This is a genomic window from Gemmatimonas groenlandica (assembly GCF_013004105.1).
Classification (GTDB): Bacteria; Gemmatimonadota; Gemmatimonadetes; order Gemmatimonadales; family Gemmatimonadaceae; genus Gemmatimonas; species Gemmatimonas groenlandica.
This window is the reverse complement of the sequence record NZ_CP053085.1, coordinates 2,650,775-2,766,117: the sequence shown is the minus strand read 5'-3', so window position 1 is coordinate 2,766,117 and position 115,343 is coordinate 2,650,775. Positions and strand designations below refer to the sequence as shown.

The 115,343-nt window shown below is 64.8% G+C and carries 86 protein-coding genes and 6 tRNA genes (2 of these 92 running past the window's edge); 45 read left to right on the top strand and 47 right to left on the bottom strand.

Annotated elements, in window-relative coordinates; genetic code table 11:
* A protein-coding gene (locus HKW67_RS11685) for an NYN domain-containing protein (protein WP_206044396.1) crosses the window boundary here: on the top strand, nucleotides 1-995 show its 3' portion. 1,168 nt of this gene lie to the left of the window's left edge; 995 of the gene's 2,163 nt are visible here — the last part of the coding sequence; the start codon falls outside the window, past its left edge; the stop codon is at nucleotides 993-995.
* A gap of 1 nt (nucleotide 996) precedes the next feature.
* Nucleotides 997-1,620, top strand: coding sequence for a DNA-3-methyladenine glycosylase (locus HKW67_RS11680; RefSeq protein ID WP_230981003.1), 624 nt, complete (start codon nucleotides 997-999; stop codon nucleotides 1,618-1,620).
* 340 nt (nucleotides 1,621-1,960) lie between these two features.
* Here HKW67_RS11680 and HKW67_RS11675 read toward each other — a convergent pair whose 3' ends face one another.
* From HKW67_RS11675 to tdh, 9 genes are all read right to left on the bottom strand, one after another.
* Nucleotides 1,961-4,195, bottom strand: a complete 2,235-nt coding sequence (locus tag HKW67_RS11675) for a peptidase associated/transthyretin-like domain-containing protein (RefSeq protein ID WP_171225549.1) — start codon at nucleotides 4,193-4,195, stop codon at nucleotides 1,961-1,963.
* A 123-nt stretch (nucleotides 4,196-4,318) separates the two neighbouring features.
* A complete protein-coding gene (locus HKW67_RS11670) occupies nucleotides 4,319-5,497 on the bottom strand; it encodes a PP2C family protein-serine/threonine phosphatase (RefSeq protein WP_171225548.1) in 1,179 nt (392 codons plus the stop codon).
* Between the two features lie 20 nt (nucleotides 5,498-5,517).
* Nucleotides 5,518-6,438, bottom strand: a complete 921-nt coding sequence (locus HKW67_RS11665) for a patatin-like phospholipase family protein (protein WP_171225547.1) — start codon at nucleotides 6,436-6,438, stop codon at nucleotides 5,518-5,520.
* 10 nt (nucleotides 6,439-6,448) lie between these two features.
* Nucleotides 6,449-7,297 carry a patatin-like phospholipase family protein gene (locus HKW67_RS11660; RefSeq protein WP_171225546.1) on the bottom strand — a complete coding sequence of 283 codons (849 nt, stop codon included), beginning with the start codon at nucleotides 7,295-7,297 and terminating at the stop codon, nucleotides 6,449-6,451.
* On the bottom strand, nucleotides 7,294-7,647 hold the full coding sequence (locus HKW67_RS11655; RefSeq protein WP_171225545.1) for an STAS domain-containing protein: 354 nt from the start codon (nucleotides 7,645-7,647) through the stop codon (nucleotides 7,294-7,296). The genes HKW67_RS11660 and HKW67_RS11655 overlap by 4 nt, the downstream gene beginning before the upstream one ends.
* 2 nt (nucleotides 7,648-7,649) lie before the next feature.
* Nucleotides 7,650-8,135: an ATP-binding protein gene (locus tag HKW67_RS11650; RefSeq protein ID WP_171225544.1), complete on the bottom strand. Its 486-nt coding sequence runs from the start codon at nucleotides 8,133-8,135 to the stop codon at nucleotides 7,650-7,652.
* Complete coding sequence (locus HKW67_RS11645; RefSeq protein ID WP_206044395.1) at nucleotides 8,128-9,141, bottom strand: sensor histidine kinase; 1,014 nt, start codon at nucleotides 9,139-9,141, stop codon at nucleotides 8,128-8,130. Before HKW67_RS11645 ends, HKW67_RS11650 begins: the two co-directional genes overlap by 8 nt.
* 160 nt (nucleotides 9,142-9,301) lie before the next feature.
* Nucleotides 9,302-10,498: a glycine C-acetyltransferase gene (locus HKW67_RS11640; protein ID WP_171225543.1), complete on the bottom strand. Its 1,197-nt coding sequence runs from the start codon at nucleotides 10,496-10,498 to the stop codon at nucleotides 9,302-9,304.
* Nucleotides 10,499-10,510: 12 nt separating this feature from the next.
* Complete coding sequence (gene tdh, locus HKW67_RS11635) at nucleotides 10,511-11,533, bottom strand: L-threonine 3-dehydrogenase (protein WP_171225542.1); 1,023 nt, start codon at nucleotides 11,531-11,533, stop codon at nucleotides 10,511-10,513.
* 733 nt (nucleotides 11,534-12,266) lie between these two features.
* On the opposite strand from tdh, the gene HKW67_RS11630 reads away from it, so the two are divergent.
* On the top strand, nucleotides 12,267-12,587 hold the full coding sequence (locus HKW67_RS11630; RefSeq protein ID WP_206044394.1) for a hypothetical protein: 321 nt from the start codon (nucleotides 12,267-12,269) through the stop codon (nucleotides 12,585-12,587).
* 104 nt (nucleotides 12,588-12,691) lie between these two features.
* Here the strand turns inward: HKW67_RS11630 and HKW67_RS11625 are convergent, their stop codons facing one another.
* Complete coding sequence (locus tag HKW67_RS11625) at nucleotides 12,692-12,868, bottom strand: hypothetical protein (RefSeq protein ID WP_171225541.1); 177 nt, start codon at nucleotides 12,866-12,868, stop codon at nucleotides 12,692-12,694.
* Nucleotides 12,869-13,108: 240 nt separating this feature from the next.
* Nucleotides 13,109-13,819 (bottom strand): SAM-dependent methyltransferase, encoded by a 711-nt coding sequence (locus tag HKW67_RS11620; RefSeq protein ID WP_171225540.1) that lies wholly within the window; start codon nucleotides 13,817-13,819, stop codon nucleotides 13,109-13,111.
* Between the two features lie 261 nt (nucleotides 13,820-14,080).
* Here HKW67_RS11620 and mutM point away from each other — a divergent pair, with 261 nt between their 5' ends.
* Nucleotides 14,081-14,869: a bifunctional DNA-formamidopyrimidine glycosylase/DNA-(apurinic or apyrimidinic site) lyase gene (gene mutM / locus HKW67_RS11615; protein ID WP_171225539.1), complete on the top strand. Its 789-nt coding sequence runs from the start codon at nucleotides 14,081-14,083 to the stop codon at nucleotides 14,867-14,869.
* Here mutM and HKW67_RS11610 read toward each other — a convergent pair.
* From HKW67_RS11610 to HKW67_RS11575, 8 genes are all read right to left on the bottom strand, one after another.
* Entirely contained in the window at nucleotides 14,866-15,963 is a 1,098-nt protein-coding gene (locus tag HKW67_RS11610; protein WP_206044393.1) for a glycosyltransferase family 4 protein, read from the bottom strand. The two genes, mutM and HKW67_RS11610, sit on opposite strands and share 4 nt — an antisense overlap.
* A 25-nt stretch (nucleotides 15,964-15,988) precedes the next feature.
* Nucleotides 15,989-17,065 carry a glycosyltransferase family 4 protein gene (locus HKW67_RS11605; RefSeq protein ID WP_171225537.1) on the bottom strand — a complete coding sequence of 359 codons (1,077 nt, stop codon included), beginning with the start codon at nucleotides 17,063-17,065 and terminating at the stop codon, nucleotides 15,989-15,991.
* Nucleotides 17,066-17,067: 2 nt separating this feature from the next.
* Nucleotides 17,068-18,252 (bottom strand): class I SAM-dependent rRNA methyltransferase, encoded by a 1,185-nt coding sequence (locus HKW67_RS11600; RefSeq protein ID WP_206044392.1) that lies wholly within the window; start codon nucleotides 18,250-18,252, stop codon nucleotides 17,068-17,070.
* A complete protein-coding gene (mltG, locus tag HKW67_RS11595; protein WP_171225536.1) occupies nucleotides 18,249-19,241 on the bottom strand; it encodes an endolytic transglycosylase MltG in 993 nt (330 codons plus the stop codon). Before mltG ends, HKW67_RS11600 begins: the two co-directional genes overlap by 4 nt.
* A gap of 30 nt (nucleotides 19,242-19,271) precedes the next feature.
* On the bottom strand, nucleotides 19,272-19,733 hold the full coding sequence (ruvX, locus tag HKW67_RS11590) for a Holliday junction resolvase RuvX (RefSeq protein ID WP_171225535.1): 462 nt from the start codon (nucleotides 19,731-19,733) through the stop codon (nucleotides 19,272-19,274).
* Between the two features lie 22 nt (nucleotides 19,734-19,755).
* Nucleotides 19,756-21,054, bottom strand: coding sequence for a transcription termination factor Rho (gene rho / locus HKW67_RS11585; RefSeq protein WP_206044391.1), 1,299 nt, complete (start codon nucleotides 21,052-21,054; stop codon nucleotides 19,756-19,758).
* Nucleotides 21,048-21,121, bottom strand: a tRNA-Arg gene (locus tag HKW67_RS11580). The genes rho and HKW67_RS11580 overlap by 7 nt, the downstream gene beginning before the upstream one ends.
* Before the next feature lie 56 nt (nucleotides 21,122-21,177).
* The gene (locus tag HKW67_RS11575) at nucleotides 21,178-22,002 is read right to left on the bottom strand and encodes an AraC family transcriptional regulator (RefSeq protein WP_171225533.1); all 825 of its coding nucleotides are present in this window, start codon (nucleotides 22,000-22,002) and stop codon (nucleotides 21,178-21,180) included.
* Between the two features lie 135 nt (nucleotides 22,003-22,137).
* On the opposite strand from HKW67_RS11575, the gene HKW67_RS11570 reads away from it, so the two are divergent.
* Nucleotides 22,138-22,290, top strand: coding sequence for a hypothetical protein (locus HKW67_RS11570; RefSeq protein ID WP_171225532.1), 153 nt, complete (start codon nucleotides 22,138-22,140; stop codon nucleotides 22,288-22,290).
* A gap of 17 nt (nucleotides 22,291-22,307) precedes the next feature.
* Here the strand turns inward: HKW67_RS11570 and HKW67_RS11565 are convergent, their stop codons facing one another.
* Both HKW67_RS11565 and HKW67_RS11560 read right to left on the bottom strand, forming a co-directional pair.
* A complete protein-coding gene (locus tag HKW67_RS11565; RefSeq protein ID WP_171225531.1) occupies nucleotides 22,308-23,510 on the bottom strand; it encodes a tetratricopeptide repeat protein in 1,203 nt (400 codons plus the stop codon).
* A 99-nt stretch (nucleotides 23,511-23,609) separates the two neighbouring features.
* A complete protein-coding gene (locus tag HKW67_RS11560; RefSeq protein ID WP_171225530.1) occupies nucleotides 23,610-23,852 on the bottom strand; it encodes a hypothetical protein in 243 nt (80 codons plus the stop codon).
* Between the two features lie 1,900 nt (nucleotides 23,853-25,752).
* Here HKW67_RS11560 and HKW67_RS11555 point away from each other — a divergent pair.
* The 9 genes from HKW67_RS11555 to HKW67_RS11515 all read left to right on the top strand — a co-directional run bounded on the left by HKW67_RS11555 (nucleotide 25,753) and on the right by HKW67_RS11515 (nucleotide 39,260).
* On the top strand, nucleotides 25,753-26,223 hold the full coding sequence (locus HKW67_RS11555; protein ID WP_171225529.1) for a hypothetical protein: 471 nt from the start codon (nucleotides 25,753-25,755) through the stop codon (nucleotides 26,221-26,223).
* 233 nt (nucleotides 26,224-26,456) lie between these two features.
* Nucleotides 26,457-26,900: a hypothetical protein gene (locus tag HKW67_RS11550; protein WP_171225528.1), complete on the top strand. Its 444-nt coding sequence runs from the start codon at nucleotides 26,457-26,459 to the stop codon at nucleotides 26,898-26,900.
* A gap of 1,108 nt (nucleotides 26,901-28,008) precedes the next feature.
* Nucleotides 28,009-28,428 (top strand): hypothetical protein, encoded by a 420-nt coding sequence (locus HKW67_RS11545; RefSeq protein WP_171225527.1) that lies wholly within the window; start codon nucleotides 28,009-28,011, stop codon nucleotides 28,426-28,428.
* A gap of 182 nt (nucleotides 28,429-28,610) precedes the next feature.
* Nucleotides 28,611-29,102, top strand: coding sequence for a DsbA family protein (locus HKW67_RS11540; protein WP_171225526.1), 492 nt, complete (start codon nucleotides 28,611-28,613; stop codon nucleotides 29,100-29,102).
* A 277-nt stretch (nucleotides 29,103-29,379) separates the two neighbouring features.
* Nucleotides 29,380-30,570 (top strand): efflux RND transporter periplasmic adaptor subunit, encoded by a 1,191-nt coding sequence (locus tag HKW67_RS11535; protein WP_206044390.1) that lies wholly within the window; start codon nucleotides 29,380-29,382, stop codon nucleotides 30,568-30,570.
* A 12-nt stretch (nucleotides 30,571-30,582) separates the two neighbouring features.
* On the top strand, nucleotides 30,583-33,729 hold the full coding sequence (locus HKW67_RS11530; RefSeq protein ID WP_171225524.1) for an efflux RND transporter permease subunit: 3,147 nt from the start codon (nucleotides 30,583-30,585) through the stop codon (nucleotides 33,727-33,729).
* Complete coding sequence (locus HKW67_RS11525; RefSeq protein ID WP_171225523.1) at nucleotides 33,726-36,800, top strand: efflux RND transporter permease subunit; 3,075 nt, start codon at nucleotides 33,726-33,728, stop codon at nucleotides 36,798-36,800. Before HKW67_RS11530 ends, HKW67_RS11525 begins: the two co-directional genes overlap by 4 nt.
* A 202-nt stretch (nucleotides 36,801-37,002) precedes the next feature.
* Complete coding sequence (locus HKW67_RS11520; protein ID WP_171225522.1) at nucleotides 37,003-37,788, top strand: DUF547 domain-containing protein; 786 nt, start codon at nucleotides 37,003-37,005, stop codon at nucleotides 37,786-37,788.
* Entirely contained in the window at nucleotides 37,785-39,260 is a 1,476-nt protein-coding gene (locus HKW67_RS11515; RefSeq protein ID WP_171225521.1) for a radical SAM family protein, read from the top strand. The genes HKW67_RS11520 and HKW67_RS11515 overlap by 4 nt, the downstream gene beginning before the upstream one ends.
* Here the strand turns inward: HKW67_RS11515 and HKW67_RS11510 are convergent.
* Nucleotides 39,159-39,581 (bottom strand): c-type cytochrome, encoded by a 423-nt coding sequence (locus HKW67_RS11510; protein ID WP_171225520.1) that lies wholly within the window; start codon nucleotides 39,579-39,581, stop codon nucleotides 39,159-39,161. The genes HKW67_RS11515 and HKW67_RS11510 overlap by 102 nt on opposite strands.
* A 78-nt stretch (nucleotides 39,582-39,659) precedes the next feature.
* On the opposite strand from HKW67_RS11510, the gene HKW67_RS11505 reads away from it, so the two are divergent.
* The 4 genes from HKW67_RS11505 to HKW67_RS11490 all read left to right on the top strand — a co-directional run bounded on the left by HKW67_RS11505 (nucleotide 39,660) and on the right by HKW67_RS11490 (nucleotide 43,802).
* Nucleotides 39,660-40,520: an NAD(P)-dependent oxidoreductase gene (locus HKW67_RS11505; RefSeq protein ID WP_171225519.1), complete on the top strand. Its 861-nt coding sequence runs from the start codon at nucleotides 39,660-39,662 to the stop codon at nucleotides 40,518-40,520.
* A gap of 76 nt (nucleotides 40,521-40,596) precedes the next feature.
* On the top strand, nucleotides 40,597-41,826 hold the full coding sequence (locus HKW67_RS11500) for an NHL repeat-containing protein (RefSeq protein ID WP_171225518.1): 1,230 nt from the start codon (nucleotides 40,597-40,599) through the stop codon (nucleotides 41,824-41,826).
* A 54-nt stretch (nucleotides 41,827-41,880) separates the two neighbouring features.
* A complete protein-coding gene (locus HKW67_RS11495) occupies nucleotides 41,881-42,063 on the top strand; it encodes a hypothetical protein (protein WP_171225517.1) in 183 nt (60 codons plus the stop codon).
* A 218-nt stretch (nucleotides 42,064-42,281) separates the two neighbouring features.
* Complete coding sequence (locus tag HKW67_RS11490) at nucleotides 42,282-43,802, top strand: protein kinase domain-containing protein (protein ID WP_171225516.1); 1,521 nt, start codon at nucleotides 42,282-42,284, stop codon at nucleotides 43,800-43,802.
* Nucleotides 43,803-43,860: 58 nt separating this feature from the next.
* On the opposite strand, the gene HKW67_RS11485 is transcribed toward HKW67_RS11490, so the two are convergent.
* From HKW67_RS11485 to HKW67_RS11465, 5 genes are all read right to left on the bottom strand, one after another.
* Nucleotides 43,861-45,138 carry a RagB/SusD family nutrient uptake outer membrane protein gene (locus HKW67_RS11485; RefSeq protein WP_171225515.1) on the bottom strand — a complete coding sequence of 426 codons (1,278 nt, stop codon included), beginning with the start codon at nucleotides 45,136-45,138 and terminating at the stop codon, nucleotides 43,861-43,863.
* 10 nt (nucleotides 45,139-45,148) lie between these two features.
* Entirely contained in the window at nucleotides 45,149-48,001 is a 2,853-nt protein-coding gene (locus tag HKW67_RS11480; protein ID WP_171225514.1) for a TonB-dependent receptor domain-containing protein, read from the bottom strand.
* Nucleotides 48,002-48,151: 150 nt separating this feature from the next.
* Nucleotides 48,152-49,987, bottom strand: coding sequence for an ankyrin repeat domain-containing protein (locus HKW67_RS11475; protein ID WP_171225513.1), 1,836 nt, complete (start codon nucleotides 49,985-49,987; stop codon nucleotides 48,152-48,154).
* Nucleotides 49,988-50,014: 27 nt separating this feature from the next.
* Nucleotides 50,015-51,391, bottom strand: a complete 1,377-nt coding sequence (locus HKW67_RS11470; RefSeq protein ID WP_171225512.1) for a DUF1552 domain-containing protein — start codon at nucleotides 51,389-51,391, stop codon at nucleotides 50,015-50,017.
* Between the two features lie 11 nt (nucleotides 51,392-51,402).
* Nucleotides 51,403-53,949, bottom strand: coding sequence for a DUF1592 domain-containing protein (locus tag HKW67_RS11465; protein WP_171225511.1), 2,547 nt, complete (start codon nucleotides 53,947-53,949; stop codon nucleotides 51,403-51,405).
* Nucleotides 53,950-54,137: 188 nt separating this feature from the next.
* Here HKW67_RS11465 and HKW67_RS11460 point away from each other — a divergent pair, with 188 nt between their 5' ends.
* A complete protein-coding gene (locus tag HKW67_RS11460) occupies nucleotides 54,138-54,551 on the top strand; it encodes a hypothetical protein (RefSeq protein ID WP_171225510.1) in 414 nt (137 codons plus the stop codon).
* On the opposite strand, the gene HKW67_RS11455 is transcribed toward HKW67_RS11460, so the two are convergent.
* The gene (locus HKW67_RS11455; protein WP_171225509.1) at nucleotides 54,538-55,314 is read right to left on the bottom strand and encodes a TspO/MBR family protein; all 777 of its coding nucleotides are present in this window, start codon (nucleotides 55,312-55,314) and stop codon (nucleotides 54,538-54,540) included. The two genes, HKW67_RS11460 and HKW67_RS11455, sit on opposite strands and share 14 nt — an antisense overlap.
* A gap of 118 nt (nucleotides 55,315-55,432) precedes the next feature.
* Between HKW67_RS11455 and HKW67_RS11450 the strand changes: the two genes are divergently transcribed.
* The gene (locus HKW67_RS11450) at nucleotides 55,433-55,876 is read left to right on the top strand and encodes a hypothetical protein (protein WP_171225508.1); all 444 of its coding nucleotides are present in this window, start codon (nucleotides 55,433-55,435) and stop codon (nucleotides 55,874-55,876) included.
* Nucleotides 55,877-55,954: 78 nt separating this feature from the next.
* On the opposite strand, the gene HKW67_RS11445 is transcribed toward HKW67_RS11450, so the two are convergent.
* From HKW67_RS11445 to HKW67_RS11425, 5 genes are all read right to left on the bottom strand, one after another.
* Nucleotides 55,955-56,028, bottom strand: a tRNA-Pro gene (locus tag HKW67_RS11445).
* Nucleotides 56,029-56,064: 36 nt separating this feature from the next.
* Nucleotides 56,065-56,138 (bottom strand) — tRNA-Arg (locus HKW67_RS11440).
* 129 nt (nucleotides 56,139-56,267) lie between these two features.
* A tRNA-Val gene (locus HKW67_RS11435) sits at nucleotides 56,268-56,341 on the bottom strand.
* Nucleotides 56,342-56,360: 19 nt separating this feature from the next.
* Nucleotides 56,361-56,433: transfer RNA gene (locus HKW67_RS11430), tRNA-Gly, on the bottom strand.
* Nucleotides 56,434-56,475: 42 nt separating this feature from the next.
* Nucleotides 56,476-56,548 (bottom strand) — tRNA-Ala (locus HKW67_RS11425).
* A 294-nt stretch (nucleotides 56,549-56,842) separates the two neighbouring features.
* Here HKW67_RS11425 and HKW67_RS11420 point away from each other — a divergent pair.
* The 14 genes from HKW67_RS11420 to HKW67_RS11355 all read left to right on the top strand — a co-directional run bounded on the left by HKW67_RS11420 (nucleotide 56,843) and on the right by HKW67_RS11355 (nucleotide 76,912).
* The gene (locus HKW67_RS11420) at nucleotides 56,843-57,730 is read left to right on the top strand and encodes a sigma-70 family RNA polymerase sigma factor (protein ID WP_206044389.1); all 888 of its coding nucleotides are present in this window, start codon (nucleotides 56,843-56,845) and stop codon (nucleotides 57,728-57,730) included.
* Between the two features lie 135 nt (nucleotides 57,731-57,865).
* Nucleotides 57,866-58,639: an ABC transporter ATP-binding protein gene (locus HKW67_RS11415; RefSeq protein ID WP_171225507.1), complete on the top strand. Its 774-nt coding sequence runs from the start codon at nucleotides 57,866-57,868 to the stop codon at nucleotides 58,637-58,639.
* 37 nt (nucleotides 58,640-58,676) lie between these two features.
* Nucleotides 58,677-59,201: an NUDIX hydrolase gene (locus HKW67_RS11410; protein ID WP_171225506.1), complete on the top strand. Its 525-nt coding sequence runs from the start codon at nucleotides 58,677-58,679 to the stop codon at nucleotides 59,199-59,201.
* On the top strand, nucleotides 59,201-60,016 hold the full coding sequence (locus HKW67_RS11405) for a helix-turn-helix domain-containing protein (protein WP_171225505.1): 816 nt from the start codon (nucleotides 59,201-59,203) through the stop codon (nucleotides 60,014-60,016). Before HKW67_RS11410 ends, HKW67_RS11405 begins: the two co-directional genes overlap by 1 nt.
* A 378-nt stretch (nucleotides 60,017-60,394) precedes the next feature.
* Complete coding sequence (gene atpA / locus HKW67_RS11400; protein ID WP_171225504.1) at nucleotides 60,395-61,960, top strand: F0F1 ATP synthase subunit alpha; 1,566 nt, start codon at nucleotides 60,395-60,397, stop codon at nucleotides 61,958-61,960.
* A gap of 1 nt (nucleotide 61,961) precedes the next feature.
* The gene (atpG, locus tag HKW67_RS11395) at nucleotides 61,962-62,831 is read left to right on the top strand and encodes an ATP synthase F1 subunit gamma (RefSeq protein WP_171225503.1); all 870 of its coding nucleotides are present in this window, start codon (nucleotides 61,962-61,964) and stop codon (nucleotides 62,829-62,831) included.
* A gap of 25 nt (nucleotides 62,832-62,856) precedes the next feature.
* Nucleotides 62,857-64,287: a F0F1 ATP synthase subunit beta gene (atpD, locus tag HKW67_RS11390; RefSeq protein ID WP_171225502.1), complete on the top strand. Its 1,431-nt coding sequence runs from the start codon at nucleotides 62,857-62,859 to the stop codon at nucleotides 64,285-64,287.
* A gap of 4 nt (nucleotides 64,288-64,291) precedes the next feature.
* On the top strand, nucleotides 64,292-64,561 hold the full coding sequence (atpC, locus tag HKW67_RS11385; RefSeq protein WP_171225501.1) for an ATP synthase F1 subunit epsilon: 270 nt from the start codon (nucleotides 64,292-64,294) through the stop codon (nucleotides 64,559-64,561).
* A 233-nt stretch (nucleotides 64,562-64,794) separates the two neighbouring features.
* Nucleotides 64,795-65,838, top strand: coding sequence for a LytR/AlgR family response regulator transcription factor (locus tag HKW67_RS11380; RefSeq protein WP_171225500.1), 1,044 nt, complete (start codon nucleotides 64,795-64,797; stop codon nucleotides 65,836-65,838).
* A gap of 620 nt (nucleotides 65,839-66,458) precedes the next feature.
* Nucleotides 66,459-69,575, top strand: a complete 3,117-nt coding sequence (locus tag HKW67_RS11375) for a TonB-dependent receptor (protein ID WP_206044388.1) — start codon at nucleotides 66,459-66,461, stop codon at nucleotides 69,573-69,575.
* A gap of 68 nt (nucleotides 69,576-69,643) precedes the next feature.
* Nucleotides 69,644-73,972: a hypothetical protein gene (locus HKW67_RS11370; RefSeq protein WP_171225498.1), complete on the top strand. Its 4,329-nt coding sequence runs from the start codon at nucleotides 69,644-69,646 to the stop codon at nucleotides 73,970-73,972.
* 10 nt (nucleotides 73,973-73,982) lie between these two features.
* Entirely contained in the window at nucleotides 73,983-75,089 is a 1,107-nt protein-coding gene (locus HKW67_RS11365; protein ID WP_171225497.1) for a PorV/PorQ family protein, read from the top strand.
* Nucleotides 75,086-75,793, top strand: coding sequence for an outer membrane beta-barrel protein (locus HKW67_RS11360; protein ID WP_171225496.1), 708 nt, complete (start codon nucleotides 75,086-75,088; stop codon nucleotides 75,791-75,793). Before HKW67_RS11365 ends, HKW67_RS11360 begins: the two co-directional genes overlap by 4 nt.
* A gap of 12 nt (nucleotides 75,794-75,805) precedes the next feature.
* On the top strand, nucleotides 75,806-76,912 hold the full coding sequence (locus HKW67_RS11355) for a hypothetical protein (protein WP_171225495.1): 1,107 nt from the start codon (nucleotides 75,806-75,808) through the stop codon (nucleotides 76,910-76,912).
* Nucleotides 76,913-77,216: 304 nt separating this feature from the next.
* Here HKW67_RS11355 and HKW67_RS11350 read toward each other — a convergent pair whose 3' ends face one another.
* Both HKW67_RS11350 and HKW67_RS11345 read right to left on the bottom strand, forming a co-directional pair.
* Nucleotides 77,217-78,434 (bottom strand): hypothetical protein, encoded by a 1,218-nt coding sequence (locus HKW67_RS11350; RefSeq protein WP_171225494.1) that lies wholly within the window; start codon nucleotides 78,432-78,434, stop codon nucleotides 77,217-77,219.
* A complete protein-coding gene (locus tag HKW67_RS11345; protein WP_206044387.1) occupies nucleotides 78,431-80,692 on the bottom strand; it encodes a GWxTD domain-containing protein in 2,262 nt (753 codons plus the stop codon). The genes HKW67_RS11350 and HKW67_RS11345 overlap by 4 nt, the downstream gene beginning before the upstream one ends.
* A gap of 219 nt (nucleotides 80,693-80,911) precedes the next feature.
* Between HKW67_RS11345 and HKW67_RS11340 the strand changes: the two genes are divergently transcribed.
* The 6 genes from HKW67_RS11340 (at nucleotide 80,912) to HKW67_RS11315 (ending at nucleotide 89,332) form a co-directional block, all read left to right on the top strand.
* The gene (locus HKW67_RS11340; protein WP_171225492.1) at nucleotides 80,912-81,580 is read left to right on the top strand and encodes an autotransporter outer membrane beta-barrel domain-containing protein; all 669 of its coding nucleotides are present in this window, start codon (nucleotides 80,912-80,914) and stop codon (nucleotides 81,578-81,580) included.
* Between the two features lie 530 nt (nucleotides 81,581-82,110).
* Nucleotides 82,111-85,431 carry a SusC/RagA family TonB-linked outer membrane protein gene (locus HKW67_RS11335; RefSeq protein WP_171225491.1) on the top strand — a complete coding sequence of 1,107 codons (3,321 nt, stop codon included), beginning with the start codon at nucleotides 82,111-82,113 and terminating at the stop codon, nucleotides 85,429-85,431.
* A 69-nt stretch (nucleotides 85,432-85,500) separates the two neighbouring features.
* Complete coding sequence (locus HKW67_RS11330; RefSeq protein ID WP_171225490.1) at nucleotides 85,501-87,141, top strand: hypothetical protein; 1,641 nt, start codon at nucleotides 85,501-85,503, stop codon at nucleotides 87,139-87,141.
* A complete protein-coding gene (locus HKW67_RS11325; RefSeq protein WP_171225489.1) occupies nucleotides 87,141-87,641 on the top strand; it encodes a hypothetical protein in 501 nt (166 codons plus the stop codon). The genes HKW67_RS11330 and HKW67_RS11325 overlap by 1 nt, the downstream gene beginning before the upstream one ends.
* Nucleotides 87,642-87,710: 69 nt before the next feature.
* Entirely contained in the window at nucleotides 87,711-88,550 is an 840-nt protein-coding gene (locus HKW67_RS11320) for a DUF4397 domain-containing protein (RefSeq protein WP_171225488.1), read from the top strand.
* Between the two features lie 89 nt (nucleotides 88,551-88,639).
* On the top strand, nucleotides 88,640-89,332 hold the full coding sequence (locus tag HKW67_RS11315) for a carboxypeptidase-like regulatory domain-containing protein (protein ID WP_171225487.1): 693 nt from the start codon (nucleotides 88,640-88,642) through the stop codon (nucleotides 89,330-89,332).
* A gap of 228 nt (nucleotides 89,333-89,560) precedes the next feature.
* Here HKW67_RS11315 and HKW67_RS11310 read toward each other — a convergent pair whose 3' ends face one another.
* The gene (locus HKW67_RS11310; protein WP_171225486.1) at nucleotides 89,561-90,829 is read right to left on the bottom strand and encodes a 3-deoxy-D-manno-octulosonic acid transferase; all 1,269 of its coding nucleotides are present in this window, start codon (nucleotides 90,827-90,829) and stop codon (nucleotides 89,561-89,563) included.
* Nucleotides 90,830-90,861: 32 nt separating this feature from the next.
* On the bottom strand, nucleotides 90,862-91,623 hold the full coding sequence (locus HKW67_RS11305; RefSeq protein WP_171225485.1) for a DsbA family protein: 762 nt from the start codon (nucleotides 91,621-91,623) through the stop codon (nucleotides 90,862-90,864).
* Between the two features lie 225 nt (nucleotides 91,624-91,848).
* Between HKW67_RS11305 and HKW67_RS22310 the strand changes: the two genes are divergently transcribed.
* The 3 genes from HKW67_RS22310 to HKW67_RS11290 are packed head-to-tail and all read left to right on the top strand — an operon-like array spanning nucleotide 91,849 to nucleotide 94,108.
* Nucleotides 91,849-92,688 (top strand): TPM domain-containing protein, encoded by an 840-nt coding sequence (locus HKW67_RS22310; RefSeq protein ID WP_206044386.1) that lies wholly within the window; start codon nucleotides 91,849-91,851, stop codon nucleotides 92,686-92,688.
* Nucleotides 92,689-92,696: 8 nt separating this feature from the next.
* Nucleotides 92,697-93,452, top strand: coding sequence for a nucleotidyltransferase domain-containing protein (locus tag HKW67_RS11295; protein ID WP_171225484.1), 756 nt, complete (start codon nucleotides 92,697-92,699; stop codon nucleotides 93,450-93,452).
* 8 nt (nucleotides 93,453-93,460) lie between these two features.
* On the top strand, nucleotides 93,461-94,108 hold the full coding sequence (locus tag HKW67_RS11290; RefSeq protein WP_171225483.1) for a LemA family protein: 648 nt from the start codon (nucleotides 93,461-93,463) through the stop codon (nucleotides 94,106-94,108).
* A 16-nt stretch (nucleotides 94,109-94,124) separates the two neighbouring features.
* On the opposite strand, the gene HKW67_RS11285 is transcribed toward HKW67_RS11290, so the two are convergent.
* From HKW67_RS11285 to dnaE, 8 genes are all read right to left on the bottom strand, one after another.
* Nucleotides 94,125-95,057 (bottom strand): PilW family protein, encoded by a 933-nt coding sequence (locus tag HKW67_RS11285; protein ID WP_171225482.1) that lies wholly within the window; start codon nucleotides 95,055-95,057, stop codon nucleotides 94,125-94,127.
* On the bottom strand, nucleotides 95,057-95,461 hold the full coding sequence (locus HKW67_RS11280) for a type IV pilus modification PilV family protein (RefSeq protein ID WP_171225481.1): 405 nt from the start codon (nucleotides 95,459-95,461) through the stop codon (nucleotides 95,057-95,059). Before HKW67_RS11280 ends, HKW67_RS11285 begins: the two co-directional genes overlap by 1 nt.
* Complete coding sequence (locus tag HKW67_RS11275) at nucleotides 95,458-96,036, bottom strand: pilus assembly FimT family protein (RefSeq protein ID WP_171225480.1); 579 nt, start codon at nucleotides 96,034-96,036, stop codon at nucleotides 95,458-95,460. Before HKW67_RS11275 ends, HKW67_RS11280 begins: the two co-directional genes overlap by 4 nt.
* Complete coding sequence (locus HKW67_RS11270) at nucleotides 96,036-97,913, bottom strand: pilus assembly PilX N-terminal domain-containing protein (RefSeq protein ID WP_171225479.1); 1,878 nt, start codon at nucleotides 97,911-97,913, stop codon at nucleotides 96,036-96,038. The genes HKW67_RS11275 and HKW67_RS11270 overlap by 1 nt, the downstream gene beginning before the upstream one ends.
* Nucleotides 97,914-98,075: 162 nt before the next feature.
* On the bottom strand, nucleotides 98,076-99,629 hold the full coding sequence (metG, locus tag HKW67_RS11265; RefSeq protein WP_171225478.1) for a methionine--tRNA ligase: 1,554 nt from the start codon (nucleotides 99,627-99,629) through the stop codon (nucleotides 98,076-98,078).
* A gap of 7 nt (nucleotides 99,630-99,636) precedes the next feature.
* The gene (locus HKW67_RS11260; RefSeq protein WP_206044385.1) at nucleotides 99,637-100,944 is read right to left on the bottom strand and encodes a PSP1 domain-containing protein; all 1,308 of its coding nucleotides are present in this window, start codon (nucleotides 100,942-100,944) and stop codon (nucleotides 99,637-99,639) included.
* 10 nt (nucleotides 100,945-100,954) lie between these two features.
* Entirely contained in the window at nucleotides 100,955-101,923 is a 969-nt protein-coding gene (locus HKW67_RS11255) for an acetyl-CoA carboxylase carboxyltransferase subunit alpha (protein ID WP_171225477.1), read from the bottom strand.
* Between the two features lie 30 nt (nucleotides 101,924-101,953).
* A complete protein-coding gene (gene dnaE, locus HKW67_RS11250) occupies nucleotides 101,954-105,457 on the bottom strand; it encodes a DNA polymerase III subunit alpha (protein WP_171225476.1) in 3,504 nt (1,167 codons plus the stop codon).
* Nucleotides 105,458-105,517: 60 nt separating this feature from the next.
* Between dnaE and HKW67_RS11245 the strand changes: the two genes are divergently transcribed.
* The gene (locus HKW67_RS11245) at nucleotides 105,518-106,594 is read left to right on the top strand and encodes an aminopeptidase (RefSeq protein WP_171225475.1); all 1,077 of its coding nucleotides are present in this window, start codon (nucleotides 105,518-105,520) and stop codon (nucleotides 106,592-106,594) included.
* A 12-nt stretch (nucleotides 106,595-106,606) separates the two neighbouring features.
* Here HKW67_RS11245 and HKW67_RS11240 read toward each other — a convergent pair whose 3' ends face one another.
* Both HKW67_RS11240 and HKW67_RS11235 read right to left on the bottom strand, forming a co-directional pair.
* Complete coding sequence (locus HKW67_RS11240; RefSeq protein WP_171225474.1) at nucleotides 106,607-109,468, bottom strand: M16 family metallopeptidase; 2,862 nt, start codon at nucleotides 109,466-109,468, stop codon at nucleotides 106,607-106,609.
* A gap of 32 nt (nucleotides 109,469-109,500) precedes the next feature.
* Complete coding sequence (locus HKW67_RS11235; protein ID WP_171225473.1) at nucleotides 109,501-111,600, bottom strand: ATP-dependent helicase; 2,100 nt, start codon at nucleotides 111,598-111,600, stop codon at nucleotides 109,501-109,503.
* A gap of 612 nt (nucleotides 111,601-112,212) precedes the next feature.
* Here HKW67_RS11235 and HKW67_RS11230 point away from each other — a divergent pair.
* Nucleotides 112,213-115,343, top strand: partial view of a beta strand repeat-containing protein gene (locus tag HKW67_RS11230; protein ID WP_171225472.1) — the 5' portion only. It continues 337 nt past the right edge of the window; 3,131 of the gene's 3,468 nt are visible here — the first part of the coding sequence; it begins with the start codon at nucleotides 112,213-112,215; its stop codon lies beyond the right edge, outside the window.

Genomic DNA, 115,343 nt, shown 5'->3' with positions numbered 1-115,343 from the left:
CGGATGCCGCGGCGCAGGCCGATGGCGAGGTGGCTCCGGCCGCCGACGCCGATGTGCCGGCCGTGCCCGTGGTGGCGGCTCCGGTGTTCGTCGCCCCGGTGGCGGCCACGCCGGCCGCAGCGACGCCGACCTTTGGTTCGGCCGTTGCTGGTCACATCGGTAGCAGCGGTGAACGGCTCACCCGCAGCGAGGCGTTCGACCTCGTGCGTCGTGCGGTCGAAGCGCTGGTGCAGGGTGATGATTCGACGAGCGCCAGCGCGGCGCGCACGAAGGCGTTCGAGCTCCTCGGCCGCGATAGCGAGTCGTTGAGCTCGCGCATGTTCGAGCGCATCCTGCAGGACGCGCACGACGCGAACATGATCGACCTCCGTCGTCGTGGAAACGACTTCGAAGTCGCGCGTGCCGCCGATGCGGCGTCGATCGTGGAGCAGCTCAAGACGGTCGACGATGCGCAGAAGGCCGAGGCCAAGGCGGCCGCGGCGCTGCTGCCTCAGGCACCGCGTGGTATGGGTGCCCGTGGTGTCGCTCCGCGCGGTGGATCGCGTGGACGTGCCCCGGCCGGTCCGCCGGCCGACCTGCTCATGTTCGGCGTCGTCGGTGCCCGTCCGGTCGGAGCGGTTGCTCCGGCGACGAACGGCACGACGGCGGCGGCTCCGGTGGCTCCGGTGGCGGTTTCACCCGTCGCCGCGCCGACAGCTCCGGTCGTGGTCGAAGCGCCGTCGGTTCCGGCCGCTCCGACAGCTCCGGCCCGCGGTCGTGGTGCCAAGCCGGCGGCCAAGAAGGAGACGCCCGTGAAGGCGGCTCCGGCCAAGTCCGCCCCGGCCAAGTCGCCGGCGCCGGCCAAGAAGGCGGTCGCCAAGGCACCGGCGAAGGCCGCGCCCAAGGCCGCCAAGGCCCCTGCGAAGGCTGCCAAGCCGGCGGCGAAGGCTCCGGCCCCGGCCGCCAAGAAGGCGGCGGCCAAGGCCCCGGCCAAGAAGGCCGCGAAGAAGCGGTAAGATGATGTTCGGAGCCCCACTGCCGGCCGGGTTTTACGACCGGGATCCGGCAGTGGTGGCCCGCGAACTCCTCGGCGCCGTGCTACGGCACGAGGATGAACTGGGAGCAGTCAGTGGCCGGATCGTGGAGACCGAGGCGTACCTCGGACCTCACGATCCGGCTTCGCATTCAGTCGTGGGCCGGACGGCGCGGACCTGGCACCTGTTCGGTCCGCCGGGGGTCGCGTACGTGTACTTCGTGTACGGCATGCACTGGTGCGTGAATGCCGTCACGCGCGAAGAGGGCTTCGGCAGCGCCGTGCTCATCCGGGCGCTGGAGCCTCAAGAGGGGATCGAGACGATGCGGGCGCGACGGCCCAAGGCCCGTCGCGATGCGCAGCTGTGCGACGGCCCGGGCAAACTCTGCGCCGCCCTCGGCATCGATCGCCGCTTTGACGGGGCCGTGCTGACCGGCGGGTCGGCGCTGACGATTCACGCCGGAGTGCCGGTGCCGGACGATCAGGTCGTCGTGGGCCCGCGGGTGGGGATCACAAAGGCGGTGGAATGGCCGTTACGATTCCGCGTTGTACACGAGGGCACCCAGGACTCCAACCTTCGACTCAAAACTCCAAACTCACGTGAGTAGTGAGTCATGAGTTCAAGTTCGGAGTTCCGAGTCAACCCAGGACTCCAAACTTCGACTCAAAACTCCCAACTCACGTGAGTGGTGAGTCATGAGTTCAAGTTCGGAGTCTCGAGTCAACCCAGGACTCCAAACTTCGACTCAAAACTCCCAACTCACGTGAGTGGTGTGTCATGACTTCGACTCAAAACTCCAAACTCACGTGAGTGGTGAGTCATGAGTTCAAGTTCGGAGTCTCGAGTAAACCCATGACTCCAAACTTCGACTCAAAACTCCCAACTCACGTGAGTGGTGAGTCATGGGTTCAAGTTCGGAGTTCCGAGTCGCGCCCCGTCGGTCGCGCTCATCGCCCCCCTGTCCATAGCGCCACGATCCCGCACGAGCCCTGACCGTTCGCGTTGGGTCCTGTGAGCGGCACGAGCTCCGCGGGGGCGTTGGCGGTACTTGCGTAGATCTCGATCGCGGCGATCGTCGTGGCCGACGCGATCTGATCGATCGCGACGCCACGGCCCGGCTCGGGTTGCATGACTTGTCCGTCGAGCAGCACCAACATCGGACAGCCCGCGCGCCCGACGGCGTAGCGCACCCCGGCGGGATTTCGCGAGATCGCGACGTAGCGTCGGCCTACGAGCATGTCGCTCAGTCTCCCCACGTTTCGTGCGTCCAGCACCTCGGGCGTGAGAAACTCCGCCACGAACGCCCCGCGTTGGGCGCGCAACACGCGATCGTAGAATCCACGAGTCTCGAGTGGCGAGGGTCCGCGCGCGTTCACCGATACGGTGGCCAAGCGCTCGGCGATTGGGAGCAACACGATCGTCTGCGGCGGCGCCGTCGCGCTGTCGGGCTTGGCCAACTTCCCGTCGAACGCCACGAAGCCGATGCGTCGCACGGAGACGGCGAGGGAATCCGGCGCGTTTGGGACGATCAAGTCGCCGTCGGCGTTCGTCACGCGAATGGCGCCGCCATTGAGGGTGATCGTGGCGAACGGAATTGGATGATTGTCGGCATCGCGCACCGCGATCCGGAGGGCGCCCCGCGGTGTGGTCGCTTCGGCCGACGTCGTGAATCGCAGGTCGACGCGCAGGCGACCGTCGAGCGCCGGCACGCGTACGCCGAGCGGGCGGGTGCGGCGGTCGCCCACGTGCGCGCGGATCGTGACCGGACGATCGCGCGGGATTCCGCACAACTCGAAGAATCCGTCGGATGCAGTGAACGCCGACTGCTGTCGCGTTTTCCACGTCCACCCGAACGCGCCGGTTTGGCGAAACTCCTGCTTCCACTCCGCGCGCACCACGGCATCGGCCACGCGGCGTTGATCGCCGCGCAACACGGTGCCGTATACCAGCGCCGTGGGTTCACCCCCCGATACGTCGGTGCAGGTGGACGCGGTGGCAATCGTGTCGCTCTCCATCGTCATGCCCGAGGCGGCAACGGCCGCCGCCAGTGATGTCGCTTCGGCATCCACGGCGCGACTGCTGCCGACAAAGAGCAGATCGTCGCCCTGACGCATCTGAACCACTTCACCGCCCGAAGCCTGCACACCGGTGAGTCGAAGTCGGCGCGATTGTTGGCCGATGCGCGTGCCGGATAGATCGGCTCCGCGCTCGATCGCGACGCGCGGCATCCGGATTTCCCAGCGGCTGATGAACACCAGGCCGTCGTCGAGATGCGTGAACTCGATGGTGCCGCCGAGATCTGCGCGGCGGAGGGCCCGCGGGAGCGTGTCGTACACGAAGTGAATCTGCCGCAGCGCACCAGTGGAGCGGTCCAGCCAGAGTGTGCCACGGACGTCCACGAAATTGTCGACGTGCTGCGAAGGCTCGAAAGCGAGTCCGACCCACGCCGCGTTCGCGCCGGTACCAGCCACCGCGCGATAGCAATGGCGCGCCAGAAACGAGTCGGAGAGTAGCACCTCCGCATCGGGGGCGCGATACACGACGCCATCGCGCTCCCCCGTGACGTACCCCACGCGGGCCAGCGAATCGGCCGAGAGGCTGCGAAATGGCTGCGCCGTCTCACCGGCGCGCTGACTCTCTTCCAACAGCGTGAGTCGTTCACCATTGATCGATCGAAGCTCACGAAAGAGCCGAACCTGCGCCCTGGCGCGCCCTTCTGTTGGCGACAACTGCGAGGCGAGCAGCGTCTTCCGGGATTCCTCGAGGAGCGTCACGATATCCGCCCCGGCCTCCGGTCCGATCTCACACGGTCGCGATGCCGTGGTGCGCATGCTCGCCAACGGGATGGGCTCATTCGGGAGCACGAGCGCGATGGGCACCGGCGGCGTGACAAGTTGCACCGGCCCAAAGTCGAACGGGCGCTGCCCGATGCGCAGCGCCTGCACGCGAATCTGCGTGCGCCCCACCACCACCGAGAATTGCCCACGGGCACCGGTCACGGCATTGGCCAGCACCGAGTCGCTGTCGAGCGCGCGTACGACGATGATGGCGCCGGCCACCGGCGTGCCGTCCTCCGCACGGTTCGCGGCACCGGTGAGCGTTTGCGCGCCGAGCACCGTGGGACACGCGGCGAATCCCGCCACGAGCGAGCGAAGAAACACGGTGAGTGATGGCCATCGCATCGGGTTTACCTCAGGGCTCGGAGCGGACTCACGACTCCATACTTCGACTCACCACTCGAGACTCACGTGAGTCTCGAGTCATGGGTTCAAGTTTCGGGTTCTGAGTGACCTCCTTGCTACGCTCTACCCCCTCCGTACCGCCAACAACGTCACGTCGTCAGCCGCCGGTTCGCCCGCGGCATGCCCGTGCACGGCATCAAGCACGCGATCCAGCAGCGCGTCGACGCTGTCGGCCGGCGCCGAGAGCAGCGCATCCGTGGCGTCGTCGCCGAACAACAACCCGTTCGGCGCGCGGGATTCCGTGATCCCATCGGTGAGCACCAGCAGCGTCTCCCCCGGTTCCAACACGATCGTACCGGCGGTGAACGGAATCTCCGGCAGCATGCCGACCGCCGGTCCCGTTGGTGGCAACATGGTGCGCACCGTGCCGTTCGCCCGTACGACGCGCGGTGGCTCGTGGCCGCCGTTCACGTACGCGATCGTACCCGTGGCCGGATCGAGCGCGCCCACGAATAGCGTCGCGAACATGTTGGCGCGACCGTGGGTATTGGCGATGTAATCGTTCGTGACCGTCACCGCGTGCAGCACGCGCGACTCCAGCATCTCGACGGTGTGCGATCCGATCTGCGACGCGCTCACGGCGCGAATCAGCGAACGGAACAGCGCCATGAATAGCGCCGCGCCGACGCCCTTGTCGCAGACATCACCGAGCACGAGCGCCACCGCGCCATCGGGCAACCGGAACGCGTCGTAGAAGTCACCACCCACTTCCCGCGCCGGTTCAAAGCGGGCTGCGAACTGATAGCCCGGCACCGTGGGTAAACTCTCCGGCAGGAAATCGCGCTGAATGCGCGCTCCCACCTCGAGCTCCTTCTGCATACGACGCGAACGGGCCTGCTCGCGATCGCGCAGCCGCTTCTTCTCGAGCGACGCCCCCACGCGGGCGCGCAGGAGGACAGGGTCGAACGGTTTCGGCAGATAGTCTTCGGCACCCAGCTCGATGCACTTCACCACGGTCTCGAGTTCGGTGTTGGCCGAGATCATGATGACCGGAATGTGTCGCGTGGCGTCGCTGGCCTTGAGTGCCGTGAGTGCACCGATGCCGTCGAGCACCGGCATCATCACGTCGAGCATGATCAGATCCCACGACGGATCCCGCGTCAGATCGAGCGCCTCCTGTCCGTCGTTGGCGGTCGTCACCACATGCCCCATGCGCTGCAGGCGCCGCGACAGCAGATCGCGGTTCACCTCGACGTCGTCGACGACCATGATGCGGGCCGGGGCCGACCGGTCTTCGGTCATCGGCTGGCTACTCGGATTCGTCACAGGCCGGGCGTCGGTAGCGGGCCGGCCATCGAGGCCTGCAGCAAGCGGCGCAGGTACGGCATCTGTTCTTCAGCGGCGCGTTCGCCCTGTTCGATGAGATACGGAATGTGCTTCCATTCGGTGAGGCCGATGTGGCGATCGAACATGGGCATGATCGGTAGCACTTCGGCGTGATGCGCCACACTATAGAAGGCGAACGTGGCGCGGAGCAGGTGATTGGTCACGATGGTGGACGTCCGCCCGAGCGCATTCACCAGCGAGCGCACCTCGGCGTTCATCTGACTTTCGAAGCCCATCGCCAGGATGATGTCGCAGCCTTCGCGGATCGCGACGTCGATCGGCAGCGGATTGGAGGCACCGCCATCCACCAGCATCCGGCCGTTCACTTCCCAGGCGCGCAGCAGCATCGGAATCGCAACGCTCGCCCGCGTGGCGTCGGTGATGCGCCCCGAATCGAGCACGACCTTTTCGCCGGTGCGGAAATCGGTCGCTGACTGCAGCAACGGGATCTTCGTATCGGCGAACGTACGCTCGCCGAACAGCGATTCGAGCACTTTCCAGACCTGCCGGTCGTCGACCATGCCGACCTGCTCGTGGTAGCCCATGAACATCGGGGCGATCGCGCGCAGCAGGGAGCGGTAGTGCAGTTTGGTAAACAGGTCCTTCCAGAGCACCAGCGTCTGCCGCTCGATGTCCGCGGCGCTGTCGCCCAGTGCGAAGAGCGCGCTGTAGATCGCGCCGCCGCTGCACCCCACCACCACGTCCACCGGAATCTTTTCGCGCTCGAGCACTTTGAGCAGTCCGACGGCGGCGGTGCACTTGATACCGCCGGACCCGATCACGAGGCCAATGCGCGCACGGCGTTCGCCGAAGTCGCCCAGCGAACGTTCGCCGGTGGAACCGAGTCGGATGGACATCAGCGTCCTCTCAAGTAGGGACGGCGGCGAGGAGCCGACGCAGATACGGCAGCTGTTCGCGCATGGCGGCATCGCCTTCGTCGACCAGCAGCGGGATCTTGCCGGTGTCGAACAGGCGGATGCGTTGCGAGAACTGCGGGATCACGGCGATCACTTCGCTATGGTGGGCAAGTCCGTGAAAGGCGAACGACGCCTTGAGCAGGTTGTTCGTCATGATGCTGCTGAGCTGAAACGCAAAGCGCCCGCCCGATGTGACCCGCTCCTGATACGGACTCTCGAAGCCCATGGCGATGATCACGTGCGCGCCTTCACGAATCGCCACACCCACCGGCAGCGGGTCGGAGAGAAAGCCGTCGATACATAGGCGGCCGTTCACTTCCCACGGGGCGAAGGCAAACGGAATGGCGATGCTCGCGCGCACGGCGTCGGCGATACGCCCCTCGCTGATCGTGACCTGCTCGCCGGTGCGGAAATCGGTGGCCGTGATAAAGAGCGGAATCTTGCAGTCGGCAAAGGTGAGATCGCCGAACGCCGTGGTCAGACGCTCCCAGACCAGATGGTCCTTCTTGAGGCCGAACCGTTCCGTGAACCCCAGCAGCTTTGGAAAGAGCATGCGCATGAGCGCGGCGCGGTCGGGCTGTGCCGTGACATCGCGCGTCCACAGCGCGGTGCTCATGGCAGCTGCGTCCTCGGCGTTCTTGCCCAGCGCGATCGCCGCGGCGTATATCGACCCGCCGCTGCAACCGACCACGAGGTCGATGTCGATGGATTCACGGGCGAGGCATCGCTGCAGGCCAATGGCGGCGGCGCACTTCACGCCGCCTGAGCCGATCACCAGCGCAATGCCGGTTCCTGTCACTTGGTGCCGCTCATGTTGGCGAAGCTCGCGACCGCGCTGTCCACGTCGGCGAAGCACTTCAAAATGCTGGTGAATCCACTCAGCTCCAGCACCTGTCGCACGTTGGGGCGGATATCGGAGATCCGCAGATCCCCGCCGCGCTGGCGCGCTTCCTTGAGCGTGGAGAGCAACACCCGTAACCCGGCGCTGCTCGTGTACTCCACGCCGCCGAAGTGGGCGACCAGTCGCGTGCGTCCGGCCGCGACCTCGTCAAGCAGGGCGGTCACCAGCGTGTCGGCCGTGAGTGCGTCAATGCTGCCGGTCACGGCCACGATCGTGACATGGTCCTGCTGTGTGATCGATATCTGCATGGTCAGACGGGTCCTGAAGAGGAAGCGCCGGCGGCGCCGCGCTTGATAAGCGTCAATCGGTTCAGCATGCCCTGCTCGGTGGACGCCGAGTCGTAGTGCACCTCGTCCACCATCTGCTTCACGAGAAACCAGCCCAGACCGCCGATCGGGCGGTCGATCCAATCGGACGTGAGGTCGGGAGCCGGGGCGTCGGCGGGGTCAAACGGGTGCCCACGGTCTTCTACCACAATGATGGCATCATCTTGGCTCCGCCGCACGGAAACGCGCGTCGGCCCCGGCGCCATGCCGACCGTCTCGTGGTCCACGGCGTGCTCCACGAGGTTGGCGCACACTTCATCCACCGCCAGCACGATGGCGTCGGTCGCGCCGGCGCACCCCAGTTCCTCCATCGTGACCCGCAGGAACTGACGGATGTCGCCGAGTCGGTCGAGTGTCAGCGGCGACAGCGCGAGGATGCGCTCCGCGTCGTGGTTCGAGGGGTCAGCCATGAAGACTCTTGCCGGTCGCGAGAGGGATCTGGAACATGCGTGTCTGGAAGGAAATCGGTTCCGAGTCGTCCACTTCATCACCTGCCGCCGACTCAATGGAGTCGGGCGCGGGCCCCTTGGCGGGGAGCATGACGGTGAACGTCGAGCCGCTACCCGCCTTCGATTCCACTTCGATGTCGCCGCCCATCATGAGTGTGAACCGCCGGCAGAGTGCGAGCCCGAGTCCGGTGCCACCGTGGTCGCGCTGCGTGGTGGCGTCGGCCTGCGCGAAGGCCTGAAACAGACGGCCAAACTGTTCGCGGGAAAGACCGACGCCGGTGTCTTCGACGCTGAGTGCGAGGAAGTCTTCGCCGTGTCGTTCGGTGCGCACGGCGCGCAGCGTGACCGTACCGTTGGTCGTGAACTTGCCGGCGTTGGAGAGCAGATTCAGCAACACCTGACGCACCTTGCCGGGGTCGGCCGTCATCGTGCCGACATCGTCGTCGCTGTGCACGACGAACTGATTGCCCTGCTTCTTCACCACCGGCGCTACGGTGGCCTCGACATCACGCAGGAGCGTCGCGACGTCGACCGTTTCGAGATTGAGGTCCATGCGCCCGGCCTCGATCTTCGAGAAGTCGAGCACATCGTTGATCAGTCCTAATAGATGCTTGCCGGCGCCGGTGATCTTTTTGACATCGGCGGCGATCTCGCCCGGCGTCATGTCGGCCGCGTCTTCCTGCAGCATTTCGCTGTAGCCGATGATGGCGTTGAGCGGTGTGCGCAGCTCGTGGCTCATGTTCGCCAGGAACATGCTCTTGGCACGACTGGCCGACTCCGCCTTCTGCTGCGCCTCGGTGGCGGCATCGCGCGCCGCGCCGAGGGCCTTGATCGTGTCGTCGAGTTCTTGTCGCTGAGTCGCGCCATCACGTTGCAAACGCGCCTCGCGCGCACGGAAGTACGCGACGAGCGCCGCCACAGACAGCGACAGGATGATACTGGCCAGCAGGAGGGAGGCTGGGGACACGGCGCTTCCGATTCAGGTGATACGATCACAAAAGGCACTTCTCTGCGTTCTCTGCGACCTCTGCTGCTCTGCGTTATCAGTTCCTCGATGGTGCCCAAGGGTGCCCGATCACGCAGAGTCGCAGAGAGCGCAGAGGTCGCAGAGGGAACAGCAGAGGGAACTACGAAATGAGGCCGACCAACTTTCCGACTTCCTTGAAGGCTGAAATAACCGCGTCGAGGTCCTCACGCGTGTGCGCCGCGCTGACCTGACAACGCACGCGCGCCTGACCCTGCGGGACCACCGGGAAGCCGAAGCCGGTCACGAATACACCGCGGTCGAGCAGCATTTCGCTGACCGTGATGGCCAAGGCGGTCTCGCCCACGATGATCGGGACGATCGGCGTTTCGCCGGGGAGTGGATGGAAGCCCGCCTCCTGAATCGCCGCGCGGAAGTACGCCGCGTTGTCGTGCAGCTTGGTGACCAACTCCGGATGCGCTTCCGTGAATTCCACCGCGGCCAGCGAACTGGCCGCCACCGTGGGCGGGAGCGCATTCGAGAACAGCTGCGGGCGCGAGCGCTGCGTCATCATGTCGCAGAGCGCCGCGGGTCCGGCGATGAATCCGCCGGCCGCGCCACCGAGCGCCTTGCCGAGCGTGGACGTGATGATGTCGACCTCGCCCATCACGCCGAAATGCTCGGCCGTCCCGCGCCCGGTCTTGCCCAGCACGCCGGTGGCGTGCGAATCGTCCATGACGACGATGGCGTCATGCTCGCGGGCGATCTGCAGGATCTCGGGGAGCTTGGCGATCGAGCCTTCCATCGAGAATACGCCGTCGGTCCAGATGATCTTCCGCTTGGCGTCCTTCGCGCCGCGCAGCTTCTCCCGGAGGTCGTCCATGTCGCTGTGCTTGTAGACCGCCGTCGTGCACTTCGTGATCGACTTGGCCAAGCGCACCGAGTCGATGATCGAGGCATGGTTGAGCGCGTCGGACACCACGAAGTCGCCCTCGCGGGTGATCGTGGGCGTGAGCGCCTCGTTGGCGTTCCAGGCCGACACGAACGAGAGCGACGCTTCGGTGCCCACGAACCGGGCGAGCGCGGTCTCGAGGTCGCGATGCAGCGCGAAGGTGCCGCAGATGAAGCGGACCGAGGCGGTGCCGGCGCCGTATTGCTCGAGCGCGTGAATGCCCGCCTGGACGACCTCCGGCTCGTTGGCGAGACCGAGGTAGTTGTTGGACGACAGCACGATCACCTCGCCGCGTCCTTCCATCCGCACGCGGGCGCCCTGCGGCGACTCGAGGTAGTTGAGGCGCTTGTAGGTGCCGGCGGCCTTGAGGGCGTCGAGCTCGGCCTGCAGTTCAGTCTTGAGTGACATGGAAAGTCTGGTCTACAGCTGGAAGATGATCTTGCCGGCGTCGCCGGATTTGATCAGGTGCATCGCGTCATCGACCGCTTCGAGCGGGAGGCGGTGCGTGATCACCGGGGTCGGATCGAAGTTGCCGGAGGCGACGAACCGTGACATCTGGTGCCACGTGTCATACATGCGGCGGCCGACCACGCCATAGATCGTGAGGCCCTTGAAGATGATCTCGGTGGCGAAATCGATGTCGATCGACTTGGAGGGAATGCCGAGCATGTTGACGCGGCCGGCGGGGCGGCAGAGCGCGAACGCCTGATGCACGGCGGAGGGAACGCCCGACATCTCGAGCACGACGTCGGCGCCGTTGCCGTCGGACGCCTTCATGACGGCGGCCTTCGCGTCGTCGGGATGTACGGCGTCGTGGGCGCCCATGGTACGGGCCAGCTCGAGACGTTTGGGGTTCACGTCGGTGGCGATGATGCGCGCGGCGCCAGCGGCTTTGCAGATGCCCACGGCAAAGGCCCCGATCGGGCCGCAGCCGGTGATGAGCACGACGGCGCCGGGGATGTTGGCCGTGAGCGCCGTGTGGAAGGCGTTGCCCATCGGGTCGTGAATACCGCCGATGTCGTAGCTGATCGAATCGTCGAGGTGCCAGACGTTGGTGGCCGGCATCGCGATGTACTCGGCGAAGCACCCGTCGCGGTCGACCCCGATGATCTTGGTGGAGGGGTCGGCGTGCGCATTGCCGGTGCGGCTGAACAGCGAGCGCTCGTCGACGATATGCCCCTCGGCCGTAACGCGGTCGCCGACCTTCACGCTCTCGACGAAGCTGCCGACCGCGACCACGTCGCCGGCGAACTCGTGGCCGCAGATGAACGGCGGCTTGCAGCGACCGGCGGCCCAGGCGTCCCACTCGTAGATGTGCACGTCGGTCCCGCAGACGCCGGCACTGCGCACGCGAATGAGCACCTCGTCGTCGCGAATCGTCGGCTCGGGTACGTCGGTCAGCGTGAGTCCACGACCAGCCGTTTGCTTCACCAGCGCTTTCATGTCACTCCCAGGAGAGATCGTCGTGCGGTCAGAAGGCGAAAAGTCGCACGCGCGCGGAGCGCGTGGAAGGCCGGATTTCGACGTCCGATTTTGAATTCGGGTGATGTAATCGCGCGCGTTCTTTATACGCGCTATTGCGCTCTTGAATTATCCACGCGTATATTCGCGTGAATTCAACGACTTGCGTGCTCTGTCCACATCCGGGTGTCCGTGGTTCCCGCAACACGGCAACAGGGTGCGCAATCCTCATCGGCAACGCGTGGCCATAAAACGGCACGAGTTCCTCGAGCAGTCCACGGTCGCTTTGGCGACCACCTCTGGCGTGGCGAACCGAGTTTCGGTTCAGACCACGGTTTCGTCGTCGCTGCTCGCGCCTGTGCGCGGAGCGACGGCTTGCTCCGCTGTCGCCATCGCGATGCGTGAGCCGCGCGGTCTTCGTGTCGTCTCTTCCCACGACACCATCGGCATTCGATGCGGTATTCGTTGCCTCGCGCGCATCTCCCCCGTCCTTCGTGAACGAACTGTGCGGCCGCGTTACGCTCTTGGCGTTTCTGCGCTGCGCGATGCTCCTGCCTGGTCCCGTCGCTGGTCGACGCGGACATCCACCTGCACGACTCCTCTGGAGACCGTGTAGCGCATAAGACCGCGGTGCATGCGCCGCGCCTTGTGTGAGCTCACCTTTCCACCGGGGGAAAGGGAGTGCGAACCAAACCTCCTCGAGAGGATTTTCGAAATGGCTCCTGCCAAGAAGGCCGCCAAGAAGGCGGCAAAGAAGGGTGGCCGTAAGGTCGCGAAGAAGGCGACCCGCAAGGTCGCGAAGAAGGGCGCAAAGAAGGCCGCGAAGAAGTCGGTGAAGAAGGCGGCCAAGAAGGCGACCCGTAAGACCGCCAAGAAGGCGACCCGTAAGGTTGCCAAGAAGGCTGCAAAGAAGGGTGCCAAGAAGGCCACGAAGAAGGCCGCGAAGAAGGGCGCCAAGAAGGCTGCGAAGAAGGGTGCCCGCAAGGCCACCAAGCGCGCCAAGAAGGTTGTCGCTCCGGCTCCGGTCGCCGCGTAACATCGCGTTCGTGCCGTTTGCAGGTGTATAAACGCGAAGGCGCCGGCATGTCTGCCGGCGCCTTTCACGTTTCCATGATGTCCTTCACTGTCCGCCGATCTTTTTCAGGAGGCGGCGACGAACTCCGTCACGCGCTCGATCTCCAGCACCTCGTCGTCGGGCACAGGGCCCCACACGAAGGCGGCAAAACGCGACGGACGATCGCCGGGTCCACCGTCGGCGATCACGATCCCCATGGGTTCGCGCTGTTGCAGCACGAGAACTGACTCTTTGAGACGCATTGTGGGTGATCCTCCACCCCGAGTGTGAGCACTGCAGGGTCGCACAGAAGCGACCGATCGGGCTCTCTATAAGCACGCCCAATGCCACTCCGTTCGCATTTGTAAATGGTTGCCATTAAATGACTTAAAAACAAACTCCGACGTGAGCCACGTCGGCGGTGTCCTACTGACACGTCACAAATTCGACTTCCGTGTGTGCAAACGACACAGGGACGTGTCGGTTCCCGGAGCTGCGACCGCTTAGGCGACGGCGAAATCCTTCCGCGCCATGAACGTCTCGCGCAGCCCCACGGTCTTCTCGACGGAGATCGTCCAGCCGCGGTAGCGCGAGCGCAGCTCCTCGAGCGGGAAGCCGTCATGCATGCTCTCGGTGCCGGCCGCGATCGTTTCCACGAGATGCACACCGCCGTCGACCGTCGCACTCTGCAGCACTTCGATCACGCGCGCGCGATCCTGCGTGGTGAGCCCGGCAAAGGCGGTGGGTGAGCAGACCACGCCGTGCAATTCTACGTCGGGTGCCCAGCCACCAAGATCGGCGCAGTAGCCACGAACGCGCTCGGTCAGCCCTGCGGCTTCCGCCGCCCGCACAACGCGCTCTACGGCGTCCTCGGCGGGCTCCACGGCGGTGACGGCGCACCCTCGTGCTGCGAGATACAGCGCCGGGCCTTCACGCTCCGCACCCGCCACCAACACGTGGCGATCGCTCGAGTCGGCGAGGGCGCGCACCAACATGGCGTTGGGGTCGATGCCCCAGTGCTCGGGCTTCTGGTACTGCTCGAGCATCTTGAGCCGACGCCGCTTCCAAGTGGCGTACGTCGGCAGTCGCAGGCGCTTGGTGATCAGCCGGTCGACTTCCTGCCACACAACCATTTCCGTGAGCGCGATCTGATCCTGCTTGCGCAGCACTTCAACGGCTTCGTCGCCGATCTTGAGCAGCGCGCCGCGCGACACCGAGTCCTTGTAGTCCTCGATCTCGCGTTCGACGAACAGCTCGTACTCGTACTTGAGCGATCGGGGAGATTGGATAACGGTGCCCCAGAGGTGTGGATGGAATGTGGATAAAGTAGGTGTCGCCTGCCGGAACGCAAGAGGAAATTGCCGGCGTATTTGTGATCCACGAACTTCCAAGTGTCTTTCGGCATTACAGTTGGGATGGTGCCGCGACAGTGCTGCCTAGCCGTCCCCGTCCCGTCTCCTCCGCCACCTCGCCGTATGCCCGAGTTGCCCGAAGTCGAATTCGCAGCCGCGCGACTCCGCACGGCGGTCGCCGGTCGCGTGATCGCCCGCCTCGACGCCCTGCACCCCTCCCAGCAGCGCCACCTGCCGGAGGAGGCCAGACGGGCCGCCGAAGGACTCACGATCGACCGCGTGGAACGCCGGGCCAAGATCCAGCTGGTGCATCTGCAGGGCGGGGCCCTTCTCGAGGTCCACTTCCGGATGACGGGCGACTGGGAGTTCACCCGCGTGGGCGAGGCGCCCCCGCGCTATGAGCGGGTCCGCTTGGAAACAGCCGATGGCGTGCGGGTGTCGCTGGTGGACAGTCGAGCCTTCAGCGTGGTGCGCCTGCACGCCGCCGGCGCCTTCGTGCTGCCGGCGATCGGCCCGGAACCCCTCACCGACGACTTCACGGCCGACGGCTTTCGCGCCGCACTCGCGCGACGCAGTGGCCCAATCAAGCCGGCGTTACTCGACCAGAAACTGGTGGCCGGCGTGGGCAACATCTACGCATCCGAAGCGCTGTGGGAAGCGCGCATTCATCCGGCTACCGTCGCCAACACGTTGTCGCGCGAACGCGTGACGCGTCTGCGCGATGCCGTGCGCCTCGTGCTCGAGACCGCGCCTACGGAGCGCTACTACGGGCGCGACGATGTGAACGAGAACGAGATCTGGCGCGTGTACGGCCGAGAGGGCGAACCCTGTCGTCGCTGCGGCGCGACGCTCAAGCGATTGCCGCAAGCGGGACGCAGCACCTTCTACTGCCCGCGCTGTCAGCGACGCTAGACCGGCCGCGAAACGCCTTCGGCTGCGGCGCGATCGAAGCAGGACAGCGTTTCGGCCGCCGTCTTCGCCCATGAGAACCGCGCGGCCTGCGCGTGTCCAGCGGCAATGAGTGCATCACGCAGCCCCGGCTCCTGCAGCAGGCGCATCATCTGCGCGGCCAACGCGGCGGCATCATTCCACGCAAAGCGCAGTGCGGCATTGCCCACCACTTCCGGCAGTGAACTGGCATCGGCGCAGATCACCGCGCCGCCCGCGCGCATGGCTTCGAGCACCGGCAATCCGAAGCCCTCGTAGCGCGACGGAAACACGAGGGCCGACGCGCGCCGATACAGCGCCACCAACCGCTCGTCGGTCACGTATCCCACATGCGTGAGCCACGGTGCCGCGCCGTACAACGCGCGCGTAGCCGGCGACATCCCGGGACCGCACTGCACCAACGGGACCGTCATTCCGTGCGCATGGAGCAGCGTCATCGCCTCGTACAGCGTGAGCAGATTCTTGCGCCCTTCCTGACCGCCGACCGTCAGGAAGAACGGGCCGGTCACCGCCGCCGCCGGCTCTGGCAGCGGGGCCTGGGACTCGTCGAGCGGGAGGTCGTCGGCGGCCAGCAGCGTCACCGTGATGCGCAACGGATCGACCTGCAACCGCTCCACAATCTCGCGCTTGCTGAACTCGGAAATGGTAAGAATGGCGCTGGCCTTCGACATGGTGCGCTCATAGCGACGGCGATACTTGAGTCGCTTGAGCACACGCCACCATTGGTCATCCAGCTGCAGCATCGGCGCCAGATCCAGCGTGCTCACCACCATCGGCCTTCGCGCAGCCGTCGTAATGAGATTCCACGGATACCACACGAGATCGGCATCGCTGTCGGGCAACGCATCGATAGGCGCGACCGTGGTACGCGCCGCGAGCTGTTCGTGCCACGAGGCCAGCAGCGCGGTGAGCGACGCCGCATCGTCGGGGCGTGCCATGTACATCGTAAAGCGCATCGACGGCTGTTGCTGCACGAACTGCCGGAGCAGGTTGCGCACGTAGCGTCCGATGCCGCGGCGCTCACCCAGCAGTTTGGTGGCTTCGATGGCCAGATGCATGCCGCCGCTCGTCACGCTACGCTCATCACGCCACGCTGCCGAAACACGCCAGCGTCTGGTCAGCGGCACGCGACCACGAAAACCGAGACGCGTGTGCGATACCGGCGGCGATTCGTTCGGCCCGCAACAGCTGATCGTTCGCCAATCGCGTCATCTGCGCGGCCAACGCCGCGGCATCATCCCATGCGAACAGCAGTCCGGCGTCGCCCGCCACCTCCGGCAACGCGCTGCTGTTGGCACAGATCACCGGGCACCCGGCGCGCATGGCCTCGAGCACCGGCAAGCCGAAGCCCTCGTAGCGCGACGGCAGCACCAGGGCCACGGCGCGACGATACAGCGTGACGAGCTCGGCGTCGCTGACAAACCCCACATGATGCAGCCACGGCGCGCTACCGGCGACGGCCCGTGTGTTCGACGACATACCGGGACCACACTGGACGAGCGGAATGCGCACCCCGTTCGCGTGCAGCGCGTCCATGGCCGCGTACAGCGTGCGCAGATTCTTGCGCCCTTCCTGACCGCCGACGGTCACGAAGAACGGACCGGTCACCCCCGCGTCATCGAGCGGGCGCGGCGCATCGGCGCCCTCGACATCGAGATCGTCGGAGGCGAGCGGTGTCACCGTAATGCGCGACGCGTCAGCGCCGAGGTGGCGCACGATCTCACCTTTGCTGAACTCCGACACCGTGAGCACGGCGGCGGCGCGCTGCATGGTGTGCTGGTAGCGGCGCGTGAAGCGCACGCGTTTGAGCAGCTTCCACCAGCGATGGTCGAGCTGCAGCATGGGCGCCACGTCGTGCATCGTGACGACCATCGGCCGGTGCGGTGCGGCCACGGTAATGAAATTCCATGGATACCACACCACGTCGGCATCGGTGCGCGGCAACTCCCGCACGTGTGCGACGGTGGTGCGATCGGGCAGGGCCGCATGTAGCGTGGCCAGGTGCGCCCTGAGCAGTGTCATGTCGTCGTCCCGCCGCACGTACATCGTGAATCGAAGCGACGGGTCCCGATCGACGAACTGCGGTAACAGGTTGCGCATGTAGCGACCGATGCCACGACGCTCATGTAGCAGCTTGACGGCTTCGATCGCGACGTGCACGCTCAGCTCATCGCTTCGAGCAGGGCACCCTTGAGGTAGCCGGTCTCCGGCACGGTGATCAGTTCCGGGTGATCCAGCGGCTGGCCGGTGATCGCGCGGAGCGCGAAGGCGCGCCCGCTGTCGGCCGACGCGTCCTGCAGCATTTCGAAGAAATGCCCGCGCGACAGGTGAAAGCTGCAGCTGGCGGTGAACAGCAATCCACCCGGCGCCAGCAGGCGCATGGCCTGAAGGTTGATGTCCTTGTAGCCGCGCAGCGCGCCGTCGATGGCGCTCTTGGTTTTCGCGAACGCCGGTGGATCGACTACGATGGTATCGAACCGGCGTCCCTCCTTGTACCACGCGCGCAGAATATCGAAGGCGTCGCCTTCCACCGGCTCGATGTTGGTCAGCCCATTGCGTTCGGCATGCTCATGCACGCGCGCCAGCGCCGGCGCCGATACATCAAGCGCGAATACCTGGTCGGCCTTCTTGGCCAAGTGCAGCGCGAAGCTGCCGTGATAGGCGAAGCAATCCAGCGCCTGACCGCGGGCCAGTGATCCGATCAGCACACGGTTCTCGCGCTGATCGAGAAATGCGCCCGTCTTTTGGCCGTCCCACGGGGCCGCGAGATAGCGCACGCCGTGCTCCACCACTTCCACGGTACGCGGTACCTCGCCGTACAGCAGCTTCACTTCACGCGGCAGCCCTTCGCGACCGCGCGCGGCGGGATCATTGCGCGCCAGAATACCGGTACAGCCCGTAAGCTCCACCAGCGACGACACGATGGCATCGGTCCAGGCGTCTACGCCGGCCGAAAGCAGTTGTATCACCAGCACGTCGCCGTACTTGTCCACGACCAGCGACGGCAAGCCGTCGCCTTCACCGTGCACGAGTCGATACGCATTCGCTTCACCAGCCAACGGCGCACGACGCGCGATCGCGGCGCGCAGCTTCTCATGCCACCAGGCGGCATCGGGCGTGCGCGACAGATCGGTCTCGACGCGACGCAACGAAATCTCCGACAGTGGACTCCACAACGCGTAGCCAAGTGGCGCACCGTCGGGGCCTTCCAAAGGCACGATACCGGCGGTCTGCGAAGGCCGGCGTTCCACGTCCGAGCGGAACACCCACGGATGTCCCCCACGCAAACGCTGCACCGCGCGACGGGATACGACCGCCGCCCCTTCCATGCGTGGACCACGACTCACGGCTTCACCTTGCTTTTCGCCCGCTTGATCTCGGCGATCGCCTGCTGATGCTCGGCGAACGTGGTACGGAATTCGTGACCGCCATCGGCGCGGGCCACGAAGAACAGATACGGCACATCGGCCGGCGCGAGCGCGGCGGCAATCGATGCTTCACCGGGTGACGCAATCGGGCCGGGCGGCAGGCCAACGTACTTGTAGGTGTTGTACTTCGACTCGACTTCGAGATCCTTGAAGAACACGCGGTCCACGTGCTGCGGCAGCGCATACTGCACCGTGGGATCGGCCTGCAGCAGCATGCCTTTCTTCACGCGGTTCCAGTACACGGCCGAAATCAGGGCGCGCTCTTCGGGCTTGCGGGCCTCTTTCTCGACGATCGAGGCCATCGTGATGGCATCGTGCCGAGAGATGGCCATCGCCTTCACGCGCTGGTCCCATTCGGGCTTCCACACTGACTCGAACCGCTCGAGCATCGCATTCACCGCCTCGCGCGCCGTGGTGCCATCGGCGAACGCGTACGTGGCGGGAAAGAGATATCCCTCGAGCGATGCGGCCGGCACGTTGAGTTTCCGTCGCCATGTGGTGTCGGTCACGGCGACGCGCACGGAGTCTTCGGGTACCGACAGCGCCTTGGCCAACACCGGCGCAATGTCGCGCAGATCGAAGCCCTCGGGGATGACCACCGTGCGCATGATGCCGCGCCCGGTCACGAGCGCGTCGAGCACATAGGCGTAACCGGCACCCGACGGGAACTGATAGGTGCCGGGCTTGATCGTGCGTTCACGACCGGCGGCCGCGGTGTACCAACGGAACAGACGGGGCGAGCCGATGACATCGTGCGCGGCCAGCGAGTCCGCGGCGGCACGCATCGACGCGCCCTTGGGAATCACCACCCGCTCGCTGGATGTCGCCGCATCACCACGGCCTTCGATCTCGCCATATGCGTACCAGGCAGCCGCGACGAGCGCCGCGAGCAACAGAATACGGGTCAAGCCGCCGCGTGAGCGCGAGCGCCGTGCCACTTACGCCTCGACCAGCTCGCCTAGCGTGACACCCTGCGCCGACGCGCGCAGTACGCCTTCCAGCAGAATGCAGGCGGCCAGTGCGTCCACCTCTTCCTTACGACCTCGCGTGCTGCCTCCCTGTTCCTTGATGCTGCGCAGCGCGGCCGACGTGGTGAAGCGCTCGTCGACCAGGCGCACCGGCAGCGGCTGACGCGAAATCAGCTTGGCAGCGACGTCGCGCACTTCGCGGCAGCGGTCGGTTTCCGCACCGGCGGGATCGATCGGCAGACCGAACACGTAGCCCGCCACACCGAGTTCGTCGGCGCGGCGCATCAGTTCGGCGATCGGCGGGCGTTTGCCCGCGCGACGCGTAATGGCGCCGGCGGACGAGGCGAGCATGCCCAGTTCATCACTGACGGCCAGCCCGATACGCTTGTCCCCCCAGTCGACGGCGAGGAGGCGACCGGTCGTCGCATTCATGGCGTGTTGGGCATAGAGATTCTCAGGCTTCCGCCATCTGTTCGAAGAATTCCTGGTTGTTCTGCGCGCGTTCCATTCGCTTGATCAGGAACAGCAGTGACTCGTCGGACGGCATGTCGCCCAGGAACGCGCGCAACAGGAAGATGCGCTGCTGTTCGAAGGGCGTGAGCAAGAGCTCTTCACGACGGGTGCCCGACTTGTTGATGTCGATCGCCGGGAAGATGCGCTTGTCGGCCAGCTTGCGATCGAGCACGAGCTCCATGTTGCCGGTGCCCTTGAACTCCTCGAAGATCAGCTCGTCCATACGCGAGTTGGTCTCGATGAGCGCGGTGGCGACGATCGTGAGCGAGCCGCCTTCCTTGAGATTGCGGGCCGCACCGAAAAACGCCTTGGGCTTCTGCATGGCCGAGGCCTCCATGCCACCCGACATGATCTTGCCGCCCTGCGGCGCCACCGCGTTGTGGGCGCGGGCCAGTCGCGTAATGGAATCGAGCAGAATCACGACGTCCTTGCCCGACTCCACCATGCGCTTGGCCTTCTCGATGACCATGTCGGCTACCTGTACATGGCGGTCGGCCGTTTCGTCGAACGTGGAGCAGATGACCTCGGCCTTGGGACAGCTGGCCTGCATGTCGGTCACTTCTTCCGGGCGTTCGTCGATCAGCAGCACGATGAGCGTGATCTCGGGATGATTCTCGATGATCGCGTTCGCGAGCTGCTGCATGAGGATCGTCTTGCCACCCTTGGGCGGGGCAACGATAAGGGCGCGCTGGCCCTTCCCGAGCGGGGCGATAATGTCGCAGATCCGGGTTGCGACTTCGCCGTTGCTCCGCTCGAGGCGGATGCGTTCGTCGGGATACTTCGCGGTCAGGTTGTCGAAGGCGCTACGCAATTTCGACTGCTCAGGGTCACCACCGTTGATGCGCTCCACCTTGAGGAGCGCGAGATAGCGTTCCCACTCCTTCGGCGGGCGGACTTCCCCCATCACCGTGTCACCGGTGCGGAGGTCGAAGCGCTTCACCTGCGAAGGGGAGACGTAGATATCGTCCGGGCCGTGCAAATAGTTGAAGTCCTGCGACCGGAGAAAGCCGTAGCCCTCCGGGAGCACTTCAAGGACGCCTTCCCCATACAGCGTCGTTTCGGCATCGAGCAGAGCCTGCTCGATCCGGAAGATCAACTCCTGCTTGCGAAGGCCGCTGGTACTCGTGACATGCAATGACGCGGCCAGCGCCAGGAGTTCAGGAACAGACTTCCGCTTCAGCTCGGCTACGTGCACTAGGCATGGGAAACGAGAGTGACCGCAGGCCGAACGGACGCGCATGGCAGGACTCGAACCTGCGACCTTCTGCTCCGGAGGCAGACGCTCTATCCAACTGAGCTACACGCGCAACGCCGGATCGAGGCATTCCCGAAGGAACACCGTTCGTCGGCTAGACGGGACAAGTTAATCGGCTGGTGACGACTGGGGCAAGGAAGCATCGACGTAAGGGCTGCGGTCGATTTCTTCCCGGAACGCCCGAAGCGCCTGCACGAACGCGCCGCGGGCCCGCAGGTGCGTGATGTTCGTGCCGGTGTAGCGCCGCAGCGTCATGCGCAGGTTCGCCGCCTCGTGGAAATCGAGCTGCGCGGCCACCGAGTCGAGCGTATGTCCAGGCTCGTCGAGCAGCCCGGCCGCCACCAGAATCCGGCACCACGTGAGAAACGGCCGTAGCGGCGGGAGTCGTGCTGCGGTGAGCCGGTTCTGCAGGGTGCGGCGTGAGAGGCCGAACACGGCGGCCACGCCGTCGCGGTCGAGATGCTCATCGGAGTGCTCCAACACATACGACAGCAGCGGATGCAGTCGATGCGGCACCACGTCGGCTAACGCGTCCACGATCCGGTGGCTGATGACCCGCTGCGTGGCCGACGCGACAATCCGGGCGAAGACGTGGCGCAGTTCGTCGAGATCCTGGCGGACCAGATCCTGCACGCCGGCGCGGGCGATTTCGAGCAGGTCCTGCGACTCGATCGCGCGCACATCGCACCAGGCGACAACGGGGTGCTGCGGAAACCCCTCACGCAGGCGCCGCAGCGCGAGCAGCGCCGGGGCATTGGAGCCGCCGCCCGCTTCCACGACGGTGAGCGCCACACGGCCGCTGCTCACGGCAATCAACAGCTCGACCTCATCGGCACACGGCACAACCACCGCTCCCTGGGGAACGATGTTGCGGAGACGATCGATCGTCGGGGACGACGATGGGATCCATCCGATGCCGAGCTCAGGCGTCACGTGTGGGTCGACGTGGGAAGAGTGAATCGTGCGGCGAAAAAGTCGTTGCCCACGGTGTTCGGTGATTGCCCACCGTGATGAGGTCGCTCGGGAATCAATCTCGTATCACAGGACATCCCCTTCCCGGAGTATGTCGTGATCGATTCCCGCCGTCTGCTGCTCGTTGCGCTGCTCACCATCGCCCCGCTCGTGGCTGCCTGCCACACGCCGACCGGCAATGACGGCGACGATCCGAACACGCCTCCGCCGGCGGATACGACGCGCAAGGATGTGCGGCCGTGGGGCTGAGGTTGAGACGTCACCGGCTACCGCAAGGCGGTGAGTCGTTCGATGCCGACGCGAAGTGCCCGCTGACGGACCCTGGGAGCGACGTCTGCGGCGGGGATTTCAGGCGGCGCGCTGCGGCTCCAGCTGGCCTCCATCTCGTCGGCGCGGAACACGAACTCGTGATATCCGTGGCGCGCGGCGAGATCGCGTCCGGCCTGGAGAGCCGCTCGAGCGCCGGAGGGATCGTTGATTTCGTACAGCGCGCCGGCGCACTGGATCAGGACCTGCGCGGCGTCGTGCGGCTGATTGGCGTCGCGGATCGTGCGTTCGATCGCCTCGCGGGTCGCCGCCACCTCATGTGGTCGTCTGAGGCGCGCGGCAGCGCGAATGACGCCGCCGAGGACCAGTAAGCGAAGACGTGGGACAGCGATGCGCTCCAGCGTATACGTGAAGCCGCGCAGAGCCGGTTCAGGAAAGCCGGCGTGCAGGGCCACGACTGACAGCTCGAACAGCGCGATGTAGCGCAACTCCGAGTCTTCGGCACTCGCGTCGTGCAACTGCCATCCGTACAACAGCGCATCGCCCAACTGCTGGCGATTGATGGCCAACGTAATGAGACCCTGACAGGCCATCGTGTACGCCCCGCCACCGGGCACGGCTAAATCCAGCGCCTTGCGATAACTCGCTTCGGCCGCCGGTATATTGCCGCGCATGTCACTCAAAAGCGCGCGGCCGATGTGGCCGCGCGCGGCCAGTGGCGCATCACGTTCACGCGTGGCGCGCACCACAACCCGGTCGTAGCAGTCCTGTGCGGCGGCGAAGTCGTTCATCTGTCGCGCGATGCGCCCCAGATGCAACGTGGCCAGCGTGGCCGTGACCGCATCGGCGTGCGCCGTGAGTCGGCACACCGCTGCCACCGTGGTAAACGCCAACTCGTAGCAGCCGGCAATCTCCATGGCTTCGGCTGCCACGCGAAAACGCTCGGCGATGCGCGGAATCGGCACCGTAGGTTCCGGTAGCGCGTCGTGCACCATGCTCGGACGTTGGTCGCCGAACTCGGCCAACAGCGCCGTGGACTGGGCCAGCGCCTGCTCGGTTGGCGCGGAACCGCCGGCCAGCATATCGGCCGACTGCGCCACCGATAGCCACGACATGAGCTGTGCGCCGAGGTCGACACCACGATCCGTGGCACCGCCCGCGTCGGCCGCAAACGCTTGCAGGGGAGAGAGAGGCTTACGCATAGGGCTCCGGAATACGTGACAATGTAAGGGTCAATACTGCCAATGCATTAATCCGCATGAATTCACGCATTTCGTGGCGTCGTCCCCCGCTCGGGTCGACTAGCTGGCGCGCGTCCATTCGGACTCGAGCTCGGTGAGGGTGTTGATCATGTGTCGCAGCGCGCGCACCCGTCGCAGGCGTGCGGCACGGCGCTCCACGTCATTCGGCGCCTGCTCGATGTCCGCGATGGCAGCATCGAGATCGGCCGTGATGGCGCGGAGGTCGCGGACAATACGCAGCGTCGGATCACCCTTTTCGGAGAGTGAATCCAGAACGGCACGGAGGGCACGCGGCATGACCATGCCCCAACATGTCACCGTGCTCACCAAAACAACCGAACACAGTGGGCAACTACCGAACACCGTGGGCAACGACTTTCCGAAATCGGTGATTTTCTTTCGACATGGGGACGAAATGGTGCGATTCTGACTTCGTGGCGTCTCGTTGGAGCGGCGTTCAAGAGGTCAGAGTTGTTGAAGCGAGCGCTCTGGGGTCTGTTCAAGGGGTCAGAGTCGTTGAAAGCGGAATACAGATGCAAGCGGTTGAAACGCCGCGCACGACACTTCAGTGTTGACTTCGCACGATGTGAATCACACCATCCCCGCGTGCTTGCGATTGCGAGCATAGCAGGCAGTCTCTAATAAACGGAGTCTTGTATGAAGCGTCGATTCATTTCAGCCGTATTGGCAACAGCCTTGTTGCCGGCAGCAATTGCTGCGCAAGTTCTTCCGTGTGACGGTCCTTGCGAGGACGACGGGACGACGTGCACCGGATCGTCCTCGAGTTCGACGACATACTTCGTGAAGACGATCGACCCGGGTCCCCCTGTCATACAAGCGACTTGCGCGAGGACGCGATTCAGTGTCGCGACCGTGTGCGTACGAGACGGTACCACGACGACTAGTACATCAGTTTACACGGTCGAAAATTGCGTCTGACAGATCGGAGATTGTCGGTAACTGCCGCCATCATCGCGTTAGCGATGATGGCGGCATGTAGCATGCCCGACACAACTCGCACCGGAACCTTGACCCCTGCCGAAAAGCTGGTCACTGACTCAGCTCCTCAACTCGCTTCGGATGGTAGCGATGACAGTCCGCTTCAAGGCCTCTCGATCGGCCGAAATCGCACAGTTGATATAGACGCGAATTCGTTTGTGCTGCGCGTGCGCGACAGCATCGGCGGGGTCGTGGCGCAATCAGGTGGCGTGGGACGCGGACCAGGCGAGTTTCTGTCTGTTTCGGCTCTCTTTCCAATCGGTGGGGACTCTGTAGCCGTTTGGGATCCGCAGATCAGGAGGCTAACCGTCTTCGACGGAAGCCTGCAGGTGGTAACCGCGACCGTTCTCTCAGCGTGGCCAAGCGTTGGCATGTTGCGAATCATCGGTCGGCTTCACAACGGAATGTTCGTCGGGGTCAGCTCAACGAACAGGAACGAAACTGACCACGGTGTTGCCGTGTCTCGCGAGGTGTTGACCATTCTGAGCGGGCCGATGGATCGGCAGCCTGAGCCCATTCTGCGTGTCGACGGATCAAAGCGCGCGTTGGTTGCGATAACTCAGCAGTCGAGTCAGCTGGTCGCAATCCCAGGATCTCCGTTTCCTAGGGCATTCGCGGTGTGCGGCGACTCGGTCGTCGTCATCGACTCACTTCTCAGCTTCAGTACGAAGTCATCGCGTTCATCCCGCCCATTCTCGTCTCCGGTCGATACTCTCAGTCCTGGTGCACGTCGATTGCTCATTGAGTCCGCTGCTGACGAGCTGGGGAAGGCCTCGGACCGCGAGGCACTGGTCAACAGCCTAAATAGGCTTACTCCAGAACCCCTCATCCGCTCACGTAAGCCTTTTGTAGTCACGACAGACGATGTCTGGTTCGCGGGCTTAGTCGATGGCTCGTCTGTGTTGGATCGACATATGGGTACAGGATTCCCAGAGGAGCGCACTCGAGCGGATGGTCGATTCGTGACCCTTTCGTTGGACGCTCAACGCTTGTTTGCTGTCCGCGTGGACTCAGCCGGTGCGCGATTAACTACGCTTCGGCGGAATGGAGGTAGAAGTTTCAGGCGATCAACCTCGCCATCCGAGTGTGGACCTACGTATTGGTACTAGGGACGACCCAATAGTCGTCAACCCTACGGTCGGCGCCGTTCAAGGGGTCAGAGTCGTTGAACGGGCGTTCAACGACTCTGACCCCTTGACCGGAAGTGGAGCGCGATGAAAGCACCGTGGTCGGCGTGTTCGAAGCGTCAAACATGATGTACCGCTGGCATCTGGCATCAAAGCAGATCGATTCGGTGGCGCTGGAAATCTCTACGCGACGTGGCGCGCGCCCCGAGGTGATGCTGGAGCTGCCGCGCGATCCGTCGAAGGCGCCGGCATTCGCCGTCATCTGGTCGTTCCCGATGCTCGTGGGCATGCTCTCCGGCGAGCGTTCGGCGGTGATCACGTGCGATCCCACCTTCGCAAAGGGCACTTTCACGGGGCCGGCGCACGTATTAGTTGTGGGCTGGCGTTCGCGGCGCAACTGCCGCGAAGTACAGCTCCTGGTCTCGGCGGAGATTCCGGCGCGCTATGCGATGCGCGGAGATACGCTCACGGCGCTGGTGCAGCACGCGGAAGGTGAGACCGCGGGTACGTGGATCGTGCGGTGGGTGATTGGGACCGCGCGGTGCTGAGTGCAGCGCGAGGGACGAAAACACGCGGCGTTGCGCGAAAATGCGGTTGTAAGCGAACACGGTGGGCCATTGGAGAACATGGTGGGCAACGAGAATTCAGTCTCTGCGAATTTGCTCTTGCGCACCAACGATTCCGCTTCAAGTATGAAGTCGCAATCGCCGCATCACGTATTGAGTACTTTGGTCTTGAACGGCGAATCGAGTGGAGCGATTTGGAGTCGGCGGAGGAATGCTTGCTGCTTGACACCGGCGCATACGGTGACGACGAAGTCAAGATGCATTGGCTGGAGCTCCGTGTTCGGATGGGTGCGCTGGCGGAACTGTTCGCCGAGCTGCGGTTGGCGGTCACCGTCGCTGACGCCTGTGCAACTATAGGCGTTGCCGATCGCAGTGAGCTGTCACGCGACCTCGCGCGGAGACGACTGCCACCCGTTCGGCTGTTGAAGAATTGGTTTCAGGTCGTCGAAATGGCGAGGCGCGCCGAGCGTGGCACCTCCTTGTGCAACTTGGCGCTCAGTCGCGGCGAGTATCCTGCCGCGTACTATCGGTTAGTAAGCTCGACGACCGGGCACTCATGGACCGAGGTCGAATCTCGAGGACTGGCGTGGCTGGAGCGCCTCGCCCTGCAGGCGTGGGAGCCATACATGCGCCTACAGAATGCGGTGGAGCTTCGCTGACTCACGGATTTCTGTTGTAGCGCTCAAAAGAACATGGAGTATCATCGTGCTGCCCACGCGTAGGCGTGGTGTGTGCAATTCTTCATTCATGGTAGGGAGTCACATGCGACGAATTCGGATAGTCTCGGCGGGAACAATTGTCATGAGCGTGCTCGCAGCGGGAACAGCGCAAGGTGAGGAGGATCCTGGTGACCTCGCGCGCTGTTACGCAGGGGCGGGAACCGCGTATATGTATTGCACCAGTCACGGATATCCGATTGAGGCCTGTTCGGAGTCGCACACGTGGACCGTCGCGCAATGTGCGATCCAGTACCCGTACTGACATAAAATGAAGGCGAAGCGCATTCGATGGGTGACAAACCCGCTGTCAGTCGTACCCCGCGGATCTCCACGAACTGGGACGATTCGAACAGCGGCGAGAGCTCTGCGCCTCTTCGCTTGCTCGCTACTCGCGTTCGTAACGATCGGCTGCAGTCACGAAAATGGCGCGACGGCTTCTGAGTATAGGCTGCAGTCGATTCGAACGCTAACAGTGCCCGACAGCATCGCCGGTGGTGAACTGATCGATGCTGACTTGCTCGGAGCAATTGGGGTCGTCTTCGCTAGTGGGCGGGGACGCGGGCTGTCGCTCCTGCGCTGGGACGGCACGTTCGCCGAACTCGCGCACTACGGACAGGGCCCGTGCGAGCTCGCGCTCGCTGGTGGACTTGCTGTAGATCCTAAAGGGAAGATTCTCGTCAGTGACTCCAAGAATCGGCGTGTGCAACTATATAACGAGGAACGATGCGAGTCCGAAGTATCGCTTCCGTCGCTATTCGTTTCTCGAATGTGGCGGACGACCGCAGGCGTTCGAGTGCACGCGCAGCGAACCAGTCGGTCGAGCATCCTACTTTTGCTGGGTGATTCTCCCGCCGCCGCGCCGGTGGTGGAGCTGCAATTCTCAAGCGACCCGGAACGTAGTCTCTGCACGTATTGCTGGATGGCCGTCGCGCCAGACGGAACCATCTACTCGCGTGTGCAGGCGGACACCATATATAGAATCGCTCGCTATAGCGCTGGCGGGCGACCGGCTGGATTTATCGAACGAGAGGGAGTTCCCGTAGTCAGGATGTCCGACGCCGACAAAGACTCTGTCGAGATATTTCGGCGCAGTCTGGCGACGAGGGCGCCTAATGAGGCCGCGCGTCGGTCTATCGAGATGGCTCTCGAATCGTACCCCATCACTCCGTACAAGTTCTTGTTTGCCGGGATGCCGCTAGTCGATGCGCAAAATCACCTGTTCATCGCGCGCTCGTCGAATATGGGCATGCCCGTGCCGGTCGATATTTTTGATGCGCCGTCCGGAACGTTTTTAGGGGAAGTCCGCCTGCCTGCGGGTTCGAAACTCGTGCGGTCGACTGAACAGGGTATCCTCGTATTCCGCGACGAAGACGAAGACGGACCTTCTTTCAGTGTTTACCGCCTTGAACGGGCGTCACCAGAACTCCCCAGTTCTACACTGCCGCCGTCAGCGGAGTCCCAAAGGTGAGTACGCGTTGGAAAGGGATCGTGGACGCGGTTTTGGTACTCGCGGCACTACTGGCAGCCGTGAGTCTCGCCTATCAAACGTTCGTACGCCCTCAGCCTCAACGTGTCGATTCTGAGCAACAAGAACCTGCTCGGCGCTTGACGGCTGAGGCACGACCTTTCTCGCTTGCGAGTCGCATAGACGTGGTGACTGCGCCGGACACGCTCCTCATTTTTGCTGACTATCAATGTCCCGCGTGTAAACGCTTCGAACGTTTGCTCAGCGATTACGCGCGAAGTTCGAGTTCCGAACTGACGATCGGCTATTTGCAGTTCCCGCTGCCGAGTCATCCGCAGGCGGTGCGCGCGGCGAATGTTGCAGAATGTGCAAACAGACTCGGGAGGTTTTCGCTCGCCCATCACTTACTGTTCGAGGTGCAGGACACCCTGAGTCGTTTTAATGTCGCCGAAATAGCGAAGAGGGTGCAATCCGTGGATTCGGCAGCCTTCGTTCGCTGCGCAGAGCAATCGGACACCTCCGCCGCCGTTGTCGAGAGTATAAAGCTCGCTCGGCGTCTCGGCGTTCGAGCCACGCCGACACTTATCGTAAACGGCTGGCTGACAGGAGTCCCCTCGGACGCTCGGGAGCTTGCCGAGTGGTTGCAGCGTACTCGTCGCGGCAACCCTCCATATTAGGCGAGTTGGGGTCTCCGTTTGTTAGCGGATTGTTTGCCGATGCTCGAATGCTCCGTTCGCGCGTTCAGTGCGCTTGCATGGCCCCACCCGCGTACTTTTGCCGTCGCGAGATCCGTCGCTGCGCTCCATACTTGTCGAGACTTACCTGACGGCAACCTTTGGCCGGCGGGATGACACCAATTGCGTGCCATCGCCCGTCGCCGCTGTCCCGCGTGCACGGGCCTCGCCACTCTCGACTCCAATGCTCCCTCTCAGCCTCGCTCGGTCCGTTACCCGTGTGACCTTCGGCCTGCAGACTGTGGCGCCACTGCTGCTCGCGCTCGTCGCCTGCAACAAGGGCGACGCCGCCGCCACCACCGATTCCACGAGCGCCACCTCCACCGCCGCGCAGGAAGCGGCGGAGGAAGCCGGTCGCCCGGCTCTGGCGTTACCGGTGATGGCCGAAGAGGCGCGCGACGGCGACCTGGTGCTTCGGGTAACCACCACGGGACAGATCCGCTCCGATGCGGCGGTGAAGCTGCGCGCCGAGGTGGCGGGCACGGTGGCGCAACTCGTGGTACGGCCCGGGCAAGCGGTATCCAAGGGACAGGTGCTGGCCCGTCTCGATGGGTATCCGTTCGATCTCTCGGTGCGCGACGCGCAGGCCAGCACCGATGAAGCGGAGCAGCGCTTTCTGGAAAGCTTCGTGCCGGAGTCGGTGGTGACCGGCCGCGGCCCCACGCCCGAGCAGCGCAAGGCACTCATGAACAAGGCGGGCTTGGTGGGCGCGCGGTTGCGCCTCGAGCGCGCCAAGTACGAACAGGATCGCGCCACGATCCGAAGCCCCGTGGACGGCACGGTCGACGCCATCGAGATCTCGGCCGGCGAGAAGGTCAGTGCCGGGCAGGCACTGCTCACCGTCGTGGACACGCGCAATCTGCGCATCGAGGCGCAGGTGCTCGAACACGACCTGCCGTTGGTGCGTGTTGGCGGTGAAGCCAGCATCAGCAGTGCCGGCGCGCCGGGTCGATTGCTGCGAGGTCGCGTGGATGCGCTGTTGCCGCTGGTGGATTCGGTCACGCGCGCCGGACGCGCCATCGTGCGCGTGCAGGGCGATGGCACACTGCGCCCCGGCATGTACGCCGACGTGCAACTCGAGGCCACACGATTGCCGGGACGCCGCATGGTGCCGTCGCGTGCTGTCATTGAGCGCGACGGACGACCGCTGGTGTTCGTGGTCAAAGATGGCCGCGCCCAGTGGACGTACATCGTACCCGGTCGCACCAATGGCGTCGATACCGAAGTACTCCCCGATTCCACCACCGGACAGATCCCGGTGAATCCCGGCGATCAGATCATCACCGAAGGACATCTCACGCTCACGCATGATGCGCCGGTGCGCGTGACGGCGCCGCGCGAAGCGTCGCCCACTCCCGGTGCGTCGGGTGAGCGTGCGCCGAGCGATCGTGCGCCGAAACTCAAGCGATAGGGAGGGCGGCGCGTGAGTCTCGCCGCCTATGCGGTGCGTCGCCCCGTCGCGACGCTCTCCGCCATTCTGGCCGTCGTGCTGCTGGGTTCCGTCTCGTTGAGCCGGTTGCCGGTGTCGCTGCTGCCCGATGTGTCGCTGCCGGTGCTCACCATTCGCACGGTATACACTGGTGCCGCGGCACCCGAAGTGTCGCGCTTCGTGGCGGAGCCGATTGAAGAAGCGATCGGCGCCACGCCAGGGCTGACCGAGTTGCGCAGTGTGAGTCGCAACAATGAAGTGACGACCACCGCACGGTTCGAGTGGGGCACCGACATGCGCGCCACCGTGCTGTCGGTGCGCGAACGGCTCGACGCGGCGCGCAGCCAGCTGCCCGAGCGCGCCGATCGCCCCACACTGCTCACCAGTGACCCGGGCGAGCGGCCCATCGCCGTGCTGGCCATTCGTCAATCGCAGACGCAGGCGGCGAAGGACTCGCGGGCGCAGGGTGGTGGCGACTTGCGCAGCTTGGCGCGTACGGCCACCGAAGTGCACGCGCGACGGCTCGAGCAAATCGAAGGCGTCTCGAGTGTCGCGGTAGTAGGCGCGCCCGACGATGAGATCCGCGTCGAGCTCGACCCCGGGAAGCTGCGCGCGCTCGATCTCACGCCGGAAGACGTGGCGGCCGCGATCCGGGCCGAGAATGCGACGGGTGCCGGCGGCACCATTCGGAAAGGACAGTTCCGCTTCTCGGTGCGGGCGCTCACGGAGTTCCGTAACCCGTCGGAGATTCTCGATACGCCGATCGGACGCGTGGGTGCCGGCATCACGCTGCGCGATGTGGGCACGGTGTCGCTGGGGTTGGCCGATCCGCAAACGCTCACGCGCCTCGATGGCACGTCGGCCATCGGTATGGTGGTGTACAAAGACGCCGGCTCGAATACGGTGGCCGTCACCCGTCGCATGACCGACGCCATTGCCCAACTCGAGAAGGAGTTCCCGGGCGTCTCGATGACGGTGGTGGCGGCGCAGGCCGACTTCGTGGTCGATGCGCTGTCGAATTTGGGGCAGGAGATCGTGGCCGGCGGACTGTTGTCGCTACTCGTGATCTTCGTGTTTCTGCGCGACTGGCGATTGTCACTCGCCATCGGTGTCACGGTGCCGTTGTCGGTGCTGATGGCGCTGGTGGCGCTGCAGGCGCTCGATGTCTCCATCAACGTGCTGAGTTTAGGTGGCCTAGCATTGGGCACCGGCTTGTTGGTGGACACGGCGATCGTGGTAGCTGAGTCGGTGGGGCGCCGACGTGAAGAAGGGATGTCGCTGTTGGAGGCGGCCGTTACCGGAACCGATGAAGTCGCGGCGCCGCTGTTCGCCGGCACGCTCACGACAGTGCTGGTGTTCGGACCTATCATCTTCGTGCGTGGACTCGCCGCGGCGCTGTTCCGCGACTTGAGCTTGAGTGTGGTGACCACGGTGGCAGCGTCGCTGGTGTTGGCGCTCACCCTTATGCCGGTGATGATCGTGGGGCGCCGCAAGCTCGCGAACGCTGCGCCTGCGCCAATCGCGCCGCCGAAGACACCGTCGGCTGCCGCGCGCACCCTCGACGCATGGGGACGCACGCTCACCGACTGGTATGAGCGAGGGATGCGGTGGTCGCTGTCGCATCCGCGATCGGTGTTCGGCATGGCCGGCGCATTGTTGGCGGTCACCGTGGTGCTCATTTACACGCTGCCGAAGGAAATCCTGCCGCGCGTAGACGAAGGCGTGCTGGTGGCGGCGGTCCAACTCCCGGAAGGCACTAGCATTCAAGCCACGGCGGCGCAGGTCGCGCGCGTAGAAAGCGCCGCACGATCGCTCGGTGCCAAAGGCATCTACGCGCGCGTGGGCAAGGCCACCGACGAGGAGATCCTGGCCGGTGCCGATCCCGGATCGAGTGCGACGGCGCAGCTCATCGTGCCGGTGCCCGCGCGTGCCGATGCGGCTGCGTTTGCCCAGCAGCTGCGCGCCAAATTGCCGGACCTGGCGAAGGGTGCGTTGGCCATCGATCTCGCCGGCCAATCGGAGTTCGGTTCGCTGATCGGCCGCGAAGGACGACTGGTGCGCGTGGAGCTGTCGGCCCCCACGCTGGTGGAATCGCAACGATGGGCCGACACCGTGCGCACGGCCATGCAAACGGTGCCATCGCTCACGGATGTGCGCGATGCCTTCGCCGCGACGCAGCCGATTGTGGAAGTGTCGCTGGAGCGCGCCCGCATGGCGGAACGTGACATCGTACCGCAGCAGGTCGCCAGTGCGTTGGCGGGCGCGTTGGGTGGAGTGAGTGCGAGTGAGCTGCGCGAGACTGATCGTCGCACGCCGATCATGGTGCGCTATGCCGGCCTGCGCAACGAAGAGCTGGAGACCGCACTCAGAACGCCGTTGCGCGGGGTGCCGCTGGCGCAGCTGGTGCAGGTGCGCGAAACGCGGGCGCCACTGGAAGTGGTGCGCGTGGGGCAGCGACCGGTTACGATCATCGAGGGGTTGGTGGAGAGCGGTGGCACCGCAAAAGCCACCACCGACGTGCAGGCGCGCATGGCGGCGCTCACGCTACCGGCCGGGGTGTCGTGGCAGGTGGGCGGCGCTGACGCCGAGCGCGAGCGTACGAGCAGTGAACTCACGCTGGTGGCGGTGTTGGCGGCCCTGCTCATGTTCCTGGTGTTAGCGGGCGAATTTGCGAGCTTCACGATTCCACTGGTGGTCATGCTTACCGTGCCGTTGGCCGGTGCCGGTGCGGTGATTTTCTTGTGGCTTACCGGGCAGTCGCTCAACGCCGTGAGCTTGATCGGCATCGTGGTAATGATCGGCATGGCCGACAACGAGGCGGTGGTCAAGCTCGATGCCATCCGCAAGTTCCGCGAAGACGGGCACAGCATCGACGACGCGATCATTCGCGGCGGTGAGCAGCGACTGCGCGCGATTGCGATGACCTCAATTACCACCGTGACCGGTGTGTTGCCGCTGGTGTTCGGCTGGGGCAGCGGCGGCGCGCTGTACCAGCCGCTGGCGGCCGGCATTATCGGTGGCAGCATCAGCGCGCTGCTGGTCACGTTCTTCCTGTTGCCCACGGCCTACGCGGTGCTGGAGCGGCGCACCGAACGCCGCACCGCGAGCCGTGCAATTCGCGGTGCGGCGCGCGTCGCGTGATTCGCTTCGCGACCCACCGGCCGGCGGTGGTGTGGGCGATCTGCGTCGCGCTGTTGTTGGCCGGCGCGATTGCGTTTACGCGATTGCCGCTGGCCACGCGTACCACCGTGGAGCTACCGCGGCTCAGCGTCTTCGCCAGTTGGCCCGGTGCGTCGCCGGAAGTGATCGAGACGTATCTCACGAGCCCGGTGGAAGCGGCCATCCAGGGCGTGCGCGGGGTTCGGCGCGTATCCAGCAATTCCAACGACGACTACGCGATGCTTACCGTCGAGTTGGAAGCGCGCGCCGATGTGCAAATGGCGCGCTTGGCCATTCTCGAGCGACTCGAGCTGTTGCGCGCCGACTTGCCGCCGGGGGCGAGCCCGCCCACGGTGGCCAACTACGTGCCGGAGGGGCTGGAAGAAGCGCCGTTGATGTCCCTCTCGGTGTTCGGACCGTACACGTCGGGCACGTTGCAGAAGCTGCTCGAAGAGCGCGTGAGTCCGCGATTGGGCAGCATTCCCGGAGTCGCTGGCGTGCAAGTGCGCGGTGGTACCGACATGGGCGTGTCGGTGTCGTACGATCCGGTGCAGCTGCGACGAATCGGCATCTCGCCGCAGCGATTGTCAGAGGCGATTGCCGGCGCGCGCATGGTGCAGGCGTTGGGGGCGCTCGATCGCGGCAGCGACCCGACGCACGCCACCTCACAGAACGTCGTGTTGCGCGACCAACCGAAAGCGCTGGAAGATCTGCAGGCGTTACCGGTGCGTGGACCCGGCGCGCGCGTATTCAAGCTGGGCGAGCTGGCCACGGTGCGCGCCGAAGAAGACGCGCGCGGCCGCTTCTTTCGCATCGATGGTGCGCCAGCCGTCGCAGTGGAGATCTCGCGGCATCCCGGGGCCGATGCCATCAAGACGGCGGCGGCGCTGCGGGCCGCGATCAAAGACCTCGAGCCCAACATGCCGCCGGCGGTACGGCTGCGCATCAACAACGACGAAAGCGAAGACCTGAAGGAAGAGCTCGACGATCTCGCCCTGCGTAGCACCATTGCGTTCGGGTGCGTGCTGTTGGTGCTCGCCTTCACGCTGCGCCGTTGGCGCGCGGTGGCCGTGGTGATGGGCACCACCGCCGTCGCGATCGCCGCCACGGCGCTCTCGCTCTATCTGTTCAACATCCCCGCCAACCTGCTCACCCTGGCCGGGCTCGGCATGGGCGTCGGCATCTTGGTGCAGAACGGGCTTGTGGTGGTCGAGCGCTTGGGCACCGAGCCCGATACGCCCGATGGCCGGGCGCGCGCGACGCAGCGCATCATGCCGGCGATCATCGGCAGCACGCTCACCACCGCCGTCGTGCTCTTTCCGTTCTTGTATCTGCAAGGTGACACGCGAGCCGCGTTCGTGCCGTTTGCGGCGGCATTCGTGTTTGCACTGGGGTGGAGTGTATTCACGGCGCTGCTCGTCGTGCCGGCACTGGGGAAGGGTGTCGCCGCACAGAACGCCGCGTGGCCGCGCCTGCGGCGTCTGTACGCGCGTGTGCTCATACGCTTGCTGCGGTGGCGCGCGGTTACCATGGTGGCGTCGGTGGCGGTCTTGGCGGTGCTCACGTGGGGCTTCGTGGAGAAAGTGCCGCGCTCGTCGTTCGGTGGCTTCGGCGAGCGACGCACATCGTTGAGCGTGGGGCTGTCGTTTCCTCGCGGCTCCGATCCCGGTACGCTCGATCGCGGCATGGCGGAGTTTGAACGTCTCGTGGTTGGGCGTCCCGAAATCGAGCAGGTGCGGGCAGCGGCTCGCAGCGGCACGTCAGCGCAGATGTCGGTGCTGTTCACGCGCGCCGGTGGTCTCACGGCGGTGCCACTCGAGCTGCAGGAGCTGCTCACGCAACGCGCGGTGTTGATCGGTGGCGCGAGTGTGAGTGTCGTCGGCGACGGCCCCGGCTTCTCGAGCGGCGGTGGCGGCTCGAGCTTCGCAACATTCCGCATTCAGGTGCGCGGCTATTCGTACGACGGCGTCGGACGCGTGGCCGACGATCTCAAGTCGCGTCTCGAGCGCATCACGCGCGTGCGCGAAGTGCGCATCACCAGCGGCGGCTACTTCGGCGGCGAGCGTGGCTATCAGGTCACCCTCGAACCCGATCGCGCCGCGCTCACGCGCTATGGATTGAATGCGTCACTGCTCACCGGCGCGATCGCCCGTGAAGTGCGCGGACCGGTGGGGCGGCAGCTGCTCGAAATCGGAGGTGACGAACTACCGGTCACGGTGAAAGCGGCCGGTGCGCGCGATCGCAGTCTCGAAGAACTGCAGGAGGCGATCGTGCCTACGCTCACCGGAGCACCGGTACGCATTGGTGATGTGGCGATCGTCGACGCACGCGAAGCGCTCAGCACGATCGTGCGCGAAGACCAGCAGTACATCCGACAGGTGTCGTACGATTTCCGCGGTCCCGCCAAGCTGGCGCGCCGTACGCACACCGCGTTCATAAAATCGCTGGCGGCCCCCGCCGGCTACAGCATCATCGATCTCACCGACGGCTCGCCGTTCGATCGCGATGAAAGCGAGAAGGGCCTCTATCTCGTATTCGCGATCGGCGTGGTGCTGGTGGTGCTCTCGGTGGCCCTCGTGTTCGACTCGATGTGGGGTGCCGCGCAGGTGTTCTTGTCACTCCCCCTGGCCATCGGCGGTGTGGTGGCGGCGTTCTGGTTTCTGAAAACCGCCTTCACCCGCGAAGCCGCCGTGGGAGTGATCCTGGTGATCGGGCTGGCCGTGAATCAGGCCATCTTACTGGCCGACGCTGCCCTCGAGAAACGTCGGGCGTTGCGCGAGGCGGGCCTCGATGCGCGCCTGCATGCGGGCCAAGTGCTGCACGCCGCGATCGACCGGGCAGGCATGATTCTTATCGTCACCCTCGCCGCGATGGCCTCGCTCATTCCGCTCTCGGTCGGCACCGACGCCACCCGCCTGTTCGGCGCCATCGCCCTCGCCACCGCCGGGGGAACCGTCGCGGGTACGCTAGGCGTAATGTTTGTAATGCCGGCGCTGCTGGTTGGGCGGCGGGTGCGGCGCACACGGGCCGTCGTGCCGGCCGCGAGTCTGTAGGTTCACGCGAAGCTCGCGAAGGGACGCGAAGAGTCGCGAAGAACAGCACAAGAAAAATGCCGTTGCTGTTCTTCGCGTTCCTCCGCGGCCCTCCGCGTCCTTCGCGTGAACATACGATATTTGGAATAGCAGCCCAGGCCAGCCCTCGCCATCCGTAGTTGCCACAAATCCAGCTGCGCCCGCCCGGCGTATCCCTGATATCATGCTGACCGCCGCCCTGTTCGCCGCCGCCCTCTCGCTTGCGACCCCGCAGCCCGCTCCGTCGCATTCCCCGTTCGACGCCCTGTTGAAGGCGCACGTGCGCGGCGGCCTCGTCGATTATGACGCCTTCGGTCGCGCACCCGAGTTCAAGGCCTACCTCGCCTCGCTCGCGAAGACCGATCCGGCCTCGCTCAACAAGGCCGACGCGCTGGCCCTGTGGATCAACGCCTACAACGCGTACACCATCCAGCTCATCAACGCGCACAACGAGCGCGAATCGATCCGCAACATCAACAAGAGCTTCGGCGTCGTAAAAGCCTACGGGCCGTGGAAGGAGAAGCTCGCGGTGGTCGGCGGCAGGGCATACAGCCTCGACGAGATCGAGCAGGACATCATCCGCAAGCGATTTGCCGAACCGCGGATTCACTTCGCGCTCGTCTGCGCCGCCATGGGCTGCCCCCCGCTCAGAAGTGAAGCGTATGCGGGCGCGACCCTCGACGCGCAGCTCGATGATCAGGCGCGTCAGTTTCTGCTGCAGTCGCCCACCAAGAATCGGGTCGATGTGTCAGCCCGCGTGGCGTATCTCAGTCCGATCTTCGTGGAATTCCGCGACTACATCAAGGACTTCGGCGGGTCGCAGGCGACCGTTGGCCGGTACATTGCGCGCTACTTCCCCGCGGGGGCGGAGCGCGATCTGCTGAACAGCGGTCGCTTCACCGTGCGTGTCACTGAGTACAACTGGTCGTTGAACATCATGCGGGCATACACGTCGCCACGCGGCTCATGAGTACCCAGTCGGGTTGGTCGGAGTACGTGCAAATCATGCGCGCGCCCGTTCGCGAGGAAGCGAAGGAGATGCTGGCCGCCAACTGGACCTCACTGGCACCATCGATGCGCGTGCCGCAGCAGATGTTCGGCAAACAGGGCAACGGGTGCGGTGCTACCATCGGTGCGATGCCACGCTGCGACTTCGCCTGCCGCGGCTGCTATCTGAACGCCGGGGCCAACACGATACCGGCGGCGAGCCTGGACGAAATCAAGGCGCAAATGCGCGCGTTGCGCCCCGTGCTCGGCCATGCCGGCAACCTGCAGCTCACTGACGGTGAAGTCACGCTGCGTCCGGTCGACGAGATCGTCGAGCTGCTCAGGTACGCGCAGTCGCTCGGTCTCATCCCCATGCTGATGACGCACGGAGACAGCTTCCGTCGGCGCCCGGGGTTGCTCGAGGAATTGATGGTGCGGGGCGGGCTCATCGAGGTGTCGATTCACGTCGACACCTCGCAGCGCGGCCGTGTCGGCGACCAGTGGCGGCGCGCCACCTCGGAATGGCAGCTCAACCCGTTACGCGAAGAGTTCGCCGACATGATTCGGACCGCGCAACGCACCACTGGGCTGCCCCTGCGCGCCGCGACCACGATGACCGTGACACGCGAGAATCTGAATGGCGTGGGCGATGTCATGCGCTGGCTCACGAAGCACAGCGATGCATTCCGATTGATCAGTTTTCAACCGATCGCACAGGTCGGTCGGACCGAAGATGGTTTCGGTGGCGGTGTCGACGCCGAGTCGGTGTGGGAAGAAGTCGCCCGTGGCTTGCACGTTGACGGTGGCGCGCGGCGGATGAGTGAGATGGGCGTCTGGTTCGGTCACGAGGCATGCAATCGCATGGTCAACGGGGCAGTGTTGCACGATCCTGACGGGCGTCATCGGTTTCGCTCGATCCGCGACGCATCAAATGCGACGGATGTTGCGGTCGTTGACGGATTTCTGGCGCGCTTTGGTGGTATCTCGTTCCGCCTTGACGGGCGGAACCAAGCGCTCGCCCGCGCGGTGGGTCTCGTGCGACACGCCCCCGGCTTCATGCTGCGAGCCGTACCACGGTTCGCGCACCGATGGCTGCAGCACATCGGCGGCGGGAATGCGTTGCGCGGGGCGGTCGGCCTGGCCTCCGGCCGGCGTCGACTCACCCCGCTCACCATCGTCAGTCATCACTTCATGAGTCGGGAGCAGATCGCGACCCCCGAGGGGCAGGAACGTCTCGCGCACTGTGTCTTCCGCGTACCGGTGCGCGGACAGATGCTCTCGATGTGCGAAGTCAATGCACTTGGTATTCGCGAGTCCTACTACGACACGCTGCGGACCGAGCGGGCGAACGACCTACTTGTGGGAGAGCGTCCAGACATAGGCGGCAACGGCCTGGATCTGCGGGTCGGTGAGCGCCATGCGGCCACCGCGCGCACCCATCGCGTTGGGGTGTGACGGATCCTTGATCTTGTCCTTCGGCACGCCGCTGACGATGATGCCGACGATTTCGTCGAAGCTACCCGCGGTCATCTGCAGGAACGTCGGCCCGGAGAGCGCCGGCGCGTTGGTAGCACCAACGCCGCCCTTACCGTGGCAGCGGGCGCACGAGCCGTTGTTGAAGATCGAGTCACCCATGGCCACGGCGGCGGGCGTGACGGCCGCCGGCTTCGCGACCTTCGCGTCGGCCTTCGGACTGAGGTTGGCGTTGCCGCCGCCGGATGACTTGCAAGCGACCGCGAGCGTGGACAGCACAAGGAGAGCGACGAAACGACGCATGAGCGGGACGGGCTGAAGTGGAGGGCGGGGAGGAAGGCTAAAGTGCGGCACACGTTCGCAATCGGCTATCTTTCACCAATGACCACTATCGCGTTTCTCGGCACGGGGCTGCTCGGTAGCGGCTTCGTGGAAGCCGCCTGCCAGCGCGGCGATACGGTGACGGTATGGAACCGCACCAGCGACAAAGCCCGCGCGCTCGCGTCGTTCGGCGCGATCGTTGCCGACACACCGGCCGATGCTGTACGCGGGGCGAGTCGTGTGCATCTCGTGCTCAAGGATGACGCGGTGGTCGAAGACGTCATCGGTCAACTGCGCGCCGGGCTCTCGTCTGACGCGATCATCGTGGATCACACGACTACTCAGCCGGCGCTCACGGCCGAACGTGCCACGCGACTCAACGCCGAAGGCGTGCGCTATCTGCACTGCCCCGTGTTCATCGGACCAGCTGCCGCGCGACAGAGTCAGGGCATCATCCTCGCCGCCGGCCCCACCGCACTGTACGACGCGGTGAAGGACGCCCTCGGCCGCATGGCCGCGCGCGTGGAGTACTTCGGCGAGCGCAATGACCTCGCCGCGGCCTACAAGTTGATGGGCAATGCGTTCATCATCGGCATGGGCGCCCTGCTCAGCGACGTGTATAGCATCGCGAAGGGCAGTGACATCGCCCCCACCGACGCGCTCAAGCTCCTCGAGTTCTTCAACCCCGGCAATATTCTGCAGGGACGCGGTCGTACCATGGCTGCCGGCAAGTTCGACGCGAGCTTCGAACTCACGATGGCCCGCAAGGATATTCGACTCATGATGGAAGCCGCCGGTGACCTGCCGTTGGCCGTGCTGCCATCGCTCGCGGCCCGCATGGATGCCGTAATCGCCGAAGGATTCGGTGCCAGCGATTTCGCCGTCATCGCCAAGGACGCGATTCAGGGCACCGTCGCGTAAGTCGCTACACGCAGGCAACCGCAGGCGGGGGGTGAGGTGACGAATTATCGTTCGTGACCTCCACCCCCCTCTCCATATGCGCACTCCCTGCGTTCTCGCGCTGTTGGCGTCGACCGCCCTCCCCGTCGTCGCGCAGCAGCCAACTCGTACGCTGTCCAAACCGCTCGCCGAATACGCCGAGCCGTTCTCGCAGATCGCTGCGGTGCGCGAGCTGAAGGACGGACGGCTGCTCGTCGTCGACAGCCGCGACAAGCTCGTGCAGCTGGTCAATCTCACGGCCAACAGTGCGACGAAAGTCGGCCGCGAGGGCTCGGGTCCCGGCGAGTACGGCCTGCCCACCCAGCTCTTTGCGCTGCCTGGCGATAGCAGCGTGATCTTCGATCCGCTGAACCAGCGCTATCTCATGGTGCACCCCGACGGAAAGCCCGGCGTGTCGTTCCGCGTGGGCGACGAGCCGTCGTCGGCGCCGCGCCCGCAACAGGGCCAGCGCCCGGAGGGCGGCGGACAGGTCATGCGGATCGGCGGACTGGGGTTCGGCATGCCACGAGCCTCCGACGCCCGCGGGCGACTTTACTTCGAGGGGGGCGGGATCTCGATGGGTCCCAATGGCCCGGTGACGGCTGACACCGCGCCGATCGTGCGCTACGATCGCGCCAGCAAAGCCGTGGACACCTTGGCCTGGGTTCACCTGCCCAAGAACAACGCCTCCGTGAAGTCGAGCGGAAGCGGCGGCAACCAGCGCATGGAAGTGCGGATCGGCGGACGCACCCCGTACCCGGCACGCGACGCCTGGACGGTGCTGCCCAACGGGACGCTCGTGATCGCCCGGGTCGGCGACTATCACCTCGATCTCGTCTCACCCACGCGCGCCGTGACCCGCAGCGCTGCCGTGGCATTCTCGGCGGTGAAAGTGGGAAGCGCCGAAAAGCAGGAATACCGCGATCAGTCGAAGAATGCCGGTGGGATGTCCATCTCACGGTCGGAAGGTGGCCCCGGAGGTTCGCAGACGCGCGCCAGCACAGCGCCACCACCGTTCGAGGAGCCAGCCGAATGGCCGTCAACCAAGCCGCCCTTCAACGCGAACGGGATCTTCGCCACGCCGGCCGGGGAGATCTGGATTGCCCGTAACCGAACGGCGTCGGATCCCATTCCGACGTACGACGTTTTCTCGGCGGCTGGAAAACTGACCGGCAAGGTGGTGTTGCCCAAGCAGACCCGCGTGATCGGGTTCGGCGCCGGCGGTACCGTCTACACGATTCGCGTGGACGACGACGACCTCCAGTATCTCCAGCGCTACCGGGGCTGAGCGCTCTCTGCTAACCTTCACGCGTCGTCGTTCTGAACCCTCGCGAGACTACCCATGCCGTTCTTTTCACATCCCGCCAACGCTGATTGGCTCCTGCCGATCATCAAGCTGCCGTTGATGCTCATCTCGGCGATCTTCGGTCTGATCCGCGTGATCGGCCCGATTGGCCAGGTCGCGCTGGTCGCGATCATCATCGCGCTGTATGCGAAGAACATCATGGGTCCGGCTCGCCCGTAAGCGGTAGGTCGACGAACTCGCGGTGCTGCGTGATCGCTGAACCGATCACACAGAGGCAAAGAGCAAAAGAGAAAAGGAGAACACCGGAGCCGGTCGCTCTGTGTTCTCCTTTTCTCTTTGTCTCTGTGTGATCGGTTCCGGGAAATCACGCCGGTTCGAGATCGATACGAACGTTTTCGCCTGTTCGGGGTGTCCAATCCAGTGTCCCCCATCACGCCATGACCGCCCTTCAAGACCAGATCCAGCGCCAACTCGGCGACGACTTCGCAATCGAGCGAGAACTCGGTGGCGGGGGGATGTCGCGCGTGTACGTGGCGTACGATCGGCGGCTCGATCGGCGCGTGGTCATCAAACTGCTGCGCCCCGAGCTATCGGCCGGCGTGAGTGTGGATCGGTTCCGTCGTGAGATTCTCACCGCCGCGGCGCTGCAGCACCCGCTGATTGTGCCGGTGCTCGACACGGGCGAGATCGACGGGCTGCCGTACTTCCTGATGCCATTCGTGGAAGGCGAGTCGCTGCGCACGCGGTTGCAGCGCGGATCGCTTGGCGTGGTCGACACGGTGCGCATTCTGCGCGACGTCTCGCGCGCACTCACCGTCGCCCATGCGCGTGGCGTGGTGCATCGCGACATCAAGCCGGATAACGTGTTGCTGGCAAACGGCGCAGCGGTGGTGGCGGACTTCGGTGTGTCGAAGGCCTTTGCCGAAGCGCGACACGGTGATCGCGACGATGACGCCGACGACGTCGCTACCGACCCATTTACGACAGCGGGTGTTTCACTCGGAACGCCGGCGTATATGGCGCCCGAGCAGGTGGCCGCCGACCCCGACGCGTCGTACCCCGTGGATATCTACGCCGTGGGTGTGATGGCGTATGAGATGCTGGTCGGTGCGCCGCCGTTTGGCGGCCGGTCGCCACAGCAGGTGATGGCGGCCCACATCGCCGAGGAGCCAGTGCCGGTGCAGCGGCATCGCCCGGACATACCGGCGGCGCTGGCCTCGCTGATCATGCAGTGTCTGGCCAAGGACCCGCTTCATCGACCCGCCAGTGCGGCGACATTGGCGCAAGTACTCGACGATCCGCAGGTCATCAGCGGCTCGTTCACGCCGATTCCTGACGATGGTTCGGGAAGTCAAGCGATTCGTGCGCTCACTGGGGCGACGGCCGCGGTACCGATAGGCATGCCGTCGAAGCGATGGCGCGCGATGTTCGCCGGTGTGGCTGGGGTGCTGGTCGCGGCACTGGCGTGGATCGCCGGCTCGCGTGACGGCGCCGCCGCGACGAACGACGCGAACGCCGCACGCCCGGCGATGACCGCGCTCGACACGACGCCCAGCGTCGCGGTGCTCCCTTTCGTGTACCTCAGCGCCGATTCCTCGCAGGCCTTCGCCGCGCAGGCGATCGCCGATGCGATCACCGATGCGTTATCGCGGGAGAAAGGGCTGCGCGTGATCTCGCGCTCGGCGGCCGACGCGTTGCAGAAGCGCATCGCCGCTGGCGATACGACCCGTCTCCCGGTGCGCACGCTCGTTGAAGGTGTGGTGGAGACCGAGGGCGACAAGTTTCGGCTCACGGTGCGGCTGGTAAATGCCGCTGATGGGTTCACCCTGTATGCCGATCGACTGGAAGGCATGAAGGGAAATCTCTTCGCGATGGAAGACGAAGTGGCCGGTGCCATGCGAGAGTTATTGCGATCGCATTTCAGCCTGCAAACGCCGGATGGGGGCGGCGCGCAATGAATTGCTCATGCGCGTCACCCCCATCGTCCAGCTCCCCGCCCACACGACACGCCAACGACTACGGCGTCGTGTAATTCGGATTAGAGCGCTTCTCCGACAACGGTGTCGCGAAGCACAGATCGCGGCCCGTCATATCGTCGGCGGTTCCCGGCCGGTTGTTCGTCGCCCAGCGACGGAGATCGCCGAGGCGGCGACCTTCGAGCCAGAGTTCGATGCCGCGTTCGCGCTTGAGGGCGCTCCACGCTTCCGTGGAATTCGCGGCGGTGAGCAACGGCAGGCTGAGTGTCGTGCGACGCAGATTCATCGACGTCAGCGCTCCGGTGACATCACCGGCGACCAGTTTGGCTTCGGCCTCGATCAGGCGCATCTCCCAGCCGGTGGAGAGGTTGATATTCGCCGTCGTCGCGGCGTGCTTCGTCTGGAAGTACCAGCGCACGCGTTGCGACACGCCGTTGAAGGTCACGGCACCGTCGCCCTGTAACACGGTGAGGCTGCTGTCGTACGGTACGCGTGGATCGCGAGTCGTGCGACGGTAGTTCTCGTAGAACGTGTTGAACACCGTGTGCGCGCGATACGGCGTGTTGGCGCCTGCCCAGAAGATGCGGTTGTACTGCGCCTCTTCCGTCTGATAGTACGGCATGCGGTACACGAACGTATTCGCGATCAGGGCGGCATCCGTCGCGGCGCCGGTGAGGTTGTTGCGCGACAATCGCACCGCTGCCCGGGCCGCCGTCGCCGCATTCGTCAGGTTTGCGTTCGCGGCTGCCGTAGCCACCGCGATCGCGCGCGTGAAGTAGCCCTCGGCCCGCTCGAAGTACACGCTAGCGGCTTGCGGCGCTCCGCCGTTGATCACGCACTCGCAGAAGTTCTCGCCGAGGTGCCGGTTGGCATACCCCGCCCAGATCAACGCTTGTGCTTGCGTCGCACTCTTGCCTGCCGCGTCGGCGCCGAGCACCGAATCGATGCGCGCCACGGCGCTTTCCGCAGTCCAGCGCGCTCGCTGCGAGAAGTTCCAGTGGGTGTTGTCGTCATCGTCGACCAGCTTGCCCGCCTGCTGACGAACGGTGATGCCGAACGCGCCGGTCGAACCCGCAGGGAACAGCTCCTTCGACACGGCTGAACCGGTATAGGCCACCCAGTTCATCGCTTCCGCCAGGTCGCGGCCTGAACCGTTGACCAGGCTGCTGAGCACCGCGGGGCTGTTCAGGAACTCCGACTGAATGGGGCCCGGGTTTGTGACTTCGAGTGCGCAGCCGGTACCGATAAGCAGCACCGCAGGAGCGAGCCATCGCAGTGCCCGGACCGCGCGGGGCGAGGGAATACGTGTTTGCGTCATGGTCATCTCCTCAGAACGACAGGCGCAAGGAAGTCAGGTACATCGCCGGGGCAGGGATCTGCTCCGAGATGTACCGCGGATTGGCGTTGAAGCCGTCGTTGCCGGACATCTCGGGATCGAAGAGGGGCATACCGTAGTTGCGGCGGAAGAAGTTCTGCGCCGAGAAGACGAGGGAGCTGCTGGCCACCTTCGGGATCAGCTTGCCCAGCGGTACCACGACGGTCACGTCGCGGATCTTGAAGAAGTCGGCCGGAAAGATGAACATCGTGCTGCGCACGTTGGTCGCCTTGCAGGTGAGGTTTTCACGCACCGTGATTGGCTTGCCCGCGGCGATGTTCTTGTAGGCATCGAAGCACGTCGGCCACTCCACCGAGCGCGAGAGCGCCTGGTACGACGCATCTTCGTTGATGTACGCGCCGCCCTGGTACTCGGTACGCATCGAAATCGTGATGCGCTTGTACGTGCGCAGCGACAGCGTGCCGCCGATGATGTGCGTAGGTTGACTCGGGCCGAAGTTGTAATTCGACATCGTGTCCGGCGCTTCGCCGACCGCGTTCGGATTGCGGATCAGCATACCCTGGACGACGGGCGCGGCGGATCCGGTCTGCACCCAACCGTTGTTGCCGATGCCGAAGGCCGGTACACCACCGAGCGACTGCACGAGGCTCTTGTTCGTGCTGAGGTTGATGCCCGCGTTCAGTCCCCAGTTCTCGCGATCGAGAATCGTCCCGTTCATGGCGATTTCGAAGCCCTGCTTGTTCAGCTCACCGACGTTGCGCAACACCGAATTCAGGAAGCCTTGCGACGGCGGCGCGTTCACGCGGAACAGGGCGTCGCTGGTCGTGGCGTTGAAGTAGGTGAAGTCGGTGGTCAGGCGGCCACCCCACAAACTGTGATCGAAACCGAGCTCGGTTTCGGCCGTGCGCTCAGGGCCGAGATTCGCGTTGCCGAGGTTGAGCGGGCGAAGCGCGGGATCGACGCCCCAGCCCACCGGCGTCCACGTTTGCACGGCATCAAAGGCGCCGGGGGCACGTCCCGCCTGTCCGTAGGCCGCACGCAGCTTGAGCGTGCCGAGCTTCTCCTTCCAGAATCCTTCGTCGGACACCACCCACGAACCGGAGATCTTCGGATACGTCTGGAATCCGAAGTCCTTACCGAACGCGCTGTTGCCGTCGATGCGCGTCGCGATGGTCACGAAGTACCGGTCCTTGAATCCGAGCAGCGACTGCGCGAAGACACCGCCGGTGATCACGCGCTGACGATTCTCGTCGGACAACTTCTGCGAACCGCTGGCTGCCGTGACCTCGCCGGGCGCGGCGAAGCGCTCGGAGTACGCCACCACATCGCCGACGGCCGAATTCACATACTGCGAGCCGAATGACACGGTCGCCTTGAAATCGTCGTTGAACTGCTTCTCGAGGTTGTTCACCCAATCCATGCTGAGCGTGGTGTTCGCCCACCGCTGGTTCTGAGCCACACCAAGCGGCGCATTCGGAAAGCCGTATGGACGGATGTTGCGATTCTCGACGGCCGCGCGATCGAAGCCCACGGTGAAGCGCGACGAGACCGCCTGGATCGGCGTGAAGGTGTTCGTGAAGCCGAGGATGAGGCGATCGATGTTGCTGGCCAGCTGCTGCGTCAGCACGCGACGGATGGTATCCGGATTCTCCGACGCGAAGTAATTGCGGTTGCGGCGGAACGCGTTGAGCGTGAGGCCCTGGGCGTTGTTACCGGCCGGTGTGTTGTTGATCAGGTTGTTCGTGTACGACACATTGAAGCTGGTGGCCAGCTTCTTGGCCGGCGCGAAGTCGATGTTGGAGCGCACCGAATACTTCCGCTCCAGGTCGTTCGGCATCACGCCCTCCGTGTTGTCGGCGCCTACCGACAACAAGTACTTGAGACTCGGGCCCGTGCCACCCGACACCTGCATCTGCGTGCCGTAGCGGCCGCCGTTGCGCAGGAACGGATCCATGAACAGCAGCGGGGCCGAGTCGGTGCCGAACTTCTGCAGCTTGTTGAAGCCGGAGTTGAACTGGACGTTCCACTTGGCCGCGCCGGACTGGCCACGCTTGGTGAAGATCTGGATCACGCCCGCCGATGCGTCAGTGCCGAACAGCGTCGCGGCGGCGGCACCCTTCACGATTTCGATGCGCTCGATATCGTCGGGATTGATGTCGTTGAGCGGGCTCGAGTTCGAGTTGGCGCCACGCTGCGTCGCGCCGGTGAAGACGCCGTTGCGCGGATACTCTTCGCTGCGCGTACGGACGCCGTCAATGTAGATGAGGGGCTGATTCGTGAGCGAGACGCTGGTGGCACCGCGCAGACGGATCGCCTGGCCGCCACCGGCGTTACCGACGCCGCCGGCCACCGTCACACCGGCCACACGGCCGGAGAGCAGATTGGATACGTTCGTCGGGACTTCCGGAATGTCGGCCAGCTTGACCTGTCCGATCGAGTTGCCCACTTCGCGCTTGCGCGCTGAGCCTGCCGTGCCCGTGACGACGATCTCGTTCAGAGACGTGGGGGCGGCGGTCATCGCGACGTCGAGCGTGACGATGCCGTTGGCGGTCACCGACACCACCTTGTCGATCTGTTGATAGCCCAGCGCGCGCACGCGAACGGTGCGCTGGCCAGGGGCCACGCCGGTGATCAGGTACGAACCGTCGGCGCCCGTCGTGGCGCCGATGCGCTCACCGAGAATGCCGACTTGTGCCGGAATAGGAGCGCCGTTGCCGACGTTCGTCACCTTGCCTCGGATGCGGCCAGTGCCATCCTGAGCAGCGGCGGGGTGGGACGCCACGAGCAGTGCGAGCGCACCGATCCATGGCCTGATGTTGCCTACGTGTCGCAGCCATCGCCGCATGCGGGCCTCCGGGAAGGGAGAAATGTCGTGCCAACGGCGGGGGCTAGCGGGAACATGCAGGGCCGAGGCGTGGCTAACATCCCACAAACGGACGCATTGCGCAAATGTTTACGCGTTAAAAAATCTCCAGTGCTTGTGGGCCTCGGCGGCTCAGCACGAAATGCACTTGTGGTTGTTCTTCGAGCCCAGCTTCTCCAACAGCGCCACCGTGTCGAGGAAGGGCGACACGCGCTGCACCGGCCCGTTGGCCATGTCGGCGGTGGTCTGCCCCGTGCGCGCTACCGCCTTCACGTCGGCGCCCTTCGACACCAGATACTCGATCATCGCATTGTCGCCCCGCGCCGCCGCGTGGTGTAACGGCGTGTAGCCGCTGTAGTCGCGCGCGTTCACGTCGAAGCCGAGCACCTCCACCAGATACTTCATCGCCGGCAGCCAGCCATCGGGCACGTGTCGATGGTCGTTGGCGGCGAAGCCCTGACCGTAGCCCACGCCAGACGCCGCGTGGATCGCCAGCACGCCAACGCCGCCTTCCGCGATCGGCGCCAACCCCGACGGATCCGCCGTCGCCACGGCGACGGCACCGCGCCGAGCCCGCGGCTTCGGTTTGATCGTGGCAATGGTGGGATCGGCACCAGCCGCCAGAAGTAGCTTCATGGCCGCGACGTCGGTAGCGTAGGCCGCGCGGAAGAACGGTGTCGCGCCGGAAAAGTCGACGCCGAGATTGTCGCGATTGTAGGTGGTGTACCACAGCGACTTCACCAAGCGTGCGTTCGGATCGGCCTTCGCCTTCAACAGGGAGTCGACCACTTCGAGATACGTGGCGTGCTGCTGTAGTTGGAACGCCGGCTGCGGCGTGCGCGTGCTCGGCGCCCACTCCTTGTTCAGCACCGCGAAGAGCGGGGCCGCCCCGGCGTCGCTGGCCAGATTGGGATTGCCTCCGCGGCCGAGCAGTCGCAGCACGATGTCGTAGTGCCCATTGATCGCCGCCATCAGCATCGGGCTTGTTTGGTCACCAGCACTGACCTGATTGATCGACGCGCCGCCATCGAGCAGCGCGTCGATGGCAGCAATCTGACCTTCACGGACGGCCAGCAGCAGAGCGGTGTGCCCGCCCTGAGGCCCCAGAAGCTCGTTGTAGGCCGGATTGTCGTCATCCAGCCCACGCCCACCCTGCGCCGCCAATCGTGCCTCTTCGGCCGCAGCCGCAGCCGCCGCTCCGTCGAGCGCGGCCGCTGAGGCCGACTGCACCTCCACATCACGCGATGCCTTCACCGCGGCCTGCACCTGCTGCGGGTTGGGCAACCAGTTCGGATTCTTCGTTTGCCCCTGTTCTTCGCGCAGCTTCGCCAGCACCGCATCACGCTTCGACTTCGCCTGCCGATCCTGGGCGGCGCTCGCCATGATGTCCAACGTCTTTGCCGTGATCGACGCATCGGCGCCGGCCTTGAGCAGGGCGCGCACCGCGTCCGCACGACCGCGCGCCGCCGCGACCATGAGCGGCGTCTGGCCCCACATAGGTTCCTTCACATTGGCGTCGACTCCCGCTGCAACCAATACCGAGATCGCGCTCGGCACGCCTGCCATCGCGGCGAGATGCAACGCCGTCGTGCCGTCGGCGGTCGTTGCGCGCGCATCGGCGCCGGCAGCCAGCAGCGCACGGATCACGCCCGTGTTGCCGCGCTGACTCGCCACGTGCAACGGCAGAAAGCCGCCCACTCGCGTCGTCGTGGTCGTGCGCGCTTTGGCTCGCAACAGCACCGCGGCCAGCGACGAGTCGCCGCGCTCGGCGGCCCAATGCAGTGCCGTCATCCCGTCGCCCTGCGCCGCGTTCACGTCGGCACCCGTGGCCACCAGCGCCCGCACCGCCGACGCATCACCGCGCATCGCGGCATCAGCCACCGGCGCCGCCGGTGTGACCGACAGGCTCGGTACCGCCGAGGTCATCGCACCGATTGCGACCCACTTCCACCACAGTCCACCAGTCATCTGCTCTCTCCTCGCGTCAGATCCGCATCAGAAGGTGAACTCGCCCGTGCTGTCGCCGAACGTATTGAGATCGTCCATACCCAGCTTGTGCATCAGGCTCAGCATCGCATTCGCCATGGGGGTGCCGTCCGGCGCCTTGAGGTGCTGATTGCCCGACGCCAGACCATGTCCGCCACCCAGCAAAATGAGCGGGCAGCGACGGTGGTTGTGCGTGTTGCTGTCCGACATCGGCGAGCCATACACGATGGTGGTCTTGTCGAGGAGCGGCGAATCGCCGTCCATCGTCGTCTTGAGCTTGTCGAGCAGATACGGCAGCAAGCTCACATGGTACCGGTTGATCTCGGCGAACTCGCGAACGCGTGCCGGATTGTTGCCGTGGTGCGACGACGGATGAAAGCCGGTCGCGACCCCGCTGTCGGGATACACACGCGCCGACGCGTCGCGGCCCATCTTGAAGGAGAACACGCGCGTCATGTCGCTCTGCAACGCCAGCACCTGCAGGTCGAACATGATCTTCACATGGTCGCCGAATGAATCCGGTACGCCCGCCGGAGCGCCGGCCAGTTCGCGCGCTTCGCCCGAACTGTTGCGCGCCTCCACTTGCTGAATGCGCCGCTCGATCTCACGGATGTTGTCGAGATACTGCTCCATGCGACGACGATCGGTCGCGCCGAGTTGCTTGTTGAGCTGCGCCACACGCCCTGTGATCCAATCGAGCACGCTGCCGGTACTGCGCGTGCGATCGGCGCGTTCGGCGGCCGTACCACCGGTGCCGAACAGCTGCTCGAACGCCACGCGCGGGTCGCGAATCATCGGCAGCGGTTCGGTGGGCGAACTCCAGCTGATCGAGTCGGTGTACATGCACGAGTAACCGTACGCGCAGCCGCCGGCACGATCCAACGGTTCGATGCACAGCTGCATCGATGGAATCGGCGTGGCCTGTCCGAAGCGTTGCGCGTACATCTGGTCGAGCGACGTGCCCGCAAAGATGTCCGAGCCTTCGGTTTGCGTGGGATGGGCCTGCGTGAGAAACACCGCGCTCGATCGGAAGTGATCACCGCCGATCTCCTCCGACTTGTACGCTTCCGCCATGCGCACGTCGGTGTTGCTCACGATCGTGAGATACTTGCGCCACGGCTCCAGCGGCGACAACGACGTCGCGCTCAGGTCGAAGGCGCGTCCGGTGGTCGGCGGCGCCCAGAGGTGCTCGGTGAGTCCGAACGGGCTGCAGCCGGCCGCGCCGTGCACCATTTCGAGGCACAGCAGTCGCGCCGGATTGGCCGGTGCACTCGACGCGAACGCCGTGGTCGGAATCATCGCGTCCAGATACGGGAGCGCGACCATCGTGCCGAGTCCTTTCAAGAACGTGCGACGCGGCAATGCCTTGCGGGAGATGAAGGCCATAGTCGAACTCTCTACCGGAACAGGTTGAAGGACGCACCCGGCTGTTGGCCGGGCGACGCGTCGGTGGCTTTCGGGGCGGGCGCGTCGGCGCGCTGCATACGGAAGGCGGGGCTACGTACCACGCCAAGGATGTACGCCGACATCCGGTGATCCTGCTTCGCCGCGTCGCGCACGATCGCGCGCACGGTCGGCATGTCGTACGCCTCGATGCGACGTCCGATCGCATACGCCATGAGGTTGCGCGTAAAGGTGCGCAGCAGCGCGTCTTCCCGGCGCAACAGCGCGGCCTGCAGTTCCGCCACGTTGCGTGCGGTGCTGCCATCCCACAAATCACCGCGCGAATCGATTGGCATGCCGTTGTCACGGACCCGCAGGCGGCCCGTCACATCGTACTGCTCCATCGCGAGGCCGATCGGATCCATCATCTTGTGGCAGCTGCTGCACGCCGGGCTCTTGCGATGTTGCTCCATGCGCTCGCGCACGGTGAGCAGGCGGCCGTCGGTGGCACCGGGCGTCGCTTCGAGGTCGGGTACGCCGGGCGGCGGCGGTGGTGGCGGCGAGTTGAGCAGCACTTCCATCACCCACTTGCCGCGTTCCACCGCGGACGTGCGCCCGGCGTGCGAGGTCAGCGTGAGAATGCTCGCGTGCGATAACAGTCCGCGTCGGCCGGCGTCGGGATACTTTACGCGACGGAACGACGGACCGATCACATTCGGCATGTCGTAGTGCTGGGCCAACCGCTCATTCACGAACGTGTAGTCGGCACGATAGAGGTCGAGCAAGGGCCGGTCGCGACGCACGAGATCGTCGAAGAACAGCTCTGTCTCCTTGCGCATCGCGTCGCGCAGCTGCTCGTCGAAGTCGGGATACTGCCGCACGTCGGGCTGCACGATGTCGAGATCGGGCAGCCGTAGCCACTGCGCCGCAAAGCGCGTGGACAGCGACGACGCGCGCGGATCGGCCAGCAGGCGGCGTACTTCCCGTTCGAGGCCGACCGGCGTGGAGAGCGCGCCGCGCGTGGCCGCCGATACCAACGCCCGATCGGGTGGTGCCGACCAGAGGAAGAACGACAAGCGAGACGCGAGGTCGATGTCGCGCAACGCATAGTTCGCACCGGCCGCGACATCGCGCGGCGCCTGCTCGAAGCGGAAGACGAAGTCGGGGCTCGCCAGAATGCCTTCCAGCGCCGTACGCACGCCCGCTTCGAAGCCGCCATTCTTGCGACCACCATCGTACAACGACATCAGTCCAGCCCGATCGTCGTCGGTGAGCGGACGACGATATGCCATCGCCCCCAACCGATTCACGATGGACTGCGCGCACGGCCGCTCGGCGCTCACGTTGGCCGGACGGCAGCTGAAGATATTCTTGCGGAGCGGCGTGTCGGACACGCCCGTCACCGCGTACGGGCCGTTCACCGTGAGCTCGCGCAAATGCGGCAACAGCGAGAAGCCGTACGCCACCGCATTCGACGTGCTGTTCAGCGACCACTTGAGTGGGCTGATCAAGTCCTGCGCCACTCCCTGAAAACCCGGCGGCACGAACGCCGCCGCAATGCGATGCGGACCCGCCGTGATGCGCACGCGATCGCTACCCATCGCCACACCGTTCGGATCCGACGCATGCATGAAGCGATCAATCGACAGCAGCGCGACGCGCTCGCCGTCCACCGAAATCTCCATCTGCTCGCCGCGGGCGAGACCGCCGGCAAAGGCGCCGGTGGTCTCGTGGAAGAAGTTCACATCGAAGCGGTACTCACCGTCAGCCGGAAACGTGTGGAGCACCGCCATGCCACCGCGCGTGCCGAACGGCGTGCCGTCCACGTGCTCTGTCTGCGACGCCATCTTCGGCATCGTGTACGTGTGCGACGCCGCGCTCGCCGACGCATTGCCGACCGCCAGCCGGCTCAGGTCACTGGCCGCACGCAGATACGCACTGAGCAGCGTCGGTGAAAGCGCCTGCACGTCGGCGATGTTGTCGAAGTTGTCGCTCTTGGTGTCGGGCGGCAGATACGACGCGGCGTCCACGTCGAGATGCAGCAAGTCGGCGACCGCCGCGCGGTACTCGGCGCGATTGAGTCGCTGAAAGGTGCGGCGTCCGGGATTCGGATGCGCATACGCGCTCGCATCGAGTTGACGTTCGAGCGAGACGACCAGCGCGCTCAGGGTGTCGGCACTTGGGCGCGCCGAGCCCACGGGCGGCATCATGCCGGTGCGCAGTTTGGCGACCACCTTCTCGGCCACGTCCGCCTGTACATCGGGCGCGCCCACATCGAAATCGGCCAGCGACAGATTGCCGCGACGCATCGTGGGGTTGTGGCACTTCTGGCAGTACTGCTTCACCACCGCATTCAGTTCGGCGGGGGCCATGCGTAACGCCCTGGAACGCGCGGCCTCACGCGACGCCGCGGTCGCAGGCCGCGGCAGCACCGGATGGCCCACGGCACGCGCGGCCGGTGGTGCGGGTACGTGCGCAGGCGACGGGGGTCGCGGGTCGCTGTGGCCGGGAAGGGCAACGGCGAATGAGAGCGTAACCGCCAATGCGGAGATCGCTTTCATGCCTGACCTCAATGCGGGAAGGGAACGGCAGGGACTGCGGAGGGGAGGGACCAGCCTGTAAAAGATGCGGTCCGAGATGGCATTGCAGCAAGAATTTGACCGCGCCGATTGACGGACCGTCCCCGGAGCGGGAGCTTGAGCGCAACTCGTCGTACCGCCCTCTGTACCGCCCGGCTTCCAGGAGATTCATGCCGCTGCGCGCTGTTCGACCTCTGCTCGCGACTGTCGGGCTGGCTTTCGCCCTGCTGGCGGCCGGCGCCGTTCCACTGTCCGCACAGGACGCACCGAAGCGACCGACGGGCGTTCCCGCAGCGGAACAGATGCCGGCGGACAGCATCGAGGCTATGATGGCGTTTGCACGAGCCTACCTCGCCCAGACGGCACTCCGTGAGCGCGCCGATGCCGCCTACGCCGAACCGAAGAACAAGAAGCCGGAGGAATTGGCCGGACTGCGCGAGAAGTACCGGTTGGAGCGCGACGCGCTGCTCAAATCGCACGGATTCACCGACGTCACGTATGCGCGCGCGACACAACGTGTGAGTGGCGACGACACCGCGCGCCTCGCCTTCGAAGCCGCGCTAGCCAAGGTTACCGCGAAGTAAGGCTGTCGCCGCGCCGCCGCCCCGCCGCCCAGGCGATCATCCCCACGACCACACCGGCTGGCACCAGCCAACGCGTGGTGTCGGCGATTGCCGCGACCTCCGGATACCGCGCGCCGATGCCGCGTAATGCCCAGGCGACGACCAGTGGAAAGAGCCAGTTGCCGCGCCCCCACGCCATGACGGTACCGAGCAGCGTCGCCACGAACATCATCGCGACCGCCCACGTCGATTCCGCGATACCGAAGCCGCCCCACTGCACGGCCTGCGCGAACTGAAAACTGTTCGCGATCAACGCCACCGAGATCCACGCGAGGTAGATATCCTGCGGCCAGACCAGGAATATCTGCTCGGCGAGTGACGGTGCGCTTCCCGTGCGCACCCGTTCTCCGATCACGACCAGCGTGACGAGAAAAATCACCATGACCGGCAGCGCGAGCGCGAACTGGCCGAATGAGAAGAGCGAAATCCACGCCACGTTGAGCGCGCCGGTCACCGCCCACCAGATGCCGAGTCGCCGCACGGCACGCTCCGCGCTGGCCGTCGGGAGCGCCTGATAGACCACCGAGGCGATAAGCCCGAGATAGATCACGCTCCAGATCCCGAACACGTAGTCGGCGGGCAGGAAGAGCGAGCGGTACCGGTTGGCGATCACGCCGATCGAATCGCCGCTCATCGCACCCGTGGCGGCGAGCCCGTTGAGGGCAATCACCGTCACGAGCGCGAGCACGTTGCCGGCCTTCTGGCGTGACAGCGTTAGCGGCATCGAGGCGTGGAGTCGTGAGGAAGGATCAGCGCAGCGGGTGTACGCAGGATAACATTCCCCACCTGGGAGACAGCGATACGACGCGTCGGGTGCGTCTCATTCTTCGGAGGGCGATCGGATGTACGGGATCTTGCTTGGTGCGCATAACCTGCTGGCGTGGGCCGTTCTCATCGTCGGCGTGCTCGTGCTGTCGCGGGCGGGAAGCCGAAGTGCCACGTGGTCGGAGGCCGATACCGGTCTGGTGCGGAAGCTGACGCTGCTGGTGCACCTGCAGTTGCTGGCGGGCCTAGGGCTGTGGTTCGTCAGTCCGGCGGTGGCCGCGGCGCGCGCGTCGATGAGCACGACGATGAAAGATCCCGCCCTGCGCCGACTCGTGGTCGAGCATCCTACCCTGATGGTGCTCGCCGTCATCGCGGCGACGGTGTCGAGCGTGCGGGTCAAGAAGGCCGCGGACTCGGCCACCAAGGCGAAGCGGGCGCTGGTCGGCACGCTGCTCACGCTGGCGCTGGTGGCTGCGGTGATCCCGTGGCAGCGACTGATCACCAAGTGGACGCAGGGGTGAGCGGGCAGGGCGGCTGACACAAAGAACCCCGCAGCGACCGAAGTCGTTGCGGGGTCTCTATTTATACAGTTTATACAGTCGGGGCGACAGGATTTGAACCTGCGACCTCCTGCTCCCGAAGCAGGCGCTCTACCGGGCTAAGCTACGCCCCGTGCGATCTCATGGTGCTACCTGCATCCAAACCACTACGCGCCTAGAAGGACTCGAACCTCCAACCTTCTGATCCGTAGTCAGATGCTCTATCCAATTGAGCTATAGGCGCAGAACTCCGATGCACCACGATCAACGCACAGCCTCTCTTCGCAGAGAGTCCCGGAACCTAGTGAATCGTGCACGCTCTCGCTACTGACGAGCATTCACCAGGTTTGTCCAACACCAGCAGACCAGCATATGGGTCGTACAAGACTCGAACTTGTGACCTCCACGATGTCAACGTGGCGCTCTAACCAACTGAGCTAACGACCCAAGACACCGTTGTACTACAAGCGGGAAACGGGACTCGAACCCGCGACCCCAACCTTGGCAAGGTTGTGCTCTACCAACTGAGCTATTCCCGCAGACGGATCAGAACGCGTGCAGCAAACCTTCACCAACCGGAGTGGAGACGAGCGGGATCGAACCGCTGACCTCTTGAATGCCATTCAAGCGCTCTCCCAACTGAGCTACGCCCCCGGTACTGGCTCCCTGTACATCCGCCGTGCCGTACCCCGTCCCAGCAGCACCGTGCCGGCGAGGGCATCAGGAACGCGCAGTCTAGTGAGGTGTATGTCCGGCGTCAAGCAGAGTTCCGCAGAATTAGACTGGCGAAAGACTCCCGTCGGCGTATCTTGCATGGCTACCCCCGTAATTGCCCAGTCGCTGCAGGTTGGGATCTCGTGGGGCACCGGCGCCGTTTGTTGGCTAGCCGTTTCCATTTCGTTTCCTCCTTCAGGGGTGATGTCTCATCCCAAGGTCTCATAGAACGCCATGACTGAAGTCAAGCGGAAGCGCCGTCGTGCGGCACCCGCGGGCATCGCGCCCAGTGAACCCGAGCGCGATATCCTCGACCAGTATCTCTACGAAGTCAGCACGTATCCGCTCCTGAAAGCGGCCGAAGAGATCGAACTCGCGAAGAAGATCCGGACCGGCGACCAGGACGCGCTGCAGGAGCTCGTGAAGCGCAACCTCCGCTTCGTCATCTCCGTCGCCAAGAAATATCAGAATCGTGGCTTGCCGCTCATCGACTTGATCGGTGAAGGCAACGTTGGTCTGCTCACGGCTGCGCGGAAGTTCGATCCTGATCAGGGCGTGAAGTTCATCTCGTACGCCGTGTGGTGGATTCGTCAGGCCATTCTGTCGTCGCTTGCGCGACAGGGCCGTACGGTGCGGGTGCCGCTCAATCGCACCGCCGATCTGTCGCGCATCATCAAGGCATCGGAAATCCTCCGGCAGAAGCTCCGCCGTGAGCCGTCGCCGGAAGAACTCGCGCAGGTCACCGGCCTGTCGGTCGACGTGGTGCAGTCGCTCGCCGCCCTTAATACGGGCGATGTGCGTCTCGATGCCCCGATGGATCCCGATGGCGATCGTTCGCTCATCGAGCGGTTCGTCGCCGATGAAATGCCGGACACCGAAGAAGAAGCGATGAACCGCTTCCTCACCGACGAAATCGAGCAGGCGCTTTCCACCTTGCCGCCGCGCGATGCCAAGGTGCTCCGACTCTACTTCGGCCTCGAAGGCGGCCGTGAGCACACGCTCGAAGAGATCGGCAGCATGCTCGGGGTCACCCGTGAGCGTGTCCGTCAGCTGCGCGACCGGGCCCTCAAGCGTCTCCGCGAAGGCGATGTGGGTCGCGCCCTGTCCAGCTTCGCCGCCTAGCACGCGTCACGAAGCAAAGCGACAGCAGCGGGGTATGCACAACGAGGGGCGTCCGACGGTCGGGCGCCCCTTCTGCGTTCCGTCCGCGAATTCACGCCTACCTTCGCCGAACTTTGGCGGTACATTTGTGATCTCATGATCGAGTTCAAGAACGTCCACAAGGCTTTCGGGCCCAAGCAGGTGCTCCGTGGCTTCTCCCTTCAGGTCAACGAAGGCGAGACTATGGTGATCATCGGCTATTCCGGAACCGGCAAGTCGGTGGCGATCAAGCACATTGTCGGCCTTCTCGAGCCCGACGAAGGCGAAGTCTGGGTCGATGGACTCCGTGTCGATCAACTCTCGCGGAAGGACCTCTACGCGTTGCGTGGACGGATCGGCTACGTGTTTCAGTTCGCCGCGCTCTTCGATTCCATGACGATCGGCGAAAATGTCGCCATGGGGCTGCGCAAGCAGGGCGAACTCAGTGAGTCGGAGATCACCGCGCGTGTCGACGAAGCGCTTTCGCTCGTCGACCTGCCCGACGTGAAGAGCCGTATGCCGGCTGAGCTTTCCGGCGGCATGCGTAAGCGCGTCGGTATCGCCCGCGCCATCGCGCTCCGCCCCAAGTACATCCTGTACGACGAACCCACCACCGGTCTCGATCCGGTCACGTCGGCCACCATCGATGCGCTGATGGTGCGCATGCGCGAACAGTTGGGGGTGACGGGCATCGTCATCACGCACGATATGCGCAGCGCCTACACCGTAGGCACGCGCATCGCCATGCTGTACGAAGGCCAGCTGCGCGCCGTCGGTACCGTCGATGAAATCCAGCACAGTACCGATCCGCTCGTGCGGCAGTTCATCGAGGGACGCGCCACGCTCGAAGGCACGTCGGCGCTCATCGGCGTCGCGGCCACGGCGAGCTGAGTCGTGTCCGCGCGCGGCATCCGTCGGTAGCATCACCGTGACGACGTCGCGGGATCCGCAGAAACGCTCCGGGCGTGCCAAGCTCGAGACGTCGGCTGGAGGAGTCGTGTATCGCGTGCAGGACGGCGAACCGATGTTCCTGCTGATTCGTGACAGCTATCAGAACTGGGGATTCCCGAAAGGACATCTCGAGATCGATGAGCCGCCCGATGCGGCGGCGTTGCGTGAAGTGCGCGAAGAAACGGGGTTGGATGACGTCGCGCTCGACGGCGCGATCGACACGATCGACTGGTTCTTCCGGTTTCGCGGTCGGCTCGTGCACAAGGTCTGTCATTTCTACCTCATGCGCAGCGACGCGTCTGGCACCACTCCGCAGCGCGCCGAAGGCATCACGGCCTGTCGGTGGGCCACCTTCGACGAGGCCACGAAGCTGGTGTCCTACGCCAACGCGCGTGACGTCTTGATGCGCGCCCATGCCATGGTGCGTGGTGACGATCCGGCCGGTGATCCGGCGCAGGCCCCCACGCCGCGCGCCGGCGTGCACACCGAGCCGCCGCGCTGATGCCCGCGCGCACTGGCGCCGAGAACTCGGCACCGTCGATGTGCGTGGTGGCGCTCCTCAAACGCGAGCGGGCGCGCGCGCTGGTGCGTGCCGCCTTCCCGCGACGCCGCGCGCATGTCCACGCCGCGAAGAGCGCGGTGGACGTGGAGGAGTACCTCATCAAGGAACTCGTCGATGTCGTGATCATCGACGCCGGCGCCGGCGACGACGCGCAGCGCCTGATCGCTCGCGCCGAAGAGTTTCCCAGTCTCCCGTTCGTGCTGATCACGACGCTACTGCCGGCCGATGCCCCGTTGGTGGCACGGGCAGCCGACGCCGGCGTGACCGACGTGCTCGTCGAAGGGGTAGACGACAGCGTGGCCCGCGAACTCGTGCTCCGTCGCGCCTTCTCCAGCCGCTTCGAGCGCGCGCTCTCCCAGCCGCCGGCCATGCTGCATCTCGAAACCCCGCTGCAGATTGCTGTCTGGCAAAGCGTCGTCCGTCGCGCCGGCCGTCCTGTACGTACCGATCAGCTGGCCAAGGAACTGAGCGTGTCGCGCGAGCACCTCTCGCGCAGCTTTGCCGTGGGACAGGCGCCCACGCTCAAGCGCGTCATCGACCTCGTGCGGGTGTTGGCCGCCGCCGAGCTGTCCAAGAACGCCGGTTTCGACGTGCGCGACGTGGCGCAGGTCCTGGGCTTCGCGAGCTCATCCCACCTGTCCAGCACCACCCAACGCCTCGTCGGCGCCCGCGCCTCCAGTCTGTCCCGCCTCCGGGCCGTCGACCTCCTGGAGCGCTTCGGCCAGGCCGCGTTCGGAGACCCGGCGGCCAGCTAGTTCGGTCGAAGCCGCGGAGCTCAACGAACCGCAACAGCAACCGCAACAAACGGCATAACCGCGAATTTTCGCTGACACCGCGCGGATCGTCCCGACCGTGCCGACTGCCCCGTGGGCCATTGCAAGTCGTTGCGTTTCTTGTTGTTGAACAAGAAAACAGAAAAGCCTGGCGTCGACGGGCCGATCGTCGTCGCTGACGATACCATCCGCGTGTTGTTCGCGAAAATTCGCGGTAGAGCTGTTGCTTTTGTTGTTTTCGAATGCCGAAGGCGCCCCCCAAACCAGCGGCGCAAAGCCCGGGTTGCACCGACTCACCCCTTGTGATAATTTTCACAAGCTGTCTCCGAATCGTTACCACGCATATAAAGCCCCTGCCTCATGGCTACTCAGACCGCCCTGCGCCCCGGCGAAATCAAAGACATCCTCCTCCGCGAAATTGAAGCGGCGGATCTCGCCGATCTCAATGTCGAGGAAGTCGGTTCCATCCTCGAAGTGAAGGACGGCATTGCCCGCGTCTATGGCCTGGGCAAGGTCATGGCCGGCGAGATGCTCGAGTTCACCGCCTCCGAAACGAAGGCCGTCATCACCGGCATGGCGTTGAACCTCGAAGAGGACAACATCGGTGCGATCATCCTCGGCGATTACCTCCAGCTCAAGGAGGGTGATGAAGTCCGTCGCACCGCCCGCGTACTGGAAGTGCCCGTGGGACCGGAACTGATCGGTCGCGTCGTTGATCCCCTCGGCCGTCCCATCGACGGTCTCGGCGAGATCCGCAGCACCGCGTTCCGTAAAGTCGAGTCCCCGGCCCCCGGCATCATCGTGCGGCAGCCGGTCAAGGAGCCCATGCAGACGGGCATCAAGGCCATCGACTCCATGATCCCGATCGGCCGCGGTCAGCGCGAGCTCATCATCGGCGACCGGTCCACGGGCAAGACCGCCGTGGCCATCGACACGATCATCAATCAGAAGGGTCAGGGCGTCGTCTGCGTCTACGTCGCCATCGGTCAGAAGGCCTCCACGATCGCCACGGTCGTCGAGCGTCTCCGTCAGGCCGGCGCGCTCGAGTACACCATCATCGTCGCCGCCTCCGCGTCCGATCCGGCGCCGATGCTCTACATCGCGCCCTATTCGGGCTGCGCGATGGCCGAGTACTTCATGTACAACGAAGGCAAGCCCACGTTGTGCGTGTATGACGACTTGTCGAAGCAGGCCGCGGCGTATCGTCAGCTGTCGCTCATCCTGCGCCGTCCGCCGGGTCGTGAAGCCTATCCGGGTGACGTGTTCTATCTGCACAGCCGTTTGCTCGAGCGCGCGGCGAAGCTGCGCGAAGACGAAGGCGTGGTCGATGGCAAGACGATCCTCAAGCCAGGTGGTTCACTCACCGCGCTGCCGATCATCGAAACGCAGGCCGGCGACGTCTCGGCGTACATCCCGACCAACGTCATCTCGATCACCGACGGACAGATCTTCCTGGAAACGGACCTCTTTAACGCCGGCATTCGCCCGGCCGTGAACGTCGGTATCTCGGTGTCGCGCGTTGGCGGCTCGGCGCAGACGAAGGCCATGAAGAGCGTGGCCGGCCGTCTCCGCCTCGACCTCGCGCAGTTCCGCGAACTCGAAGCCTTCGCCGCCTTCGCGTCGGACCTCGATCCCGCCACCAAGCGTCAGCTCGAGCGCGGTGCGCGTACGGTGGAAATCCTCAAGCAGGGGCAGTACCAGCCCATGCCGTTCGAGGAGCAGGTGATGGTGATCTACGCCGTGACCAACGGTCTGCTCGATACCATCGACACCGGCAAGGTGCGCGCGTGGGAGAAGGGCTTCCTCGAGTTCATGCGCGCGCAGTTCCCGCAGGTCGCTGAGACGGTCCGCACCAGCAAGGCGCTTTCGAAGGAAATGGAAGCGGAGCTGAAGCGCGGCATCGAGCAGTACTCCAAGAGCTTGTAACATGGCCAAAGGCCGCGAACTCAAGGGGCGCATCAAGTCCGTCGAGAACACGCGCAAGATCACGCGCACGATGGAAATGGTCGCCACCTCCAAGATGAAGCGCGCGGCGGATCGCGTGTCGTCAGCGCGTCCGTACGCGCTGGCGCTCGGCGAGGTGCTGTCGCACGTGTACACGCCGGAATTGGCGGAGCGCTTCCCGCTGCTTCGCCGACCGGCGCAGATCAAGAAAGTGGCGCTGGTCGTGCTCACGGCGAATCGCGGCCTGTGCGGCGCGTTCAACACCAACCTGTTGCGTGAGGCCCGCGCGCGTCTCGCGGAGCTGGAAGGGAAGGGCATCAGCGTCGAGCTGCACGTGGTGGGTCGCAAGGGTATCGGCTTCTTCAAGTATCTGGGACGCGATCTCGCGTCGCAGCGCGCCGACATCAGCGACAAGCCGACGTCGGCCGATGCCTCGTCGCTCATCGACACGCTCATGACGCGCTTCGCGTCGGGCGATCTCGATGCGGTGCACGTGACGTATGCCAAGTACAAGTCCGCGCTGTCCACGCCGCCGGCCACCGAACAGGTGTTGCCGGTCGTGGCACCGACCACGGCGGGTGCCGGGTTGTCGCGCGATTTCATTCTCGCTCCGTCGGCCGACGAAATCCTCGAAGCGCTGTTGCCGCTCTATGTGCGCAACACCGTGTACCGGGCGCTCGTCGAAACCGCCGCGGGTGAGCAGGGCGCGCGTCGGACGGCGATGAAGAACGCCACCGACAACGCGACCGAGATGCTGCAACTGCTCAAGCGCACGTACAACTCCGCGCGGCAGGCGCAGATCACGCAGGAAATCGCCGAAATCGTCGGCGGCGCATCGGCACTGCAGGGCTGATTTCCCTATCTCCATATAGAGTCTCATGGCTACCACTGCCGCGCCGACCACTGTCGGCAAGATCATTCAGGTTATCGGCCCCGTCATCGACGTGGCCTTCGAAAACGATCATCTGCCCGAGTTGTACAACGCGGTGCGGGTGGAAGGCACGGCGCCTGATGGACAGGTGATCTCCGTGACCGCCGAAGTGCAGCAGCACATCGGTCGTAATCAGGTTCGCGCGGTCGCGATGTCGAGCACCGACGGCGTCACGCGTGGCATGGACGTGGTCGACACCGGTGGCTCGATCACCGTGCCCGTCGGCGCGCCCGCGCTCGGCCGCATTCTGAACGTGCTCGGTGAGCCGGTGGACGAAGGCGCACCGATCCCGAAGGACGCGCTGCGCTGGCCCATTCACCGTAAGCGTCCCGACTTCGTCGATCTGCTCCCGAAGACGGAAGTCTTCGAAACGGGCATCAAGGTCGTCGATCTCGTCGCCCCGTTCGTGAAGGGTGGAAAGATCGGACTCTTCGGCGGCGCCGGCGTCGGCAAGACGGTCATCATTCAGGAGCTCATCAACAACGTCGCGAAGGGACACGGTGGAAAGTCCGTGTTCTGTGGCGTCGGTGAGCGCACGCGCGAAGGCAACGACCTGTATCTCGAATTCCAGGAAGCTGGCATTCTCGACAAGGTCGCGCTGATCTACGGACAGATGAACGAGCCGCCCGGAGCCCGTCTCCGCGTTGCGCTCGCCGGTCTTACCGTCGCCGAGTATTTCCGCGACGTCGAGAACGCCGACGTGCTCGTGTTCGTCGACAACATCTTCCGCTTCACGCAGGCCGGTTCGGAAGTGTCCGCGCTGCTGGGCCGTATGCCGAGCGCCGTGGGTTACCAGCCGACGCTCGCCACGGAAATGGGCGAACTGCAGGAGCGCATCACCTCCACGCGTAACGGCTCGATCACGTCGGTGCAGGCCATCTACGTGCCGGCCGACGACTTGACGGACCCCGCGCCCGCCACGGCGTTCGCGCACTTGGACGCGACGGTCGTGCTCAATCGTAAGATCACCGAGCTCGGCATTTATCCCGCCGTGGACCCGCTCGACTCCACGTCGCGCATCCTCGACGCGCAGTACATCGGTGAGCGCCACTACAACGCGGCGACCACCACGCAGCGCATCCTGCAGCGCTACAAGGAGCTCCAGGACATCATCGCGATTCTTGGCATGGACGAACTGTCCGAAGACGACAAGAAGATCGTGGGTCGTGCGCGCCGTCTGCAGCGTTTCATGTCACAGCCGTTCGCCGTGGCCGAGCAGTTCACAGGCATCCCCGGCAAGTACGTGAAGCTCGAGGAGACGATCTCTTCGTTCGAGCGCATCTGCGCCGGCGAGTTCGACAATTTGCCGGAGCAGGCGTTCTTCATGGCCGGCGGCGTGGACGACGTGGTCGCCAACGCAAAGAAGTTCCAGAGCTGATAGCATGAGCGATTCACTGAAGGTGTCGGTGATTTCCCCCGAGCGCGTGCTCTTCGAGGGCAGCGCGCGGGGCGTCATCGCGCCGACGTTCGACGGCGAGATGGGAATCCTGCCGATGCACGCGCCGCTGATGACGCTGCTTGGCAAGGGCACGCTGCGGCTCGACACCGCTGACGGCGAGAAGCGCTTCGGCATCGAGGGCGGCTTTCTCCAGATCATCGACGATCAGGTTCGCGTCGTGACGGAGCACGCGACGGCGATCACTGCGGCGTAAGCCGTCGACGCAGAAGGACCTCACACGCGGGACATGGGTTAGACCATGTTCCGCGTGTTTTGCTTGTGGCGACCCCTCAAGCGGCAATTTCTGATGTTTCCGCCATTTAGACGCAACGTCCGGACGCCGTGGTCCGTATGCTCTGTGGCGCCCCCGGTGTGCACTGTCGTCTGGCAGCTCGCGACGCCGCGGTCGTGATCGCAGCATGTCTGCTCGCGTTTTCACCAACACTCATGGCTCTCCGTGTCGTAGTTCTCGGCCAGGTTCCGGCGACTTTGCCCGAACAGCTGGCCCACCTACCGGCCTCGCTCGATGTGTCGGTACTCGGGTATCACGCCGACTCCACGTCGGCGCGTGCCGCGCTCTCTCCCGTTCCCGATATCGCGCTGGTGAGTGCGGAGCTGGCCGACATGTCCGGCTTTGCGTTCGTGCAGTCACTGTCGCCATCCGAGCGTCCGACGGCGATCGTCTTCGCCTCGTCGCGTGAGGAAGACGCCGTGCACGCGTTCGAGTTGCAGGCGACCGACTTCGTGCCGGTGCCGGTCGTGGCGGATCGTCTCAGTGACGCGATTACCCGCGCGCGTCAGCAGGTGCTGCAGGTGGCCTTACTGCGTACCGCCGACGAGTTGCAGCGACTGATCGGCGAGGCGAACGCGTCGGGCAATCTCGAGCTCGGAGCATTGTTCACGCGCGCCAGCAGTAACGGCCATGCCAATGGCAACGGCAATGGCAACGGTCACGCACCGGCGGCAACGATCGAGCAGGAGGAGAGCGCCGATGCGCGCCGGCGCAAACGTGCCAGCGGTCAATCCACCGGCACGTTGATCCCGTCCACACCGTGGCGGGCGGCGCGGAACACCGAGCATTCGTTGGCCCGCTTCACGCGCGACGAGGCCGAAGAACCGGTGCTCGATCTCACGCAGGACGACGGCGGGCGCGCGTCGTCGGGCCACGGCGATGCCCGCCCGCTCCGTGTGCTGGTACGTGAGGGGCGACGCACGCGATTTGTCCCGCTGTCCGATGTCGATTGGTTCGAGGCCGACGGCAACTACATCCTCGTTCACGCGGCCGGTGAGAAGTACCGCACGCGCGGCACCATCACGGCCATCGAGTCGGCGCTCGATCCGCGGCAGTTCGTGCGCATCCACCGACGCATCGTCGTCAACATGGATCGCGTCCGCGAAATGTCGCCGTTGCCCGGCGGCGATGGTCTCCTCATGCTTGGCAACGGCTCGACGCTGCGCCTGTCACGGACCTACCGGTCACGGGTGCGTTAACCGGCGCTGTTCGTCCCAAAATATTTCCAATGCACGAGGCCGCCTGATTTCAGGCGGCCTCGTTGCGTTGTCGGGAATAGTTCCGCACGATGGGGCCGTCTTCTTCGCTACGAGACCGGCCGGTGCGGACCGTGGGATTTGCGCTTAGGGTTCGCCAGCGCACGTCTCGCCCCAGTTCTGTCCCAGCGAAACGGGGCAAATTGCCGTGGTGACGTGGCGCATCCCAGCGCTGTTCTTCAGCACAACGGCGGGTGTCCGAACAGTGGTGCCGACCTCGGGGACGGATGGCGTCGTCCAAAGGCGTGGTGGCGGCTTCGCGGCGGTCACTGTTCCACTCGATGGTGATTGACAGTCCCGTGCAGACCGCTAGCTTGCCGCCACGGTTACGTCACAGTCATCCCCTCAGTGATGAGCAGAAGTCTGTGCTGTGCCACCACTGTTGTACCCTGCCCACGTGTTTTCCCGCCGACGCGCCCCTGCGCCGGCGTTTTCCAGTGTCATGTCGGTACCCCCAGCCGTCCCCAAGGTTGCCCGGGTCACTTCATGACGTTGCAGACGTTCTCGGCGCGGTCCCACCGGTCGAAACGTTGTCTCGCAGTACTAGCCTCCCGGAGGAGCAGATGAGGGCTTTCGGACGTCGTATGTGGTTTATCGCGACGGTCCTAGGCGCGGTGGCACTTGCCGCGCCGATCACCGCCGCCCAGGCACAGACCGGTAAGTTGACCGGTGTTGTGACCGACGCGGAAACAGGCAAGCCCGTCGAGGGCGTTGCGGTGGTCATTCAAGGGACGACGCTGGGTTCAAGTACGAACGCCAGCGGCCGCTATTTCATCATTCAGGTTCCTCCCGGATCCTACTCGGTTCAGGCCCGTCGCCTCGGCTTCCAGAGCGTGACCGCCACGAACGTCAGCATCGCGATCGACATTTCACGCGAGCAGAACTTCAAGCTGCGGGCATCGAATCAGACGCTGGCGGCTGTGACGGTGCAGGCCGACGTCGCCCCGCTCGTCGAGCGCGGCCAGGTCGGTTCCCGCACGACGATCTCAGCGGATCAGATAACGTCACTCCCGGTGACCAGTATCGCCGGTGTGCTGGCGCTGCAGCAGGGCTTCACGGAAGTCCCGCAGAACACCTCGGTCGTGTCGCTCGCGGAAGAACAGCGCAGCACCACGCCGGCGCTGCGCGTGCGTGGTAGCCGCGGTGGCGCGACGCTGTCGATGATCGACGGTATCCCCATCAACAACCCGCTCTTCGGTAACGACGCGCTCAGTATGAGTGCGTTGGCCGTGCAGCAGGTCGACTTCCAGCGCGGCGGCATGGAACCCCAGTACGGCAACGCGCTGGCCGGCATCATCAACCAGGCGGTGCGCGAAGGCGGCTCCGAAGTGTCCGGCGCGATCGACTTTCAGAACTCGACGCTCCCCGGCAGCATCTTCGGCACCGACTACGATAAGCTGCGCGCACAGAACCTGCTTCGCGGATATCTCTCGGGTCCGGTCCCGGGCACGAAGAGCAAGCTGCGCTACTCGGTATCGGGCCAGGTGGAAAGCCAGGCCCAGAGTGTATTGGAGTTCGACAAGGACGTGTACACGGCCAACGCGCCGCTCGTTCTGGGCGATATCCTTGGTGTTTCCACCAAGGACCTCATACCGGGCTATCAGGCGTTCGGTGGGCGCCAGAACTCCTCGGTCGTCGGCAAGCTCACGTTCCTGCCGTTCGACAATACGACCATCAAATTCACCGCCGTCGGCTCCGAGCGACAGTCGCGTGGCTACGATCGCCGTTACTTCTTCGCCTACCGTGGCGACCCGCTGTCTCTCGTGAACAACCGCACCGACTCGCTTTTCGCCCTCACGGGCGGCGACAATCGCGCGTCGCGCGACCTGATCCAGCCGTCGGTGCGCGACCAGGGCAAGCTGCTCATTGGCTCGCTCGAACAGCGCTTCGGCCGCTCCAACCTCACGGTGCGAGTTGCGCAGACGGATTTCGAGCGCACCACCTGCGCCATCTTCCTCGGCACGTGTATCCCGGGTCCGTTCGCCTACGGCAACTTCGACCAGTCGTTCCTGTCGATCTGCGGTACGTTCACCGGTTGCGACCGCGTGCCGTACTCGGGCATCGCGTCGGGCATCTACGGCGGTGAGAAGTACACCACGCGTACGATCAAGGCTGACCTGCAGTCTCAGGTCACCGATCACAACAACATCCAGATCGGCGCCCAGTTCGTGAATCATGACTTCGCGTACAGCGATGTTCAGCAGGACGCCAGCACGACGTCGGGTCTCAAGAACAACGTGTACCAGGTGTATCGCGGCAAGCCGATCGAAGCGGCGGCATACATCCAGAGCGTGATCGAGTACGATTTCATCACGATCAAGCTTGGTGGTCGCTTCGATTACAACCGCGCCCGCGGTCAGGCGCTGGCCAATCCGTTCGATCCGTCGAACGGCACCACGGCGCGTGAGGTGTGTAACGGCGCCTCGGTTGCTGGCAAGCAGATGTTGAACTCCGCCGGTCAGCCCTACGGTCTCGCCGGTTGTGCGGCCTCACCGATCGATCCCAAGACGCAGCGCGCCCGCCTGCTCGACACGGCCACGGCGATTGCCCAGCTCGACGACTTCCGCGAGTCGCCCGCCCGCACGGCGTTCAGCCCGCGCGTTGGCGTATCGTTTCCGCTCACCGAGAAGTCGCAGGTGTTCTTCAATGGTGGCCGCTACACCATGGTCCCGTTGTATGGCAACACGTACCGCAACACCGGTATCGGCACGACGGCTGGTGCGGGCGACAACTATTGCGCCGCCAATCAGGTGAAGCCGGGCACGTCTGAATGCACGCCGAACCTGCAGCCCGACAATCCGTCGTTCGTCGGTAACCCGAGCCTTCGCCTCGAGCAGGCCAAGCAGTTCGAAGTCGGCTACTCCGGCGAAATCGGCAAGGGTTACTCCGTGCAGGTGGCGGTGTTCAGCCGCTCGGAAACCGGCCTCACCGGTATCCGCAGCAGCCGCGCCAATCAGGACATCGGCAGTACGTATGCCGGCGCGTTCCCGACGTACAACATCATCGTGAACGGCGACTTCCTCTCATCGCGCGGCGTCGACATCCGCTTCACGCGGCGGCTGGCCGATCGCTGGGGCTACGACATCAACTACGGCCTCTCGCGCTCCACGACCAACGCGCGTCCGCCCGATCGTGCCAACGAAGTGTCGCGTACCGACGAAGCGCTGCGTGCGCAGAATGTCGAAACGCTCACGGACATCGATCAGCCGCAGAATTTCAATGCCTCGCTGCAGTATCGCGTGGGCAATGATGCGCCGAACCTGCCGTTCAACGCCGGCAAGCTGCTCAAGAACTTCAGCGGCTCCGTCACCTACAGCCTGCGCTCGGGCATCCCGTACACGCCGCTCCGAGGCAGTGCAGCCGGCACGATCGGCACGAACAATCAGGGCGAAGTGAACTCGGCGCGTCAGCCGTCCACGCAGGACGTGGCGCTGTTGCTCGACAAGGCGTTCCGCATCGGCAACCTGCGTTACTCGGGCTTCGTGCGCGTGAACAACTTGTTCGATCGCAAGAACTGCGTGCAGGTCTTCAACAACACGGGCACCTGCGACGCCGGTCTGCGTGACTTCGCGAACCGTCGTATCGGCAACGCCGGCGACAACACCTCGACCGCATTCGACCAGCCCGAGTTCATCGGGGCGCGTCGCAGCATCTCCACCGGCCTGTCGGTCAACTTCTGAGCATGGACGGCGTAAACCTCATGGGTTTCACTACCAATAATTCCCACCGACAGCCCCAGGGCCTCGGGGTGCGCGGAGTCTCGCGCGCCCTGGGTACCCTTGCGGTGCTGGCCGGTTTGTCGACCATCGTGTCCGGCGTGGCGGAGGCGCAACGCGTCTCGCAGCCCAAGGTCAACTATCTCGAAGAGATGTTGCCCGACGGTACGATCCGTCAGATCCCTATTCCTGCCACGAGGGGTTTCGACCTCTTCGCGGCCGAAGATGTCGCGTTCGGTACGCTGCGCATGAATGGCACGTGGCGCGTGGCGGTCGCCAATCAAGGTGGACCCGTTTCGCAGAATCAGGGCGAAGTCGTGCAAACCGGGCGCGCCGTGAGTCCGACGCTTGGCGGCTTCAGTGTGTTCTTCCAGATGGGATTCGTGGTGGCAGCACCGCCCACGGAGTTCCGGAAGCTCCGCACCGTCGCCCCGCAGATCAACAACATGACCGGGTCGTTGGGCTACACGACAATCACCTGGGAAACGCTCGTTTCCTCAAGCAGAAAGTGGGGTGCCGCCGACGCACAGTTCGGCAAGAGCTTTGCCGGCGTCACGGCGCAGGACGGATCGTCCTGCCGCTCCGACGCCAACGTGTACTCCACGACGGGTTTCTCGCTCCTGGCGCAGAAGGACTGCCCTGATACGTGGGGCTCTGAAGGCTTCAAGGGCAAGTTGGTCGTGCAGGACTCGGTGTGGCTCAACACGTTCAACGCGAACAAGAGCACGTTCCGGTGGGACGACTGGCGCATCGGTCGCGAGCGCCTCGATGCCACGCAGTTCCTCGGCACGCAGAGCGTGTACGGCTTCATCTCCGATTACTCGCGCGAGCAGAAGCTCCGCTACGGCGGCATCGTGCCGGGTGGTTCAGGCACGCCGCTTGATGGTGGCTACCCGCTCGGTCTCGAGCTGCGCGTAGACAGCTATCAGTTCGCCTCGCCGGCCACGCGCAACACGCAGTACTACCAGGTGCAGATGGTCAACAAGTCGGCCGCCGTGTACGGTACGGGTGTCGACTATGACTCGCTGTACTTCGGCACGACGCCGGGCTTCCTGTTCGCGGTCGGTGGTCAGTATGCGTCGATGTACTTCGACTACAACACCAACACGGTGCTGGCCACGAAGGGCAACACGAGCGGTAACTGCAGCACGTCGTACCCCAAGCGCTACCTCAACTCCACGCTGGGCGGCTGTCAGAGCACCGACGCCTTCACGGCTGGCGTCTGGACGATGACGTGGCTCAAGTCGCCGTTGGGCGATGTGCGCAACAAGCGTTTCACGCGCAATCCGGCTGACCCGTACTACAACCCGAGCAGCCCGTTCGCCGACGACACGATCACGTTCAACCACTCGCACGCCGGCTCGGTCGGTCGCGCGAGTCAGGCCATGACGCGCTCCACGCGCGCTGGTTTCGGCTACGTGGCATCAAAGGAAGACGACTTTCTCGACGGGCGTAACCCGTCGGACTTCACGATCAACAACTTCACCGGCATGGTCACGCCGGAAGAGTGGAGTGGCTCACTGCCGTCCACGCCGGCGGGTGTGAAGTTTCCGAAGTTCGTGCCGGGCGGGACGATCAACCCGATCAACGGCCAGCCGTACGGCAAGTGGGACTACAACAACGACGGCGTGCAGGACACGATTTCGGTGCCGGGCTGCGGTTCGCTCGGTTGCCACGTCGTGTACTCCGACACCATCGTCGGCGGCTATCGCAACGAGTATGGCAACATCCTCGGCACGATTACGGCCGGTCCGTTCAAGCTGAAGTCGGGCGACACCACGCAGTTCCTGTGGGCGTTCTCCTGGAACGCCGACTCCACCACGACGCGGAAGGCGATCGAAGGCCTGACCGAAGCGTACCTCACCAACTACGCCGGCCCGCAGCCCATCGCGTATCCGGAAGTGAAGGCGGGTCTCTCGTACACGATCAACTCGGCTGAGCTGCTCGACTCGCTCACGGCGGGCGCGGCGACCTCCATCGGTTCGCAGATCGTCATCCGCTATCCGAATATCAATCCGGCTGACCCGTACATGCTCGGCTTGGTGAACAAGCTGCGCGCCGACTCGGCCGCCGGCGACGTCGCGACCCGACGCATCCTGCGACTGAACCCCACGCTGCTCGACTCGCTCAGGGCCCGCGCGAATGACAACCTCGCGTCGGTCTACCTGTTCAAGTCGTGTGATGGTGGAACGACCTTTACGAACACCACGGGTAACGCGGCGACCTGTACGTCGGCGCCTACGCGCACCATCGATGCCGGCCTTCAGGCCTTCAACTGGCGTCCGGTCGCGACCGTGAACTACGTGAAGGGCGTGCCGCAGACGGCGAACTATGCCGAAAATCTGCAGGCCGGCCGTACGTACAACTATGTCTTCGTGACCCGTACTCGCGGCTTCTCCGACGACTACTTCCGGGTCATCGACTCGCTCCCGGGTCGTGGCCTGTACATCACGAATGCGCAGGATGCCTTCGGCTTCCCGCGTGACACGATCAACTCGGCGTTCGCCACGTCGGGTCCGGCCTCGCTCACGGTGTACGCACCGATCACGAACGCCGCCGGCCGCCAGTTCGCTCGCGTCGATACGTCCACGGTCGTGGGTAACTCCACGCAGCCGGTGCTCGTGCAGGCCGTTTCGAACAGCGTGACCGGTACGTCGCGCCTGGTGTTCGGCAATCAGTTCATCATCCGAAAGGTGCAGGACACGGTCACGCGGGCGGTCTCTTCGACCATCAGTGCCCGTTGGGTTCTGCCGAGTGCGACCACGTCGCCCACCGCTCCTGCCACCACGAATTTCGTGGCGAAGGAACAGTCGTTCACGACGAGTGGTGACATCCCGGTTCGTTTGGGCACCGCGCTGCTCGGCGGCACCGCCCGCGGATTCACCGGCGCATCGCGCGTCTTCCTCGACACGATCTCCTCGCCCGCCGGCTACCCCGGCTACGTCTGGGTGACGGGTGACAACAAGCCGATCTTCGCGATCAACGATCCGTACGGCACCAACGGTGGCAACCAGGTCCGTGACCAGGTTGGCTCGCCGCTGTACCCGGGCTTCACGGCCCAGCCGGACGACTCGTCGAACACGGCCAACGGCTTCCGTACCGAGCGCCTGTCCGGCAACGCCTCGCGTGATCGCAACTTCGTAATCCGCAAGGACGGCGATTCGCTCTCCGGCAACGCCCGTCAGTTCGTACCGCAGGTGCAGGGTAACTTCACGACGGCGACCACGGGCGCCTTGGTCGGCAACAAGCGGATCAAGGGCGGACGCTACGAGCTCACGTGGCTCACCGATCCGTGGGGCGCGAAGGCGTTCTCGCTCGACCCGGTCGCCAATCTGCAGTCGGCGGTCACGGCGGCGCTGGTCGATGTCGCCTCGAAGGCCACGACGACCACCGAGACGTCGGCCGCGGTTGCTGCGCTCGTCGGTGCGACGACGGCTCGGCCGCTGGTTCGCGTCCGCGTGCCGTTCACGATGAAGTTCACCGACCCCGTCGGTGGTCGTGAAGAGCAGGTCAAGTTCGCCATGCTCGCCCGCCAAACGTTTGCGCAGGGTGGCGTCGGCAACACGCGTCTCCTTGGATCGGGCAACGACACGGTGCGCGTGTCAGTCCCCGATTCGCTCTGGATGCCGGGTGACACGCTGATCGTGCTGCAGAAAGTCGAGAAGGACAGCACGGTGTTGCAGGGCACTACGCGCGTTGTGGTGGTGCAGGCTGATGGCACGAACGGCTTCCGCACCATTCCAGTGCTGGCTGACTCGATCGGTTTGAACAAGTTCCTGGTGGCGTGTACCGGTGGTGTGAACGGCACGGGCGTTCGTCCGGCCGCCTCTGTCGACCAGAACAGCTGCAACCCGCTCGCGATCAATACGCGTGGTGCCACCACGGCGGGTGGTTATCTGCCCGTCGAACCGACGTGGAAGCAGATGTTCGAGCTCACCCGCACGTTCGATCCGCGCTCCAGCATCCAGCTCGTTGCCACGCCGTTCAGCATCAAGGCCGAAATCACCAAGGCCGATCTGGCCAAGGTCTCGGTGGTGCCGAACCCGTACCTGGTGCGCTCCGACAACGATGGTGTGGACGGTGCGCGACTCGCGGTTCCGCGCATCTACTTCACTAACGTGCCTGAACAGGGCGTGCTGCGGGTGTACTCCGTGTCCGGCCAGTTCCTCCAGGAGCTGACGTGGACGAAGAGCGACCTGACCTACGCGGGCAATAACTCGACCTCCGGTGACCTGCCGTTCAACCTTCGCACGCGCGAAGGCACTGACATGACGTCAGGTCTCTACATCTATGTGCTCACTGCGACCGGCACGGCTGGAAAGGACCAGGTGCAGCGCGGCAAGTTCGTGATCATCCGCTAAGGGAGCAGCGATGCAAATCACCCGGCTCATCGGCGCCTTCGGCGCCGCCACCCTGCTTCTGGGCACGACCGTTCGCGCCCAGGGGCCCGGTGGACTACTTCCTACGCCAGCGGATACCCCGAATCGTCAGGGTACGCGTGGCGCCAACTTCCTCCACATCGGCGTCGGCGCACGTAGCGGCGCGATGGCCAATGCCACAGCCGCGTCGGTCAGCGGTCCGTTGGCGTGGTTTTCCAATCCGTCGGGCGCCGGTACCTCCGAGTCATTCTCGGCGGTCGCCGGACGTCAGAGCCTGTACGGCGATCTCGGGCTCGGCCAGACATATGCCGCGCTCTCGATCCCTGCACTGGGCGGCAACATCGGCGTGCACTTCAATACGCTGAGTTCGGGCGACATCAAGCGCACCACGGAGCTCAATCCGTTTGGCGATCGACTGGGAGGCAACTTCTTCCAGTGGACGTCGACCGTGGTCGGCATCGGCTACGCCAAGCGCCTCACCGACCGTCTCCAGGTCGGTGGACAGATCAAGTACATCAGCGAGGGCATCCCTGATGCCGGTACGAAGTGGGTGGCTGGCGACATCGGCACCCAGTTCAACACCGGTCTCTACGGCCTCACGCTCGGTGGCTCGATCTCGAACGTCGGTCCCACGGCCCGCGCATCGGGCGCGTTGATCACGCGCGTCATCAGCACGGCCGACCGCGGTACCTTCAGCGACAACCGTCGCGTGTCGCTGTACACGTCGCAGGTCGAACTCCCCGTCGAGTTCCGTCTGTCGCTCGCGTCCGACCTGCTCGGCTCGGCGAATTCGCTGCTCGGCAAGGGCAGCGGCAACAACACGTTGAACGCCGAAGTCGCCGTCAACGAATCGACGGACTTCACGACGCAGTACGCCATCGGTCTCGAGTACGGCTATCGCAACATCCTGTTCGTGCGCGGCGGCAAGCGCGTGTACAACGATGATCGCGATCGTGGCACCGACACGCCGGTCGGTCTGGCCGGTGGTTTCGGCCTCCGTCTCCCGGCGAAGGGACGCAACGTTCGATTCGACTACTCGTACGAGTCGGCCGGCGCGCTCCAGAACATTCAGATCTTCTCGTTCGAGGTGGGTCGATGAACCGCGCTGCAGGTATTCTCGCTGCACTCGCGCTGACCGCAGCGAGCGTCGGCGCGCAGATCGCGCCGAAGCAGTTTACGGTCACCACGCGGGTCGGCACGCTGCAGGCAGAGCGCGCCGCCAGTCTCGATCCGGCAGCACTGATCGGCCTCGACGCGGAGTACGCGCTGTCCAAGTATCTGGGCATCGGTACGACCGTCGACGTGTCGCGCGGCAACACCACCAAGAAGGATTTCCTCACGCGTCTGCGTTTCGGTCAGGCCGCGGTGGCTGGTGGTGATTCGATTCGCTACCAATACGTCGGCCAGCCGGTGAACACCGTCAACCTCGGGCTCGCCGCTACGCTGCGTTATCCGGGCAAGAAGGTGTCGCCGTTCGTGATGGGCGGCGTCGGCACGTATGTCATGATTCTCGATGCCCAGGTCAACGGCAAGGAGACGCGCAATAACGACGTGTCCTACACCGGTGGCGGCGGCATCTGGATCAAGCTCAGCGAGCGCTCCGGCCTGCAGTTCGACGTGCGCGCCGTGCAGTATCAGGGCTACGACCGGAATTTCCTGAATCCGGCGCGCGACCGCACCGAACTCATTCAACCGTTCCCGGAAGACTTCCCGACGCCTCCTGCGGCGAAGAAGACTGCGTTGAACACCATGTTCACGCTGGGCTTCCGGTACATCCCCGGCGGCATTGGCGGGGGTAACTAACCGATGCGCATCATGCGTCCTTTCCTCCTGGTAGCCGGCGTTCTCGCGGTCGCTGCGGCCACGGCATGCGGCGACGAACGGTCGATCACGACCGAACCCGTTGGTGCTCTTGGCTTCGGTACGAATTTCCTCCGTACCTCCACGAACCTGCCGCGTGGCACAGTCACCTATCCCGTGGCCATCGTGGCATCCGCCACGCCGGCCACTGACTCGGTGATCATCACGCTCGCCGGTCTCGATACCCTGACCACGGGCAGCTACACGGTGTGGTTCGCCAACGACTCGGCCACCAAGTTCGCGCCGGCAACGGCGCTCAACATCGTGGCCACCCGTCGTGACTCGTCGCTCAACGCGGCGGGCGATCCGGTGTTCACGAACACGACCTTCACGACCACGGGGGCGAGCTTCAGGGCGGGCGGCTCGAACATCGCGCTTCGTGTGGCTGTGTCCCGCGTGTCGGCTCCGGCACTCGTAGCGACGGATTCGCTGAACACGGTGCTGATCAGCATCGAACCGGGTGCGGCTGGTGCCGCGCCGGGTGAAGTGCGTCCGTTGTGGGCCCGCCGCAGCCAGGCCAATGCGAGTCGTGTGTCCAGCCTGCGCTTCGGTACGTTCGGCCGCGGCATTCCTGCGCAGCCGGGCAACCCGGGTGCGAATCAGGAGTTCGTGGTCGCCACGAACGGCGCGATGACCATCGTTCCGCGTGGTCGCGTGGAAGTGCGTGGCAACATCATGATTCTGAACGATTCGAACTACTTCCGTCCGCCCGTTGGTTACTACTACAACGCGTACGGCGTGAAGCTCGACACCACCGGCCGATTCAACGACACCACGTATCTCGGACGTCGCACCGCGCCGTATCCCGATCGTGCGATCTCGCTGTACGAAGCCGACAAGACCAACCCGGCGCCGAGCGTCGTGTTCGACAGCCCGCGCGTGATCTTCGCGATGGCGTCGCGCCTCTCGGCCGACACGATCCCCGACGCGACCGGTTCGCCGGCGTGGAAGAACTACGGATTCGTGCGCGTGAATTTGCAGCCGAAGGCTGGCATCGAAGGTCGCATGGGTTCTGCGACGATCCTCGAAGCCACGCTGCCGCCGTCGATTCGCGGTCGCTGATCAAGTAATCGTTCAGACAAAGCGCGCCCGGCGATCATCGCCGGGCGCGCTTTGCGTTTTCGAGCTTCGATCTTGATTCGGTTCATCCGCGTTGATTCGTGCAAATTCGCGGTCAAGGCTGTTCCGCGATTGGCCAAACAAACTGCCTCACCGCGGATCAACGCGAACACGGCACGGATCGTCCGTCGTGTGGTGACACGTCGGTGAGAAGCCTCAATAGCAATGATGCTCTATGGTTTCTATCCGCGATGATTCGTGCAAATTCGCGGTGAATGCTGTTCTTGAGCGGACTGACGAAATGGCCTTACCGCGGCGTGTCCGGATACGTGACCCGATTCAGCGTTCCGCGGCCGCGATCGCCAACCCAGACGCCGTTCTTCGCATCAACCTTCACCAACGTGGCGAAGGGCAGGTCGCGCGAGACGCCAAGTACCGTGGGTGTCGGGTCGAGGCCGATGCGTACCAAGCCGTCGGTGCCGCCGGCCACCAGCAGTGTGCCGTTGAAGAACGCGAGGTCGTAGGCGAATCGGGGCTCGCTCTGTAGCCGCACCGGCGTGATGATACCGCCGCCAGCGCCCACACGGCGCCACGCGGTCACGCCGGCCTCGCCAAGGGCCACCGCAATCCACTCGCGGGACGTCGCGATCGCGCGGACGCCACCACCGGTGTTGATACGCTCGGCGATGCGCAGGCCCCTTCCGGCGTCGGGGTTCACTTCCAGTCGAAGGAGGCCCGAGTCCGTGCCCACCCACCAAGACGCGGAGCTTTCGTCGTATGCGGCGCTGATCGCCGGCGTACCGACATCGATCGAATCGCGTACCGCCGCGTCGCCGCGCGGTCGCTCGATGGTGATCACGGCACCGCGCGCCGCCAGCCACCCGTCGCCGCCAACGGCGATGGCCGTGATCGCACCGTCCAGGAGGCGCGAGGCGGTACCCGCCCGACTGTTCGTACCGTACAGCGCCACGTCGCTGCTGAGCAGCAGTCGTTCGTTGCCCGGCAACAGCGCCACGTCGCGCAGACCGCGCAATCCAACGCCGCGCCGACGCAGCGCACGCGGCTTCGCTTCGGCGGCGAACAGCGAGACACCGCTGTCGGAAACGATCGCGATCAGCGAATCGCGCAGCGACATGCCATTCGGCATGGCCGGCAGCACGGCGAACTCGAGTCCCACGCGATCCCGAATACCGACCCGTGGACGCTCTGCCCGGCGCTGCGCATCGATCTCGCGCGCCAGAAATAAGCCCGTGATCGCGCCGCTCAAACTCAGAAACGGCATCGCACAGCCCCATGGATCGCACGATGGCGGCACCGCCTTGTCGACCACACTGGCGTAGCCCGCCGCCATGGCCACGCCGACCAGGCCACCGACCACGGTGTATCGCAGTCGACGCACGGGAGAGCCCCCGGCGTCGTCGGCCGCGCGCTGCGCGACCGCGGGGGACGCCGCTGCTGCCAGTAGCGAGAAGGCGACCGATAGCGAGAGCGTACGCGACACGCCGCGTCCGTTCGAATGCATCATTTCCCGGATTCTCCAATGGAGCCGATGGTGAATTCACGCGACACCTGCGTGCGACGGTCGCTGCCGATCTCGCGCATGAGCACGTCGAGCCGATAGCGACCACTCGGTGCCGTACCCATGCCGATGGACGTCAACAGCGGCACTCGATCGCGTCCATCGAGGCGTTCCGTTCTGCTGAAGCGCATGCCGAGTTGCTTGTCGCCCTCGGGAGTAAGACCGACGACATCGGCGATGTTTCCCAGCCATCGCTCGATGGTCGGACCCGATCGACTGATCTCCAGGAGCGTCACGGCCAGCGTGATCTCCACCTGTACGTCTCCGCGCGCGTCGGGGCGGAGACCATACGCCTCGACATAGAGCGAGAAGGTATCTCGCGGTGCGATGCGTGTCCCGAACAATGGGCGCACGCCAGCGTCGGCCAGTGACCGCAGCGTGCGGCCCATGCCGTCGGGAGCGCGCGTGCCGAGCAGGATGTCGCTCAGCATCAACGTCGTGTCGCGCATTGGCGGCAGCGAGACGGCAACACTGGCCCGCGCCGCGGCCGACTGCACGCCCGGGTCCACCACTTCGATACGCACGCGGTGATCGCCGACCGGAAGCGTATCGAGCCGGAGATACTCCACCGGACGCGACGTCGGAAGCGTCACCGTGACCTGCTGGGAGTCGACTAATCGCAGGCGATCCGGTGATCCGCGGAACGACCGGATCGACAGCTGGCCACGGTCGATCTCCACGCCATCGTAGAATCGCGCCGGGCGCGCGGCTGCCGCGGTGAGCACCTGGTACTCGTTAGCGCTGCGCCCACGGAAGCGCGCCACTTGCACACTCATCGAATCGACGCGCGTTCTGGCCGCCACGTCGTCGAGTCGGAACGGCTCATCGTTGCGACGCTGATCGGCGACGTCGCGGAAGTCGCCGGCGAAACCGGCCGAGTTCATGGCCGGTGGCCCTGAAAACACGAACTCGAGTTCGAGTGCCGGATAGGAAAAGACCGTGACGATGCGACCGGTCACGTCTCTCGCCGAAATGTCATTCGCTGGCGGCAACAACACTTCGACGGGTGGCTCGCCGTAGCGGATCACGATCGTACCGCGATCGGTGCGCCAACCACGCACGCCTTGCTCCGCATCGTCGTAGCGCAGCATGCTGATGGCGACGCGTGCGTAGTACTCGACCTGCGCTTCGTTTTCCGGCGTGCTGATCAGCGGATCGGCCGTCTCCCAGAACGAGCGGATGGTGGCGTCACGGGCGGTGTCCGTGAGGCCGGCCACCCGCACACTGTCGCCCCGCGTGAGCAATCGGGAAATATCGAGCAGGTCGCGACGTTCGCGCGGCGAGAGCCGGGCGAGCCCCACGGCAAAGGCGCGCTGCGCGTCGGCGGGCGCGGCGAGACGGGCGGCGGCGAGACCATCAGCAAATGCGATCGATGCCACCGACGCGACGTCAGCCTCGCCGGGAATCGGGTTCGGATGCCGCACATCATAACCGCGCGTGAGAAACGGTGCGGCAACCGCGCGCATCTCGGGGTAACGCTGCTCGTCGTACAGTAGGCCGAGCAACCCGACCGCGCTCGCGACATGCTCGGGATCGACCGAGAGCGCCAACCGGTAGAGCCGATCCGCTTCGGCGCGATCGGCGGCACCGGCGTTTTCGATGGGGCGAATCTGATGCTCGAGAAACTCGCGCACATAGTGCAGGCGGTTCCGGGCGGCATACGGATCGAAGAAGATGTTCGCGATATAGACGTGACGCTTTCGCGTGGTCCGGTAGCGTCGCTCAAACAAACGACCGAACTCACTCGCCGATTCGGCGATCATGGCCGTGTCAGCGGCCGCGACGGCAACGGTGACCGCCTTGCCGAGCAATCGTTCGGCATCGGCGCGTAGCAGAGGCGTGCGGAGCCGCAGACGGGCGAGCTCGAGCAAAAAGCGCGCTTCGCGTGGGGCGAGATCAGAACCACGGTTGAGCAGCCGCCAGGCGAGGACCTGCCGCGGCGTGTTGTTGAAGCCCAGCGAGGTCGTGCGGGTGAGCAGCCGCCCGCGCTGATACAGCGCCTCGAGATTCCGGGGCGCACGGTCGGTGGCTTGCTCGAGCACTTCCAGCGCCTCGGCGGTGTCGCCCTTGGCGACGAGGGAGAGACCGCGCTGAATCAACGAGTCGATTTCCGCCGAGGGCGCCGTCGGGCGTGTCTGCGCGCTTAGCGTGGCCAGCGGGTGCAGTGTGAGCGCGACCACCGCAACGCACAGGCAACGTGGCAAGCGCGTGGACCAAAGCCGAGCCTGCGAGGTAGAAGGCGCGAGACGCATCACGGAGTAGACTGCCAGATCGGATTCACCGGAAAGAATCTGTGGGCCGTCACACGCGTAGTGAACTGCACGACACACGTTCGTCCCGGCTTGCTGTGGCGAACCACGGTGGGAAGGCGTTGATTTCCGCCGATTCCTTTTCTGACTTTCCTGTACCCCGGAGCCTGATCGATGATGACCTTGCGTACGACCGTTGCCTTCACGCTCGGCGCCTTCGTGGCCGCCTTCACCGTGACTGAACGCGCTGACGCGCAGGCGTCCAACTATCCCTCCATGCAGCTGCCGACCGCATCGACGCGGGATTACACCGCGGCCGTGTCGAGCGGAGCCGGCACGACGGCGCTGTTCCAGTGGCGCGAAGGGTGGCAGCCGCGTCGGCATTGGCAACTCGATGCCGGTCTGACCGATCGGAAGGGCAGTGACAACCTGGCGTTGTTCGTCGGCGGCGGGATCGGCCAGGAGATCGCGCGGGCTCGCGGCGACCAGCCGCTCGATCTGCTCTTCACGGCAGGTGCCGGAGCCGCCTTCGGGGGTGGGTACACGCTGGTCCGCATTCCGGTCGGCGTCAGCATCGGACACACGTTCGATCTCGAGCAGGGCATGGCCATCACGCCGTACGTGCATCCGCGGGCGTCGGTCGACATCGCCAGCAGCGGCGGTCGCAACGGCGGCAGTCAGTCGGAAGTCAGTCTGAACTTCGATCTGGGCGTGAACTTCCAGGTGAACTCGCAATTTGCCGTGCGCGCCGCGGCCGCGTTTACCGGTTCAGAACTCGCCGGTTCTCAGGACACCTTCGCCATCGGCTTCAACTGGATGCCGGCCCCGTTGGCGCGCCGCTGATCCAGTAGCGGGAAAATATCGATGATCAATTGACGTCATGGGCAGCGCTGGCTAAGGCCTGACGACTTCCATGACCGAAACCAGCGAGCGCCCGATCGATTTTTCTCGATCGGGCGCTCGTTTTGTCACAGATCTTTCGTCCTGTCCCGTGAACCGTGATATGGCATTGCCGACATGTGACGCGAACGGTACTATTGCGGTTCTAATTGCGGGGACAAGCGGAACGGGCGGGGGATAGTCCTGTTTCCGGGCGTTTCGTCCCCGTCCTACCGCTCGACCCTCGTCCCTCGACATCTGCCTTGGTGCTCGATCCAGATGCGCGCTTTACAGCGCTGCAGCGGGTCGTATCCTGGGTTTTCGATTGATGTTCCCCGGCGCGCACGCGACCCGCTCGCGCGACCGGTGCAGCACCCTGGCTGTTCGTCCTCTGCGGAGGAGTCTGGCCGGGTTTGTAGGCCAGCGGGATCTCCACTCCCGTTGGTGAGATTCCTCTCCCCCGTTTCCGGCTTCAGATGCGCCGAGGGCTGAGCATGTCGAGATTTATGCGGTGGCTGTCGCAGGTCCCCATCGCCGTTGCCCTGTTGCTGATGCCCGTTGTGGCGCAGGCACAGGGTCCGGCCGTTATCACTGGAACCGTGAAGAGCGAGTTCGGTGATCCCCTAGAAAACGCCAACGTCTATATCGTTGAACTCGCCATCTCGGTGGGTACCAACGCGGCGGGTCGTTTCACCATGTCGATCCCGGCGGATCGCGTGCGCGGGCAGGCGTTGCAGTTGCGCGCCCGTGCGATCGGCTACAAGGCCGACGCCAAGCCGATCACGCTGCGGGCCGGCAATCAGACGTTCGACTTCTCCCTGGCCAAGGACATCAACCGCCTCCAGGAAGTCGTCACCACCGGCGTGACCGCGGGTACGGAGCAAAAGAAGCTCGCGTTCTCGGTGGCGCAGGTCAGCGACAAGGACATGCCCGTTCCGGGCTCCAACCCGCTGTCGCAGCTGCAGGGTAAGGTGGCCGGTGCCAACATCGTGTCGGCCTCCGGCCGACCGGGCACGGCGCCCGCGATCATTCTCCGTGGCCCCCAGTCGATCAACGCGACGGGCCGTGGTCAGGATCCGCTGTACATCATCGACGGTGTCGTCTCGCAGGGTGGCCTGCAGGACATCAACCCGCAGGACATCGAGAACATCGAAGTCGTGAAGGGTGCGGCTGCCTCGTCGCTGTACGGCTCACGCGCCGGTAACGGCGTCATTCAGATCACCACGCGCTCGGGCAAGAACCAGAGCGAAGGCGTGAAGTTCCGCGCCAACGTGGAATACGGCGTGTCGGACATCGAGAACGAGTATCAGTACCCGACGACGCACTTCATGCTGATGGACGAGAACGCCTCTCGCTTCTGCGTGACGGTGGCCGGAGCGGCTGATTGCTCGCGCACGGTCGACATCTATCAGGAAGCGTACCGCATCAATAATGACGGCGGTGACTTCGCACTGCCGCCGTTGCGCTTCTCGAACGACGGTGGCATCGCGCAGAATCCCGGTGCGATCAACTCGCGCGCGCTGTTCCAGGTCAATCAGTTTCCGAAGTCGTACAACCCGATCGCGCAGTTCGTCACGAACGGCCAGGTCATTAACTCGACGCTTGACGCGACGGGTAGGGTCGGCCGCACGAACTTCTTCGCCTCGGTGAATCAGCTGCGCCAGGAAGGCTCCGTGAAGCTGCTGCCGGGTTACACGCGTAACTCGATGCGCCTCAATGTCGACCAACAGTTGGGCGGGAACGTCAACTTCTCGGTGCGCTCCAGCTACTCCAGCGCCAACGACTACAACAACGGCGCCGGCTGGTTTGGCCTCACGCGTCAGCCGGCCAACGCCCAGCTGTTCGCGACCGATGCGAAGGGCCGTTTGTACATCCGTACGGTGGCGCAGAATCAGGGCGCGCAGAATCTGAACCCGGCGTACAACGCGCAGAACTTCGTGCCGCTGAATCGCATCGACCGCTTCGTGGGTAACGCCACGGCGCGGTGGACGCCGCTTTCGTGGCTCGACGGCGAGTTCAACTTCGGCTATGACTCTCGCAGCAACTTCCAGGAACAGCAGCGTGACCGCGGCTACCGGACGTCGGCGCTGAGTGCGACCAATCTCGGCGACATCGACCGGAGTGCCGGTCGCGCGTACTCGCTGAACGCTTCGGGTAACGTGTCGGCGCGTAAGAACTGGTTCGACGAGAGCCTCACCTCGCGCCTCACCCTCCGCTACCTGTACGAGACGCAGAACTCGCGCTCGCAGGGTACCGGCGGTACGAACCTGGCGGTGCCGGGCCTCGCCGATCCCGATGCGGCGATCACGAACTTCTACACCACGGGGTCGTCTGAAATCGTGCGTCAGCTCGGTTTCTTCACGAACCTCGACCTCGACTACAAGGGCCGCTACATCATCGGCGCCCTCGTCCGCCGCGACGCCGCGTCGCTGTTCGGTGCGGCCAACCGCTGGCAGACTTATGGTCGTGCCTCGGCCGCCTGGCGTTTGTCTGACGAGCCCTGGTTCAATTTTGACCAGATTTCCGACCTCAAGTTCCGCTACTCGATCGGTCAGGCAGGTAACCGCCCGAACTTCACGGCGCAGTACGAGACGTTCACGATCGGCGCGGGTGGTGCGCTCAACCCGAACCAGCTCGGCAACAAGAATCTCAAGCCGGAAGTGTCCACCGAGCAGGAATACGGCATGGACCTTGAGCTGTTCAGCAAGTACGGCGTCACGGTCACGAAGTCGCACAACGTGATCGACGACCAGCTGCTGCAGCCTCCCCCGCCCGCTGCGGCCGGCTTCGCCAGCCAGTGGACGAACGCGGGTCAGCTCACGAACAATACGTTCGAAGTCTCGCTCAACGTCCCGATCGTGGCCACGCGCAACGTCGACTACTCGGCCCGCTTCAACTACGACCGTACGACGTCGGTGATCACGCAGCTCGACATTCCCGAGTACTTCGTATCGGCCGCCGGTCAGCAGGGTTCCGAGACGATGTTCAAGATCGTCAAGGGCGGTTCGCTCGGTCAGATCTACGGCCGCAAGTTCGTGAAGGACTGCGGTCAGCTCCCCGCGAACTTCCAGAGCCGCTGCGGCTCGGGACTTGATTTCCAGCGCAACTCGGACGGCTTCATCGTGTACGTCGGACAGGGCAACACGCTGGCTGACGGCATCACGAAGAACCTGTGGATGACCCGCCTCCCGGCTGCCCAGGCGCCGTGGGCTGGTGGCACCACCGCTGACCCGTTGAACTGGGGCTTCCCGATCCTCGAGCGTGACGCCACCGGCGCCGTGCCGGTGCTCCCCGTTGGTCAGGCGCTCCCGAGCTTCCGCTGGTCGGTTGCCCAGAACTTCCGGTACAAGCGCATCACGGCCTACGGCCTGCTCGACGCCACGGTGGGCAAGGATGTGTGGAACGTCGGTCGTCAGTGGTCGTACGGCGACTTCATGCATGCCGACGCCGACCAGCAGGGACGCTCGGTCGCGGATGCGAAGCCGATCGGCTACTACTTCCGCGCCGTTTCCACGGGTGGCATCGGTGGTCTGTACGACGTGCTGGCGCCGAACAACAACACCGTGGAAGACGCGGGCTTCGTGAAGCTCCGTGAACTCTCGGTCGGCTACCGCATCGGCTCGATCGGCGGCATCGGCAACTGGAACCTCGCCCTCATCGGTCGCAACCTGATCACGTGGACCAAGTACAAGGGCTTCGATCCTGAAGTGGGCCTGGGCGGTGGTGCGCTCGGATCCGGCGTGTTGAACGCCGCCGACGGCTTCACCTTCCCGAACCTGCGCCAGTTCACGTTCTCGCTCAGCACCAGCTTCTGACCCCGGAGTTCACGCGGCGCGAGGGTTTGACTGCCCTCGCGCCTGTGGACAGCCTCTTGAGGAGATTCGATGCGTAAGCACGTTTCACAGTACATCGCGGGCAGTGGGGTACTGCTGGGGCTCATGGCCTGCAGCGGCGACTCACTGAACGTCCCCAATCTGAACAACCCAGACGTTGCACGCGCCTACGCCACACCTGCGGGCGTGGAAGGTGTCGTGGCCGGCCTCGGTGTGCAGCTGTTCAACACCCAGCGTGCCACTGAATCGGTGAACACCCAAGCGAGAATCCTCGCCGGCGAGAACATCGCGTCGGTGGCCAACTTCGGTATGGCCGCCCGCTCGCAGATTCCGCGCTCGGTCATCTCCAACGAGCTGGGTAACGACAACCAGACCGGCAACCTCGCGAACTTCAATCAGTTCGAGCGTGTCGCACGTACGGCGTCGAACGCCGTAGCCGCCGTCAATCGCTTGGCCACCACCAGCCAGACGATAGGCAGCCCGGCGCAGGATGCTCGCGCCAAGGCCTTCGGCTTCTACATCCTCGGTCAGGCGCTCGGTAATTTGGCGCTGGCCTATGACTCGGCTGCGATCGTCACGCCGGCGACGCCCAGCGACCAAGTGCCTGATCTCTCCGGTGCTGGGCAAGTGGCGACGGCCGCCCTGCAGATGCTCGACTCGGCGATCGCCATTGCCAACTCGGCGGCGGCCACGAATGGCGCGAACGGCTTCCCGCTGCCGACTACCTGGATTAGCGGCGTCGCGGTCACGCGCGACGACTTCGTGCGGCTCTCGCGCTCGTACAAGGCCCGCATCCGAGCCGGTGTTGCCCGCACGCCGACCGCTCGCGCAGCGGTCGATTGGACGGCCGTGATCGCCGATGCCACCAACGGCATCACTGCCGATTTCGCGGTGACGTTGGGCGGCACGACGGGTTGGTCCGCGGCGTATGACTTCAACCAGATGTACGTGACCGGTGGCTGGCATGCCGTGCCGTACTTCTACTACGGCATGGCGGACGTGTCTGGCTCGTACGATGCGTGGCTCGCCACGCCCGTCGGCGCGCGGCGCGCGTTCACGGTGGTCTCGCCCGATAAGCGGTGGCCGGTTGGCGCCACGCGCGCGGCGCAGCAGGCCGTCGGACCGACGGTAGCCCTCCCGGCCGGTGTGTACTTCCGTAACCGCCCCACGGGCGAAGACGTGCCGCTCACCGGCCCGGGTGACTCGCAGTATGACCACCGCCGCTACGGCGCGCAGTGGCTCAACTCCGTGTCGGGCCCGTACACCGAAATGTCCAAGACCGAAATGGACATGCTGGCGGCCGAAGGCTACATCCGCACCAACAACCTCCCGGCCGCCATCGCTCTCGTCAACGTGACGCGCGCGAAAAACGGTCTGGATGCGATCGGCAGCGTGGCGAGCGCCACGGCGCCGTATTCGACGAACCTCGCCACGTGCGTGCCGCGTGTGCCGGTCGCGCCGAACTTCACCAGCACGGCGTGCGGCAGCCTGCTCGAAGCCATGAAGTACGAGAAGCGCATGGAGACGGCCTACACGGGCTACTTCATCTGGATGACAGACAACCGCGGCTGGGGCGACCTGGTCGAGGGCACGCCGGTCGAGTGGCCGGTGCCGTACCAGGAAATGCAGTCTCGTCAAAAGCCATACTACAACGGCACGGTTCGCGCCGCGCGCGGGACGTACGGGTTCTGATGTCCGACTCACAGGCGGTTCGCGTGCGCTCCCGATCGGAGACGATCGCGCAGCGGTCCGTGAGCGGCCTGTGCGCTCTGGCGCTGGCACTGCAGATCGGCTGTTTCTCCTACCTCCCGGTCCAGTCCACGCCACCCGCGCCTGCCCAGCAGATCGGGGTCGTGATCAATGATCGCGGTCGCGTGATGTTGGGTGATCGGGTCGGCGCGAGTGTCGACCGGATCGACGGCAAGGTCGTCAGCCGGCAAGACGGGTCGCTGGTGCTCGATGTGTATCGCGTGACCGATCTGCGCGGAAACACGGCCACCTGGACCGGCGAGCGAGTGTCGATTCCCGAGGATGCCATCCTCGGCTATCGTGCCCGCAAAGTCTCAAAGGTGAAGACGCTCCTGCTGGTTGGTGTCATTGTTTTGGCTATTCTCGGGACGCTCAAGAGTGGGTTGGATCTCTTCGGAGATGCCGCCACCGATCGTCCCGGCGACGGCCCGCAACAGTCCTGAGCGGCCGCGCCCTCGCGCGATCGTCTCGCTCAACGTTCCTATTTCGCTTCCTCTCGGAGTCCTTGCCTCATGCGGCTCTCCCGATTTGCAATTCTTGGCGTAGCAGTGTCGGCGATGGTCGGCTGCAGTGAGCCCAGCGATGGGCCCACGACACCGAACATCCCGCCCCTGGCGTACGTTCGCTATATCAACGCCGTCCCCGATACGCTCGGCACCACGGTCCGCTTCATCGACCAGGTCGAGTACTCGCCGATCTCATGGGCCAACGTGCAGTTCCGTGGCCTCGGCCAGGGTAACTACCAGCCCACCGCGGCGGGCGCGCGCAAGTTCCGCGTGTTTACGTACAGCGCCGACGTGTCAGCCGCCGGCAACACGAACATCCTGGTGGATACCACCATCACGTTCGAAGCCGGCAAGTACTACACGCTGCTGCACCTCGGCTACGCCCGCGCCGGCTCCACGCCGAAGCAGCGTATCGTGAACATCGTCGACGCCCTCCCAGCCACGCCGGCCGGTATCGCGTTCCGGGCCATTCACGCCGGACTCGATGTTGGAAACGTCGACATCTACGCGACGCCGACGACCACGGATGCCATCACCGGCACGCCGCTGCTCGCGAACGTCGCGTTGAATACGGTGTCGGCGTATCTCACGCGCGCCACGGGAGCCTTCGCGGCCCGTGTCACCGCGACCGGCTCCACCACGGCCGTCATCAGCGCGGCGGCTCCGGCCGGTACCGCTGGTAGTGCGTCGGTCGATCCGCTCGGTGGCGCCACGATCGCCGGCTCGATCATCACGGCCGTCGCATTCCCGGCCACGCCGGCGAACTCGGCCGGCACGCGGTTCACGACGCCTGGCGTGGTGTACTTCGTCGACAAGCAGCCGCCGCGCACGACGCCCAACCCGTAAGCAATACGGTTGTGCGTACGCACGGCACGAAGCCAACCGCGACCGCGAACGAGACGAAAGTCCCGTTCGCGGTCGCTGTGCTTTGGGCCATGTTCTGGCTCCCGGTCAGTGCGCAGGCCCAGGTGCTGCGCGGATCAGCCAAACTCGTTGGGGATGACCGACCGCTCGATCAAGCGCGCGTCATGGCCTTACTCCGCGACGGCCGGTCCATCGGCAGCGCCGTCACCGATGACAAAGGTCGCTTTCAGTTCCGCGTCAACGCCGGCGGCAAGCCGTTCGCGATCTCGATCACGCGCATCGGGATGGAGCCGACGCTCTCCGAAGAAATCACCATCGGTGTCACTGACACGCTCGAGGTGAACTTCAACGTCGTCGAAACGGGCATTCGCACCGACACGGTGCGCGTGAAATCCTCGCCGTCGTTCAACGAATTGCGTCTCACGGAAGCGCGTCGGCGCGGCTGGCGCGTGTTCCCACCGGTCGAAGTGGAGAAACTGCGCGAGCGTTCGAACTCGTTCGAAGACCTGCTGCGCTCGACCGGCTACCCGGGATTCGTGGTGCCAAGCCGTCGGGATGATTGTATCCGCTCCACGCGCTACAATCGCTGCCTCACGATCGTGCTCGACGGCATCCCGCTCAGCGGCAGCTACCCGAACATCAATCCGCGCGATGTCTATTTCTTCGCGCTGCTCGGAAAAACCGAATCGGCGGTGCAGTTCGGCGACCGCACGCCCTGGGGCGCGATTGTGATTTATACGCGCGCCAAGGGGGACAAGTACTGAGCGTCGTTTGGCGGAGTGCATTCGGACGGACTCAGTGTGTCTGACGGTTCGCTGATTCACGCGAAGCCCGCGAAGGGCGCGAAGGTTCGCGAAGAAAAGCAAAACAAAAAATGAAAATGCAAAACTGAAGAGCGGTTGCAGTTCTTCGCGCCTCTTCGCGGCCCTTCGCGCCCTTCGCGTGAACCAACGATCTCCGTGGTCTTCTCCGGATCGTCAGCAATCACTCGATCAGAGTCGCGCCCGCAACAACCGTTGCACCAGACGCACCGACCGCTCCGTTGCCCCAAGCTCGCTCTGCACGAGGTCTCGCGCCGCAGCGCCGGCCGTTTCACGTGCCACGGAATTCGCCGTGAAGGTCCGCAGTGCCGCCTCGCACTCGCCCGCATCGCGCACCACCCGCGCCCCGCCGGCGCTAATCAGCAGTCCCGCCTCGCGACTCATGTCATGGCCGGGGCCGAAGAGCACCGGTGCGCCGAACGCCGCCGGTTCGATCACCGAGTGTAGCCCGGCCGCGTGAAAGCCGCCGCCGACGAACGCCACGTCAGCGAGCGAATACAGATCGCCGAGGACGCCGACACGGTCGACGAGGATCACGTCGCTCTGTGACGCGGCCCGATCCGACTCCGCCAGCGACAGCGTGGCACACGATACGCCCGCTGCGAGCGCCCATGCCACGATCGGCCCGAGATGCGTCGCGGTGGGTTCGTGCGGGGCAATGATCAGTCGCAGCGAGCTCTCCGCCCGGCGCGCACGTGCGAACGCCTCGAGCAATACCGCTTCGTCGGCCGGCCAGGTGGACCCCGCCACCAGTGTGGGTCGGGTACCCGCCAGCGCTCGCAGCATCGGCTGTCGCTCGTCGACGCGCTGCGCCCGATCCCACACCTGATCGAAGCGCGTATCACCGGTCACCTCGAGCACGTCGGGGCGCACGCCGAGTGCGACCAGCCGGTCGGCATTGGCCTGATCAATCGCGCCGACGCCCTCGAGGGCGCTGTACGCCTCGTGGAGCAGCAGACGTGACATGGCCCCGGATCGGCCCGATCGGGGCGCCAGAGTGGCACTGAGGAGCGCCACGGGGATGCCCCGTGCCGTCGCACGCTCCACGAGAGTCGGCCACACGTCGAGCTTCACGAACGCCAACACCGAAGGCTGCAGCGCATCGAGCATCGCGTCGGCTTCGCGACGTCCGTCGAAGGGCAGATAGTCGGTGATGTCGGCACCCACGGAAGCGGAAAACGTCTCGGCGCTGGGCGAGAAGAAGGTGTACGCCAGCTGCAGTTCGGGATGGAGCGCGCGGAGTCGGTGCGCCACGGGACGCGCCTGCAGACCTTCACCAACCGACGGCGCGTGCATCCAGACCAGCGGTCGGCTCGGCGTACGGACGGCGCGACTGGCGGCCGTGATCCGCTCCAATAATCCACGACGGGCCGCCAGCGAACGCCAGAGCTTCGACCCGCTCGCCGGGGCCAGCTGGGTAGCGAGCCGGGCGGCGAGCACGCCCGCTCCGTACACGGAGCGGACCAGCGGGTTCAGCGCGTCCTCCTCGACTTCGCCACCACCAGCGCCGTGTCGATGGCCCGGCGGAAATCCTTGTACGGCAACGCGCCTTGCACCAGAAACTCGCCGATCAGGAACGACGGTGTGGACTGGACGCGTGCCTGCGTCGCCTGCCGCTCGTCGTTCTCCACCAGCATGCGAATCGCGTCGGACTTCCGGCAGCGCGTGAAGCTCGGCATGTCGAGCTTCAGCTCACGGCCGATGTCGTCGAGTTTGGCCGACGGATTGTCGATCGGTTGAAACGCCCGCTGCTCACGGAAGAGCACGTCGGCGTACTCCCAGAACTTCGCCTGCACGGCGGCGCACATCGACGCTTCGGCCTGGGCCTTCGCGTGTCGGTGAATCGAAAGTGGCAGATGCAGATACGCCAAGCGGATCTTGCCGGCGTCGATGTAGTCGCGCTTGAGGTTGGCCATCGACGAGTCGTGCCACTGCTTGCAGTACGGGCACTGAAAGTCGCTGATCATCACCACCCACATCGCATCTTCCCGGCCCATCAAGCGGCCACGATCGGCCCGTTGAATCGTGATCGAGTCGGCGAGCGTGTCGCCCGCTGCGCCCGGACCAGAGATCGCGGTCGTCTGCAGCAACGGCGATGCCGCCACTTCCGCCGTACGGCCCGGCTCGGCAGCCGCGTTCGCGGTCTTCGCCGGATCGGCCGTGCCGCATGCCGTGAGCGCGACCACGCAGAGCAGGAGCGCAGACTGGCGGAACGCGGAGCGGGATCGGGACATGAAATTCAGGATCGGGAGAAGAGCGATGCGGTGCGACACGCCTGAATCTAACGGATTGAGAGACGTCGGCACTGCTCATGCTATAGCGGTAACTCGGGCGACGGCCTGACACCGAATCCCTGCGGCGACCGTAGGGACTGTATCTTTCACTTCGTGCACATCCTCTTGGTTCAATCCGATAACCGTCGTCACCACGCCCGCCCGATTCAGCGCGCGGCGTTTGCGATGATCTGGATCCTTGCGGCAATCGTGGCCGTCGCTGGGTCGCCAACACTGGCGTGGAGTCACGTGGCGGCCGCCGGTCAGCCGTTGCCAGCGCCCGTGGGCTATGTCAACGACTTCGCGAAGGTGCTCGCGCCCGACGCGGCGGCCCGTATCGACGATCTCGCCACGCGCGTCAACGCGGCCACCCGTGGCGACATGGTCGTCGTCACGTTGCCGTCGTTGAACGGTCGCCCAGTCGAAGAAGTGGCCTTACGGCTGGGCCGTGAATGGAAGGTCGGCTCCAGCGCGGCGATCGGCGATCAAGCGCGCAACGTCGGTGTGATCATCCTGCTGGTTCCCAAGGAAACGTCCGATGACGGCCGGGGCTACTGCCGCATCGAGGCGGGGCAGGGCGCCGAAGGGTTCATCACCGACGCCACGTCGGGTGACATCTGTCGTGAGCAAACACCGCTCTTTCGCGCGCAGGACTACTCCGGCGCGCTGGAGCGCATCGCGACCGACGTCGCGGGGCGCTACGCCGCCAACTTCGGCGTCGCGCTGGATGGAGTGCCGCCGCCGCAGCAACGCCGGCGACCGCAGCAGTCGCGGGGCATTCCACCGTTCATGATTGTGCTGGCGCTGGTGATTCTCTTCTCTCTGCTCAGCTCCTCCGGCGGACGCCGCCGGCGAGGCTGCGTGGGCTGCATTCCCATTCCGATTCCCGGTCCCTCGTCGGGAGGGTGGCATAGCGGCGGCGGTGGATTCAGCGGCGGTTTTGGCGGTGGTGGTGGTGGCGGTGGGTTCGGCGGATTCGGCGGTGGCGGCGGATTCAGTGGTGGTGGTGGCGGCTCCAACTGGTGAACAGATCCATGGCCCGTGCTTCGATGTCTCTCGATGATCTCGTCCAGCAGCTCCGTCAGGTCCACGGTGACGCGCTGCGGGCTGCCGTTCTGTACGGTTCGGCGGCCAGCGGCGAGCAGGTGGTCGGGCACTCCGACTTCAATGTCCTCGTCATCGTCTCGTCGATCGATGTGCCCCAGATGCGCAGTCTGGGACAGACGATGCGCGCGTGGCAGGAGGCCGGCAATCCGCCGGTCCTTGTGCTCACCGAACAGGAGTGGCTGCGCTCGGCGGACATCTTCCCGATGGAGTACGCCGACATTCTCGAACGCCACCGGCTGTTGCATGGCACCGTGTCGCTGAGCGACCTCGCGGTGGATCCCCACTATCTGCGATTGCAAACGGAGCAGGAGGCGATGGGCAAGTTGCTCCGCCTTCGTCGCGGCGTGATGGTGGCCGGAACCGATGCGGCGCGGCAAACCGATCTGCTTCGCTCCAGCTTCAGTGCGCTGCTCGTGATCTTTCGCGCCGTCCTGCGCTTGCACGGCGTGAAGCCCGAGCGCGACGCGACGCGGGTGATTCAGGATGCGGCCGCGCGGTGCGGCTTTGACGCCGCGCCGTTCATGTCGGTCTCGGCGCTCGTGCGCGGTACGTCGTTCGCCAACGGCGAAGCGGAATCCGTGCTGGCGGGGTATGTACGCGGCATGGATGTGCTTGTCGAATATCTCGATCAATTCACGCCGCCCACGGCGGCACCTGCAGTCAATTCCCCAGTCCAATCATGAGGAGCCCCATGGTCACCACGCAACTTTCGGGACGTCCGTCCAGTCCATTCTCCTGGTCTCGCCTCGCGTCGCGTGCGGCTTCACGCGCGCGCGTGCTCGCGGTCGCTCTCGTGCTCCCGCTCGGTATGAACGCGTGCGGCTACAATACGATCCAGTCGTACGACGAACAGGCCGCGCAGGCCAAGCAGAACATCGATGCGCAGCTGCAGCGACGCGCCGACCTGATTCCGAATCTCGTGAACACCGTCAAGGGATTCGCGGCGCAGGAAAGCGAAGTGCTAACGGCGGTCACGCAGGCGCGGGCCGGTCTCGTCGGTGCGTTGCAGAAGCCGGGCGGTTCCGATCCGACCGAATTGGCCAACGCCAATCAGCAGCTCACGACCTCGCTCGGACGTCTCGCGGTAACGGTCGAAGCGTACCCCGAGCTCAAGTCGAACGAGAACTTCCTTCGCTTGCAGGATGAGCTCACCGGCACCGAGAACCGTATCGCTGTATCACGCACCGACTACAACGGCGCTGTGCGGCTGTACAACGAGTACATCCGTAAGTTTCCCGCGGTTCTCACCGCCAAGGTGACCGGTTCCAAGCCGCGCACGTACTTCGAAGTTACCGACGCCGCCTCGCGGGCGGCGCCGACGGTCGATTTCAAGAAGTAAACGCACGGTCGCCCCGTTACATCCGGTTCTTCTCGTAGAGCAGATTGCGCGGGGCGACGCGCCACTCGTACCACCGATCCACCGGCTTTCCCTTGTTCACGGCAGGATCGCTGCGGTCACTGCGAATTTTCGCGCGGATGCGCACGCCGATCACGTCGTTTCCGTCATTGGTGGTGTCGGCATCGAGCCCGTCATAGGTGGGATGCTCGGCGCCTGACATGAACACGAGCCGACTCTGAAACACCTGCACGCCGGTCGCCACGACGTCGCCGTCAGGTGCACCGGTGGACGTGAGCCGTTCGGCGCGCATCAGTTGCTTCGTGGACGGCACTCGCCAGTACATCACGGCGTTCAGTCGTTGAATGGTCGTGCCCGATCGGGCCAGCAACAGATTGTCGAGCCCCGCCTCACGATTGACGAGTCGCGTGGCCGGCAGGAATTGAATGCGGAACACGTTGGCGGATTGATTCGCCACACTCGTGAGCAGCAACAGGCGCCGCGTCGTGCCTACCTGCAGTCGGACGAGATCACCCGCTTTGAGCGTGTACGCGCCGTTCACCTTCTTGAAGTCGATGCAGCTGACGCCGCAGGTGCCGCCCGGCGGGTAGTTCGGCAGCGTGTCGCCGTCATCGAAGATCGGGTACACGGGTGCTTCCTGCGGATCGAACGGCACCGACAGCACCGATACCGTGTCGCCGACGGAGCCCAGGGCCGAGAACACGGCGGTTCCGACCATCGAGATGCCCGCTTCCTGCACGTCGCGGGCGATGGAGAGACCGACGAATCGTGCGCCACGATCGACGTTTTCGCGCACGGTCCAGGATCGACGCGTCTGCCAGCTACTAAGCGAGAACGCTGTGGCTGACGCGATCACGACCATACCTATGGTCATGGAGATCAGCACTTCGGCCAAGGTGAAGCCGCGACGGGCGCGTGGTAATGTTCGCATTATTGCGCTCCGGAGAGTCCGTTGCCGCGGAACAGCAACGTGGTGAGCAACACAGGAGTTTGCGCGCGCGGGTAGTCCACCTTCACGTCGATCTTCACCAGATTCTGGCGCGTCACCGTGACGGTCATGGTGCGCACATACGGACCATCGGCCTCCGGTGTCCCTTCGGCGCCCAAACGAACCGCCGACTCCGTTTCCACGAGCCACGGGTCACGTGTGCGCACCTGTTCGAGATACGCCCGACCGATGGCAATCGCGTTGGTCCGGTTCTGGGCCAACGTCTGCAACTTGATGGTGCTTGCGTTCGCGCTCGCCAATGAAGACAGGCCGACCGCCAAGAGGATGATGGCGACGATCATCGAGACGAGCGTGAAGCCGCGCCGTACCTTTCGCGTCGGTGTCATTGCCAACCTCCATCCTGGTGATAGGTCCAGAAACGCACGTTCCCGGACGGCGTGATCTGCACCGCCACGACCGCGTACGGGTCGTTGTCGTTGGCCAGATACACCACGCCGCGTGCACCCATCGGCATGGTGAGTCCACGGGAGTCGAATTCGATCCGTGCATTGGTCAGTCCGATGCCGCCGGTGGTGGCATCATCGGGAATCCGGCCCGCCGAGCCCCGGCTGAACGACACGCGAATGGGGAGTTCGCGGATGCCGAAGCCGCGCAGCGCCTGCCACTCGGCGGCGCTTTCGGAAATGGTGCCGTCGCCGTCGTCGTCGAGATACCCACCGTACTTTCGCGTCGTGCCGTTGAACGCGACGCGCACCTGCTCGCGCGTAGACAGGGCGCGGGTACGAGCGATATCGATGTCCTGCGCCAGCTGAATGCCGGCCAGCTGAACTTCGGTCTTCTCGGAGATGCGGAACTTGGGCAGCATCACGGCCATCATGATGCCCACGATCATCACGACCGCGAGCAGCTCGATGATCGTGAAGCCGCGCCGTTCACGCCGTGCGTCTGTGCGGATTGACATCAGTACAGTGGCCGGAACGCGGTTTGCAACACGGTGCCGACGGACGGTGTGCCGGGCGGCAATCGTTCAGGGAAGCGGAAGTTCACGTCGAAGCTCCACGCACGGGTCGGCGCATCGTAGTACCCACCGCTGGGCGCTCCCGAACTACCGGGATTGGTAGAGTTGCCCCAGAGTCCGAAGGCGAAGCGACTCTGATAAAGCGAGACGAGTGAGCCGGTGTAGCGGAAGGTGACGCCACTCCAGTTCTCGAGGAACCGTGGCAAGTTCTCGAGGCCACCACCATACGCTGGCAACGTGCATCCGGCGCGCGCGTAGTCGCACGTAGTGGGCGAATGTCCCACCAACAAGGCCGCGTTCACCGTGGCCGGACGCGCCACGCGCTTGGCGTAGTTGGTTTGCAGGGTATCGCACCATCCCGTCTGTCCGCTCTGGCCGCAACCGCTCGCCGTCGGCGATGCCGTCAACGTCATGGCCGGATTCGGCGGATTCGAGAGGAACGTGATCGCGTCACTCATGATGGCCGCGGGGCGCCAGATGATGGTGTTGTAGTCGCCCAGCACATACATCGGGCGCTCGGTCACCATCGACAATCCACCGGTGTCGGCGGCGACGCCGGGCTTCGGGAGCTGCGCCCCCTGACGAAGCCGGACGGCGACGTAGTCCTTGTTGGTGTTGCCACCGACGTTGACGAAGTTCACGTAGATGATGCGCGGTGCGCGCGCCGCCTTCGAAGCGTCGCTCCAGATGCGCAGCGAGTCCATGTTGATGTCAAGTAGGTCGGGACGCAGGTCCTCGCGTCCTTCGTAGAACGCGTTGCGCCGCAGCTTGAAGATCTTGGCGCACGACGCGGCATCGGGAACCTGCAGACCGCCGCTGCGCTCGTGGGTCATGTACGTCGTGCACAGTGAGGCATTCATCGTGGCGGCATTGGCGATGTCGAACACCGCCGCGTTCACCGTGATGTACCAGTCGGCCTTCCAGGCCATCTTCACATCCTGCACCATCGGACTGTCGCCGGCACTGCGCGGTTGCACGAGCGTGACGGGGGCTACGTTCGCCGGCAGCGGTAGCTTCAGCGGGCGTACACCATGCGCCTTCGACATCAGGCGCCCGTTGAAGCGTACTTCACTGCGGGTCTTGAATGCCGGCTCGGACAGACTGCGCGAGTCGAAGTCGAGCTGCACGGCGGTACCCGCGGCATTGTTGATTCGCACGCCACTGAGTCGATCGTTCGCGTTCTTCCGATTCCAGAACACGCTGTCGGGTGTCGTGAGATTGCTCTGGAACGTGGCACTCGCCGACGAGAGATACAGGTTGCCGTTGGTGTGCACCCAACCCGCAAAGGTCATCGGTGCGCCCGGCAGGATCTCGAGGTCGTCCTCGTAGAACACGCCGAACTGAAAGAGCGGAATCGTCTGGGCATTCACCGACAACACGGCAGTGGCCTTGTTGCCGGACGTGTCGCGAGCCGTGACGGTGATGTCGATCGGCTGGTTCAGGGAGTACAGCCCGGCGAACGGACCGGCCGTAATGGTCCTCGACTCAGGAGTGCCTGTCGTCGACGTGCTCTGCGTCATGCGAAAGCCGGTGATCTCCGGCTTCGTGATCGACGCGATATCCTCGCCGTTGATGATGCCGTCCTGCATCGCCGCGTCGAGTTGCGACATGATGTCGTCGGCGCCGCCCTCAGCCGCGTACGAGGCGCGGGCACCCCGATAGTCGGCGTTCGAGGTGCGAGCGATCGTCGTCACTGCCGACAACCCGGCCAGGACGATGATGGAGAACATCACGAGTATGAGCAGCACCACCTCGAGGGCAAAGCCTCGACGAGGGCGGAGCGCTGGCAGCCGCGGCTGCGAGAATCGATGGGTCGTCATGGCACTTCCTCTGGCTTAGGATCGGTACGCCAGATGAAGTACGATTAATCCATCATGAAAGTAATTTCACAAATGGTGGCATTTCGAACACCGAACGAGAAGTCTCGATTCCTGTGACGACCCGACGCGAGGCGATAACTAAAACGCCGCTGGTGTGACGGTCTACTTGGCCGGCGGAGCCGTTGGCGGTGCGGGGCGCGGGAAGACGCCTTCTCCCTTTTGCACCCGCCAGCCGGCCGGTTCGAGCTCGGCCAGCGCGTCAATCCGCTGAGCGGCGACCGTCCCCGGAGCCCCGAGCTGCGTCCACACGGCTTCGACTTTCGTGGGCATGAACGGCGCGAGCAGCACGGTCTGCCGTGCAATTCGACGAATGAGCGAGGCGAGGATCTGCTCGAGTTCCGCCGTACGCGCCGCCTCTTTGGCAACGGCCCAAGGCGTGGTCGCGGCGGTGTACTCATTCGCGCGCGCCGTCATCCGCGAGACGGCCGCCAGTCCCTCGTGCAGCAGCCAGCCGCGCGAGCCGTTCATTCCGGCGTGGTAGGCGGCGACGTCGGCGTCGTCGTCCAGCTCCGCGTCGGGGCGCGCCGCAGCGGGTACGACGCCGTCGAAGTACTTCTCGACCATCGCGATGGCGCGGCTGGCCAGATTGCCGAACGCATTGGCGAGATCGCTCGTGTAGCGCTCTTCGAAGCGCTCCCAGGAGAAGTTGCCGTCGCTGTCGAAGGGCACTTCGCGCAGCAGCACATAGCGGAACGCATCGGCCCCGTAGCGGTCGATCGCTTCGCCGAGATCGAGCTTCACGCCCGCACTCTTGGAGAAGCGTTCGCCGCCCAACTGTACGAACCCGTGCGCCCACACCTGCTTCGGTAACGGCAGTCCCGCCGCCTCGAGCATGGCCGGCCAGATCACGACGTGAAAGCGCGTGATGTCCTTGCCGATGATGTGCAGGTCGGCGGGCCAGCGCGCTTCGTAGCCGGCATCCGGGAAGCCGGTGCCCGTGAGGTAGTTCGGCAAGGCGTCGAACCACACATACGTGCCCTGTGTTTCACCGTTCGAGAGCACGAGCGGGAACGGCACGGCCCAGTCGAGGCGGGCACGTGAGGCCGAGATGTCGTCGAGGCCCTGCGCCAGCAATCCGAGGATCTCGTTACGACGGCTCTCGGGCTCGATGAACGACGGATTCGTCGCCAGTAGGTTCTGCAGGAAGCCCTGATACTTCGAGAGGCGGAAGAACCAGTTGCGTTCTTCCACTTCCTCGAGCGTTCGCGTGGGATGCAGGACGCACTTTCCTTCGACGATATCCGCGTCCTGCTTGAACGCTTCACACCCGACGCAGTACATGCCGGTGTACGAGCGCTCGTAGAAGTCATCCGGATTGCGTTCGGCGATCATGCGGATGAGCGCCTGCACACCGGTCTTGTGATGGGACTCCGTGGTGCGGATGAACTGATCGTACGAAATGCCAAGCTTGGACCAGATCGCCTGAAAGCGCGCCGCGATTTCATCGGTAAAGGCTTGCGGCGCGACGCCATCCTTCGCCGCGGTCTGCTGCACCTTCTGCCCGTGCTCATCCATGCCGATCAACAGATGCACGTCGTCACCGCACTGGCGACGATAGCGCGCGATGACATCGGCGCCGATCTTCTCCAGAGCGTGGCCAAGGTGCGGATCGCCATTCGCGTAATCGATGGCGGTGGTCAGATAGAATCGCGGCACGTCCGGCTTACTCCTCGTTGTCATCGCCATCGTCGGCGTCGTCACCGCCATCGGGCGGCATGGGTGATCCGTCCGCCTCGGACTGGCGGCGCTGTTCCGCGGCTCTGAGTCGACGGCCACCACGACGACCACGCCGCCGCTTGCGACGGGTCGCGTCGCCCGCGGCGTCGGCGCTTTCGGCGTCGGACGTGTCCGACGTGTCCGACGTGTCGGTTGACGCAGCGATCGCTGGCTCGTCCGACACCGGCGTGATCACCTCGACGTCGACTTCGAATTCGGCTACGAACTCGGCTACGGGCACGACCACCTGCACGACCACGGGCTCGGGCACGAACACGCGCTCCGGCGTGATCACCGCGATCGATGCAGCGAGCGGCGCAATCTCCGTCTCGACCGTGTCGAGCATCGCATGCAACGCCGCATCGACTGGATACTCGGCCGTATGCGACGGCACGTCATCATGCGCATGATCGGTCGGCTGATCGAGCCCTTCCAACTCGCTCCGCAGATCGGCCAAGGCAATCACCCGACTGTCGCCTTCGGCTGTACGCAGCGTGATGCGCTCGTTGAAGATGTCGCACGCGATCACCTTTTCCTCACCCAGCGACGTCGTGAGGATCTTCCCTTCCTTCGGGAATTTGCGGCGGCTCAGCACGTAGAACTCGTGCTCGTAGCGCAGGCAGCACATCAGTCGCCCGCAGGCACCGGAGATCTGCTGCGGGTTGAGCGAGAGCTTCTGATCTTTCGCCACGCCAAGGTTCACGGGGCGCAGGTCGGGCAGCCACGACGCTGAGCAGTACTCGCGACCACATCGTCCGACACCGGAGAGGCGCTTAGCCTCATCGCGCACGCCGATCTGCTTCAGTTCGATGCGCGTGCGGAACAGCGCGGCGAGATCGCGCACGAGGCCACGAAAGTCGACGCGACGCTCGGCCGTAAAGAAGATCGTGAGCTTGCGCCGATCCCACTGCCACTCGGCGTCGGTGAGCTTCATCACGAGGTGGTTCGCCTTCACGCGCTCCATCGACTTGCGACGCGCGTCCTCGTTCTCGGCGGTCAGTTCACGGTCGAGTTGCTCGTCCGCTTTCGTGGCGAGCCGGAGCGCGGCCCGTGGCGGCGGAGTGGTGCCGCAGCCGTGCGCACAACCGTTGCAGCGGACCTCGGCCAGCTCACCGGTGGAGTGTACACGACCAAAATCCTCACCACGGTCAGCCTCGACGATCACCCCCGCCTTGAGTGGGGGTGCCGTCTCGCCTGTCCAGCTGAAGAATTCCTTCCGGTTGCCGCGGAACGCGACTTCGATCAGATGCGCCACGGCGTGAAAGCTACTCGGTGAACTGCCCCATGCGCAGGAACTTCTCACGTCGGCGACGCACGAGCTTGTCCGGCTTCAGCCGGCGCAGCTCTTCGAGGTTCCGCACGAGGCTGTCGCGAAGGTTGTTGGCGGTCGTGGCGTGGTCCGAATGGGCGCCGCCCACCGGCTCGGGGACGATCTCGTCGATCACCCGCAGTTCGATGAGGTCGGGGGCGGTGACTCGCAGCGCCGTGGCCGCTTTCTCCCGCATTTCCGGGCTCTTGCCGTCCTTCCAGAGAATGGCCGCGCACCCTTCCACGGAAATCGTGGAGTACACGGAATTCTCGAGCATCAGCACGCGATCGGCCACGCCGAGTGCCAGCGCACCGCCCGAGCCGCCTTCGCCGATCACGGTGGCGATGATGGGGACCTGCAGGTTGCTCATCTCGAGCAGGTTGCGGGCAATCGCTTCGCTCTGCCCTCGCTCCTCAGCACCAAGGCCAGGCCAGGCGCCCGGCGTATCGATGAAGGTGAGTACCGGCACCTGGAATTTCTCGGCGAGCTTCATGAGCCGCAGCGCCTTGCGATAGCCTTCCGGATGTGGCATGCCGAAGTTACGACGCAGATTCTCCTTCGTGTCGCGGCCGCGCTCATGCCCGATCAGCATCACGGTCTCGCCCTCGAGACGCGCCCAGCCCGCGAGGATCGCCGCGTCTTCGCGGAAAAGCCGATCGCCGTGGAGCTCGAGGAAGTCGGTGAAGGCGAGCTTGATGTAGTCCGACGTGAAGGGACGGCGCGAGATACGAGCCACCTGCACGCGCTGCAACGGCGTCAGCTTCTGATAAATCTCGACGCGCAGCTCGCTGAGCTTCTTCTGCAGCGGCTCCAGCTCCTGCGTGACGTTGAGCGAACTGTCGGACGCGAGTCGCTTCAGCTCCTCGATCTGCTTTTCGAGCTCCGCCAGAGGACGCTCGAACTCGAGAACCGGGGCAGCAGCCATGACAATCCTGGAAAAGGGACGCCGCGCTCGTTAGCTGCCGGCACGCACGAGGCGCACACGATCAGCGCCGAGCAGCGCGCGAAGATCGGATAAGATGGCGGGCGACGCCGCCACGGTAAGCGATTTCGACCGGAAGCGAATGGTTCGTCCGGTTCCATCGTCCCACCGCAGTTCGAGCGGAGCCGAGCCTTCGTGTGCCTCGACACTCGCCCGCACGTCGTCCATCACACCGGGAGCCAGATCCAGCTCCCGACTCAGGTCGATTGCAACGGCCAGCTCACCGTTGGCCCGCACTTCAGCGAAGCGCGTGACCGTGTCGACGATGAACGTGGCATTCTCGACGCCCTGATCCTTCCGCGAATAACCACCCTTGAGCAGCAGCGGTACATCGGGCCGGACACGTTCGGCGATCACCGCCCACGCCTCCGGGAAGACCAGCACTTCGGAAGATCCGGAAAAATCCTCTACTGTCAACCGGGCGAACTCCGCGCCCGACCGTTTGGAAATCTGCTTCTTGATCGCCGTGATCACCACACCGATCGTGACCGCGTCACCCGTCCAGTTGCCCAACTGCGCCACCGTGCTGCTGGCGAAGAGTTCGCACTCTGTTCGGTACGGCTCGAGCGGATGACCGGAAATGTAGAATCCCAGCAGCTCTTTCTCGCGCGTGAGCCGCTCGCTTTCGCTCCACACCGGGACCGACGGGAGCGGTGGCGGTGCGCCGCCATTGCTCGATCCCGACGTCTCTTCAGTGTCACCACCCAGCAGATCGCCGAAGAGAGAGACCTGTCCCTTGGCGGCCTCTTCCTGCCGAAGCGACGCCTCGTTGATGGCGTGGTCGAGTGCCGCCAACAGCTGCGCCCGGTGTCCGCCCAATCCATCGCATGCGCCCGCCGCGATCAGCGCTTCGAACACCCGCTTGTTGCAGACGCGAAGATCAACCCGCGAGCAGAGATCGTACAGTGACGTGAACGGACCTTCATTTCTCGCCGCGATCAGCGAGTCGATCGCGCCGCGGCCCACGTTCCGGATGGCGCCGAGACCGAAGCGCACTCGCTTGTCCCCCACCACCGTGAAGCGCCAGCCCGACTCGTTGACGTCGGGCGCGAGCACCTCGATCTGCATTTCGCGCGCTTCGGCGATGTACTTGATGACTTCTTCGGTCTTCCCGATGTTCGACGACAACAACGCGGCCATGAACTCGGCCGGGTGATGCGCCTTCAGGAAGGCCGTGTGGTACGCGACCACCGAGTACGCCACCGAGTGCGACTTGTTGAAGCCGTAGCGGCCGAACGTTTCGATCTGGCCTGAGAGCTCGTCGATGATCTTCGGGTCGTAGCCCTTCGCGACGGCCTTCGTGACGAACTTGCCGAGCTCCTTCTTGATCAGCTCGGAGTCCTTCTTACCTACGGCCTTTCGCAGCACGTCCGCTTCGGCCAGCGAGATGCCCGCGAGCACCTGCGCCAGACGCATCACCTGCTCCTGATAGGTGATGACGCCGTAGGTGTTCGAGAGAATCGGTTCCAGCTCGGGCAGCGCGTACACCGTGGGCTCTTCGCCGCGCTTTCGCCGGATGTACACGTTGTGCATGCCGGCATCGAGCGGACCCGGGCGCAGCAGGGCGTTCGACGCCACCAAGTCGTCGAAGCGGTCGCAGCGCATGCGCTTGAGCACGTCGGTGGCGAGCGGCGATTCGAACTGAAACACGCCGCCGGTGCGACCGGCGCGCAGCAACTGATACGTTTTCTCGTCGGTGAAGCCACGCTCTTCAAGCACGACACTCACGCCACTGCGCTGCTTGATGCTGGCCAGTGTATCGCTGATCACCGTCAGCGTGGTAAGCCCGAGGAAGTCCATCTTGAGCATGCCCGCCTTTTCCAGCGCGTTCATGTCGTACTGCGTCACGATCACCCGCTCGTCGTCGCCGGCGCCGGAACCCTTCGATGCCTGCGTGCAGATCGGCACGAATTCATCGAGTGGGCCCGGCGCGATCACCACGCCGGCCGCATGCACGCCGGTGTGTCGCGAGAGGCCTTCCAGCGAAATCGCAAAGTCGAGCAGCTGCTTGTAGCGTGGTTCGTTCTGGTAGAACGCCTTCACCTCCGGCACCTGCTCGATCGCTTCCTTCACGGTCAGCGAAAAGTTCGGCGCGTTCGGAATCAGCTTCGCCAGCGCGTCCGTTTCGCCGGGCGTGAAGCCGAGGGTGCGCCCTACGTCTTTCACGGCGGCGCGCGACTTCATCGTCCCGAACGTGACGATCTGCCCGACCGAATCCTTGCCGTACTTCTGCCGCACGTACTCGATCACTTCGCCGCGTCGCTCGAAACAGAAGTCGACGTCCACGTCGGGCATCGAGACGCGTTCGGGATTCAGGAAGCGTTCGAAGAGCAGGTCGAATTCGAGCGGACAGACGTCGGTAATGCGTGTCGAATAGGCCACGAGCGATCCGGCCGCCGAGCCTCGTCCCGGTCCCACCGGGATGCCGCGGTCACGCGCCGCCTTGATGAAGTCGGCGGTGATCAGGAAGTAGCCGGCGTAGCCCGTCTTCGTGATGACGCCGAGTTCGTAGTCGAGGCGCTCCTGCACGTTGGCCGGCAGCGGATCGCCGTACCGTTCCTTCGCGCCATCGGTGGAGAGGCGCACGAGGTACTCGTTCTCGGTCTCGACGCCGGGAGGCAGCGGGAACGACGGCACGTAGTACTTCTTCGCGAACTGCACGTCTACCGAATCCGCGATGGCCAGCGTATTCGTGAGCACATCTTCGCGGCCCGGGAAGAACGGGCGGATCTCGTTGGGCGGCTTGAAGTACAACCCGTCGTCGTACTTCATGCGATCGCGGTCGTTGCGATCCTTGCCAAGGCCGATGCACAACAGCACGTCGTGCGCGTCGTGATCCTCGTGCTTCAGGAAGTGCGCGTCGTTCGTGGCAATGACGGGAAGCCCCAGCTCGTCACCCAGCGACAGGATCTTGGCGTTGAGCTTGGCCTGTCCTTCGCTGGTGTGCGCCTGGACTTCGAGGTAGTAGCGGTCCTTGAACAGCTCGGCATACCACGCGGCGGCTTCACGCGCCGCCTCCATGCGGTCGTCCATGAGGTGACCGGCCACTTCACCGGCCAGACACGCTGAGGAGACAATCAGCCCCTCGGAGTACTGGGCCAGCAATTCGCGGTCGATTCGCGGCTTCGTGTAGAAGCCTTCGGTGTACCCCAACGACGACAGCTTGACCAGATTCTTGTAGCCAACGAGATCACGGGCTAGCAGGACCAGGTGATAGTACGGCTTCTGACCCGGCCCCGGGCGTCCGCGTGTGCGGCGGTCACCCGGCGCCACATACGCTTCCATCCCCATGATGGGCTTCACGCCCGCCTTGCGCGCTTTCTCCTGGAAATCCCAGGCAGCATGCATGTTACCGTGATCGGTGATCGCCAGCGCAGGCATTTCGTAATGCTGTGCGCGTTTGATCAGATCATCGATACGATTCGCGCCGTCGAGGAGCGAATACTCGGAGTGGCAGTGCAGATGAACGAACGACATGGACCGAGAATGATAGCCGAGCAGGGCGACGAGCAACACGGGATTGACAACCGCAGTCGGATGCCGCAGCGACGGAAGCCGCACGGCCGGATCTCGTGGCGATCACTGCGCCGCATCTCCGGTGCGACCGCCGTGCTGCTGGCCGTCGTTCTCGGTATTACCCCCACCGGGTGCTACATCTCCCGCGCGGCCTATGAGGAAGCGCGGATCTTGTCGAGGCGCCAGCCCATCGCGCGCCTGGTGGCCGATTCCGCCACCGATCCCGTGCTGCGCGCGAAGCTCAGTCTGGTGGAGGAGGCGCGTCGCTTCGCCATCGACTCGCTCGATTTAAAGGCCGGCAAGAGCTTCACCGCCTATTCGCGGCTTGACCGCGACACGCTGGTGCTGGTCGTTTCCGCGGCCTACCGCGACCGGCTCGAGCGAAAGACCTGGTGGTTCCCAGTCGTCGGACGCTTTCCGTACAAGGGCTTCTTCGATTTTCCGGGCGCGCTTCGCACCGCCGAATCGCTGCGCGCCGAGGGCTTCGACGTGACGGTCGGACCGTCATCGGCCTTCAGCACCCTTGGCTGGTTCAATGATCCGCTCGTGAGCACCACCGTGAAAGCCGATTCGGTGACGCTCGTCAATACGATCATTCATGAATTGCTCCACAACACGTTCTTCGCCAAGGGAGCCGTGTCGTTCAACGAGTCCTTTGCCACGTTTGTGGGCGGCCGCGGCGTCGAGCACTTTTTCCGGGCGCGCGGCGATTCGGCGTCACTGCGTCGCGCGGAAGACGAGTGGCACGACGATCTGTTGCTGGGCGCGTTTTGGGAGCGTACCTCGAACGAGATCGAGCAGGTCTTCGCCTCGCTGCCCGATTCAGCGAGCACGCAGCGGATCGCCGCCCGCGACCTCGTGTACGCGCGCGCGCGCACCCGTCTCGTGGACAGCATCGGGCCGCAGCTTCGCACCTATCCCGACGGTTGGTCGCAGAAGGTGAAGCTCAACAACGCGGTGCTCCTCTCGCGCCGCGTGTACGCCGAGCGCCTCGATCGGTTCGACTCGGTGTATGTCGCCGAGGGGCGAGACTTGAAGCGGGCGATTCAGCGCATCATTGCGACCCACAAGGATTCCGTGAGTCGCAACGATCGCTGAGGCGAGTTCTCGTTACTTGCTCTCGGGGAGCAGCACGAACCGCGCACGGTTCGCTTCCGTGAGATACTTCTTGGCCGCGGCGGCCAGCTTCTCGGCGGTCAGGCTGGCGATCATCGGATCTTCGTTGCCGATGGTGCCAAGATCGTCACCGTTCTCGAGTCGCGCGCGGATGGTGCTGAGCCAGTAGCCATTCTGCTTGCGCGCCAGCTCGAGCTCACGACGCTGCTGCTCGCGCACCCGTTCCACTTCCGCCGCACTCGGCGGCACACGACGCAGCGAATCGAGCTCCTGCTTCACGGCGGCGAACATCGATTCCGCTTTGTCCGGTGCCGAACCGTACCCGATCACGAGCTGCCATTCCTGTCGCGGGTTGCGCGAGAACTGCGCACTGACCGACACCGAATAGGTGCCGCCCAGTGATTCGCGCAAACGGTCCAACAGGCGCATCTCGAGCACTTCGCCGACCGACGACAGCAGATACGAGTCTTCGCGGCTCCACGGGGCCGCGCCGGCCATCAGGATGGCCGTCTGGCTCTGTGGCGCGATGCCTTTGCGCACCGTCTTGTCGATCTGTCCGCTGAACAGCTTGGGGCCGACATCCTTGAACGTCTCCTTGCGACCCGCGGCCGGCAGCGGCGCGAGCCACTGTTCGACCAAGGGCTTCAACACCGCCAGATCCACGTTGCCGACGAAGAGGAACGTGAAGTCCCCCAGATCGGCAAAGCGATCGCGGTAAATCGCCATCATCTCGTCGAGGTTGAGCTCCTTGAGCATCTCAGCCGAGAGCGGGCGTACACGGGGATGTCCGCCGGCCAGCGTCATCTGCACCGTGTCGCTGAACACCGCGGCCGGATTCGCATCCTTGTTCTTGAGCACCTGATCGAACTGCTGCAGCAGCGCCTTGAACGCCGACGTATCCGCGCGCGGCGAGGTGAGTCGCAGCCAGGTGAGCTGCATCATCGTTTCGAGATCCTTCGGTGAGGCGCGCCCGCTCACCCCTTCGCTGAGATCCGAAATCACGGCCGATGCCGACGCGACCTTGCCGGTGAGCTTCTTGTTCAAATCGATGATCGAGTAGTCGCCGACGCCACCGCGCTCGATCACCGTAGTCGCCAACGACGTCTTGAACACGTCCTTGTCGGCCACGAGACTGGCACCACCCGGGCTCCACCCCGTCATCACGATCTGATCGGCCGTGAAGTCGGTGGGCTTCACGAACACCTTGATGCCGTTCGACAACGTCCATTCCGTGAGATTGAGCGCTTCGGTTCTCTTCTCGCTCACCACCCGTCCAACGGCGGGCGCCCTGGCCACCAGCGCGCCGGCCGTGACCGTTTCCACCCACGGCGCAATCGTGGCCGCATTCACCTTGCCGAACACCGCGCGGATGTCGGCGTCGGAGGGCACCTTGAGACCGTCTTTCTCGGGCAGGCTCACGGTGACCACGCGATTCGCTTCACCAACCCGTCCGGCACCAAGCGCGTTCACTTCCGCGACGGTGACCGTGGGCAGCAGTTTCTGCATCGCGGCGTACTCGAAGGCGATGCCGGGAATCGCTTCGCCCTGCAGGAAATTGTTGATATACTCGTCGACGAATGCGCCCGATGGTGTCTTGTCGCGTTCCTGATAGGCGCGCTCGTAGCCACGCAGCGTATTCGTCTTGGCGCGATCGAGCTCGGCGGCCAGGAATCCATGACGACGCACGCGCTCCGCTTCGGTCAGCAGCGCCTGCAACGACTCCATGAGCTGCCCTTCCTTCGCCCGTGCGTCGAGCGAGTAGTACTCGCTGCTGCGCACGAAGCTGCCGCCGCCAGCGCCCGCGCCAACGAATGGCGTCTCGGGCTTGAGTGCGAGCTCACTGAACCGCTGATTCAACATCTGATTGTACAGACGCTCCAGGAGATCCTGTCGAAGGTCGCCCACGGTGCGGGTCGTGCGCCCCTTGCTCTTCCACAGCACGCCGACCGACGAGCCGCTGAGTTCCTTGTCGGTGGCAATCGAGATCAGCGTTGAGTCGTGCGTAGGCACGGCCGCGATCGTGCGCGCGCGGGCCCCCTTCCGCGGGGCAATGCCGCCGAACGTGGAGCGAATCAATGCTTCGAGTTTCTTCGGGTCGGCATCACCGACCGCCACGACCGCCATGAGGTCGGGACGGTACCAGTCGCGCCAGAAGCGCTTGAGCGGTGCCGGGTTCGCCTTCTCGAGAATGTCGGGCTTGCCGATGGGCAGTCGTTCGGCGTAGCGCGAGCCGCGGAAGATCACCGGAAACTGCTTGTCGCGCAGCCGCTCACCGGCACCGAGGCCATTGCGCCACTCCGACAACACGACGCCGCGTTCGGCCACGACTTCCGTAGAGTCGAACAGAATGCCGGTCGCGACGTCACCCAGGAAGCGGAAGCTCTTTTCGAGAATGCCGGCGCTGTCCGTGGGTACGGGCAGGATGTACACCGTTTCGTCGAAGCTCGTGAAGGCATTCAGGTCGGCGCCGAAGCGCACGCCGATCGACTCGAGGTATTTCACGATGTCGTTCTTCGCGAAAGACTTCGTGCCGTTGAAGGCCATGTGCTCGATGAAGTGCGCCAGGCCCCGCTGGTCTTCGTCTTCCAGAATGGATCCGGCATTCACCACCAGACGCAATTCCGCGCGCTGTTCCGGCTTGGCGTTGCGTCGGATGTAATAGCGGATGCCATTGGGCAGCGTGCCGATTTTGACGGACGCATCGACCGGCAACGCCGACGACAAGGCAAACGAGTCGACCGGAGCTTTTGCTGCCGGCTTGGTCGCCGGTTTGGTCGCGGTGCTCTGGGCACCGGCGGTCGTGGCGGTCGTGATGGCGACGAGCGCGGCGACCGAGAGATTGCGGAAGAAACTCAATGGATCCTCGTCAAGGTGAAGTGCGCTGGAACTTACTCGCTGGGGAAGCGACCACGCAGCAGGGCGCGCAAATCGAGCGGTGGCGCGTCGCCGCGCAGGGCGGGTAGGGCGGGGGGCATCTCCTCTCCAACGGTCACCCGTTGCATCGAGGAGCGTACCCCGGGGTCGAGAAAACGGGACAGCTGACTGTAGGCGAAATCGGCGCCGGTGCGCGTGGCATAACTGTGCAACGGGTACGTCACGAAGAGTTGATCCCGCGCGCGCGTCATCGCCACGTACAGCAGGCGACGCTCTTCGTCGATCTGCGCATCGTCATTGGCCGACCGCGCCATCGGGAACACGCCGTCGGACGCGTGAATCACGAACACGGCATCCCACTCCTTGCCCTTGGCCGAGTGCGCCGTGGACAGAATCAGGGCGTCGTCTTCATCGGTGCTGCCTACGGCAAGATCCTGGGTGTTCGACGGTGGCTCGAGCGCCAAGGCCGAGAGGAACGTGCTGCGATCGGGGTAGCCGGCCGCGATGACTTCGAGCTGGTCGAGATCGGCCATGCGCGGCGGGGCATCGTCGTAGGTGCCCTGCAGGATCGGATCGTACAGATGACGGCACAGCCGGATGGTTTCGGCCGGGGAATGCGGAGTGTTGCTGCGTTCCACGCGACGCATACCATCGAGGAGCGCGGCCAATGCCTGCAGCGCCGGCCGCGCGCGCGACGGGGCCTTGGTCGCACCGAGCGCCATGGGTTCCCAGCCGTGCTGCGCCAGCAGGTCGATCGCCGCGCGCGCCGTGGCATCGCCCACGCCGGGAAGCAGGCGGAGCAGACGATACCAACTCACTTCGTCGAGCGGATTCTCCAGCACGCGCAGGAACGCAAGGATGTCCTTGATGTGCGCGGCTTCGAGGAACTTGAGGCCGCCCCACTTCTCGTACGGTATTCGCCGGTTGGCGAGCTCGATTTCGAGATCCGCCGACAGATAGCCCGCGCGAAAGAGGACCGCCATTTCGCGCAGGGGGATTCCTTCTTCGTGCAGCTCGAGCAGCCGGTCGACCACGAACGCGGTTTGCGCGTGTTCATCCTTCACCGTGACCAGCCAGGGCGGCTCGCCGCCGGTGCGCTCGGTCCAGAGATGCTTCGAGTAGCGCTCACGGCTGCGTGAGATGAGGGCGTTCGTGGTATCGAGAATCGGACTCGTCGAGCGATAGTTGCGCTCGAGCGTGACGATGTGCGTGCCTGGGAACTGGTGCGGAAAGTCGAGGATGTTGCGGATCGTGGCGCCGCGGAACGCATAGATACTCTGCGCGTCGTCACCGACGACAGTGATCTTGCCGTTGGTGCAGAGCGCGCGGAGGATGCGCGACTGCAGCGGATTCGTGTCCTGATACTCATCGACCAGCACGTGATCGTAGAGCGCGCGAATCTGCTCGGCGATGGGCGGTGCCTGCTCGAGTAGCAGCGCCCAGGAGAGCAGGAGGTCGTCGTAGTCGAGCAGATTGCGCTCGGCTTTGCGCTTCACGTAGTCGCCGAACAGCCGCTCGATATCGCCGGTCCAGGCGAGGAAGTGCGGCCACTGTTCGCCGAGCAGATCGACGATGGGGCGCTCGGTATTGACGTGTCGCGAGTAGATCGACTGCAGCGTTTCGGCGCGCGGGAAGCGCGGCGCGGAGCGCGGCGCGTTCTTGAGATCGGCGTAGCCAAGGGCGGCCCGCGAGATTCCCATCAGATCCGAGGCGTCGGCCTGATCGAGGATCGTGAAGTCGGCCGGGAGGCCGGCGGATGGCCCGAAGCGGCGCAGGAGGCGATGGGCGACGCCGTGAAAGGTGCCGCCGTGCACCTGGTGCGACGCCGAGCCGACCAATCGCTCACAGCGCCCCAGCATTTCCTGCGAGGCGCGCCGGGTGAAGGTGAGCAGCAGAATGCGGCCGGCGGGTACCCCTCGACCTATAAGGTGGGCGACCCGGTGAATCAGGGTGCGGGTTTTCCCGGAGCCGGCCCCGGCGACGATGAGGAGGGGGGTGTCGCCGTGGCTGGCGGCGGCGGCCTGGGCCGCATTGAGGGCGGGACCTTCCGCTGAGAGCGCGGGCGGGAGGACCACCCGGGTAGCGGGGACGTGGATCCGGGGGGGCTCGGCCATGCCGTAGTATAGACGCAAGTGGCTGTGGCTGCCGAGGATGTGACGTTTGTGCCGTCGGGGCCGTCCAATTCCTGGTATCACAGAATTCGGAAGGAGAGGGGTGGCGTGACGAGTCCGGTAGTGTGGATAACTGGCGCTTTTCGGTCTTAGGTCACAGGATTGTGACAGCGGTCGCGAAAAGCCGGGTGATTCTCCTTCTTGACTAGTGTGGCAGATCACCCCTAGCTTTGGCACTTGATGATGGCGGGAGAAGTGTGCGTGTCAGCCTTCGGGAGGACAGCGCGCATTTTCCTGCCGAAGTGCGTCAGGTTATGTGTGTATGAAAACGTGTGAGCGATCGCACGTGCAGGAGTCACGAGGAACCGACGCTTGGGTTGGCGACGCGTGATGCAGGGCCCGCAGGTCAGCAGTTCGGTTCTTCGGGCATCATGGTTTTCGCACGACAGGAAGTTGATTCGGCCGCTCCCCGAGCCAAGTCCTGCTCCTCTGCGAGAAGCGCATGATGAAGCGCATGCCAAAGCGGCGAGCGCTTGCCATCGCAAGACGTTGTGGATGAGGCAACCCACCCTCATCGACGGCAGCTACCTCCACGACCTCGAAAGAGGGGGATGAATGCAACTCTTTTCTCGGAACAAGGCGATTGTTGCCCTGAGCCTTGGCGCCTTGGCGCTGGGTGCTTGCGGCGATGACGTTACGGTGCCTGTTACACCGAACCCGCCTGTCACGCTCTCCATCACGCCGCCTTCTGCCAGCATGAACGTTGGCGAAGCGGTGAACTTTGCCGTGCAGATCTCGGGCGGCCCGACCACGGGTGGCCCGACGCTCGCCAGCTGCACGACGAGCTCGGCGACGGTTGCTACGGCGGCCGTTTCTGGCTCGTCCTGCCGCGTGACGGCGGTTGCCGCCGGTAACGCGACGGTCACGGCCACGGCGTCCACGGGCCAGTCGGCCGCGGCGTCCGTCACGGTCGCTCCGGCGATCACGGGCCTCACGGTGACGCCGTCTGCGGCGTCGCTCCAGGTGAACCAGACGCTCACGCTGTCGCCGAGCGTTCAGCCGGCCGGCCGCACCGCCACGTACACCTACGCTTCGTCGTCCGCGACGATCGCGTCGGTTTCGACGGCTGGTGTTGTGACGGCGGTTGGTACGGGTGTTGCCACGATCACGGTGACTGCCCTGTCGGGCGGCACGTCGATCAGCCAGGCGGTTGCCATCACGGTGACGGCACTTCCGACCGGCATTGCTACGCTGAACGTGACGCCGGCTGCACTGGCGCTCGCGATCGGCAACACGGCGCAGATCGGCGCCAACGCGACGCAGCCCTCGGGCGCGCCGGCCGCTACGATCACGTACACGTCGTCGTCGGCGACGGTTGCGTCGGTCTCTGCTGCTGGTGTTGTCACGGCGAACGCGCCGGGTACGGCCATCATCACCGTGACGGCTGCCTCGGCTGCCAACACGAACTTCGCCGCGTCCTCGCTGTCGTCGTCGGTTGCCGTGACGGTTGCCGCTCCGGCGAACGTGACGATCGCCAACGTGACGCAGGGTCCGGTCGCTTCGGCGGGTGGCCCGGCCAACACGGGTATCACCTTCTCGGCGAACACCCAGGTCAACCAGCCGGTTGACATCAACAACACGCGCGACCAGATCCAGGTCTCGCTCAACCTCCAGCCGAACGGCCAGGCGGTGAGCGCGGTTCGTGTCTACGTGTGTGACGCGACGGGCAACAACTGTGGTGCGCCGGCCGCTGAGCAGACGTACACGGGCAACGCGGCGAACGAAGGCACGGTGCAGCTCTCGATCAACACCGCTGACTTCACAGCCGACTTCGCCACGGGCACGTCGACGATCAAGTACACGAACGGCCTGCACGTCATCAAGGCGTCGGTCCGCACGGCTGCTGGCGCTGAGAACTTCTCGGCGACGAACAACAACAGCATCCTGAACTTCACGAACGTGGACGGCTGGGCTGTCCAGTTCACGAACCCGACCGCCGCGGCGACGCGCACGGTGTCGGGCGTGGCGTACAACTACTACGGTGGTCCGAACGCCTCGGGCGCTGGCTCGATCCGCTACGTCCCGGTGTTCTACACCGCCGGCCGTACGGTGCAGTCGGCCTCGGTGAACATGTCGAACTTCGGTGCGACCGTGCCGTACTCGGCCACGGCTGCCACGACCTACGGCAAGAGCAGCACGCTGTACTCGATCAACGGCACTGGCTGGGAACACCCGCAGACGAACGCGAGCGATTTCCCGCGCGTCGCCGCTGCTCAGGACAACAGCAACAACGCGGCGCCGACGGTTTCGGCCACGACGGGCTACCGCACGTCGATCACGGTGCCGGCTCCGATCGCCATCCGTCTTGACTACGCCAACCCGACCGTCGCCATCGCTGGCGTCGCGAGCGGCGCGTGGTTCTCGGGCGTGATTGCCTCGCCGTTCAGCTTCTCGGCCAACACGACCACCACGGACAACGGCGTCGGCACGAGCACGGGTACGCTGGCGAACGTGTGGACCTACAGCGGTTGTGGCGTGACGGGCGTTGCCCTGAGCCCGACGACGGCTGCTGGTATCCCGGAATGCGCGACCAACTTCACGAACCTCGTGTACACGGTCACGGCCACGGGTAACGACCAGCTCGGCAACACGGGCACGACGACGACGGCGCAGTTCGCCATCGACAACGTTGCCCCGGCCATCCGCTACTCGGCCGCTGCTGCTGGTTCTGGCGCTTCTGCCACGCCGGCGACGCCGGGTCAGGGCCCGGGTTCGGCTCTCGACACGACGACGTACACGGTCCTCGCGAACTCGGTGTTCACGGGCACCTCGTTCCTCGCGGTTCCGTTGGCGACGGACACGATCTTCGGCGCGGAAGCGCTTGACGAGCGCTCGGGCCTGAACACGGCTGAGCACTATCTGGCGCGTGCGAACCAGGCGGCCCTCACGGGTTCCTGCGTCGTTGGTACGGCCTTCACGGCCGCGAATGGTGGCATCGGATCGGCGTTCATCACCGCCCCGAACTGCACGCCGGCCGCTGCGGCGATCGGCACCGCGATGATCGACGGTTACCGTCCGATCGCTCGCGTGCTGGGTGCGAACATCGCGACCGAAGGCTACTACACCTACCGCGCGTCGGTCATCGACCGCGCTGGTAACACCAGCTTCACGGGCATCCGCCGCGTGCTGCACAGCGCGACGAACCCGACCATCACGGGACTTGGCGTCCCGGGTACGGTCACGGCCACTGGCCCGAACGCGTTCACGCCGAACTTCACGGAACTGGTCGAAGGTCACTTCACCAACTTCCGCGCCTCGTACTCCGGTCTGACCGACGGTACGACCGACGCGAACCTGCTCTTCCCGGCCACGCTGTACAATGCCCGCTTCAACGATGCCATCGGCATCAATGGCAACGTCACGATCGGCACGCCGTTCACGACGGGCATCAACTACTACACGAACATCGAGCAGACGAACGCAGCTGGTAACATTGCCTCGGCGACGGATAATCGCCCCGACACCGTTACGGCCCGCGTTGTCAACGCTGGTGGCCTGAGCACTGGCTACTACGTCGGCGTCGGCTCGGGCGTCGCACTCCTCTCGGCGAACGTCGGCAACGACACGCAGACGTGGGCGACCGCCAACCCGAACCTGATCAGCTGGACGCTTGGCCAGGGTATCGTGCAGTGGAACGCTCCGGCGACGGGCGTCAAGGCGATTGTCACGGCGACCACGAACCAGAT

Excerpts from the sequence above, each read along its gene's own strand:
- HKW67_RS11365 (WP_171225497.1), top strand. The coding sequence starts at position 73,983 with ATGCAAATCACCCGGCTCATCGGCGCCTTCGGCGCCGCCACCCTGCTT.
- HKW67_RS11520 (WP_171225522.1), top strand. The coding sequence starts at position 37,003 with ATGCTGACCGCCGCCCTGTTCGCCGCCGCCCTCTCGCTTGCGACCCCG.
- HKW67_RS11680 (WP_230981003.1), top strand. The coding sequence starts at position 997 with ATGATGTTCGGAGCCCCACTGCCGGCCGGGTTTTACGACCGGGATCCG.
- HKW67_RS11475 (WP_171225513.1), bottom strand. The coding sequence starts at position 49,987 with ATGACTGGTGGACTGTGGTGGAAGTGGGTCGCAATCGGTGCGATGACC.
- HKW67_RS11610 (WP_206044393.1), bottom strand. The coding sequence starts at position 15,963 with ATGCATCTGGCCATCGAAGCCACCAAACTGCTGGGTGAGCGCCGCGGC.
- HKW67_RS11335 (WP_171225491.1), top strand. The coding sequence starts at position 82,111 with ATGTCGAGATTTATGCGGTGGCTGTCGCAGGTCCCCATCGCCGTTGCC.
- HKW67_RS11560 (WP_171225530.1), bottom strand. The coding sequence starts at position 23,852 with ATGGTCATGCCGCGTGCCCTCCGTGCCGTTCTGGATTCACTCTCCGAA.
- atpD (WP_171225502.1), top strand. The coding sequence starts at position 62,857 with ATGGCTACCACTGCCGCGCCGACCACTGTCGGCAAGATCATTCAGGTT.
- HKW67_RS11640 (WP_171225543.1), bottom strand. The coding sequence starts at position 10,498 with ATGTCACTCAAGACTGAACTGCAGGCCGAGCTCGACGCCCTCAAGGCC.
- HKW67_RS11460 (WP_171225510.1), top strand. The coding sequence starts at position 54,138 with ATGCCGCTGCGCGCTGTTCGACCTCTGCTCGCGACTGTCGGGCTGGCT.
- HKW67_RS11480 (WP_171225514.1), bottom strand. The coding sequence starts at position 48,001 with ATGCGGCGATGGCTGCGACACGTAGGCAACATCAGGCCATGGATCGGT.
- HKW67_RS11235 (WP_171225473.1), bottom strand. The coding sequence starts at position 111,600 with ATGGCCGAGCCCCCCCGGATCCACGTCCCCGCTACCCGGGTGGTCCTC.
- HKW67_RS11625 (WP_171225541.1), bottom strand. The coding sequence starts at position 12,868 with ATGCGTCTCAAAGAGTCAGTTCTCGTGCTGCAACAGCGCGAACCCATG.
- HKW67_RS11545 (WP_171225527.1), top strand. The coding sequence starts at position 28,009 with ATGTCCGACGCCGACAAAGACTCTGTCGAGATATTTCGGCGCAGTCTG.
- HKW67_RS11490 (WP_171225516.1), top strand. The coding sequence starts at position 42,282 with ATGACCGCCCTTCAAGACCAGATCCAGCGCCAACTCGGCGACGACTTC.
- HKW67_RS11420 (WP_206044389.1), top strand. The coding sequence starts at position 56,843 with ATGACTGAAGTCAAGCGGAAGCGCCGTCGTGCGGCACCCGCGGGCATC.
- ruvX (WP_171225535.1), bottom strand. The coding sequence starts at position 19,733 with ATGAATGCGACGACCGGTCGCCTCCTCGCCGTCGACTGGGGGGACAAG.
- HKW67_RS11380 (WP_171225500.1), top strand. The coding sequence starts at position 64,795 with ATGGCTCTCCGTGTCGTAGTTCTCGGCCAGGTTCCGGCGACTTTGCCC.
- tdh (WP_171225542.1), bottom strand. The coding sequence starts at position 11,533 with ATGAAAGCGCTGGTGAAGCAAACGGCTGGTCGTGGACTCACGCTGACC.
- HKW67_RS11270 (WP_171225479.1), bottom strand. The coding sequence starts at position 97,913 with ATGACGACCCATCGATTCTCGCAGCCGCGGCTGCCAGCGCTCCGCCCT.
- HKW67_RS22310 (WP_206044386.1), top strand. The coding sequence starts at position 91,849 with ATGATCTGGATCCTTGCGGCAATCGTGGCCGTCGCTGGGTCGCCAACA.
- HKW67_RS11255 (WP_171225477.1), bottom strand. The coding sequence starts at position 101,923 with ATGGCTGCTGCCCCGGTTCTCGAGTTCGAGCGTCCTCTGGCGGAGCTC.
- HKW67_RS11245 (WP_171225475.1), top strand. The coding sequence starts at position 105,518 with ATGCCGCAGCGACGGAAGCCGCACGGCCGGATCTCGTGGCGATCACTG.
- atpC (WP_171225501.1), top strand. The coding sequence starts at position 64,292 with ATGAGCGATTCACTGAAGGTGTCGGTGATTTCCCCCGAGCGCGTGCTC.
- HKW67_RS11285 (WP_171225482.1), bottom strand. The coding sequence starts at position 95,057 with ATGCGAACATTACCACGCGCCCGTCGCGGCTTCACCTTGGCCGAAGTG.
- HKW67_RS11375 (WP_206044388.1), top strand. The coding sequence starts at position 66,459 with ATGAGGGCTTTCGGACGTCGTATGTGGTTTATCGCGACGGTCCTAGGC.
- HKW67_RS11630 (WP_206044394.1), top strand. The coding sequence starts at position 12,267 with ATGGCTCCTGCCAAGAAGGCCGCCAAGAAGGCGGCAAAGAAGGGTGGC.
- HKW67_RS11675 (WP_171225549.1), bottom strand. The coding sequence starts at position 4,195 with ATGCGATGGCCATCACTCACCGTGTTTCTTCGCTCGCTCGTGGCGGGA.
- HKW67_RS11485 (WP_171225515.1), bottom strand. The coding sequence starts at position 45,138 with ATGACGCAAACACGTATTCCCTCGCCCCGCGCGGTCCGGGCACTGCGA.
- atpA (WP_171225504.1), top strand. The coding sequence starts at position 60,395 with ATGGCTACTCAGACCGCCCTGCGCCCCGGCGAAATCAAAGACATCCTC.
- HKW67_RS11305 (WP_171225485.1), bottom strand. The coding sequence starts at position 91,623 with ATGTCCCGATCCCGCTCCGCGTTCCGCCAGTCTGCGCTCCTGCTCTGC.
- HKW67_RS11340 (WP_171225492.1), top strand. The coding sequence starts at position 80,912 with ATGATGACCTTGCGTACGACCGTTGCCTTCACGCTCGGCGCCTTCGTG.
- HKW67_RS11455 (WP_171225509.1), bottom strand. The coding sequence starts at position 55,314 with ATGCCGCTAACGCTGTCACGCCAGAAGGCCGGCAACGTGCTCGCGCTC.
- HKW67_RS11280 (WP_171225481.1), bottom strand. The coding sequence starts at position 95,461 with ATGACACCGACGCGAAAGGTACGGCGCGGCTTCACGCTCGTCTCGATG.
- HKW67_RS11465 (WP_171225511.1), bottom strand. The coding sequence starts at position 53,949 with ATGAAAGCGATCTCCGCATTGGCGGTTACGCTCTCATTCGCCGTTGCC.
- mutM (WP_171225539.1), top strand. The coding sequence starts at position 14,081 with ATGCCCGAGTTGCCCGAAGTCGAATTCGCAGCCGCGCGACTCCGCACG.
- HKW67_RS11495 (WP_171225517.1), top strand. The coding sequence starts at position 41,881 with ATGCCGTTCTTTTCACATCCCGCCAACGCTGATTGGCTCCTGCCGATC.
- HKW67_RS11360 (WP_171225496.1), top strand. The coding sequence starts at position 75,086 with ATGAACCGCGCTGCAGGTATTCTCGCTGCACTCGCGCTGACCGCAGCG.
- HKW67_RS11405 (WP_171225505.1), top strand. The coding sequence starts at position 59,201 with ATGCCCGCGCGCACTGGCGCCGAGAACTCGGCACCGTCGATGTGCGTG.
- HKW67_RS11650 (WP_171225544.1), bottom strand. The coding sequence starts at position 8,135 with ATGGCTGACCCCTCGAACCACGACGCGGAGCGCATCCTCGCGCTGTCG.
- HKW67_RS11350 (WP_171225494.1), bottom strand. The coding sequence starts at position 78,434 with ATGATGCATTCGAACGGACGCGGCGTGTCGCGTACGCTCTCGCTATCG.
- HKW67_RS11355 (WP_171225495.1), top strand. The coding sequence starts at position 75,806 with ATGCGTCCTTTCCTCCTGGTAGCCGGCGTTCTCGCGGTCGCTGCGGCC.
- HKW67_RS11325 (WP_171225489.1), top strand. The coding sequence starts at position 87,141 with ATGTCCGACTCACAGGCGGTTCGCGTGCGCTCCCGATCGGAGACGATC.
- HKW67_RS11565 (WP_171225531.1), bottom strand. The coding sequence starts at position 23,510 with ATGCGTAAGCCTCTCTCTCCCCTGCAAGCGTTTGCGGCCGACGCGGGC.
- HKW67_RS11330 (WP_171225490.1), top strand. The coding sequence starts at position 85,501 with ATGCGTAAGCACGTTTCACAGTACATCGCGGGCAGTGGGGTACTGCTG.
- HKW67_RS11415 (WP_171225507.1), top strand. The coding sequence starts at position 57,866 with ATGATCGAGTTCAAGAACGTCCACAAGGCTTTCGGGCCCAAGCAGGTG.
- atpG (WP_171225503.1), top strand. The coding sequence starts at position 61,962 with ATGGCCAAAGGCCGCGAACTCAAGGGGCGCATCAAGTCCGTCGAGAAC.
- HKW67_RS11295 (WP_171225484.1), top strand. The coding sequence starts at position 92,697 with ATGGCCCGTGCTTCGATGTCTCTCGATGATCTCGTCCAGCAGCTCCGT.
- HKW67_RS11450 (WP_171225508.1), top strand. The coding sequence starts at position 55,433 with ATGTACGGGATCTTGCTTGGTGCGCATAACCTGCTGGCGTGGGCCGTT.
- HKW67_RS11665 (WP_171225547.1), bottom strand. The coding sequence starts at position 6,438 with ATGTCCATCCGACTCGGTTCCACCGGCGAACGTTCGCTGGGCGACTTC.
- HKW67_RS11670 (WP_171225548.1), bottom strand. The coding sequence starts at position 5,497 with ATGACCGAAGACCGGTCGGCCCCGGCCCGCATCATGGTCGTCGACGAC.
- HKW67_RS11500 (WP_171225518.1), top strand. The coding sequence starts at position 40,597 with ATGCGCACTCCCTGCGTTCTCGCGCTGTTGGCGTCGACCGCCCTCCCC.
- dnaE (WP_171225476.1), bottom strand. The coding sequence starts at position 105,457 with ATGTCGTTCGTTCATCTGCACTGCCACTCCGAGTATTCGCTCCTCGAC.
- HKW67_RS11470 (WP_171225512.1), bottom strand. The coding sequence starts at position 51,391 with ATGGCCTTCATCTCCCGCAAGGCATTGCCGCGTCGCACGTTCTTGAAA.
- HKW67_RS11505 (WP_171225519.1), top strand. The coding sequence starts at position 39,660 with ATGACCACTATCGCGTTTCTCGGCACGGGGCTGCTCGGTAGCGGCTTC.
- HKW67_RS11515 (WP_171225521.1), top strand. The coding sequence starts at position 37,785 with ATGAGTACCCAGTCGGGTTGGTCGGAGTACGTGCAAATCATGCGCGCG.
- HKW67_RS11315 (WP_171225487.1), top strand. The coding sequence starts at position 88,640 with ATGTTCTGGCTCCCGGTCAGTGCGCAGGCCCAGGTGCTGCGCGGATCA.
- HKW67_RS11275 (WP_171225480.1), bottom strand. The coding sequence starts at position 96,036 with ATGTCAATCCGCACAGACGCACGGCGTGAACGGCGCGGCTTCACGATC.
- HKW67_RS11655 (WP_171225545.1), bottom strand. The coding sequence starts at position 7,647 with ATGCAGATATCGATCACACAGCAGGACCATGTCACGATCGTGGCCGTG.
- HKW67_RS11290 (WP_171225483.1), top strand. The coding sequence starts at position 93,461 with ATGGTCACCACGCAACTTTCGGGACGTCCGTCCAGTCCATTCTCCTGG.
- HKW67_RS11510 (WP_171225520.1), bottom strand. The coding sequence starts at position 39,581 with ATGCGTCGTTTCGTCGCTCTCCTTGTGCTGTCCACGCTCGCGGTCGCT.
- HKW67_RS11320 (WP_171225488.1), top strand. The coding sequence starts at position 87,711 with ATGCGGCTCTCCCGATTTGCAATTCTTGGCGTAGCAGTGTCGGCGATG.
- rho (WP_206044391.1), bottom strand. The coding sequence starts at position 21,054 with ATGCGCGTCCGTTCGGCCTGCGGTCACTCTCGTTTCCCATGCCTAGTG.